137 protein-coding genes and 1 tRNA gene (1 of these 138 running past the window's edge) are annotated in these 115343 nt (G+C 39.6%); 115 read left to right on the forward strand and 23 right to left on the reverse strand.

The window, feature by feature from the left end:
- Positions 1-142: 142 nt before the first annotated feature.
- Positions 143-457 (reverse strand): hypothetical protein, encoded by a 315-nt coding sequence (locus EO116_RS03210; protein WP_127160600.1) that lies wholly within the window; start codon positions 455-457, stop codon positions 143-145.
- Between the two features lie 218 nt (positions 458-675).
- On the opposite strand from EO116_RS03210, the gene EO116_RS03215 reads away from it, so the two are divergent.
- Together EO116_RS03215 and EO116_RS03220 are read left to right on the forward strand one after the other, a co-directional pair.
- Complete coding sequence (locus tag EO116_RS03215; RefSeq protein ID WP_127160601.1) at positions 676-924, forward strand: type II toxin-antitoxin system Phd/YefM family antitoxin; 249 nt, start codon at positions 676-678, stop codon at positions 922-924.
- Positions 924-1184, forward strand: coding sequence for a Txe/YoeB family addiction module toxin (locus EO116_RS03220; RefSeq protein ID WP_127160602.1), 261 nt, complete (start codon positions 924-926; stop codon positions 1182-1184). Before EO116_RS03215 ends, EO116_RS03220 begins: the two co-directional genes overlap by 1 nt.
- A gap of 158 nt (positions 1185-1342) precedes the next feature.
- On the opposite strand, the gene EO116_RS03225 is transcribed toward EO116_RS03220, so the two are convergent.
- The 11 genes from EO116_RS03225 to dnaA all read right to left on the reverse strand — a co-directional run bounded on the left by EO116_RS03225 (position 1343) and on the right by dnaA (position 13257).
- Positions 1343-2698 (reverse strand): hemolysin family protein, encoded by a 1356-nt coding sequence (locus EO116_RS03225; protein ID WP_255416972.1) that lies wholly within the window; start codon positions 2696-2698, stop codon positions 1343-1345.
- A gap of 37 nt (positions 2699-2735) precedes the next feature.
- A complete protein-coding gene (locus tag EO116_RS03230) occupies positions 2736-3053 on the reverse strand; it encodes a YbjQ family protein (protein ID WP_127160603.1) in 318 nt (105 codons plus the stop codon).
- A 230-nt stretch (positions 3054-3283) separates the two neighbouring features.
- Positions 3284-3613: a branched-chain amino acid transporter permease gene (locus EO116_RS03235; RefSeq protein ID WP_127160604.1), complete on the reverse strand. Its 330-nt coding sequence runs from the start codon at positions 3611-3613 to the stop codon at positions 3284-3286.
- Positions 3610-4320, reverse strand: coding sequence for an AzlC family ABC transporter permease (locus tag EO116_RS03240; protein WP_127160605.1), 711 nt, complete (start codon positions 4318-4320; stop codon positions 3610-3612). The genes EO116_RS03235 and EO116_RS03240 overlap by 4 nt, the downstream gene beginning before the upstream one ends.
- 225 nt (positions 4321-4545) lie before the next feature.
- Positions 4546-5988 carry an amino acid permease gene (locus EO116_RS03245; protein WP_127160606.1) on the reverse strand — a complete coding sequence of 481 codons (1443 nt, stop codon included), beginning with the start codon at positions 5986-5988 and terminating at the stop codon, positions 4546-4548.
- Positions 5989-5999: 11 nt separating this feature from the next.
- Positions 6000-7901, reverse strand: coding sequence for a DNA topoisomerase (ATP-hydrolyzing) subunit B (gyrB, locus tag EO116_RS03250; RefSeq protein ID WP_127160607.1), 1902 nt, complete (start codon positions 7899-7901; stop codon positions 6000-6002).
- 107 nt (positions 7902-8008) lie between these two features.
- On the reverse strand, positions 8009-8902 hold the full coding sequence (locus tag EO116_RS03255) for a DUF721 domain-containing protein (protein ID WP_127160608.1): 894 nt from the start codon (positions 8900-8902) through the stop codon (positions 8009-8011).
- Positions 8892-9983 carry a DNA replication/repair protein RecF gene (gene recF / locus EO116_RS03260; protein WP_127160609.1) on the reverse strand — a complete coding sequence of 364 codons (1092 nt, stop codon included), beginning with the start codon at positions 9981-9983 and terminating at the stop codon, positions 8892-8894. Before recF ends, EO116_RS03255 begins: the two co-directional genes overlap by 11 nt.
- 2 nt (positions 9984-9985) lie before the next feature.
- The gene (locus tag EO116_RS03265) at positions 9986-10210 is read right to left on the reverse strand and encodes an RNA-binding S4 domain-containing protein (RefSeq protein WP_127160610.1); all 225 of its coding nucleotides are present in this window, start codon (positions 10208-10210) and stop codon (positions 9986-9988) included.
- Positions 10211-10226: 16 nt separating this feature from the next.
- The gene (dnaN, locus tag EO116_RS03270; RefSeq protein WP_127160611.1) at positions 10227-11339 is read right to left on the reverse strand and encodes a DNA polymerase III subunit beta; all 1113 of its coding nucleotides are present in this window, start codon (positions 11337-11339) and stop codon (positions 10227-10229) included.
- Between the two features lie 268 nt (positions 11340-11607).
- Positions 11608-13257 carry a chromosomal replication initiator protein DnaA gene (gene dnaA / locus EO116_RS03275; protein ID WP_164726051.1) on the reverse strand — a complete coding sequence of 550 codons (1650 nt, stop codon included), beginning with the start codon at positions 13255-13257 and terminating at the stop codon, positions 11608-11610.
- A 419-nt stretch (positions 13258-13676) separates the two neighbouring features.
- Here dnaA and rpmH point away from each other — a divergent pair, with 419 nt between their 5' ends.
- The 6 genes from rpmH (at position 13677) to EO116_RS08710 (ending at position 17143) form a co-directional block, all read left to right on the forward strand.
- Positions 13677-13811: a 50S ribosomal protein L34 gene (rpmH, locus tag EO116_RS03280; protein WP_004692946.1), complete on the forward strand. Its 135-nt coding sequence runs from the start codon at positions 13677-13679 to the stop codon at positions 13809-13811.
- A gap of 70 nt (positions 13812-13881) precedes the next feature.
- Positions 13882-14235 (forward strand): ribonuclease P protein component, encoded by a 354-nt coding sequence (rnpA, locus tag EO116_RS03285; protein WP_009353996.1) that lies wholly within the window; start codon positions 13882-13884, stop codon positions 14233-14235.
- Positions 14235-14462 carry a membrane protein insertion efficiency factor YidD gene (gene yidD, locus EO116_RS03290; protein ID WP_127160613.1) on the forward strand — a complete coding sequence of 76 codons (228 nt, stop codon included), beginning with the start codon at positions 14235-14237 and terminating at the stop codon, positions 14460-14462. Before rnpA ends, yidD begins: the two co-directional genes overlap by 1 nt.
- 109 nt (positions 14463-14571) lie before the next feature.
- Positions 14572-15213, forward strand: a complete 642-nt coding sequence (locus EO116_RS03295; RefSeq protein WP_127160614.1) for a membrane protein insertase YidC — start codon at positions 14572-14574, stop codon at positions 15211-15213.
- A 10-nt stretch (positions 15214-15223) separates the two neighbouring features.
- Positions 15224-15988, forward strand: a complete 765-nt coding sequence (gene jag / locus EO116_RS03300) for an RNA-binding cell elongation regulator Jag/EloR (protein WP_127160615.1) — start codon at positions 15224-15226, stop codon at positions 15986-15988.
- A gap of 261 nt (positions 15989-16249) precedes the next feature.
- A complete protein-coding gene (locus EO116_RS08710; protein WP_127160616.1) occupies positions 16250-17143 on the forward strand; it encodes a DNA-binding protein in 894 nt (297 codons plus the stop codon).
- Positions 17144-17194: 51 nt separating this feature from the next.
- On the opposite strand, the gene EO116_RS03310 is transcribed toward EO116_RS08710, so the two are convergent.
- Positions 17195-18532: an MFS transporter gene (locus EO116_RS03310; RefSeq protein WP_127160617.1), complete on the reverse strand. Its 1338-nt coding sequence runs from the start codon at positions 18530-18532 to the stop codon at positions 17195-17197.
- Between the two features lie 311 nt (positions 18533-18843).
- On the opposite strand from EO116_RS03310, the gene EO116_RS03315 reads away from it, so the two are divergent.
- The 5 genes from EO116_RS03315 to narI all read left to right on the forward strand — a co-directional run bounded on the left by EO116_RS03315 (position 18844) and on the right by narI (position 25885).
- Positions 18844-19530, forward strand: coding sequence for a Crp/Fnr family transcriptional regulator (locus tag EO116_RS03315; protein WP_370447216.1), 687 nt, complete (start codon positions 18844-18846; stop codon positions 19528-19530).
- A 71-nt stretch (positions 19531-19601) separates the two neighbouring features.
- Positions 19602-23276: a nitrate reductase subunit alpha gene (locus EO116_RS03320; protein ID WP_127160619.1), complete on the forward strand. Its 3675-nt coding sequence runs from the start codon at positions 19602-19604 to the stop codon at positions 23274-23276.
- The gene (narH, locus tag EO116_RS03325; RefSeq protein WP_127160620.1) at positions 23266-24693 is read left to right on the forward strand and encodes a nitrate reductase subunit beta; all 1428 of its coding nucleotides are present in this window, start codon (positions 23266-23268) and stop codon (positions 24691-24693) included. Before EO116_RS03320 ends, narH begins: the two co-directional genes overlap by 11 nt.
- Positions 24693-25217: a nitrate reductase molybdenum cofactor assembly chaperone gene (gene narJ, locus EO116_RS03330; protein ID WP_126939905.1), complete on the forward strand. Its 525-nt coding sequence runs from the start codon at positions 24693-24695 to the stop codon at positions 25215-25217. Before narH ends, narJ begins: the two co-directional genes overlap by 1 nt.
- Positions 25214-25885 (forward strand): respiratory nitrate reductase subunit gamma, encoded by a 672-nt coding sequence (gene narI, locus EO116_RS03335; RefSeq protein WP_127160621.1) that lies wholly within the window; start codon positions 25214-25216, stop codon positions 25883-25885. Before narJ ends, narI begins: the two co-directional genes overlap by 4 nt.
- Before the next feature lie 356 nt (positions 25886-26241).
- Here narI and EO116_RS03340 read toward each other — a convergent pair whose 3' ends face one another.
- A complete protein-coding gene (locus tag EO116_RS03340) occupies positions 26242-27342 on the reverse strand; it encodes a tyrosine-type recombinase/integrase (RefSeq protein WP_127160622.1) in 1101 nt (366 codons plus the stop codon).
- Positions 27343-27793: 451 nt separating this feature from the next.
- Entirely contained in the window at positions 27794-28141 is a 348-nt protein-coding gene (locus tag EO116_RS03345) for a helix-turn-helix domain-containing protein (protein WP_164726052.1), read from the reverse strand.
- 127 nt (positions 28142-28268) lie between these two features.
- Between EO116_RS03345 and EO116_RS03350 the strand changes: the two genes are divergently transcribed.
- A complete protein-coding gene (locus EO116_RS03350) occupies positions 28269-28469 on the forward strand; it encodes a helix-turn-helix transcriptional regulator (RefSeq protein ID WP_206168318.1) in 201 nt (66 codons plus the stop codon).
- Between the two features lie 204 nt (positions 28470-28673).
- On the opposite strand, the gene EO116_RS03355 is transcribed toward EO116_RS03350, so the two are convergent.
- Complete coding sequence (locus tag EO116_RS03355; protein ID WP_127160624.1) at positions 28674-29060, reverse strand: hypothetical protein; 387 nt, start codon at positions 29058-29060, stop codon at positions 28674-28676.
- A 55-nt stretch (positions 29061-29115) separates the two neighbouring features.
- Here EO116_RS03355 and EO116_RS03360 point away from each other — a divergent pair, with 55 nt between their 5' ends.
- The 10 genes from EO116_RS03360 (at position 29116) to EO116_RS08440 (ending at position 32137) form a co-directional block, all read left to right on the forward strand.
- Entirely contained in the window at positions 29116-29496 is a 381-nt protein-coding gene (locus EO116_RS03360) for a helix-turn-helix domain-containing protein (protein ID WP_127160625.1), read from the forward strand.
- Between the two features lie 103 nt (positions 29497-29599).
- Positions 29600-29821, forward strand: coding sequence for a hypothetical protein (locus EO116_RS03365; protein WP_127160626.1), 222 nt, complete (start codon positions 29600-29602; stop codon positions 29819-29821).
- A gap of 207 nt (positions 29822-30028) precedes the next feature.
- A complete protein-coding gene (locus EO116_RS03370) occupies positions 30029-30322 on the forward strand; it encodes a hypothetical protein (RefSeq protein WP_127160627.1) in 294 nt (97 codons plus the stop codon).
- Positions 30315-30743 (forward strand): hypothetical protein, encoded by a 429-nt coding sequence (locus EO116_RS03375; protein WP_127160628.1) that lies wholly within the window; start codon positions 30315-30317, stop codon positions 30741-30743. Before EO116_RS03370 ends, EO116_RS03375 begins: the two co-directional genes overlap by 8 nt.
- Complete coding sequence (locus tag EO116_RS03380; RefSeq protein WP_127135415.1) at positions 30743-31030, forward strand: hypothetical protein; 288 nt, start codon at positions 30743-30745, stop codon at positions 31028-31030. Before EO116_RS03375 ends, EO116_RS03380 begins: the two co-directional genes overlap by 1 nt.
- Entirely contained in the window at positions 31015-31152 is a 138-nt protein-coding gene (locus tag EO116_RS08430) for a hypothetical protein (RefSeq protein WP_164726053.1), read from the forward strand. The genes EO116_RS03380 and EO116_RS08430 overlap by 16 nt, the downstream gene beginning before the upstream one ends.
- A gap of 9 nt (positions 31153-31161) precedes the next feature.
- Complete coding sequence (locus tag EO116_RS08435) at positions 31162-31383, forward strand: hypothetical protein (RefSeq protein WP_164725662.1); 222 nt, start codon at positions 31162-31164, stop codon at positions 31381-31383.
- Positions 31334-31654 carry a LysM peptidoglycan-binding domain-containing protein gene (locus EO116_RS03385; protein WP_164726054.1) on the forward strand — a complete coding sequence of 107 codons (321 nt, stop codon included), beginning with the start codon at positions 31334-31336 and terminating at the stop codon, positions 31652-31654. The genes EO116_RS08435 and EO116_RS03385 overlap by 50 nt, the downstream gene beginning before the upstream one ends.
- A 4-nt stretch (positions 31655-31658) precedes the next feature.
- A complete protein-coding gene (locus EO116_RS03390) occupies positions 31659-31925 on the forward strand; it encodes a helix-turn-helix transcriptional regulator (protein WP_126940488.1) in 267 nt (88 codons plus the stop codon).
- Between the two features lie 38 nt (positions 31926-31963).
- Complete coding sequence (locus EO116_RS08440) at positions 31964-32137, forward strand: hypothetical protein (protein WP_164726055.1); 174 nt, start codon at positions 31964-31966, stop codon at positions 32135-32137.
- Positions 32138-32309: 172 nt separating this feature from the next.
- On the opposite strand, the gene EO116_RS03395 is transcribed toward EO116_RS08440, so the two are convergent.
- A complete protein-coding gene (locus tag EO116_RS03395; RefSeq protein ID WP_127160630.1) occupies positions 32310-33179 on the reverse strand; it encodes a hypothetical protein in 870 nt (289 codons plus the stop codon).
- Between the two features lie 85 nt (positions 33180-33264).
- On the opposite strand from EO116_RS03395, the gene EO116_RS08445 reads away from it, so the two are divergent.
- The 41 genes from EO116_RS08445 (at position 33265) to EO116_RS03585 (ending at position 60894) form a co-directional block, all read left to right on the forward strand.
- Positions 33265-33423, forward strand: a complete 159-nt coding sequence (locus tag EO116_RS08445; RefSeq protein ID WP_164726056.1) for a hypothetical protein — start codon at positions 33265-33267, stop codon at positions 33421-33423.
- Between the two features lie 3 nt (positions 33424-33426).
- The gene (locus tag EO116_RS03400; RefSeq protein ID WP_127160631.1) at positions 33427-34359 is read left to right on the forward strand and encodes a YqaJ viral recombinase family protein; all 933 of its coding nucleotides are present in this window, start codon (positions 33427-33429) and stop codon (positions 34357-34359) included.
- A 14-nt stretch (positions 34360-34373) separates the two neighbouring features.
- Positions 34374-35261, forward strand: a complete 888-nt coding sequence (locus tag EO116_RS03405) for a recombinase RecT (RefSeq protein ID WP_127160632.1) — start codon at positions 34374-34376, stop codon at positions 35259-35261.
- 19 nt (positions 35262-35280) lie between these two features.
- A complete protein-coding gene (locus tag EO116_RS03410; RefSeq protein ID WP_127160633.1) occupies positions 35281-36093 on the forward strand; it encodes a Lin1244/Lin1753 domain-containing protein in 813 nt (270 codons plus the stop codon).
- Positions 36080-36793 (forward strand): ATP-binding protein, encoded by a 714-nt coding sequence (locus tag EO116_RS03415; RefSeq protein ID WP_164726057.1) that lies wholly within the window; start codon positions 36080-36082, stop codon positions 36791-36793. Before EO116_RS03410 ends, EO116_RS03415 begins: the two co-directional genes overlap by 14 nt.
- A complete protein-coding gene (locus EO116_RS03420) occupies positions 36790-37047 on the forward strand; it encodes a hypothetical protein (RefSeq protein WP_127160635.1) in 258 nt (85 codons plus the stop codon). The genes EO116_RS03415 and EO116_RS03420 overlap by 4 nt, the downstream gene beginning before the upstream one ends.
- A gap of 14 nt (positions 37048-37061) precedes the next feature.
- A complete protein-coding gene (locus EO116_RS03425; RefSeq protein ID WP_127160636.1) occupies positions 37062-37298 on the forward strand; it encodes a DUF3310 domain-containing protein in 237 nt (78 codons plus the stop codon).
- The gene (locus tag EO116_RS03430; protein WP_127160637.1) at positions 37295-37666 is read left to right on the forward strand and encodes a hypothetical protein; all 372 of its coding nucleotides are present in this window, start codon (positions 37295-37297) and stop codon (positions 37664-37666) included. Before EO116_RS03425 ends, EO116_RS03430 begins: the two co-directional genes overlap by 4 nt.
- Positions 37667-37670: 4 nt before the next feature.
- Positions 37671-38081, forward strand: coding sequence for a hypothetical protein (locus EO116_RS03435; RefSeq protein WP_127160638.1), 411 nt, complete (start codon positions 37671-37673; stop codon positions 38079-38081).
- Between the two features lie 21 nt (positions 38082-38102).
- Positions 38103-38507 carry a helix-turn-helix domain-containing protein gene (locus tag EO116_RS03440; protein ID WP_127160639.1) on the forward strand — a complete coding sequence of 135 codons (405 nt, stop codon included), beginning with the start codon at positions 38103-38105 and terminating at the stop codon, positions 38505-38507.
- A 10-nt stretch (positions 38508-38517) separates the two neighbouring features.
- A complete protein-coding gene (locus EO116_RS03445) occupies positions 38518-38730 on the forward strand; it encodes a hypothetical protein (RefSeq protein WP_127160640.1) in 213 nt (70 codons plus the stop codon).
- Positions 38731-38732: 2 nt separating this feature from the next.
- Positions 38733-39104, forward strand: coding sequence for a hypothetical protein (locus EO116_RS03450; protein ID WP_127160641.1), 372 nt, complete (start codon positions 38733-38735; stop codon positions 39102-39104).
- On the forward strand, positions 39097-39483 hold the full coding sequence (locus EO116_RS03455) for a single-stranded DNA-binding protein (protein WP_127160642.1): 387 nt from the start codon (positions 39097-39099) through the stop codon (positions 39481-39483). Before EO116_RS03450 ends, EO116_RS03455 begins: the two co-directional genes overlap by 8 nt.
- 106 nt (positions 39484-39589) lie before the next feature.
- Positions 39590-40057: a hypothetical protein gene (locus EO116_RS03460; RefSeq protein WP_127160643.1), complete on the forward strand. Its 468-nt coding sequence runs from the start codon at positions 39590-39592 to the stop codon at positions 40055-40057.
- Between the two features lie 143 nt (positions 40058-40200).
- Positions 40201-40392 carry a hypothetical protein gene (locus EO116_RS03465; RefSeq protein ID WP_127160644.1) on the forward strand — a complete coding sequence of 64 codons (192 nt, stop codon included), beginning with the start codon at positions 40201-40203 and terminating at the stop codon, positions 40390-40392.
- Complete coding sequence (locus tag EO116_RS03470) at positions 40389-41414, forward strand: DUF4417 domain-containing protein (RefSeq protein ID WP_127160645.1); 1026 nt, start codon at positions 40389-40391, stop codon at positions 41412-41414. The genes EO116_RS03465 and EO116_RS03470 overlap by 4 nt, the downstream gene beginning before the upstream one ends.
- Entirely contained in the window at positions 41404-41796 is a 393-nt protein-coding gene (locus tag EO116_RS03475; protein ID WP_127160646.1) for a hypothetical protein, read from the forward strand. Before EO116_RS03470 ends, EO116_RS03475 begins: the two co-directional genes overlap by 11 nt.
- 2 nt (positions 41797-41798) lie before the next feature.
- A tRNA-OTHER gene (locus EO116_RS08450) sits at positions 41799-41941 on the forward strand.
- A 60-nt stretch (positions 41942-42001) separates the two neighbouring features.
- Positions 42002-42604 carry a hypothetical protein gene (locus tag EO116_RS03480; RefSeq protein WP_127160647.1) on the forward strand — a complete coding sequence of 201 codons (603 nt, stop codon included), beginning with the start codon at positions 42002-42004 and terminating at the stop codon, positions 42602-42604.
- A 15-nt stretch (positions 42605-42619) separates the two neighbouring features.
- On the forward strand, positions 42620-44203 hold the full coding sequence (locus EO116_RS03485; protein WP_240629116.1) for a PBSX family phage terminase large subunit: 1584 nt from the start codon (positions 42620-42622) through the stop codon (positions 44201-44203).
- An 11-nt stretch (positions 44204-44214) separates the two neighbouring features.
- Positions 44215-45654 carry a phage portal protein gene (locus tag EO116_RS03490; RefSeq protein WP_127160648.1) on the forward strand — a complete coding sequence of 480 codons (1440 nt, stop codon included), beginning with the start codon at positions 44215-44217 and terminating at the stop codon, positions 45652-45654.
- Entirely contained in the window at positions 45632-46684 is a 1053-nt protein-coding gene (locus EO116_RS03495) for a minor capsid protein (RefSeq protein WP_127160649.1), read from the forward strand. Before EO116_RS03490 ends, EO116_RS03495 begins: the two co-directional genes overlap by 23 nt.
- Before the next feature lie 234 nt (positions 46685-46918).
- A complete protein-coding gene (locus EO116_RS03500; protein ID WP_127160650.1) occupies positions 46919-47530 on the forward strand; it encodes a phage scaffolding protein in 612 nt (203 codons plus the stop codon).
- The gene (locus EO116_RS03505; RefSeq protein ID WP_127160651.1) at positions 47530-48381 is read left to right on the forward strand and encodes a N4-gp56 family major capsid protein; all 852 of its coding nucleotides are present in this window, start codon (positions 47530-47532) and stop codon (positions 48379-48381) included. The genes EO116_RS03500 and EO116_RS03505 overlap by 1 nt, the downstream gene beginning before the upstream one ends.
- An 11-nt stretch (positions 48382-48392) precedes the next feature.
- Complete coding sequence (locus EO116_RS03510) at positions 48393-48578, forward strand: hypothetical protein (RefSeq protein ID WP_127160652.1); 186 nt, start codon at positions 48393-48395, stop codon at positions 48576-48578.
- A complete protein-coding gene (locus EO116_RS03515; RefSeq protein WP_127160653.1) occupies positions 48532-48930 on the forward strand; it encodes a hypothetical protein in 399 nt (132 codons plus the stop codon). The genes EO116_RS03510 and EO116_RS03515 overlap by 47 nt, the downstream gene beginning before the upstream one ends.
- Positions 48906-49280, forward strand: a complete 375-nt coding sequence (locus EO116_RS03520; RefSeq protein ID WP_127160654.1) for a hypothetical protein — start codon at positions 48906-48908, stop codon at positions 49278-49280. Before EO116_RS03515 ends, EO116_RS03520 begins: the two co-directional genes overlap by 25 nt.
- Positions 49280-49843, forward strand: coding sequence for an HK97 gp10 family phage protein (locus EO116_RS03525; RefSeq protein WP_164726058.1), 564 nt, complete (start codon positions 49280-49282; stop codon positions 49841-49843). Before EO116_RS03520 ends, EO116_RS03525 begins: the two co-directional genes overlap by 1 nt.
- Positions 49836-50276, forward strand: coding sequence for a DUF6838 family protein (locus EO116_RS03530; protein ID WP_127160656.1), 441 nt, complete (start codon positions 49836-49838; stop codon positions 50274-50276). The genes EO116_RS03525 and EO116_RS03530 overlap by 8 nt, the downstream gene beginning before the upstream one ends.
- Complete coding sequence (locus EO116_RS08455; RefSeq protein ID WP_164726059.1) at positions 50269-50436, forward strand: hypothetical protein; 168 nt, start codon at positions 50269-50271, stop codon at positions 50434-50436. Before EO116_RS03530 ends, EO116_RS08455 begins: the two co-directional genes overlap by 8 nt.
- A gap of 11 nt (positions 50437-50447) precedes the next feature.
- Entirely contained in the window at positions 50448-51803 is a 1356-nt protein-coding gene (locus EO116_RS03535) for a phage tail sheath C-terminal domain-containing protein (RefSeq protein ID WP_127160657.1), read from the forward strand.
- Between the two features lie 10 nt (positions 51804-51813).
- Entirely contained in the window at positions 51814-52311 is a 498-nt protein-coding gene (locus EO116_RS03540) for a phage tail tube protein (protein WP_127160658.1), read from the forward strand.
- Between the two features lie 9 nt (positions 52312-52320).
- The gene (locus EO116_RS03545) at positions 52321-52752 is read left to right on the forward strand and encodes a phage portal protein (protein WP_127160659.1); all 432 of its coding nucleotides are present in this window, start codon (positions 52321-52323) and stop codon (positions 52750-52752) included.
- Between the two features lie 166 nt (positions 52753-52918).
- Positions 52919-54931, forward strand: coding sequence for a tape measure protein (locus EO116_RS03550; RefSeq protein ID WP_127160660.1), 2013 nt, complete (start codon positions 52919-52921; stop codon positions 54929-54931).
- Between the two features lie 284 nt (positions 54932-55215).
- A complete protein-coding gene (locus tag EO116_RS03555; protein WP_127160661.1) occupies positions 55216-55596 on the forward strand; it encodes a LysM domain-containing protein in 381 nt (126 codons plus the stop codon).
- On the forward strand, positions 55593-57098 hold the full coding sequence (locus tag EO116_RS03560; RefSeq protein ID WP_127160662.1) for a hypothetical protein: 1506 nt from the start codon (positions 55593-55595) through the stop codon (positions 57096-57098). Before EO116_RS03555 ends, EO116_RS03560 begins: the two co-directional genes overlap by 4 nt.
- A 1-nt stretch (position 57099) precedes the next feature.
- Positions 57100-57513: a DUF2577 domain-containing protein gene (locus EO116_RS03565; protein WP_127160663.1), complete on the forward strand. Its 414-nt coding sequence runs from the start codon at positions 57100-57102 to the stop codon at positions 57511-57513.
- Entirely contained in the window at positions 57510-57926 is a 417-nt protein-coding gene (locus EO116_RS03570; RefSeq protein WP_127160664.1) for a DUF2634 domain-containing protein, read from the forward strand. The genes EO116_RS03565 and EO116_RS03570 overlap by 4 nt, the downstream gene beginning before the upstream one ends.
- A gap of 4 nt (positions 57927-57930) precedes the next feature.
- A complete protein-coding gene (locus tag EO116_RS03575) occupies positions 57931-58989 on the forward strand; it encodes a baseplate J/gp47 family protein (protein ID WP_127160665.1) in 1059 nt (352 codons plus the stop codon).
- A 9-nt stretch (positions 58990-58998) separates the two neighbouring features.
- Complete coding sequence (locus EO116_RS03580; RefSeq protein ID WP_127160666.1) at positions 58999-59619, forward strand: putative phage tail protein; 621 nt, start codon at positions 58999-59001, stop codon at positions 59617-59619.
- Between the two features lie 3 nt (positions 59620-59622).
- A complete protein-coding gene (locus tag EO116_RS03585) occupies positions 59623-60894 on the forward strand; it encodes a pyocin knob domain-containing protein (RefSeq protein WP_127160667.1) in 1272 nt (423 codons plus the stop codon).
- 198 nt (positions 60895-61092) lie between these two features.
- Here the strand turns inward: EO116_RS03585 and EO116_RS08715 are convergent, their stop codons facing one another.
- A complete protein-coding gene (locus EO116_RS08715) occupies positions 61093-62019 on the reverse strand; it encodes a site-specific integrase (protein WP_127160668.1) in 927 nt (308 codons plus the stop codon).
- A 32-nt stretch (positions 62020-62051) separates the two neighbouring features.
- Between EO116_RS08715 and EO116_RS03595 the strand changes: the two genes are divergently transcribed.
- From EO116_RS03595 to EO116_RS03720, 28 genes are all read left to right on the forward strand, one after another.
- Complete coding sequence (locus EO116_RS03595) at positions 62052-62450, forward strand: hypothetical protein (RefSeq protein ID WP_127160669.1); 399 nt, start codon at positions 62052-62054, stop codon at positions 62448-62450.
- A 12-nt stretch (positions 62451-62462) separates the two neighbouring features.
- Positions 62463-62627, forward strand: coding sequence for a hypothetical protein (locus EO116_RS08460; RefSeq protein WP_164726060.1), 165 nt, complete (start codon positions 62463-62465; stop codon positions 62625-62627).
- Positions 62608-62973, forward strand: a complete 366-nt coding sequence (locus tag EO116_RS03600) for a hypothetical protein (RefSeq protein WP_206168319.1) — start codon at positions 62608-62610, stop codon at positions 62971-62973. The genes EO116_RS08460 and EO116_RS03600 overlap by 20 nt, the downstream gene beginning before the upstream one ends.
- Positions 62942-63115, forward strand: coding sequence for a hypothetical protein (locus tag EO116_RS08465; protein ID WP_164726061.1), 174 nt, complete (start codon positions 62942-62944; stop codon positions 63113-63115). Before EO116_RS03600 ends, EO116_RS08465 begins: the two co-directional genes overlap by 32 nt.
- Before the next feature lies 1 nt (position 63116).
- Positions 63117-63497, forward strand: a complete 381-nt coding sequence (locus tag EO116_RS03605) for a hypothetical protein (RefSeq protein WP_127160671.1) — start codon at positions 63117-63119, stop codon at positions 63495-63497.
- Between the two features lie 10 nt (positions 63498-63507).
- Positions 63508-64599, forward strand: coding sequence for a hypothetical protein (locus EO116_RS03610; protein ID WP_127160672.1), 1092 nt, complete (start codon positions 63508-63510; stop codon positions 64597-64599).
- A gap of 40 nt (positions 64600-64639) precedes the next feature.
- Complete coding sequence (locus EO116_RS03615; protein WP_127160673.1) at positions 64640-65059, forward strand: hypothetical protein; 420 nt, start codon at positions 64640-64642, stop codon at positions 65057-65059.
- A gap of 78 nt (positions 65060-65137) precedes the next feature.
- Positions 65138-65467 (forward strand): hypothetical protein, encoded by a 330-nt coding sequence (locus tag EO116_RS03620; RefSeq protein ID WP_127160674.1) that lies wholly within the window; start codon positions 65138-65140, stop codon positions 65465-65467.
- A complete protein-coding gene (locus EO116_RS03625; protein ID WP_127160675.1) occupies positions 65464-65985 on the forward strand; it encodes an N-acetylmuramoyl-L-alanine amidase in 522 nt (173 codons plus the stop codon). Before EO116_RS03620 ends, EO116_RS03625 begins: the two co-directional genes overlap by 4 nt.
- On the forward strand, positions 65985-66419 hold the full coding sequence (locus tag EO116_RS03630) for a hypothetical protein (RefSeq protein ID WP_127160676.1): 435 nt from the start codon (positions 65985-65987) through the stop codon (positions 66417-66419). Before EO116_RS03625 ends, EO116_RS03630 begins: the two co-directional genes overlap by 1 nt.
- A 403-nt stretch (positions 66420-66822) precedes the next feature.
- On the forward strand, positions 66823-67020 hold the full coding sequence (locus EO116_RS03635; protein ID WP_127160677.1) for a helix-turn-helix domain-containing protein: 198 nt from the start codon (positions 66823-66825) through the stop codon (positions 67018-67020).
- Between the two features lie 443 nt (positions 67021-67463).
- Complete coding sequence (locus tag EO116_RS03640; RefSeq protein ID WP_127160723.1) at positions 67464-68069, forward strand: hypothetical protein; 606 nt, start codon at positions 67464-67466, stop codon at positions 68067-68069.
- Between the two features lie 360 nt (positions 68070-68429).
- Positions 68430-69035 (forward strand): hypothetical protein, encoded by a 606-nt coding sequence (locus tag EO116_RS03645; RefSeq protein ID WP_127160724.1) that lies wholly within the window; start codon positions 68430-68432, stop codon positions 69033-69035.
- Between the two features lie 419 nt (positions 69036-69454).
- Positions 69455-70840: a tRNA uridine-5-carboxymethylaminomethyl(34) synthesis GTPase MnmE gene (gene mnmE, locus EO116_RS03650; RefSeq protein WP_127160678.1), complete on the forward strand. Its 1386-nt coding sequence runs from the start codon at positions 69455-69457 to the stop codon at positions 70838-70840.
- A gap of 8 nt (positions 70841-70848) precedes the next feature.
- On the forward strand, positions 70849-72723 hold the full coding sequence (mnmG, locus tag EO116_RS03655) for a tRNA uridine-5-carboxymethylaminomethyl(34) synthesis enzyme MnmG (RefSeq protein ID WP_127160679.1): 1875 nt from the start codon (positions 70849-70851) through the stop codon (positions 72721-72723).
- A 1-nt stretch (position 72724) separates the two neighbouring features.
- Positions 72725-73438: a 16S rRNA (guanine(527)-N(7))-methyltransferase RsmG gene (rsmG, locus tag EO116_RS03660; protein ID WP_127160680.1), complete on the forward strand. Its 714-nt coding sequence runs from the start codon at positions 72725-72727 to the stop codon at positions 73436-73438.
- Between the two features lie 142 nt (positions 73439-73580).
- Positions 73581-74276, forward strand: coding sequence for a vitamin B12 dependent-methionine synthase activation domain-containing protein (locus EO116_RS03665; protein ID WP_127160725.1), 696 nt, complete (start codon positions 73581-73583; stop codon positions 74274-74276).
- 372 nt (positions 74277-74648) lie between these two features.
- Positions 74649-77075 (forward strand): homocysteine S-methyltransferase family protein, encoded by a 2427-nt coding sequence (locus EO116_RS03670; protein WP_127160681.1) that lies wholly within the window; start codon positions 74649-74651, stop codon positions 77073-77075.
- 702 nt (positions 77076-77777) lie between these two features.
- On the forward strand, positions 77778-78542 hold the full coding sequence (locus EO116_RS03675) for a ParA family protein (protein WP_127160682.1): 765 nt from the start codon (positions 77778-77780) through the stop codon (positions 78540-78542).
- Positions 78532-79401: a ParB/RepB/Spo0J family partition protein gene (locus EO116_RS03680; RefSeq protein WP_240629119.1), complete on the forward strand. Its 870-nt coding sequence runs from the start codon at positions 78532-78534 to the stop codon at positions 79399-79401. The genes EO116_RS03675 and EO116_RS03680 overlap by 11 nt, the downstream gene beginning before the upstream one ends.
- Before the next feature lie 11 nt (positions 79402-79412).
- The gene (hydF, locus tag EO116_RS03685) at positions 79413-80630 is read left to right on the forward strand and encodes a [FeFe] hydrogenase H-cluster maturation GTPase HydF (RefSeq protein WP_127160683.1); all 1218 of its coding nucleotides are present in this window, start codon (positions 79413-79415) and stop codon (positions 80628-80630) included.
- Between the two features lie 11 nt (positions 80631-80641).
- Complete coding sequence (locus EO116_RS03690; RefSeq protein ID WP_127160684.1) at positions 80642-81163, forward strand: DUF4446 family protein; 522 nt, start codon at positions 80642-80644, stop codon at positions 81161-81163.
- 12 nt (positions 81164-81175) lie between these two features.
- A complete protein-coding gene (locus EO116_RS03695) occupies positions 81176-82126 on the forward strand; it encodes a M23 family metallopeptidase (RefSeq protein ID WP_127160685.1) in 951 nt (316 codons plus the stop codon).
- A 9-nt stretch (positions 82127-82135) separates the two neighbouring features.
- Positions 82136-82714, forward strand: coding sequence for a cob(I)yrinic acid a,c-diamide adenosyltransferase (locus EO116_RS03700; protein WP_127160686.1), 579 nt, complete (start codon positions 82136-82138; stop codon positions 82712-82714).
- A gap of 63 nt (positions 82715-82777) precedes the next feature.
- Positions 82778-83629, forward strand: coding sequence for a hypothetical protein (locus EO116_RS03705; RefSeq protein ID WP_127160687.1), 852 nt, complete (start codon positions 82778-82780; stop codon positions 83627-83629).
- Positions 83630-83666: 37 nt separating this feature from the next.
- Complete coding sequence (locus tag EO116_RS03710) at positions 83667-84017, forward strand: GerW family sporulation protein (protein WP_127069474.1); 351 nt, start codon at positions 83667-83669, stop codon at positions 84015-84017.
- A gap of 120 nt (positions 84018-84137) precedes the next feature.
- Positions 84138-84593: an OmpH family outer membrane protein gene (locus EO116_RS03715; RefSeq protein WP_127160688.1), complete on the forward strand. Its 456-nt coding sequence runs from the start codon at positions 84138-84140 to the stop codon at positions 84591-84593.
- 113 nt (positions 84594-84706) lie between these two features.
- Complete coding sequence (locus EO116_RS03720; protein ID WP_127160689.1) at positions 84707-85054, forward strand: hypothetical protein; 348 nt, start codon at positions 84707-84709, stop codon at positions 85052-85054.
- Between the two features lie 68 nt (positions 85055-85122).
- Here the strand turns inward: EO116_RS03720 and EO116_RS03725 are convergent, their stop codons facing one another.
- The 3 genes from EO116_RS03725 to EO116_RS03735 all read right to left on the reverse strand — a co-directional run bounded on the left by EO116_RS03725 (position 85123) and on the right by EO116_RS03735 (position 87342).
- Positions 85123-85404: a DUF1637 domain-containing protein gene (locus tag EO116_RS03725; protein ID WP_127160690.1), complete on the reverse strand. Its 282-nt coding sequence runs from the start codon at positions 85402-85404 to the stop codon at positions 85123-85125.
- Positions 85405-85499: 95 nt separating this feature from the next.
- Complete coding sequence (locus EO116_RS03730) at positions 85500-86153, reverse strand: hypothetical protein (protein ID WP_127160691.1); 654 nt, start codon at positions 86151-86153, stop codon at positions 85500-85502.
- A gap of 1 nt (position 86154) precedes the next feature.
- The gene (locus EO116_RS03735) at positions 86155-87342 is read right to left on the reverse strand and encodes a DUF1858 domain-containing protein (RefSeq protein ID WP_127160692.1); all 1188 of its coding nucleotides are present in this window, start codon (positions 87340-87342) and stop codon (positions 86155-86157) included.
- An 881-nt stretch (positions 87343-88223) separates the two neighbouring features.
- Here EO116_RS03735 and sfsA point away from each other — a divergent pair.
- The 5 genes from sfsA (at position 88224) to eis (ending at position 95610) form a co-directional block, all read left to right on the forward strand.
- On the forward strand, positions 88224-89384 hold the full coding sequence (gene sfsA / locus EO116_RS03740) for a DNA/RNA nuclease SfsA (RefSeq protein WP_127160693.1): 1161 nt from the start codon (positions 88224-88226) through the stop codon (positions 89382-89384).
- A gap of 148 nt (positions 89385-89532) precedes the next feature.
- The gene (gene gyrA / locus EO116_RS03745) at positions 89533-92007 is read left to right on the forward strand and encodes a DNA gyrase subunit A (protein ID WP_127160694.1); all 2475 of its coding nucleotides are present in this window, start codon (positions 89533-89535) and stop codon (positions 92005-92007) included.
- A gap of 647 nt (positions 92008-92654) precedes the next feature.
- The gene (locus EO116_RS03750) at positions 92655-93575 is read left to right on the forward strand and encodes a DUF2156 domain-containing protein (protein WP_127160695.1); all 921 of its coding nucleotides are present in this window, start codon (positions 92655-92657) and stop codon (positions 93573-93575) included.
- Positions 93572-94180: a LysE/ArgO family amino acid transporter gene (locus tag EO116_RS03755; RefSeq protein ID WP_127160696.1), complete on the forward strand. Its 609-nt coding sequence runs from the start codon at positions 93572-93574 to the stop codon at positions 94178-94180. The genes EO116_RS03750 and EO116_RS03755 overlap by 4 nt, the downstream gene beginning before the upstream one ends.
- Positions 94181-94419: 239 nt before the next feature.
- Complete coding sequence (gene eis, locus EO116_RS03760) at positions 94420-95610, forward strand: enhanced intracellular survival protein Eis (RefSeq protein WP_127160697.1); 1191 nt, start codon at positions 94420-94422, stop codon at positions 95608-95610.
- A 186-nt stretch (positions 95611-95796) separates the two neighbouring features.
- On the opposite strand, the gene EO116_RS03765 is transcribed toward eis, so the two are convergent.
- Positions 95797-96696 (reverse strand): type II restriction endonuclease, encoded by a 900-nt coding sequence (locus EO116_RS03765; protein ID WP_127160698.1) that lies wholly within the window; start codon positions 96694-96696, stop codon positions 95797-95799.
- Positions 96697-96793: 97 nt separating this feature from the next.
- On the opposite strand from EO116_RS03765, the gene dcm reads away from it, so the two are divergent.
- The 16 genes from dcm to EO116_RS03845 all read left to right on the forward strand — a co-directional run bounded on the left by dcm (position 96794) and on the right by EO116_RS03845 (position 111997).
- Positions 96794-97978 carry a DNA (cytosine-5-)-methyltransferase gene (gene dcm, locus EO116_RS03770; protein WP_240629121.1) on the forward strand — a complete coding sequence of 395 codons (1185 nt, stop codon included), beginning with the start codon at positions 96794-96796 and terminating at the stop codon, positions 97976-97978.
- 52 nt (positions 97979-98030) lie between these two features.
- Positions 98031-98654 carry a TonB-dependent receptor gene (locus EO116_RS03775; RefSeq protein ID WP_127160699.1) on the forward strand — a complete coding sequence of 208 codons (624 nt, stop codon included), beginning with the start codon at positions 98031-98033 and terminating at the stop codon, positions 98652-98654.
- 111 nt (positions 98655-98765) lie between these two features.
- Positions 98766-99407, forward strand: coding sequence for a hypothetical protein (locus tag EO116_RS03780; protein WP_127160700.1), 642 nt, complete (start codon positions 98766-98768; stop codon positions 99405-99407).
- 185 nt (positions 99408-99592) lie between these two features.
- Positions 99593-100480 (forward strand): peptidoglycan editing factor PgeF, encoded by an 888-nt coding sequence (gene pgeF, locus EO116_RS03785; RefSeq protein WP_127160701.1) that lies wholly within the window; start codon positions 99593-99595, stop codon positions 100478-100480.
- Positions 100481-100799: 319 nt separating this feature from the next.
- Positions 100800-101489, forward strand: coding sequence for a YggS family pyridoxal phosphate-dependent enzyme (locus EO116_RS03790; protein WP_127160702.1), 690 nt, complete (start codon positions 100800-100802; stop codon positions 101487-101489).
- 14 nt (positions 101490-101503) lie between these two features.
- On the forward strand, positions 101504-102007 hold the full coding sequence (locus EO116_RS03795; protein ID WP_127069282.1) for a cell division protein SepF: 504 nt from the start codon (positions 101504-101506) through the stop codon (positions 102005-102007).
- 16 nt (positions 102008-102023) lie between these two features.
- Positions 102024-102842: a pyrroline-5-carboxylate reductase gene (gene proC, locus EO116_RS03800; protein WP_127160703.1), complete on the forward strand. Its 819-nt coding sequence runs from the start codon at positions 102024-102026 to the stop codon at positions 102840-102842.
- On the forward strand, positions 102832-103617 hold the full coding sequence (locus EO116_RS03805; RefSeq protein WP_127160704.1) for an RNA-binding protein: 786 nt from the start codon (positions 102832-102834) through the stop codon (positions 103615-103617). Before proC ends, EO116_RS03805 begins: the two co-directional genes overlap by 11 nt.
- A 13-nt stretch (positions 103618-103630) precedes the next feature.
- On the forward strand, positions 103631-104110 hold the full coding sequence (locus tag EO116_RS03810) for a DivIVA domain-containing protein (protein ID WP_127160705.1): 480 nt from the start codon (positions 103631-103633) through the stop codon (positions 104108-104110).
- 67 nt (positions 104111-104177) lie between these two features.
- The gene (locus EO116_RS03815) at positions 104178-104813 is read left to right on the forward strand and encodes a bifunctional precorrin-2 dehydrogenase/sirohydrochlorin ferrochelatase (RefSeq protein WP_164726062.1); all 636 of its coding nucleotides are present in this window, start codon (positions 104178-104180) and stop codon (positions 104811-104813) included.
- On the forward strand, positions 104782-106068 hold the full coding sequence (hemA, locus tag EO116_RS03820; protein ID WP_127160707.1) for a glutamyl-tRNA reductase: 1287 nt from the start codon (positions 104782-104784) through the stop codon (positions 106066-106068). Before EO116_RS03815 ends, hemA begins: the two co-directional genes overlap by 32 nt.
- Complete coding sequence (hemC, locus tag EO116_RS03825) at positions 106065-107003, forward strand: hydroxymethylbilane synthase (protein ID WP_127160708.1); 939 nt, start codon at positions 106065-106067, stop codon at positions 107001-107003. Before hemA ends, hemC begins: the two co-directional genes overlap by 4 nt.
- Positions 107000-108535, forward strand: a complete 1536-nt coding sequence (cobA, locus tag EO116_RS03830; RefSeq protein WP_127160709.1) for a uroporphyrinogen-III C-methyltransferase — start codon at positions 107000-107002, stop codon at positions 108533-108535. Before hemC ends, cobA begins: the two co-directional genes overlap by 4 nt.
- Positions 108536-108548: 13 nt before the next feature.
- Positions 108549-109523: a porphobilinogen synthase gene (hemB, locus tag EO116_RS03835; protein ID WP_127160710.1), complete on the forward strand. Its 975-nt coding sequence runs from the start codon at positions 108549-108551 to the stop codon at positions 109521-109523.
- 21 nt (positions 109524-109544) lie between these two features.
- The gene (gene hemL / locus EO116_RS03840; RefSeq protein ID WP_127160711.1) at positions 109545-110840 is read left to right on the forward strand and encodes a glutamate-1-semialdehyde 2,1-aminomutase; all 1296 of its coding nucleotides are present in this window, start codon (positions 109545-109547) and stop codon (positions 110838-110840) included.
- A 341-nt stretch (positions 110841-111181) separates the two neighbouring features.
- Positions 111182-111997 (forward strand): sulfurtransferase, encoded by an 816-nt coding sequence (locus EO116_RS03845; protein WP_127160712.1) that lies wholly within the window; start codon positions 111182-111184, stop codon positions 111995-111997.
- 268 nt (positions 111998-112265) lie between these two features.
- Here EO116_RS03845 and EO116_RS03850 read toward each other — a convergent pair whose 3' ends face one another.
- Complete coding sequence (locus EO116_RS03850) at positions 112266-113465, reverse strand: MFS transporter (protein ID WP_127160713.1); 1200 nt, start codon at positions 113463-113465, stop codon at positions 112266-112268.
- A gap of 613 nt (positions 113466-114078) precedes the next feature.
- On the opposite strand from EO116_RS03850, the gene ileS reads away from it, so the two are divergent.
- Positions 114079-115343: the 5' portion of an isoleucine--tRNA ligase gene (gene ileS / locus EO116_RS03855; RefSeq protein WP_127160728.1), read on the forward strand. The gene runs 1570 nt beyond the window's last position; 1265 of the gene's 2835 nt are visible here — the first part of the coding sequence; the start codon lies at positions 114079-114081; its stop codon lies beyond the right edge, outside the window.

Below are 115343 nucleotides of genomic sequence, written 5' to 3' on the forward strand. Positions count from 1 at the left end.
AGAATAGCGCTAGCTATTTCCATAGCTAGCGCTAAAAGCTTTTACATGAGTAGCCCCCACATTTGACAAAGAGCCTTTTTAATTATACTATACATGCAAAATAATCCATGCTATTGCTGAAAAATCTATTCCATGATCTCACTTATTCAGCAAAATATAATTGACCATTCACTTCTACTGGAATGCCCCAGTCAACTTGTACGCCATTTTTGTTCCACATACGAGTTAATGCTAATTTTAAATACTCATAGGACTCCAACGGTTGCACTGTCAACTCATCATATGTATTCAATCCTGTAGCATGCATCACTGTTTGTTCTGTTTGCAAATAGGATTCTACTTTCTCTTTCCAAATTGCATCGTCTAATACCACTTGGCATTCTTTTGTTTCTTTGTTATACGCAATATGACCGCGCTCATTATCTCCATAATGAATTGCTAAATATACCCATTCCATGGTGTACCCTCTTTCATGACTAACATAAGTTATTATGTATATTATACTCATACCTTGATGTATTCTGTTCCTATTATATCGTATCTTTCCAAGTAGTGGCAATATAGATACTTCTAATTCTATTGCAGTTTACTCCAAATGATTACGATACTTTCAATATCTATACCATTGCTTTTTATCTTTACGTACATTATAATGTACATAAAGAGGTGATACACATGGCAATTATTAATATTACAAATTTTAGAAAAAATATTTTTGAGTATTTAACACAGACTATTAAATACAATGAACCACTCAGCATCAGCACTAAAGATGGTAATGCCGTCCTATTAAGCGAAGATGATTATTTATCCTTGTTAGAAACTTTATATTTAACATCCAAACCTAGTATGAAAGAAACTTTACTAGAAGGAAAAAACACTCCATTATCCGAATGTATTTCAGAAGAAGAGGTTTTTTGGTAATGTATACGTTAACTTATACAAAATCTGCTGTGAAAGATATACCTAAGTTAAAATCTGCAAAACTTGATACAAAAGCAAAAGCATTACTAGAGATTATTAAAGTAAATCCTTACCAAACACCGCCAAGGTATGAAAAATTGGTAGGCGATTTAGAGGGCTTATATTCACGTCGCATTAATATTCAACATCGACTTGTGTATGAGATCTTTGAGGAAGAAAAAGTTGTTAAAATAATTAGTTTATGGACACATTATGAATAGAATAAAACAGAGGAAAGTTGTATTATAGTATCAACTTTCCTCTGTTTTATTTATATTTTTTTATCCAATAATCATTCTATTCCATAGAATAAATCTCTAAAAATCATTACACATTAGGATTTGTAATCTATTTATAGATTCATCTAAAATACATAATTCTAGTCTGAACTACTCTCCAACCCTACTTTTCGTGTCACCATTACTTTATCCACCCGCGTATTATCCATATCCATGACTTCAAATTGCAATGGCCCATAGTGACAGCGATTGGCTTCTTTGGGAATACGACCGATTAAGTAGGTCACGAATCCCCCTAATGTTTTATATAGATCATCTTCTTCTCCTGGCAATAATTCGTCCACTTCGAAGTATTCTTTCAGTTCTTCAATGCTGATAAGACCATCTACAAGATACGTACCGTCTTCTCGTTGAACAATACGATTTTCTTCTTCTTTCTTTTCCTCTTCTCCAGATGGCATCAATCCCACGATTTCTTCCATAATGTCGTGGAACGTAATCATCCCACTCATGCCACCATATTCATCTAGTACAATGGCTTCATGAGTACCTTCTTCTCTGAAAGTAGATAATACTTTCATTAAGGACAAGGATTCTGGTACAAGCACTGGTTTACGCATGCAATAAGCTAGAATATCTTTCATCGGACGATGGCTTTCTTTCATCTGTTGTGCCAACACATCCACGGAAGACACTAATCCTTTCAACTCATCCAAAGAATCGTCACCTACTGGAATACGATGTTCATTACATTCCATAATGGTTTCTAGGATGTCCTCATCACTAGCGTTAATATCAATCCACGTCAACTGCGTACGAGGTGTCATAATATCGCTGGCATCGAGGTCAGCTAAGCGGAAAATATTTTCTACTAACACTGGCTCTTCTTCTTCATAAGCGCCTAGTTCCACACCTTGTACGAGCATTTTATTAATTTCCGATTCCGTCACCGGTGCTTCTTCCTTGTGTTTGACTCCTAATACTTTCAGTAGCATCGTCGTAGACATACTGAGAAGTGCCACAAATGGTTTTGTGATAGTGGCGAAGTATTTCATAGGGATGGCCATCATAATGGCGATAGATTCTGGCGAATTATAAGCCAACCGTTTCGGTACCAATTCTCCTATGACCAAGGATAAATAGGTTGTTAAGGATACGATAAAAATAGGGCTTATCGTATCCGCATAATCAGCTAGCCATAGTATATGTTCTTTAATATATGTCGCCATAGGATCGGAAAAGGTAGCTCCAGAATACAAACCAGTGACGATACTAATCAAAGTAATACCAATTTGTATGGTGGAAAACATTTCATTTGGATCTTCCGCTAGCTCAATGGCCATGCGAGCTCCACTACTACCAGCTTCTGCCTTTTCTTCTAATAACCCTTTACGAGCATTAATAATGGCTAATTCCGTCATGGAAAATAAACCATTTAAAATGATGAGTATGACTACAATTAAAATTTCTATACCTATACCTATGTCACTGCCCACTGATTCTATCTCTCCTTATCGATTCCTAATTAATATACTAAATAACAACCGCTGTTCCTGTGCATGTTACCATGAGCATACCATTCGTTTCGCCCAATGTTTCATAACTTACAGATACGCCTACAATAGCATTGGCTCCCATAGCTTTTGCACGTTTTTCCATTTCTTTTAAAGACGCTTCACGAGCGCTAGCTAAAGATGATTCATAACTATTGCTACGACCCCCTACAACATCTCGAATAGAAGAGAAAAAGTCTTTCACAAAGTTACGACCTTCTACAACTTCTCCAAATACGATTCCTTTATATTCTTTAATTGGTTGTCCTTCAATTTGCATTGTTGTTGTAATAATCATGATATCTCCTTTATATTCAAACTGAATCTAATTCAAATTTCATTACTCGTATTATATCATATTTAGAATAATTCCTTCTATACAAGTAAAACAACAGAGCTAGCTAAAAAGGCTTTCACAGACCCTTTCTATTTGCTTACTATAGTGATGATACCTTACTCATATAGTCATACTGCCAAAGTATTGTCACGATTCCACCTCATGATATCTCTAATAACACATGGATACTATTAAATAAATACCTGTTGCACTAAAACCATGTACAATATCGTTCCGCCCCCAATGGATAGAAACATATTGCCCTTCCACAAATGGAGTAATACCGTCACAGCTACGGCGATCATGTCCGGCATTCCATGATACACACCAGATAAGTCCACATGTCGTAAAGAAAATACAACCAGCAAACTCATCGTCGCCGATGGCAATACTTTACCTAAATACTGCACATAAGCAGGTGTTTTCGTTTTCGAGTTAAATATGATAAATGGTAAAAATCGTGTTGCCATGGTGCCTAGTACAACAATGGCAATGGTTATAATTTGTTCTGTAAAAGTCATTGCTCTACCTCCATTGTGTTACGTAACAGACTTAGCATCACCACGATACCAATCATAGCGGGAATCATAAAGTGTTCACTGCCAAATACTAATAAAGCAATACAAGGAATCACTAATCCTATACCAGAGCTAATCAAATTTTGTTGCATTTTATATTGCTCCAAAGCCAATACAATAAAGAGTGCAGTCAGTACAAATTCTAATCCTTTCGCATTAAAAGATAATATAGATGCAAAAAGATTACCTATGACAGAACCGATAACCCAATATAACTGATTCAATAGAGTTACAAAAAAATAACACCATTTCTTGGAAATTTCAGCAGGAATTTGTGATGTATAGTTAATAGAAAAACTTTCATCTGTCATTCCAAATATCAAATACGATTTTAACCACCCTGTATTACGATACACTGTTAGCATGGATAATCCATAAAATATATGACGCCCATTGACCATAAGTGTAATCAAGAAAGCACTTACTGGATCAAAGGGAGATAGTAACATAGCCACTGTCACAAATTCCATAGATCCTGCATAAATGAGAGCACTCAATGCCAATGTATAGCCCCAGGAAAATCCCATAGAATGCATATAAATGCCATAGGATAGTCCTAAAAATAAAAATCCCAATAATAACGGTGTTATTTTAAGAAAACCATATCGAAAGGCAGACCATATTGTATTTGTTGTTCTTTTTGTTTCCATGTATATTCCCCTTTCTCTCACCATATGTCACTAGACTCTTAATTGTCACTTTTACTATACTATCATATTATCAAATTCTAGAATACTCATATATTCATAAAATATATAAGAACTCAACAAAAAATTATCTTATAACCTACTTCCTATAGTATCCTATCTTACTTATAAATTTACTTAGCAACAGCAAAACAGCCTACGGGAATTTCTTCCCATAGGCTGTTTCTATTAGTCCTCAAAATCGCGAGATAAGTCAACTTCTTTTAGAGGAACTACTTTTGTTTTATATTTTGCTTTATACCATAAGTACACAGCGAAGAATACTGGAAGACCAATATAAGCAACGGATACTCCGTACCAGTCAATACTTTCACCCATGAAGGCTGTATAGTTTTGACCAGCAATGATAATCAAGCATAATGCCAAGGCAAATAATGGACCAAATGGGAACCAAGATGCTTTATAAGGCAATTTAGATACATCATGACCTTGTGCCACATAAGCACGTCGGAAACGATAGTGTGCCAAAGCAATACCCACCCATGTGATGAATCCACTCATACCACTGATATTAATCAACCAAGTGTAAGCTTGACCTTCCCCAATTAAGGATGTTAAGAAAGCAAACAAACCAAAGGCTGCTGTTGCTAACAATGCCGGAATTGGCACACCACGTTGGTTAATAGAGCTAAATAATTTTGGTGCATCTCCTGATTTAGATAATGCGTATAACATACGTGTGGAGGAGAATAAACCAGAGTTACCAGCGGACAATACAGCGATCAACAAGATAGCATTGATGAAATGCGCCGCCCAGTCAAATCCAAAACGGTCAAATACTAATGTAAATGGACTGATGGACACATTTTCCACAGAACTGTTCAATAAATTTGGATCATTGTAAGGGATTAAGAAACCGATGACTGTGAAAGAACCAATATAGAACAGTAAAATACGCCAGAAAATAGAGTTAATGGCTTTTGGAATATTTTTTTCTGGATCCTCAGACTCACCAGCAGCAGTACCGATTAATTCTACCCCTTGGAAAGAGAAACCAGCAATCATAAAGATAGCTAAGATAGAGGAGAATCCCCCTACAAATGGAGCCTCTTCAATAGTCCAGTTATGGAATCCTGGAGATTCAGTACCAACCCCAAGAATCAATAAAGATCCTAATAATAAGAATACAATAACAGTAATAACCTTGATGCTAGAGAATAGATATTCACTTTCACCAAAAGAACGAGCTGATAAATAATTCAACACGAATAGAATCAGCAGAAATAATGCAGACCAAACAATAGCTGGCACATCAGGGAACCAGTATTTCATGATGAACGCACTAGCTACGAGTTCCGCTGCTAATGTAATAGCCCAGTTAAACCAAAAGTTCCAACCTAAGGCAAAGCCCAAAGCTTTATCTACATAGCGAGAGGCATGAGTACCAAAAGAACCAGATACTGGTAAATACGTAGTCATTTCCCCTAAACTAGTCATCAAGAAATATACCATGATACCGATGAAGCTATACGCAATTAACGCGCCACCAGGACCTGCTGTACTCACTACTTCACCACCGGCTACGAATAAACCTGTACCAATAGCACCGCCCAAGGCAATCATATTCATGTGCCGGGATTTCAAACTTCTTTTTAATTTGTTATTTTCCATGGGATTTCTCCTTATAAGTCAAGATTTCGTACATATTCTGCATTATCTTCGATAAATTTTCGACGAGGCTCTACCTTATCCCCCATCAAAACGCTAAATATCTTGTCTGCTGCAATACTGTCTTCCATGCTGACTTGTAGGATGGTTCTATGTTCAGGATTCATCGTTGTATCCCATAATTGTTCTGCATTCATTTCACCAAGACCTTTATATCGTTGGATCGTAATGCCTTCACGGCCAATTTCATCCAATCTATCTGAAAGTTCTTGGTCACTGTAGGCATACCACTGTTTTTGACCTTTTTTAATTTGGTACAACGGTGGTTGTGCAATAAATACATGACCTTCTTCAATCAATGGTCGCATATATCGATAAAAGAATGTCAATAATAAAGTACGAATGTGTGCGCCGTCCACGTCCGCATCTGTCATGATGATAATTTTATTATAACGACTCTTCGTAATATCAAAGTCTTGTCCGATACCTGTACCAAAAGCAGTAATCATAGAACGAATTTCTGCATTGGCTAAGATTTTATCGAGACGAGCTTTTTCTACATTTAGAATTTTACCGCGCAATGGTAAAATCGCTTGATAACGGCGATCACGGCCTTGTTTCGCGGTACCACCCGCAGAATCACCTTCGACAAGGTAAATTTCTGTCATAGTTGTATCTTTTTCAGAACAATCTGCTAACTTACCAGGTAAGGAGCTCACTTCTAAGGCATTTTTACGGCGTGTCAATTCACGAGCTTTACGGGCTGCTTCACGAGCACGACTCGCATTGGTTGCTTTTTCGATGATTTTCTTCGCTTCTGCTGGATGCTCCTCTAAGAAGACACGCAATCCATCAGACACGATAGTATCTGTAATCCCTTTGACTTCGCTATTACCTAATTTACCTTTTGTTTGGCCTTCAAATTGTGGTTCTAATACTTTTACGCTAACCACAGCTGTCAAGCCTTCACGCACGTCTTCCCCAGTCAAGTTGCTTTCATTTTCTTTCAAAATGCCAGCCTTGCGACCATAATCGTTTAAGGTACGTGTTAAGGCTGTACGAAAACCGCTCAAGTGCGTACCACCATCGATAGTATTGATATTGTTAACGAAGGACAAAATCGTTTCGCTATAACTATCGTTATATTGTAATGCCACATCTACTACCACATCGTCACGAGTATTATCGATGGAAATAACACTTGGTGTGATAGCTTCCTTAGCTTCATTTAAATACTCAATGAATTGTACTAAGCCACCTTCGTAGTGGAAACTTTCACTGCGACCTTCCCCACGTTTATCGGACAAGGTAATGCGCAAACCTTTATTCAAGAACGCCAATTCTTGTAATCGAGTTTTTAATACATCAAATTCAAAAATGGTAGTTTCAAAAATTTGTGCATCTGGTTTGAATCGTACTGTCGTACCTGTGCGATCCGTCGTACCGATTTCTTTCAAATCAGACGTTTTATTACCACGTTCAAAGGAAATTTCTTGAATTTTTCCATGTTGGTATACATCGACGATAGTCCACTCACTTAAAGCATTTACTACGGAAATACCTACCCCATGAAGACCACCGGACACTTTGTATCCACCACCGCCAAATTTACCACCTGCGTGAAGTTTGGATAATACTAGTTCTACCGCAGGCATACCTGTTTCATGCATCCCTGTTGGAATCCCACGACCATCGTCGATAACTTCAATACTATTATCTTCGCAAATGGTCACTTCAATATGCGTCGCATACCCCGCTAGGGCCTCATCCACACTATTATCTACAACTTCATACACCAAGTGATGTAATCCACGGGCAGATGTGCTACCAATATACATACCAGGTCGCATACGAACAGCTTCTAAGCCTTCGAGGACCTGTATATTACCGGCATCATAATTTGTTTGTTCTGCCATCTGACATCCTCCTACTATTTATATAATGACTCCCATACTGGTCACCACATTCTATATAATACATTCTATTATACAATACTTTACTATCTCTGTGAAAGTATCAGCCTTTATTTCACTTGCATTTTATCTGCTTCGTTCCAACGATACTTATTAGTAATATTCACAACTTGTTCATAAGACAATTCATCTTGCGATTTTGATGTAATTAACATAGTAGCCCAATACATATCATTCGCATCCGTAGATCCTTGGAACAAGCGAGTTAAATAATAATAAATACTTTCTTCTTTTGCCACTTCATACCATTCATAGGTGCACCAGGGAGCAATTGCTTTCATTTGGTCATACTTATAATGAGGATAATCCTTCAATAAACCTTTTACCGTACGAATGATATGTCTATACTTTTTATATTCACACTGAGGGCATACCTTCGCAGAACCTTCCGATTGCCAACGACCACAGGTAGGACATTGATGAAAATGCTCTTGCTGCAGTACAAATTCTTTTTTCGCTTGCTCCATACGTGTTTGTAATACCTTTTGTCGGAGTTCCTCATGGCGGATTATACGAACAGACTCTTCTATACTTTGCACAATCTCAGAGGGCAACACAATTTGATGAAAGTTTATAGTTTCCTCATAAACAGGTGTCATATCTAAGGCATCCCCTGATACAAGCTGGTCTTGTAAAGCACGTCGTGGGAGTTGTACTTTGATATCTGTAATAATGGATTCTCCATAATACTCACGCAATGCTTCCAGTAACTGTGGTTTGCGCATAGTCATCTCTTGCATCCATACAGTATGACCAATTTCAACTACGATAACAGGTGGCTTTATGTACACTAATTTTGCTTGTCCACTCACCATAGGTCCTACGACAGATTCCCAATCCTGATAGAGTTTCATAAGTCGATACATTTCATAAATACCTAGTTCTTGTAACATAGCATCACGAAGATCCATTACTCCTGTAAGGGATTCTAACTTACTCTCCATGTGGTATTTCCTCCGTCAAATCTATATACTGCACCTTATCTAAGTCCATTGTATCTGTTGTATCAGTAGTCGTAATGATTGTCTGTACACGTTTATGAATGAATTTGATTAAATTAGAACGACGTTCTTGATCTAATTCACTGAGTACATCATCTAATAGTAAAATAGGATATTCTCCTACTTCTGATTTAATATATTCTAATTCACTTAACTTAACTGATAAAATTGCTGTTCGTTGTTGTCCTTGTGATCCAAATCGTTTTAAATCCATAGAACCTGAATAAAAAACTATATCATCACGATGAGGTCCCACTGATGTTTGTAATCGTCGCCGATCCTCTGATAAATTTTCTTGTAAAGCCTGTAATAAAGCATCTTTTGTTACTAATAGTTGTTTCTCACTATAAGGTTGAGTATATTGCAATCGTAAATCTTCTTTACCATTGGTTAGTTTTCGATTCATTAAATCCATTAATTGATTTAATTTTTTTAAACTTTCCAATCGTTTTTGAATAATTTGTGAGCCTAACGTAGCAATTTGTTCATCCCAATCTTGCACCGGTACCTTGCTAGTATGACTATATTCTTTGAGTATCCGATTTCTCTGTTGTACAGCTCGCTGATACATCGTAAGCTGGTGATAATATTGAGGACTCGTCTGACTAATTTCCATGTTCAAAAAACGACGCCGTAAAGAAGGTGTACCTTTGATTAAATCTAAATCTTCTGGAGAAAAAATGACTGTATTCAAAGTGCCTACCAATTCTTTTTGTGATAGAGGATTATCATGCAAACGAATAACTTTTTTTCCTTGACGCCCCCATTTAATCTGCAACGTATGAGGCGTATCAGCTTTCATAAAGTGAACGATTATACTAGCCTTATCCTCATTCCAAGAAATGACATCTTTCATATCCGATGTACGATGACTATGCCCCATCGTGGCAATATACGCAGATTCTAAGATATTTGTTTTACCTTTTCCATTAGGACCATGGATAACAATGATTTCTGGTGTGAAAGTAATAGTTCTATGACGATGATTGCGAACATGTATCAGTTCCAATTCAGTCACATACACAATTAAGCCTCCTTCACCACAGTGATGGTGACTTCATTAGCAATAGTTACCACATCATTAGGATAGATTTTTTTACGTTTTTCTGTAACTACTACATCATTTAAAGTGATTTTATTTTCTTCTAATAACACTTTAACTTGACCACCTGTTGATAATACATTGGCATATTTTAACAGTTGATCTAATTGAATATACTCTGTATGAATGGATACAGTTTCTTGATTCATAATTTCCTCTTTTCTCTTAATTATGTGTATGAACTGGTGTTACCACATAGGTATAATGGTCATTATTATCTTGACGAATCACCATAGCCCCTTGTTCTTGTAAATACATATGGATTCTTTCACCTGTGCTATGTTTCAATAATTCATCGATATATTTACCATTAAAATTAATAGTGAAAGGATTGCCTTCAAAAGTACATAAAACAATATCTTTTACCATACCAATATCAGCACTTTGAGAACTTAATGTAACTTGATTTTCTTCCCAATCATAACGAATAGCAGAATAACTCATATCTTTTGCCATAAAATAAACACGATCTAAGGAGCTAGCAAATTCACGGCGATTTAAAATCGCACTAGCATCGAATTTTGCAGGAATAACACGTTTATAATCAGGGTATGTACCTTCAATTAATCTTGAAATAATATATACACTATCAAATATAATAGCTACTTGATTTCTATTCCAAATTAATTTAACCATAACAGGTTGATCCGATGGTAATACTCTGGACACTTCTTCTACAGTACGTTTTGGAATGACAATACGCATTGGATTTTCAAGAGCTGTATCTAAGGTTACTTTTTTTACAGCCATACGATGTGTATCAGTACCGACCATAGTTAATTCATTACCTTCAATTTCTACTAAAGTACCACAAAAAATAGGACGATCTGTATCTGTTGATGTAGCATATACAGTTAAGTCTATTAATTGTTTTAGCTGTTCTCCGTCAATCATAATACTATTATCATCTTGGATTTGTTCCACCAAGGAAAAATCTTCTACTTGCATGGTGACTAATTTGAATTCAGAATGATCGGATTTAATTTGTAATTGATTAGAATTGTCTGGTTTATATAATTCTACTTGTTCACCTGGTAATTTTTTTAGAATTTCTTGAAAGTATTTAGAACCTACTACAATCGTACCTGGCTCAAGAATGGTAGCATCTACTTGGGATCTCATGCCAATTTCAAAGTCATTGGCTTGTAATTCTACGTAATTATCTTTTGTAGAAATGTAGATAGATCCTGGTAAGTTAGAGCTTGTTTTATTACTTGCTACACGTTGGAATAGTGACATGGCTTTCACTAATTCAGTTTTGTTAAATTGAAGTTTCATCATTAACTCCTTATGACTAATATAACTATGTTAAAGTGTTTTTGTTTAAAGTAGTAGCCGTAGTAGTAGGCCGCGTGTACAAGTGGATAGGTGTATAAAGTCCTTGTATTTCAATGTTTTACATATGTTTACAACAATGGGAATAGAAATTGATAACTGTCCACATAGTAACAGATGCGAAATTCCCTTGTGTGTAAGTCGATCTTTGTTAACAGCCTAAACACAAAGTGTACACAGGTTACGCACATACTTATCCACAGTTTGGTGATTATTTAGATTCTTCTAATTCTTCCCGGATACGTTCAATGGTATATCGCAAATCTTGATCCTTTTCCATTTCTCTGGAAATTTTTTCATACGCATGCAATGCGGTGGTATGGTCTTTTTTACCAAAAGCAAAGGAAATTTGAGGGTAACTTTCATTAATTAATTCACGAGCTAAATACATAGCAATTTGGCGTGGATGGGCATATTGCTTATTTCGTTTTTGGCTGATTAAATGTTCTAGCTTGATTTTGAAATAATTTGCTACAAATTCTTGAATGTATTTGATGGATAATACAATTTTTTCTGTATGGATGATAAAGTCTTTGATGGCTTTATTGGTAAATTCTACATCAATCGTTTCTAATCGATTGGTGATTGCTGCTTGTGTAATCAATGTTTCAAAAGCACCTTTTAATTCACGAATATTTCGCTTATTAAAGTATTGTGCAAATAGATGGACAACTTCTTTTGGAACATATAAGGTTGGGTATTCACTGCGACGATGATCGATTTCCTCATGGATGATGGCTTCAATCATCTCAGGATTTGGTGCTTCAATTTCTACAGTAAGACCACTGTTGAATCGTGTGATTAATCGTTCTTCCATTTCCTTGTAATCCTTTGGTGGCTTATCACTGGATAGAATAACGGCTTTATTGTGACTCAATAAATGGTTAAAGGTATTAAAAAACTCTTCCTGTGTAGTTTTCTTATTTTTTTCTTCTAAGAATTGTACATCGTCAATGATGAGTACATCGATATCTCGGAAATTACGACGGAATTGATCTGGTGTTTTTGTCCGTAGCGATTCAATGAAACTATTCATAAAATCTTCACTAGTAATGGACATAATTTTAGCAGATGGATTATTGACTAAAATTTCATTGCCAATAGCATGCATTAAATGGGTTTTACCAAGACCAGATTGACCGTGAATATACAGAGGATTGTAACGAAGTCCTGGATTTTCTGCCACTGCTTTCGCAGCGCTAAATGCAACGCGGTTAGAATTAGATTCAATGTAATTATCAAAGGTGAAAGCACGATTTAAATGAGATTTCGAAGAACTTCTCATATCCCGTTGTACAGGCGGTGCTGGTGGTATAGGAGAGGTTGTTTTGGAAGTAAATAAATCAGTAGGTACTGGTTTTTGAATACCTTGTGAAGGAGAAGTATTTCTTTGAATGATGACAGGAGAATCATAACTAGGACGGCTTACTCCTTCTGGTAATACTTCGTCATACTCTTCTGCATCCCAAGGGGGAGGAATGATAGGAGATGGAGAACTTTCCATTGTTGTATCTTCAATAGAAGGCATATCGATAGGCGGCATCGGAGGAATATCCGAAGGAGATGTGTGTATTGTCTCCAATGAAGATGTATCTGCCGTAGCAGTATCCGTTAGATAGTCAATAATTTGTAAGGTAGGAAGTAAACTTTTTGCTGCCTCTACGATTTGGTTATGGACCAATGGAGTTTGAATATATTTTAACTTGCTAGGATCCATAACAAATAAAGTTAGAATGGTAGATGTCATAGAATAGGGCATTAAGGAGTTAACGACCAAGGAGTCCCACATTTGCTGGGGCATTTTTGTTTTTGTTTTTTGCATCACTTGGTCCCATAGGGAGTAGAGATCTAAGTCACTCATAATAAACCTTCCTGTATGTGTATAAGAATTATTTGTCCACATCATAATATATGTGGATAACTAAAAATTAGACAAAGAAAAAGAGTTCATAAACAAGATAATAGCTAGAATTATTACTATCCACAATAATGTGAATAAGTCAGTGGATAACATGTGAAAAATAAAAATACTTGTTTATAACCCTTTGTTGGTGTATATCATTATTATACCAAAAACTTTTTTGCTTTACTATGCATTCTAAGGGTTTCATTTTTACTTTTTCTATACTTCTTCCCAAAATCTTTTCTTTTATATTACATATCGTTTATATATATGCTATTAAAAACAAGGTTTATATTGACAGAATTAGGGTTTATACATATAATTACTATGTTATGGTATACGAAAAAATAAACCTATCATGAGGAGGTGTTGTTGTAATGAAACGTACTTACCAACCAAATACACTTTGGAGAAAACGTACTCATGGTTTCCGTGAACGTATGAAAACCATCGGTGGCCGTCTAGTGTTAAAACGTCGACGCGCTAAAGGCAGAAAACGCTTATCTGCATAATCAAATATACAGCAAGAGAACTTGGCGACTTAGCCAAGTTTTTCTGTATGTACGGTATTAAAGGATAACTATGAATAGTTTAACAAAAGATAGAAGAATACGGAAAAACAATGAATATCAATTAGTGTATAAACACGGTCGCTATGAAGTGGGACGTCTTTGTGTGGTCTATCATATGCCGGTGGCAAAACAAAAAAGTAAAATTGGTTTCGTCACAGGTAAAAAGGTAGGTGGCGCGGTACAGCGCAACAGAGCACGACGTTTGATGAAAGAAGTGTATCGTCTGCATCAACATGAATTGCGTGAAGGTCATCATATTGTAGTCGTAGGTCGAGGTTATTTAGCCAATGCTACGTATGAGCAAGCAGAACGTGAAATGATGCGTCTATTCAAAAAATGTAAATTATTAAAGGATAGAAACTAATGGGTATTAGTAAACTTGTAAATTACTTGTTAATTGGATTAGTTCAGTTCTATCGATATGCTCTATCTCCTTTAAAGCCAAGTACTTGTCGTTTTTATCCCACCTGTTCGATGTACATGTTGCAAGCATTGCGACGGTATGGACCTTTAAAAGGTAGCTATTTAGGCATGAAACGGATTTTGAAATGCCATCCTTTTCACAAAGGTGGATATGATCCGTTGCCATAGCACAGTTTTGGAAATACCTGAGTACCTGTATGGATGAAATATAGACCATACCATAACGTATATGGGTACACAAAAGTTCATAATACAGAGAACAAGAAAAGGAGTAGGCATGGAAATCTTTCAATATTTAGTAGATTTTATGAGAAGCCTTGTGGAATATTCGTTTTTAGCAACAAAATCGATGGGCTTCCCAAGCTATGGTATTGCCATTATTTTGCTTACCATTGTTATTAAACTTATATTAGCACCGTTGACACAAAAACAAGTGCAGTCTATGAAAGGTATGGCTGAATTACAACCTAAAATGAAAGCCATCCAAGACAAATATAAGGACAATCCACAAAAAGCACAGCAAGAAATTATGAAAATGTACAAAGACTTGGGCATCAATCCATTAGCTGGTTGTTTACCACTTCTTGTGCAAATGCCATTCTTGATTGCTATTTTCTATGCATTGCAAGGATATCCATATGATCCTCAATATGCGCAATTCTTATGGTTACCAAATTTGAGTGATCCAGATCCAATCTATGTATTACCAGTGTTATCTGCCTTGTCTACTTATATCATGAGTAAACAAACATCTGCTAGCGGTGGTAATAATCAACAAGCAAAGATTATGAACATTTTCATGCCATTATTCATTGGCTATATCAGTTTAAACTTTGCTAGTGGATTGGTAATTTACTGGGTAGTTTCAAATCTATTCCAATTAGCACAACAAACATTAATTTATCGTAATAACAAATAGGAGGCTAGGCATGGATTACATTGAAGTGTCAGCAAAAACGATTGAAGAGGCAACTTCACAAGCAACAGCCCAAATTGAATCTCAAGGTCGTGTTGTTACGTCTGTGAAAGTGTTAGAAGAGCCATCAAAAGGTTTTTTAGGCTTTGGCAAAAAAGATGCTCTTGTTCGCGTATACTTTGAAGAAGGAACAGCAGAACATATTGCTGTTGCAGAAAAAGTAGTACCAGTTGTGGAAATTATTACAGAAACAACAGTAGACACTGTGGAAACAGTGGAAACTGAAATTCCTGTGGTAGTCGAAGATGGTATTACTAAAGCGGAACAAGATTTCATTGCCGATACAGGTAAAGAATTTTTATTAGGCATGTTTGGAAAGATGGGTTTATCTGTACAGATTGAAAAATTGACTACTAAAGATAAAATCACATTCCAAGTACATGGGGAAGACTTAGGTATTTTAATTGGTAAACATGGTCAAACATTAGATGCCATCCAATACTTAACAAACCTTGTGGCTAATAAAGAAGTTCGCCGTCGTTGCCAAATTGTTGTGGACGTGGAAAATTATCGTTCCCGTCGTGAAGAAACTTTGATTCAATTGGCGCATCGCTTAGGTGCTAAAGTGCGACGTACACGTCAAAAAATTGCTTTAGAACCAATGAATGCTTTTGAACGAAAAATTATTCATTTAGCATTGCAAAACGAAAAAAATATCAAAACAGATAGCGAAGGACAAGAACCATATCGTCATATTGTAATTTATTATAAACGATAGACTTCTACTATATACAATCAAATCTTATATAAGTGTATATACTATTTGTAGAGATGAAAAAGGATGATTTGTGCATATAGCAATAGATCATCAATAACTATGAAAAGGAGCAGCCTGGGCTGCTCCTTTTTGCGATTATTTTGATTTTTATAATATTATAAATTTATATGTCTATTATTCCGAATATATTAAAATATTATTCCGTAATTACTCATATTGTTCCGATAAAGTGATATAATAGAATATATAGGAGGGATATATATGTTTATAACGGTTAAAGAAGCAGCAGAAAAATGGGGATTATCTGATAGACGAGTCCGAGTTTTATGTATAGAAGGGAAGATACCAGGAGCTTATCGTGAAGGGAAAGCTTGGAAAATACCTGCTACAGCTATAAAACCATTAGATGGAAGATACTCTAGTTCACAGTCTTTAATTCCTATATTAGAGGAAAAGTTAGAACTATTGAAACATAGAAGACCTTTAACTGAAGGCGAATTAGAGAGATTACATGAGGAATTTCTAACTGAGTTTACATATAATTCAAATGCGATTGAAGGGAATACATTAACATTACGTGAGACCGATATGGTTTTGCGAGGTCTTACAATTGGAAAAAAATCATTAAAAGAACATTTAGAGGTAATTGGTCATAGAGATGCATTTGAGTATGTAAAACAATTAGTGAATGATCAAGTAGAACTTTCAGAAAGTGTTATCAAAGATATCCATTATTTGGTATTATCAGATAAAAAAGATGATAGAGGAATCTATAGAAAAGTTCCTGTTAGAATTATGGGAGCCGCTCATGAACCAGTACAACCATACTTAATTCGACCTAAAATGGAGCAATTATTAGATCAATATATACATAGTGAAGAAGATATTGTTACTAAGTTAGCGCGTTTTCACATTGAATTTGAAAGTATACATCCCTTTATTGATGGAAATGGAAGAACAGGAAGATTACTTATCAACTTAGAATTAATGAAAGCAGGATATCCACCCATTGATATTAAATTTACAGATCGTTTGGCATATTATGAAGCATTTGATGAATATCATGTGAAAGGTAATTTATCAGCTATGGCTGATATGTTTGCTAAGTATATGCAACAAAGGCTAGATTTATATCTTTCAATACTAGAAGATTAGAAGCACACAAAAAAGCACGGCGTAAACCGTGCTCTTTTTTATAAGATTCAATTATACATTCATGTTAGCTGCTTTACGAACATAGAACCAGTAACATACAAATACTGTTACGATGTTGAAAGCAAGTAATACTGCAAATGCTGGGTGGATACTTCCAAATGTTGTGTACACATAGCCAAAGATTTTTGGTGTAATGAAGGCACCGTACGCAGCAACTGCCCCTACGAAACCAGCAATTAAGGAAGATTGTAATCCATCTGTGAAAATGTGAGGAATCATACGGAATGTAGAACCTGTTACTAAACCGCATGATACGAACATCAATACAGTCATGCCAAAGAAAAAGTCGAAGTTATGCATATCTACGCCTACCGCGATTAATACAGTAGTGATACATAAACCAATCAATCCGACGAAAGTAATTTTTGTACCGCTGTTAATTTTATCAGCTAGCCAACCACCTACTGGACGAAGGCTGGCAGATACTAGTGGTCCTACGAATGCGATGTGAGCAAATGGAATTTCAGGGAATTCTTTATTTACTAGAAGACCAAGTGCGGCTGCATATCCGGAGAAGGCACCGAAGGCACATGTATATAACAATGTCATAGCCCATGTGTGTTTGTTGCTAAAAATTTGAGCCAGCGCTTTAGGATTTGGTTTTGCCATTGGCAAGTTATCCATGTAACGAGTCATGCAAGCTAAGATAATAATCAATGGAACAATCCACATGAAAGCTGCATTGGCTAAGTATACAGCGTTACCTTTAATCATAGCAGGTGTGACACCGAAGATATTACCTAATGTAGCAGAACCCATTGCGAATGGAGCTAAGAAATAGATAACGGAAATACCAAGGTTACCGATACCACCATTGATACCAAGAGCGGTCCCTTTTTCAGCTTTAGGGAAGAAGTTACCGATGTTCGCCATGGAGGAGGAGAAGTTACCGCCGGCTAAGCCGATCAAAGCTGTTAAAATCATAAATGTTTCATAGGTTGTTGATGTATCTTGTACAGCATACCCTAACCATACTACAGGTACTAATAAGATGATTGTAGAAATGAAAGTCCAGTTTCTACCACCTATTAAAGCTGGCATGTAAGTATAGATAAAACGGAATGTAGCACCTACTAAACCTGGGAAGGCAGCCAGTGTAAATAACTGTTCTGTTGTGAAATGGAATCCAGCTCCATTTAATTGTGCTGCGATGGTTGACCATAAATACCATACGCAAAATGATAACGTTAATGCAATGGTAGAAACTACCAAGTTTTGTTTAGCAATTTTTTTGCCAAACTTTTCCCAAAATTCGGGATTTTCTGGTTGCCAGTTCGCAATAATTTCTTTGCGGCTTGCACCGGCTTGAGGCATTTTCATCTCTGACATGAGAACACTCCTTTAATCCTTTAAACGTACAACTTTGTGATATACATATGATATCACAGCAACTAAAAGGCACAAGGTATATAATTTTTTTTAATTATGTGATACTATCATAATTAAATGTGCCTAAAATCACACACTTATTATATAAGATATAATATAATGTGAATGTGATAAAAAGCACAACTTATATAATTATTAATAAGTTATAATAGTAATGTACGCAAAAATTAAAATGTATGTGACGGATTGATATGATGAAAGCAGTACAACTTCATAAGTATCAATGTTACTGAAAGATGTATGGTGACAGTATGGAACAGGAGTTAATCAATCAATTGCTAGCATTGCCGGGTGAAGTAGTTCATCTGAAAAAAGGAGAATTTTTATTTCACGAAGGTGATAAAGCAGAATACTTTTATATCGTTCAGAGAGGGCGCCTTAGTATTAAGAAATTTGAATCCACTGGACATATTTTTGCACTACGATTAGTAGGGAAAAATAATGTACTTGGAGAAGTTCCTTTATATGAGACGAATACGAGATCGTATGTATTTAATGCCATAGCAAGGGAAGATTGCTCGGTGTATTGTATACGTTACGATATACTTGAGCCTGCTATTGCTAAGGATCATTCCTTAGCCATTGCGATGATGAAGATTTATACGCTTCATATGCGTCGACAACAAGCTAAGTATAGAGACTTATTATTATATGGTAAGAAAGGTGCATTTTATTCTACATTATTGCGTTTAGCTAATAGTTATGGTATTAAGAGGGATGACGGTATTTATATCGACATTGCTTTAAGCAACCAAGAATTAGCTGAATTTACTGCCACATCACGGGAAGGTTTAAACCGCATGCTAAGTGAGTTACGAAAGTTAGGCTATGTAGCCTATGATAAACACCATCTGGTAATCTGTGACTTTGATGCATTAATCGGGCTATTAGATTTAGACATCGAAACCATCGATCCTAATATTAGTAACATCGAATAATTGAGGTTATCCCCCCTTGCTGTGAGCACTACGAAGGCAAGGGTTTTTTGTATTTTTAAGGAGGACATGAGATGAGTCTTTTATCTCAAAAATTTAAGTTTCTTCGCAAGAAGGACGTATCTCCAACAGGCCATCAAATCACAGAAGAAGGTGGTCGTGAATGGGAAAATTTTTATCGTGACCGTTGGTCCTACGATAAAGTAGTCCGCACCACACATGGCGTAAACTGTACTGGTTCTTGTAGCTGGAACATTTACGTAAAAAATGGTGTTGTTGCGTGGGAAAATCAAGCAACTGATTATCCTAAAACACCAGATGATATGCCGGATTACGAACCACGTGGATGCCCTCGTGGATCTACATTCTCTTGGTATTTATATAGCCCACTACGCGTAAAATATCCATATGTACGTGGTGAATTGATCGAGCTTTGGAGAGAAGCGAAGAAAACTGCTAAAAATCCTATCGAAGCATGGAAATCTATTGTAGAAGATCCTGAAAAAGCAAAACGTTATAAATCTGCTCGTGGTATGGGTGGCTTTGTACGTTCTACTTGGGATGAATCTACAGAAATCGTAGCAGCTTCCTTATTATATACAGCAAAAACATATGGTCCAGACCGCAACGCGGGATTCTCTGTAATTCCAGCTATGTCCATGTTGTCCTATGCAGGTGGTGCGCGTTTCTTGAACCTTATGGGTGGTACTCCACTTTCCTTCTATGACTGGTATGCTGATTTGCCGCCATCAAGCCCACAAGTTTGGGGTGAACAAACTGATACACCAGAATCTGGTGACTGGTACAATGCAGGTTACATCATTACATGGGGTTCCAATGTACCATTGACTCGTACACCGGATGCTCACTTCTTGGCAGAAGTACGTTATAAAGGTACAAAAGTAGTCTCTGTATCTCCTGACTATGCAGAATCTACTACATTCTCCGACACTTGGTTGAATGTAAAAGCAGGTACAGATGCAGCGATGGCAATGGCAATGGGTCATGTCATTCTGAAAGAATACTATGTAGATAAAGAAACTCCATATTTCAAAGAATATGCGAAAGAATTCACTGACTTACCATTCTTAGTACGTGTAGAAGAAATCAATGGTGCTATCCAAGCGGGTCGTTTCTTGAATAATCAAGATTTAGGCAGCACAGAAGATGGCGCTGATTTCCACACTGTCGTTATCGATGAAATTACGAATACAGTAGTGGCACCAAATGGTACATTAGGTGATCGTCATACAAATCCTAAAAAATGGAATTTACGTCTTGAAAACCGTGCAACAGGTGAGACAATCTCCCCTCGTTTATCTGTCATCGATCAACGTGATTCCGTTGCATTAGTAAAATTACCTTATTTCGGCGATGAAGCTCATGAAGGTATTATTGAACGTGCTATCCCAGTTATGACAGTACAAACTAAAGAAGGTCCTGTACAAGTAACAACAGTTTACGACTTAATTCTTGCTAACTACGGTATCGATCGTGGTTTAGGCGGTGAAGTGGCTACTAGCTATGAAGAAGATACTCCTTACACTCCAGCATGGCAAGAAAAAATCACTGGCGTAAAAGCAGATGTAGTGATTCGTACAGCTCGTGAATTTGCAGACAACGCAGAAAAAACAAAAGGTCGTTCTATGATCATCATGGGTGCTGGTATCAACCACTGGTATCATGCAGACGTAATTTATCGTACGATCCTTAACTTAATCATGTTCTGTGGTACAGAAGGCGTTAACGGCGGTGGCTGGGCTCACTATGTAGGACAAGAAAAATTACGTCCAGTAGAAGGTTGGGCTGGTATTATGACAGCAAACGACTGGAGTAAAGCACCTCGTTTACAAAATGGTACATCTTGGTTCTACTTTGCTACAGAACAATATCGTTCTGACTGCATCGACTTGGCAGACCGTGTATCTAAATTAGCCACACCTCGTTACAGACACCCTGGTGACTATAACGTATTGGCAGCACGTTTAGGCTGGTTGCCGTCTTATCCTACTTTTAACCGTAACTATCAAGATTTGATCAATGATGCTCGTGCTACAGGCGCAGGTACTGAGGCAGAAATTAACCAATACATCGTACAAGCTTTGAAAAATAAAGAATTGAAATTCTGTGTAGAAGATCCTTCTGCAAAAGAAAACCATCCTCGCAACTTGTTCGTATGGCGTTCTAACTTGATTGGTTCCTCCTCTAAAGGTCATGAGTATTTCTTGAAATATTTATTGGGCACTAAAAATGGTGTCATTGAAGATGAAGATGCACCAGTACGTCCAGAAGAAATCAACTGGCGTGAAGCTCCAGAAACAGGTAAATTAGACCTATTAATCGACATTGATTTCCGTATGGCATCTACTGCGTTATACTCCGATATCGTATTCCCTGCAGCGACATGGTACGAAAAACAAGACTTATCTTCCACAGATATGCATCCATACGTGCACGTATTCCAAGCGGCTGTAGATTGCGCATGGGACACTAAATCTGACTGGGATACATTCCGTACGTTAGCAGAAACAGTATCTCGCGTAGCAAAAGAATCTGGTTTCACTGAATATGAAGATATCGTAGCACAACCATTGGGTCATGATAGCCCAGGTGAAGTGGCTCAACCATTGGGTAAAGTATTAGACTGGAGCAAAGGTGAATGTGAACCTATTCCAGGTAAAACTATGCCAAATCTTGTACACGTAAAACGTGACTACAGTAAAATCTTTGAAAAATTCATCGGCTTAGGTCCTAATATTGAAAATAAAGTGGGCGCTCATGGTTTATCATGGGATGTATCTGATGCTTACCAATCCTTATATGAACAAAATGGTACCATCAACCAACCAGGTTTTGTATCTCATGGTCGTCCAAGCATCTATGAAGCGCGTGAAGCTTGTAATGTTGTGTTAACATTGTCCTCTTGTACGAATGGTAAATTGGCAGTTCGTTCCTGGCAGGCAATGGAAGAAAAAACAGGCTTAACAGATCTTCAAAAGAATGCAAAAGGTCGTGAAGAAGAACGTATTACCTTTGAAGATATGGTTCGTCAACCACGCTTTATTATTCCATCTGTAACAAGTACAGGTAAAAATAATAAAGACCGTCGTTATTCTCCATTTACAACATCTACTGAGGATAAAGTTCCATTCCGTACCATCACTGGTCGTCAATCCTTCTATTGTGATCATGAAATGATGCGTGACTATGGTGAGGCTATGGCTCTTTATAAACCAGTCTTGTCCTACGCACCAGTGAAAGGTGATTATGCACAAGAGGGCGTTCCTCAAATCACATTGAAATACTTAACACCACATAATAAATGGTCTACTCATAGTATGTACTTCGATAGCCAACAATTGTTAACATTGTTCCGTGGTGGACAAACAATTTGGTTGAATGAAGATGATGCGAAAGAAATCAATGTCCAAGATAATGATTGGGTAGAAGCTTTCAATAAAAACGGTATCGTCGCAGCCCGCGCTGTAGTATCCCCACGTATCCCTCGTGGTATTTCCTACATGCACCATGCCCAAGACCGTCACATCAACGTACCAGCTGCGCAAATTAAAAAACAACGCGGTGGTACACACAATGCACCAACTCACATTCATTTGAAACCGACACATATGATTGGTGGTTATGGTCAATTAAGTTATGGATTCAATTATTATGGCCCAACTGGCAACCAACGGGATATGACTATTGTGGCTCGTAAAATGAAGGAGGTAGATTGGCTTGAAGATTAAGGCTCAAGTATCTATGGTCCTAAATTTAGACAAGTGTCTAGGATGTCACACATGTTCTGTCACTTGTAAAAATACATGGACAAACCGCGAAGGTGCGGAATATATGTACTTTAATAACGTAGAAACTCGCCCAGGTGTTGGTTATCCACGTCATTGGGAAGACCAAGAGAAATGGAAAGGCGGCTGGACTGTTGGTAGCGATGGAAAATTAGCATTAGCTACAGGTTCTAAAACAAATCGTCTGATGAAATTGTTCTATCATCCAGAACAGCCTGAGTTGAAAGATTACTTTGAACCATGGACATATGATTATGAAACATTGATCCATTCTGGTCGCAAAAATAACCAACCAGTAGCACGTCCACGCTCTTTAGTAACTAAAGAACGCATGGAAATCAAATGGGGTCCTAACTGGGATGACGATTTGGCTGGTGGTGAGCACGCTCGCTCTGATGTTAACTTAGCTAAAATGGGCGAAGATATCGTGTTTGACTATGAAAAAGTATTCATGCGCTACTTACCTCGTCTATGCAATCACTGCTTGAATCCAGCATGTGTGGCAGCGTGCCCATCTGGTGCGATTTACAAACGTGATGAAGACGGTGTAGTTCTTGTGTCTCAAGACGTATGTCGTGGCTGGCGCCATTGCGTACCATCTTGTCCATACAAAAAAATCTTCTACAACTGGGAAACAAATAAAGCTGAAAAATGCGTATTCTGTTACCCACGTTTGGAAAATGGTTTACCTCAAATTTGTGCGGAAACTTGCGTAGGTAGAATGCGTTATGTAGGCGTTGTCTTCTATGATATGGATAAAGTAAAAGCAGCAGCGGCTACAAAAGATGATGCGAATATCTATGAAAATACAGTAGACTTGATTTTAGACCCTCATGATCCAGAAGTAGTGAAAGCGGCTCGTGCTGAAGGTATTGGTGAAGCTTGGATTAAAGCAGCGCAAAAATCTCCAGTCTACAAATTAATCAAGGAATGGAAAGTGGGCTTACCATTGCATCCAGAATATCGTACATTACCAATGGTTTGGTATGTACCACCATTGAGCCCAATCGTACAACGTATTACATCTGAAGTATACTTACCAGATGCAAATGAAATGCGCGTGCCTGTGCAATATCTTGCAAATCTATTTACAGCAGGTAATGCAGATGCCTTAGCTCGTGTATTACAACGTGTATTAGATATGCGTGAATATATGCGTCGTCGTGATGTAGGCGGTGAAGCTCCTGAGCATCCAATCGATTTAACAGAAGATCAAATGTATGAAATGTACAAATTATTAGCCTTGTCTAAATACAATGATCGTTTCGTGATTCCTACAGATATCAAAGCGTCTCGTGAAGGTCGTGCAGATATGCAACATAAACGTGGTTTTGCCTGTCCTACAGGGGGATGCCAATAATGAATGATGCTCAGAAAATAGCGCTTATTGCGTCATTTCTGCTTCGTTATCCTGATGCCACTTGGTACGATGAATTACAAGAATGGAAGGGGGACGCAACATCTGTTGCGCACCCTCAACTCCGTCAAGCCTTGATAGAATTCTTCGACTATGTGGAAGAAACACCTCGTAAAGAGTTTGAAGATCAATATGTGCGTACTTTTGATTTCAGTCAAAATACAAATATGTATTTATCTACTTATGAATTACAAGGTACAGGGGAACAAGCAGAAGAACTTGTGAAATACAAAGCATTTTTCCTTGAAAATGGCTATGACTTACCAAAAGAAATGCCAGACTTTGTCCCAGCTATTCTTGAATTATGTGCGCTTATCGAAGAAGAAAAAGCAAAAGAAATTTATGAATACTGTAAACCAAAATTAGAATATATTCGGGAGCGCTTCATTGAAGCAAAACTGCCGTATGCATTCTTATTTGATATTATTTTATCTGTTGCAAATGGATTGGAGGACGGTGTACTATGAGTTTATTTCTATGGGGCGCCCTGCCTTATATCGCTTTCACCTTCTTTGTCGTAGGGACTCTTGTTCGCTTCTTTTACTTTGAAAGAAACTGGACTACTAAATCAAGTCAATTTTTAGAAAAGAAACAATTGCGTATTGCTAACCCATTGTTCCACTTTGGTTTGCTTTGCGTTATCGGTGGTCACGTGGTAGGTGTATTAATTCCTAAAACTTGGACTGCTATGATGGGTGTAGATGACCATATGTATCATGCTGGTGCCTTGTATATGGGTGCTGTAGCTGGCTTCCTATTTATCGTAGGATTCTTGATGCTTATGAAACGTCGTTTCACAACACCTGAATTACGTGCTAATACATCTAAAATGGATGTATGGTTATATGTATTCTTTACACTAGCTATCTTCAGTGGTATGGCTGGTACCTTATTGAATGCATCTGGATTCTTCGACTATCGTGTGTCTATTGGACCTTGGTTCCGTAGTGTATTGATGGCTATGCCAGACCCATCCTTAATGGAAAACGTTCCTGGTATCTTTAAGTTCCATATGCTATCCTGGATGATTGTGGCTATCGTATTCCCATTCAGCCGTTTAGTACATTGTTTAAGCGTACCATTTAATTACTTAGCACGACCATTTATCGTGTATAGAAAAAGAGACCGTCGCTAGTTTTCTCTATGAAAGTCTGTGGCGTTCCTGTCTAACATAATAAAAATAAAGACCGCAATACACCCCCTCAGAAACGGCATTTCATGATGTTTCTTCGGAGGTATATTGCGGTCTTTTGGTGTTTGTGTGATTTAGGTAGAAAGGGAACGCCACAAGGCTTTCTACGATAAAGGGGCGCTCCTTAGAGTTGTCTCTTGTTATGTTATGTAGCCTGTGGATTTCGTAACTGAATAGGGTAAAAGAACGCCCGTAACACACCCCTTCTCAAACTATACAGTGGTAATAATTACATAAATTTATAAACCCCGTAACTATGCGTGTTTACGGGGTTTTCTCACTTTTGATTTGCTCTAATTTTATGCATTTTCTAGGCGGTTGCTCAACCGTTGCTCAACCTTTTGGAGACTATCACCAAACGGAAGTTTATTCACGGCATCGATATACTGATCAATTGTTTTATGAGTATAAACTCCCTGAGTGATATTATTCTGTGTAGAATGCCCTACGATGTTTTTGATGATAATTTCGGGGATACTGTAATCGCTGCATAACGTTATAAACGTATGGCGAGTGTCATGTGGCTTGCGCCTATCCATCCCCAATCGTTCACATATTTCGGTCAATTTTCTTCTATATCCATCTTGCCCAATAATGCCATCCATTAAGCATATTGAGCGTTTAAATTTAGCTGTGGCGTATAACTCCTGGATGAATGGAGCGATGCATTCAGCAATAGGGATGATGCGGTCACGCCCTGCATCGGTCTTTGAACCGCCTACCATGTACCGTTCCTTCAAGTGAATGTCATCCACCTTCATATGTAAGAGTTCGTTTAATCGAACTCCAGTGTAAATATAGATAAGAATGATACGGACAATTTGCTCATCCTGGTGTAACCATAATTGGTGAATATCTTCCTCACGAAATGGAGTTGCCTTCTTAATAGATGTAGCATTCTTGCTGATAATAATATCTTTCATATAATTTTTAACGAGCACTTCATTTTTAATGGCTATATTGCAAGTTTTAATCAATGTCGATTTTATAACCTCTTGATATGATTTACTATATATAAAATTATCAAAATATGGTTGTACATGAGCTGTTCTTAGCGCCGTGATATCCATTGGTAGAATGGGTTTCATCATCTTTTTAACAGCATTAATTACCTCTATCCGACCTACTGAAAGCCCCATGCGCTCGGCTTCTTCAAAATACCATTGAAAGCACTGCTCAACGGTAATCACTTGTTTTTTCTCTAGTGCACTAGGGTCATTGGAGAATAGAGCCAATGCCTCGTAGGCTTCCTTTTGGCTGGCATATGTGCCTAGAGTTTTACGAATTGGCTTACCTTCATCCGTCCATCCAGTCGTGATGACGGCACGGAATGGCTTGCGTAATTTCTTATGTTTCATCTTGTAAACGGATCCCGATCCGTTAGAGCGTTTCAACGCCATAAAAATAACCACCTTTTATGTGTAGCAAATACACCTAAAAAGTGGTACAATATATGTATTGAATATATGTGGATGTACCACCCTTTAGGTATGTTCAGAATTTACCTCTCCAGTTGGCGCTGGGGAGGTATTTTTTTATGCAATTTTAAAACTTGAGCTATTTCCATCTTGGAAAGAAATCAATCGATGAATTGATAGTAAAAGTTCACTTCTTCATGGTTGAAGTCAGCTTCATTTCCATGCAATAGGGATTCTATTAGCCCTGCATGCATGTCTTGCGTAAAATGTCCTTCCATGATGTGGCACACCTCGTGGGCGATGCTCTCTCTTAATACATCAATAGGCTTGTTCTTATTAACTAATATGGTGTAACAATCTGTATCCTCGCTCGTACATAGTGTAGCGGATATCTTCCTTGGTAATTTCGTATACAGTATAGTGATATTAATCTCTATTTACCCCCTCGTAAACGATTTACTAAATCTATCACATAATCCAAATCTTCATCGCTTAAATCCTTCGCAGCATCTAACAGAATACCCTCTTGTGTTCTAGCATATTCTGCTTTGGCATTGACTGCTGGGTCGATGTAATAAGCATTACTTGGCGCTCCATATAATCTATTCATATCAACATTGAAAAAATCTGCTATAGCCTCTAACATTTCATAGCTAGGTTTTCTTTGATTGGATTCATACATACTAATCATGCTTTTAGATATATTTAAATAGTCTGAAAGTTCTTGTTGTGTAACCTTACGTTCGGTACGCAATTCTTTTAATATTTTACCGAATGACATATTCATCACTCCTTTCATAAATAATATATCACATTTTGTGAACAAAGTTCAAGAAAAAAGTTCACAAAAAGTGATTGACAAAGAATTGTTTTGGGTGTAAACTTTAAGTGAACTCAAAGGAGGTGTAATGATGAACAATAAAATCGGTAAAAAAATTATGAAGTTAAGATTAAAAATGAATTTATCTCAAAGACAATTAGCTGAAAGAGTTGGAGTATCAGTATCTGCAATCGCTATGTATGAAGCAAATGAACGAGTGCCAAGAGATGAAGTAAAAGTTCGCTTAGCGCATTTTTTTGATACGTCAGTTCAAAGCTTATTTTTTTAGCCACATAGTTCACTAAAAGTAAACTGTATGGTTAAAGTATAGCAACCACGGAAGTGAGGTGATGAGGTGTATTTGAATGACAAGGACTTTAGGCGGTCATTGATACAAGATATTACAGATAAAATCGACAATATTTTGCTAGGTATATCGTTTGGAGCAAGCATCATTTGCTTATTTATCAGTTTGATAATGTTAGCAATGCTATTACCGAAATAAAGCATAGGCAGAAAAGCACAAAGCTACTAGAGAAATAACAATAGGAGCAGTCCTAAAAAATCTATCTTCAATACGAATTTTACGGCGTTCAGAGTAATCAAAGTCATAATCTTCAATGGCTTTTAACCCTGAATCAGTAATAAATAAAAATTTGCTGACAGAAGTGGACGTGATACCAGTTAATTCATCTAATATGGGTTCGCTTTTGTAATTTACGAATGAAGCAGCGCGAAGCAACTGCATTCGATATGGAATGGTTTTAAAGGTTTTAAACTCTTGTAAAATTTCGTCAACAGTTACATCGCGATCCCGATAAAAGGCTAAGTATTTAAGAAGATTAATATCAATAGGTGTAAGTTCTTTATAAGATTGCATATAATCACTCCCTTTCAAGGTGATTATAGCACAAATAGTGAGGAGGTGAAGAAGGATGACAAAAAAAGAGTTTGGGCGCCATTTAGCAACTTTGATAGATGCGTATGGATTCTCTCAAAAAGATCTCTCAAGGTTAACAGGAATTAGAGAGTCAACTATATCTGATTGGATTAATGGGAAGTATTACCCAAAGCAAGATAAACGATTGCTTATTGCAAAGGCTTTAAAAATTTCGCCTACTCGTTTGTTTGCCATTGATGGAGATGAACCGCCAACAGAAGGGGACTCTTTGAAAGACCAATATAGAGAACTACAAGAACTAGCTACATCTATCGTGGATAGAATGGATGAGGATGGAGTAGGGCTTTCAAAAGGTGATGTGAATACGTTGCTAGAGTTATTAAGGCTAGAAATTATGTATCGGTACAGAATGTAAGGAGGTGATGACGTTGAGGATTTCTTAGCAGGATTTTTTGCAGGCGTTGGCATTACATTATTAACGGTAGTGATTACTATCAAATTTGGATGAGGAGCAAAACATGTTACCAGGATTAACCCCGCAACAAAGACAGTATTTATATGAATTACATAATAAGTCAGCGATGGAGGCGGAGAAGAATTTAGACTTATGGCTAGAAGGCTACGATGATGAGAGCGAGGCTTATTATGTATACGAGCAAGAGCTTGAAAGAGCGTGGGTATACGCTGAACTAGGCGGGTTCCCAATAAATGATTTTGTAAAGGATAAATTAGGATGCTGATAAAACTAACTAATGAGCAAAACCAAGAATTGCAGGCCAGATATAAGAAAGCCGTGGACAATGCGCTTAAATATAGGCAGTTGGCAAAGATGGACTCTGATCCACATTCACATTATTACGATTGGTTTTGGGATGCATGGGGCCAAGCAACTGCGTATTATTTATTGGGACAGTTTGAGTTAGACCCAAGGCTTAAGGAGTAAATTTATGGATTGCAATGAATTTTATAAATCGCTCACAGAAGAGCAAAGAGAATACTTAAAAAAAAGGCTGGATGCGTTGGTTGAGGTAGCCCATAATTTTTTTGATGAGTGGGAAGTATATGATGAAGTACGCGACTTAATCGATTTTATTAGGTTAGTAAATGAGGCCAAGCGGATTAGTATCATCACAGGTGTTATAAGTGATTCTTTTATTGACTTATTAAAATCAGATAGAGGTCGGTTTATTAAGAACAGAGACAGAGTTATTTCTTTAATGGAGGAACGCATTAATGGATAGAGGAGAATTTACTGCAAGCATTAGTAAAGAGCAAGAAGAATTTATCTTTCATAGGCGAGATGGATTCTTAAAATTAGCAAAAACTTGTATTAATGAGTACAAGGATAATCCGAGTGAAGAAATTTTTCGACGAATAGAAGATAACTTATTATCTGCCAATACACTTCACTTCTTGTTAAATCAACGCCCAATATGGGAGTATAACAAAACGTATGAAGAGTATCACAATATTGCTGATAGCCATCAAAAAAACATGGCACTAGTGCACCGTAACAAGAAATTAGAGAAAACTCTAATGATTAAAGTGTTAGCTAAAGCAGGGGAATTATTGGAGCTAACTTATGCGGCATTAACACTTGGATTTGGTGCAGGGGTAGGATTATTCGTGTTAAATCAATTATGTAAAATACTGGGGGTCTAATGCCAAGAAGAAATAAGAATGCAAGAGTGCGGAAACAAAAGCCGTACCACATCATGGCCAAGCACAAACAGAAATTAGAAGTTGAAAAGAAAGTCGAGCAACAGCTCGCATTCATCCAACGCAAAACAGATGAATATGATCGTAAGAGTAAGGAACGATTGAGACAGGCTGAGGAAATGATTCGAGCGACACATGAGAAAAGCAAGCTAACTACACAAATCTTGCTTGCAAGCTGTGTGGTAGGGTTGATAGTAATGAGTTTATTTATTTTATGGTTAGGGAGGTAACTATGGCTAAGGAATTGGCAAAATTAATCGGAGGTTTACTAACAACATTTTTAGTGTGGTTGGCAGTGGTGGCATTCATTGTTTATGTATTGGCGCAAGTTGTTAAGTCGGTTTTCTTTTAAGGAGGCAACATGAAGGTAACACCTACACATATTGCTGACATCATGGGCGTATCACCCCAATTTGTTCGGTGCGGACTGCGTGCCAACAAATGGGAATGGGGCGATGCAGTTCAGATGCATGGCAAAGCGTACACATACTACGTGTACTGGCACAAATTCAAAGAATGGTGGGGACAAAGTGATGCAAAAACAAAAAAAATCGAGCAAATGCTCGAAACGGAAGAATTTTAAAATCTATTGGGATAGGGTGGCAATGGTTGCGATGGTTCCTATTCTGGCGGTTGGATTATACAGCGCTACATTCCCTAGTAATGTGGTTGAATTTGAAGAACGTGAGATAATCGTTCAAAACGGCGATACTTTATGGACAATCGCAAAAGATGCGGTGGGCGAAACCGAAGATGTGCGCCAAACGATTAGGGAGATTATGACTACCAACAAATTGCAAGATGGAACAATTCATCCTGGAATGACGCTCAGAGTTAGAGCAATCAAGGAGTAAGCATATGGATTTAAAAGCATACTGTAAAGGCCTAGGAATCAAGCAAAGTAGAATTGTTAGATTGGTTGGCATCCCAAAAGATAGGCTATGTCGATTGGTTAATGGTAAACCAGTTAACCTAACGATTCTAGAGTTGATGAAGTTTTGTAAATTCTTAGGATTAAAACCATCAGAGGTAACAAGCGGTTACGCCGTATTTATGGATAGCCAAAAGTTCTACTTAAAAGAAAAAGCCCCTCAAGGATGCGCTAACATCGAGGGACTTAATTAAAATAATGTAACTATAGTATATCACAGGTGGGAGGAACCATGGAAGATAATAGCAAAAAATTGTATCTAATAATTGATATGTTACAGGGCATTCCGAAACATCGATGGGATGCATTAGTAATAGAGGTGAATAGAGAGTATGAAAGAAACGCCAGTAAGGTGATGCTTACTGACGTTTCAGGGTTAAAAAAACTACTCGCTAGCAATTTGTAACATAGATAATGTCACTCATGAAGCATGGTTAGAGGCGAGGTGAATATAGATATGCCAGAAAAAGATGCAAATATTATTGGTGGTATTCAAACTGAAACATTACATATTCATGTAACATACAATACCTTCGCAGGATTATTGTATATGGATCTAAAAAAAGGAATCAAAAAAATTATATCGATTCTACGTTGGAAATCGTAACACGTTTAATCTTAGGTGTAAAAGAAGCATAGGTAATAGTTCTTTGCATAGTGGCCATTATTGGGTATCCCTTTATAGAATCTATCACTAAATCGATATTTGCTGTAGGTTGTAAATCGAAGGGGATCTCTATATTGTTAGTATCCTCTTGATACCAAAGTTTACCACTCATGCTTTCCCTATTGAAACTGAATATAGTGACACTTTTTACAATAGGAGCAGGGTCAATAATTGTTTTTTCCTTGAATACACTGTAGTCACTGTTGGTAGGAAACGCAATTATAGGAGATGAGATATCATTATTTTGGGCTTCAAACATAGTAAATTGACCATTTTTTTGAGCTTGTTCTAATTTTCTATACGTTGGTATGGATGAACTTGCAATGGTATATGCTTCTAGTGGATAAGTTGTTGTGATGTCTCCACAATTGTAGATGACGGTATTATTGTTACCGTTTACATTTATTGATGGTTGTTTATCATTTCCGATATCAGTGAAAAAACGTTGAGCTAGATCGAAAGCATAGGCTGTATAATCCCATAATGTTTTAGGATTACTAAATCCTAATAGTGGTAATGCTAGTGCTACGCCTTCCGTTAGCAATAATAAATCAGCACCTAAAGAGCCTACGTGAAATTCTTTTACTAGTAGCTTATAACTTTTTTTATCATTTTTAGAAATATTCTGTTTGGCGTTTATTACGCAATATGTTTTATCAATAAGTTGTTGAAAATACAGTAGAAATGAAGCGGTACTTCTTAAATCAATAGGATATTCTCCGTTGTATCCGCCAGAAAGGTGGAAAGATATCTTTTGTGGTGTTAATAGATTGTTACTCATACATTGTCCTCCTGTATTTAGTATACCAAATTAGAAAGAGAAAGCTATGAAATTTAATAAAACCTATAGAATGAGGGGGTACGCCATGGTACCCATTGACATTACAATTCCCCTGGATGAGGGGCAAGACCCAGATGATGTGGCAGATAATTTTGATGATAGCGATTATGCGGAGTTCATTTTAGGGAGTGCCATTCCCTATATTATAAAAGCTGAAATTGATGAAATTGAGGAGGTTCACTAAAACATGTACAAAAAAATCTTTAACGGCAAGAATGCCACTCATGATGAGTGGTTAGAGGCTCGTAAACAAGGCATTGGCGGTAGCGATATGGCAGCAATCCTAGGATTTAATAAATACCGTGATGCGGTGAGTGTATGGCTCGATAAGCGAGGAGAGTTGACACCAGTCGAGGAAAACGAGCCCATGTATTGGGGGAATGTACTGGAGGAAGTAGTCGCCCAGGAGTTCGCCAAACGTACAGGGTGGAAAGTTAGAAACAATAACTATACATTACAGTCAATCGAGCATCCATACTTATTGGCCAACATTGATCGTGAGATCGTAGGCGTGGATGCGGGATTAGAATGTAAGACCGCCAATGCATTCAAGCGAGATGAATGGGAGGGGGATGAAGTCCCTACATCCTATTACATCCAGTGCCAACATTACATGGCAGTCACTGGTAAATCATCTTGGTGGATTGCTTGCTTATTAGGTGGTAATACCTTCATTTATAAGGAAATACCAAGAAATGAAGACGTAATAGAGGCTATCATCCGAGAGGGCAAAGTTTTTTGGGATATGGTGCAAAATGGAACAGTGCCAGCTGTAACTGGTAGTGAATCGAGTTCCGAAGCACTCAAGATGATGTATAACAAGTCAAATGAACAGACAATAGAACTTGATGATGTTGCGGTTAATTACATTAACCAATATAACAATGCCAAGGCAAAGATTAAAGAAGCCACAGACGCTAAGGATGAAGCTGAAAATATCCTGAAATCCTTGCTTGGAGAAAATGAGGTAGGAACTGTTGGCGGGTTCAAGGTTACTTGGAAAATGCGAAAAGGTGCAAGCCGTTTCAATACAAAACAATTCCAAGCGGATCATCCAGAATTACATAAGCAATACATGGTAAAAGGCGAAGATACTCGTTCAACATTTAGCATTAAATAAGGAGGAATTACAATATGGCAAGCGTATCACAGGGGTTAAGCATCAAGAAAGGAGCCGTACAGACGGCAGAATCACAAAAGGCGGTAACTATCCAAAGTTTAGTATCTCAAGAAAGTGTGAAAGCACGATTTGAGGAATTACTGGGAAAGAAAGCGCCAGGGTTTATCTCAAGTCTATTATCGGTAGTTAATAACAATAAATTGCTCGCAAAAGCGAACCCGAAGACAGTCATTGCAGCTGGTGCGATGGCGGCGTCGCTAGACCTACCAATTAATCAGAATTTAGGCTTTGCTTATATCATTCCTTACGGAAATGAAGCGCAGTTTCAAATGGGCTATAAAGGATACATTCAGTTGGCTATGCGGACTGGTCAATACCAGACCATCAACGCAGCTGAGGTATATGAAGGAGAAATCATCAAACAAAACCGCTTTACAGGCGAGTATGAGTTTGGTGAGAAAACCTCCGATAAAATCGTAGGTTACATTGCCTACTTCAAGCTAGTAAACGGATTCGAGAAATACCTTTACATGAGCATTGAGGAAATGCAAGCTCATGCCAAGAAGTTCAGTAAGAACTATAAAGGTGGTACTGACAAATGGGGCATCACAGACTTCCATAGCATGGCCATCAAAACTGTGCTCAAACGATTGATTAGCAAATACGGCATTTTATCTATCGAAATGCAAGGACAACCGATAGTAGATGCGATCACCAATGATGGCGGCAAGATGACCATTAAAGATGATGGAACACTTGAAGCAGAATTTGATGGGGATACCATCGATGCAGATGGTATGGTAATCCACCAGGATGAGCCACATACTGTAATCACAATGGATGATGGTGTTACTGTAAATACTGAAACAGGGGAATATATGGATCCCTTATTTAATAAATAAGTAACAAGAAAGATTTTACATGAAAAAAGGCATCCAGTACTTTTCCATGGATGTGGACTTTTTCACAGATTCAAAAATCCAGTTTGTAGATGCGAGGTTTGGAGCTAAAGGTATCGTAATAACGATTAGGCTCCTAACTCTCATCTATCGACAGGGATATTACATCACCTGGAATGATGATGAAGCATTTTTACTTGCGAAAAGCGTCGGTGATAATGTAACCGCTTCTTTAGTGAGTGACGTAGTGCAGGAATTGGTTAAGCGAGGATTCTTCAATGAGGAATTGTTTAACTCGTTCAAAATTCTGACATCTAGGGGCATACAGGAACGATATTTAGAAGCATGTAAGCGAAGAAAAACGGTTGAAATGGATGAACGATATTTACTCTATGAAAGACCTGAAAAAATTCCGAATTTGCATGTGTTACCTTTGTGTACTCAAAATGACGGTAAATGCATACGTGATGTTAACATTTCAGACAAAAATGTATACATTTCTGATGAAAATGTGCACGTAAATGGACAAAGTAAAGAAAGTAAAGTAAAGAAAGTAAATAAAGAAAGGAAAGAAAGTAAGACCGTGCTCTTTTATCTAAATCATTTTGGTGATGTAAATCCATTCATTGGAGCACAGTTAGAAGAGTTGATTGACTTTCATGGAGATGATGAAGTAGAAGGCGCATTGAAGATAGCGGTTGAACGTGGTGTGCGTAAGCTTAATTATGTGAAAGGAATATTAAATAGTAAGGAGCGTGATGCAAATAATGGAGGATACAATAATGGAGCCCGTCGGGAAGTCGATTGGGATATGGAGCCAGATGAGTTGCGATGAACGACGGGAATATATTGCAAGCTTACTTGGAGAACCAAAACATACAGGTAAAACATATTCATTTGATAAACCAGTATATGATGAACCAATTTACTTGGATCCAAGACCTATATTAGGGCGATATGGAGTACAAAAACGGCAACAACATATTAGCTTTGAATGGATTATTGATAAAGGTAATTTTAATGACTGCGATAGAGAAAGTTATCGAAAGGCATATCAATATGGGCAAAATATAACTGGAGCTATCAGCAATGGCAGAGGGCTTATTTTAAAAGGTACAGTAGGAACTGGGAAGACTACACTTGCTATTGCGATTATGCGTAAGGCGGTAGAACAAGGCATACGTTGTCTATTTGTGAACAATATTAGCCTTAATGATAAGCTGCTGAATTTACTGAATAGTGACCGTAAAGAGCTTACCAATTATGACAAGCTGCTTAGAACAGTGCCACTACTAGTCATTGATGACTTTGGAGCGGAATCAGATAGAAATAATCGCTCCTGGGTAGTTGAAAAAATGGAAAGTATCATAGGAGATAGATACGATCGCATGCTACCAATCATCATTACGACCAATTTAGGAAATGATGAGTTAAAGGAAAGATATAACTTGCGAATATTTGACAGACTTAGAGATACTTGCGATGTTCTTAATTTTAAAGGTCAAAGTTTGCGAGGAAATAAGGAGGAAATATGACTTACGAAGAGTTTGCCAAATCTTTAAACGAAGAGCAAAGAGAATTCCTAAAATTTCAATTAAAATTCATGCTAGGTGCTATTGGATTTCAAATTTTATTAGTTGAATCATTAAAGGGGGAGGATGATTATGAATTTCTAAAAAAAGATGTGTTAGAAAACATCAAAGTTGCAAAAGTTTATTACGAATTGTTAGGCGAGAATGAGTTCAGACAAAAGTACTTGGATTGTGTTACAAAGTATACTGAACTTTAAAAATAGGGGGATTAATGAAAGAACAAACGCATGATGCAGTCAATAGTCCTAAGCATTACAAACTCCGAGGGCTTGATGTGGAATCAGTGGACGTGATTAAAGCTACACTCACACCAGAAGAGTTTAAAGGTTGGTTAAAGGGCAACGCCATGAAGTACTTATTCCGATTAGGGAAGAAGGACGATGAAGCGCAGGATGCCAAGAAAGCTATGAAGTATCTGGAGTGGCTTGTTAAGGAGTTGATGCAATGAACATTCTGCTAATGCCAATTTGGGATGAACGATTTGGAAATGGTGAGGCTTATAAAGTTATCCTTGGATCCAATGAAAAGAAAATTAAAAACACTAGCACATCATTACATTTTGATGCAGATACTGCATATGACGTAACGGTGTGGGATGAAGTTTTAACCCTGACAAAAATTGATTTTGAATACGATTCAGAAATGAAGTTAATCGATGAGGGAATTGTATCGAAAGAAGATTTAAAAGAGTCAATTTCCGTATTGCAACAATTCGGTGGTAAATTTCGTGAATTACAGAAGGCGATTAAAGAAAGGGAACGCATAGATAATTGGTTGCATTCAAAACCGATTGAAATTGAAGTGGATTGGTGGTGACGGTATGAGACGAGATAAAGAAATGCCGATTAATTATGATGGGATTAGGAAGTTACATGAACATGCTGAATTTTTGAAACATGAAATGAACAATATCATGACCCACAGCTATCGGGAAAAGATTAAAGCGCAAGCGATGGTGTTATATTATGTATGCAACACAATTGCTGCGTTCACAAAGAGTCGGTCAAAGGCTGCGTATCAATGGGATAGATTCATTGTTGACATGATGGGGTGCTACTACTTATTCTATAGTGTTTACACCAGCAGGATATTGGAGTTGCGAGACGTGTTAGAAGTTTGTGAAAACAGTGATGCAGCATGGGATAGTTTCGAGTGGATGATTGATGTTTTAAGAGACTTTGGTGAATCAGTTACACTTAGGGACCGAGATGCCTGGATTTATGGAAGATAAAGAATTAAGGAGTTGTAAAGCATGAAGAAAAAGGTAAAGAATTTGAGGATTTTTGCTGGAAGGTTAAAAGGAGCTAGAGATGAAAAAGGAATGACAGAGTTGGAATTAGCTCAAGAAGTTGCTGTATCTGTATCAAGTGTTAAAGGCTGGGAAAAGGGCATTACAAATATCAATAGCATAAATCTAGGTAAATTATCTCAGGTCTTAGGCGTTAGCGAAGAATATTTAACGGGTGAAGTTGATGAAAATCAAATTACAGAAGCTGAAAATAGTGGCTTGTTTACTCAAAATTGTAATCATGCAATTGATATAAGCACGGTAAAAGAGCTTGTAAATAAATTAGTGTGTGATCGTAATTTAAGCGAGGAAAAACATACGATAGTAAATCATGCATTAGCTATTATTGAAACAACCTTAAATGAATGAGGAATTAGTTATGACAGAGTATGAAATAGAGGAACTAAAAGCGGAGGCCTTAGATTTAATTATGACCATGGCATATTGGCCAGGTGACAATGATGAACAGTTTTGGGAGGTAAAGTATAGAGCGTTGCCATTACTTAAACAGTTGAAGCCTGTATTGAATAATGATGAGTTTGAAGAATTGTACGAAATGTACGAGCAAGCGATTATTTGGGTGGAAGCATGAATATGATTGCAATCAGATGCGATTTTGTGTACCTAAACGAGTACATCAATAAAGAACGTCGCAATAAGTATGCAGCTGCTAAAGTCAAAGATGATTTAACTAATGAGGTGGCTTGGCAGTGTAAAATGGCTCGATGCACTAAGCCAAAAGGCAAAGTGGACATGATGTTTCGTTGGCATGTGAAAGGTCGCCATGATAGTGATAATATCGCCTTTGCCAAGAAATACGTACTTGATGGCATGGTACAAGCTGGACTATTAGAAAATGACAATCCGAAATGCGTACGGCATTTGAAAGATTACATCTATCGTGATGTGAAGAAACCTAACTTAGATTATGTGGAAGTGTTTTGGGAGGAAGCCAAAAATGAATAATGTTCAATTACTAGGCAATTTGGTTAGAGATGTGGAGTTGCGATATATGCAAAGTGGTTCATCGGTAGCTACATTTACGGTGGCAGCAACAAGCACGTATAAGGGACAAAATGGAGAGGCAAAAGAACTCACAGCATTTGTAAATTGCGTGGCATGGGGCAAGAACGGCGAGCATATGAGCCAATTCATGAAAGGGCAAAAGGTATTCGTACAAGGGCGGTTGCAAACACGCTCCTATGAGGCACAGGATGGCTCAAAACGCTATGTAACAGAAGTAGTGGCAGACTTCTGCACAGGGCAAGACCAAACACCAGGAGCGCAAACATCAACGAGCAATTTCGACAGTATGACAACATCACACGAGGAAATTCCGTTCTAATGTGGTGCATAAGCTCGATTTTATGGGTAATAGGTATAATGTATCTAAAACTCATAAAGTCGAGCAATATGACCCCTAAATTTAAGTTTTACAGCGTGGTTGAAGCATGAAAGATGGTGATAGGTTGGAGATGACAAACATATTACAAGAGATGAAAAGGATTAGTCGTGAAATCGACTGTTTACAAGACGAAATAAAGAAATTGCGGGAAGAATGCGACGGACTCAGAGCGACTGATTATAGCGCCCCAAAGGTAGAAGGAGGAACTCCATCTGGGATAGTGGATAGAGTAATTAAACTCGAAGATAGAATTGAGAAATTAAAGAAACTCATCAATAAACGATATGAGTATGTGGACATGATCAATACAGTTCTTGATAAAATGCCTACCGTTGAATATGCCTTGTTGATACGTAATCGTTACCTTTACGGAGAAACATGGGGGCAGATAGGCAAGCTTATTCATACAAATAGAGAAACTGCTAGAAACCGAATGCATAAGGAGGCATTGAAAGAATTTCAAAAATATTGCACAAATTGCAATGATTGCACAAATTGCAAGGATTGCAAGTGAAAAATGTGTTATTATATAGTTGCGAAGATTGGTTTTACCAATAGTTTTCACTCCTTATAATCTTATAAAACCCAAACACAAGAAATGACGTCAAAGCTGCGACGTCATTTTTTGTTGTCCAAAATCAGAAAGGCGGTGATACAGTGACGGAAATAAAATGCATCAAACGGAAGTGCTTGCATAATGAGCAAGGCATTTGCACGGCTAAGACAATCGAATATGACGGGTTATGCCAAACCTATGCGACACCAGACTTTATGATGCGGACTAAAACGGCTCATGTATCAAAGCGCCATGGACGATATAAGCAACAAAAGGGGGAGGTATTGCGATGAATATTGTGCAATTACCAATAGAAGAGTTAACACCATACGAGAATAATCCGAGGAACAACAAAAAGGCGATTAAATACGTTGCCAACAGTATTCATGACTTTGGATTCAAATCTCCAATTATCTTGGATGCCAATAAAGTCATCATATGTGGTCACACCAGGTATGAGGCGGCAAAAGTACTGGGTTACACTTATGTACCATGTATTATTGCTAGTGACCTAACAGAATCACAGGTAAAAGCCTATAGGCTAGCAGATAACAAGGTGGCTGAAATGGCGAAGTGGGATTATGATTTGCTTTCATTCGAAATACAAGACCTATCATTTGATATGGAGGACTTTGGGTTCGATGTGGAGCGGTTGCTAACTCCAGCAGAAGAAAAAGAAAATGAACGTGAAAGAACGATGGATGCTTACAACTTACACGACTATGATAGCGGTAATGTTGAGGGATTCTATCAGATGCCAATCATCACTAGGACGTATGCTAAGCCTAGCGAGTTGATTGGCTTTAATTATGTCAAAACAAACAAAAAGAAAGAAGGGCAAGGCGTGCACTTCTTCATTGATGATTACCAATTTGAACGGATTTGGAATGATCCTGATAAATACGTGGATATGCTAATTCCTTATGAGTGCGTGCTTACACCTGACTTTAGTTTATATACTGAAATGCCAATGGCAATGAAAATATGGAATGTGTATCGCTCCAGGTTGATTGGTCAAATTCTCCAACAGAATGGGGCAAACGTGGTACCTACCCTTTCATGGTGCGAGCGTGATACGTTCGCATTCTGTTTTGATGGCATTGAACCAGGTGGCACAGTGGCAGTATCAACAATAGGGGTCAAACGAGCAGATGGTGCCTATCATATGTGGTCAGAGGGAATGGATGAAGCAATACGTAAGTTAAAACCAGATCACATTATCGTATATGGTGGTGATATTGGCTACCAGTTTCCTTGCGAGGTTACATACATCAATAATGCGGTAACGGAAAGGATGAAGAACAATGGGAGGTAGAGGCGCTAGTGCTGGTATCAGTAAAAAGGGGAAACCATACGGTACAGAGCATTATACGGTATATCAATATGAGAATATCAAGTTTATTAAGAATGCAGAAAATAACTCAAAAGTCCCTATGGAGACGATGACCCAAGGGCGTATCTATGCAATCATTAACAAACGCAATGAAGTTCACTCTATTAGCTTTTATGATGAAAACAACAAGAGATATAAGCAAATAGATGTAAGAGGCTCAAAACATTCAATTGATGGAAAGAAAACAATACCGCATACACATCATGGATATGAGCACGACGAACGCGGAACGAAAGCGTTGACGAAAATAGAAAAACAAATAGTTGAAGATGTATTAAAAGTGTGGGATAATAGGCACAAATAGATTGACTAGTAGTTTAATGGCAGCAGAACGCGGGCCTTTACAAGAAAACTGAACTAGAGGGGTTCTCTAGGCTTGTTTAAGTTTCTAGGGCGCTGTATAGCAGGTAAAACGTCCGAAGCGTGTGGTTCGACTCCCACCTAGTCAATCTATTTTTTTGCATCCTATAAATAGGGTGCTTTTTTTATGCCCGAAATGAGGTGAAAACTTGGGCGGACGTGGTGCTAGTTATGGGGCGAAAAGTAGTGTTTTTTACAAAAAGAAAAACGGAAGAATTCTTGAACTTGCAGATGCTAATGAATCAAATTTTAAAAAGTTTGGGGTAAATGCTAAAGAGTTTCAAGGACTAAAAACGATGGTTAGAGATTTGGGAGGAGCATGGAGAGGCGATAATAACGATAAAAGTGTGTTCATGTTTGGCGGTAATTCAATAAGCCGGTCAACAGCTAATCGTATTTTAAAATCTGGTAAATATGTAAATGAAGAACAACGCAGAAAAAATAACGAATTAAAGTTTAGACTTCAAGAAAAATTAAGCGGCAGAAGTTCCTCATATATCACTGCAAAAGATACTTCTACGGCTGGTAAAGCTGGCAGAAGTAAAATTTCTAAAGCTAAACGAGAATTTAGTTTATCTACTGCACATGGTGTGGCGGTATCAGATATAAAGCGAGTTAAAAGTGATATTGCATTTAATAAGAGGTTTATAGGTAAAGGAGCTACAAAAGAACAGTTAAAAGAAGTTTCTAAACTTGAAAGAAAAATTAAAAGTATAGAACGTGAAGCGAAAAAGTATAGCATTAGCTTATAAAGGAGGGGGTAACAGGTGGCCAATCCTAGAGGGCATCCTGAAACCCTCAAGAGTACAAACACTTTAGACAAGAAAACACACGCTGCAATGTCTTCAAAAGGTGGCAAGAATTCTGGTGCCAAAAGACGTGAAATGAAGAAGTGGAAAGACCTTGCTAAGGAGATAATGGCAATGCCACTACAAAAGGGCAAGGTTAAGGATAAAATCACGTCATTAGCCGAGGCAAAAGGGCAGAATATAGACACTCAAACGGCGGTGTTGTTAGCCCAGGTTGTTAAGGCGACTAAAGGTGACACTAAAGCTGCAGAGTTCTTATACTCATTGTCACATGAAGAGGTGGAGCAAATCACGGAAGCGCCTATTGTGGTGCCAGATGATACGGATAAGATTATTCCATTCTTTGATTCGGTTAGTGGTGACATCAAGCGCCACGGCCATACACATTACTGGTTTAAAGGCGGTCGTGGTAGTACTAAATCATCGTTTATTAGCATGAAGATTCCACAGCTAATCATTAGTAACCCAGATGTGAATGTGGTTATCTTAAGGAAAGTGGCGAACACCCTCAAAAACTCTGTATATGCTCAAATCGAGTGGTCGCTCGAACAATTGGAATTATTGCAAGAGTTCGAGTTCAAGAAGTCACCGCTTGAGATTATTTACAAGCGAACAGGGCAGAAGATTTTGTTCTTAGGTGCTGATGACCGTTCAAAAATCAAATCCTTGAAAATGCCATTCGGTTATGTCGGATGCGTATGGTACGAGGAATTAGACCAATTCAGTGGAATGGATGAGATTCGCTCAATCAATCAGTCGCTACTGCGTGGCGGTGATAAATATTGGTGCTTTTACTCATTCAACCCACCAAAGAGCCGTGATAATTGGGTAAATGTGGAGCAATTGACGGATTACCCTGACAGGCTCATTAGTCATAGTAATTACACGATGGTTCCAAGCGATTGGCTAGGCGATCAATTCATAATTGAAGCGGAAAAGCTGAAAGAACAAAGACCCGACCTATACGAGCATGAGTACATGGGGATTGCCACAGGGACAGGCGGTGACGTATTCGCCAACGTAGAGGAAATGACCATAACCGATGAAATGATAGAGAACTTTGACAATAACTATCACGGAATCGACTTTGGTTTTGCGCAAGACCCGTTTGTATATGTCAAATTACACTATGACATCAAGCATGATTGTATTTACATTTATGATGAAGTGTATAGTACAAGGCTCAAAAACTCGATGGCATACGAGAAAATCAAAGATAAAGTAGGCACGAGTGTAGTATGGGCTGATAGTGCTGAACCAAAATCTATAGCAGAGCTTGCTGATATGGGCTTGCGTATCTATGGAGTTAAGAAAGGCCCAGATAGCCGTGAATTCAGTATAAAATGGCTATCCGACCGTTACAAGATTTACATTGACAAACAAAGATGTCCGAACGCATACCGTGAATTCACGATGTACGAATACGACCAGGATAAGCACGGCAATTTCATTAGTGCCTATCCTAAGCGCAATGACCATACGATTGATGCAGTGCGGTATTCGTTGCGTAGCGAAATGGATGCGAATAAATTTAGTTGGTAGGAGGTGATAGAGTGGACTTAGGACAATTATGGAGTGCCATTATTCGTGGTGGCGCAGGTATTAGCGACAAAGAATTTGTAAGGCGTGAAATGCAGAAGTTCTTAAGTTCTAAGGAACGAAAGAATATCCTTACTGGTCGCAAATATTACGAAGGTGATCACGATATTAAACAGAAGAAGCGAACGATGAGCATCGAAAACTCAACCGTTGTACAGGATGCAAGCAATGAAATACCGCTCAACCTACCGAATAATCAGTTGGTAGACAACAAGTTTGACGACTTAGTAGATCAAAAAGTCAATTACTTATTTGGGAATCCATTAGAGGTCAAGACAGATGATGCGGTGCTGACTGAATTATTAGGCAAGGAGTTTCACAGGCAATTATTAAACGTAGCAAAGGATGCCTATATAGGTGGTAAAGGGTATTTACACCCTTACATTGCAGAAAACGGTGACCTAATATTTAGGCGCATGAAACCTGAGAATGTCATACCGTATTGGCATGATGAAGAGCATAGTAAACTTGATGCATTTATTTACTTTTACGATATGGACCAATACCACCTATTAGAAAAGACAAATACAGTACAGTATGTGGAGTTTTACAAGCCAGACGGTGTAAGCTATTACATCTATGATAACGGTAGCCTAAGAGTCAATGCAGATAAGGAAAAGTCAAGTTACATTCAGTACGAAGGCAAAGTATACAATTGGCCTTCCGTTCCGTTATTGGTATTCAAGGCAAATTCCATCGAACAACCATTGATTAATCGAGTAAAGAGTTTACAAGATGCATTAAATGAAATGTACTCGATGTTCCTTGATAGGTTGCAAGAAGACCCTAGGGAAACTTTGATAGTGTTACGGAACTATGACGGCACAGACCTAGCAGAATTTAGGCGAATGCTTGCTAAGTATGGAGCGGTAAAAGTCAGAGATGATGGCGGTATTGATACGTTAACTATTGAAGTTAACGCAGGCAATTATGATTTCATCACCCAAGCACTAAAACGTTCTATCATTGAGAATGGTCGAGGTTTTGACGCCAAGGATGACCGCATGGCCAACAATCCTAATCAGATGAATATTTCATCTATGTACAGTGACATCGACCTTGACGCCAATCAAATCGAGGTAGAATTCCAAGCCACATTGGAGCAATTAGTGGAATTCTATCACGCCTACCGTGGATTAAGTAATGCAACAGCCCCTAAGGATGTAGAGTTTATCTTCAACCGAATGACCCCAGTTAATGAGGGGGAGGTAATCAACAACTGTAAGGCAAGCATTGGCATTCTATCCAATGAAACCATCGTGGCTAACCATCCATGGACGGCTAACACGGCGGAGGAACTAGAGCGGTTGCAGCAAGAACGATTACAGATGATGCAAGAGATGGCGTTACAGGATTACATAACAGGCGGTGATGACGATCAACCAGAAGAATAAGGAATATTGGGCTAAGCGGTACGAGTTACTAAAAGATGAAGCTATGCAAGGCGCTGAAATGACGGTTGATGAACTATCATCTAACTTTGATAGAGCGCTTAGGCGCTTAACGGTGGAAATAGAGGATTGGTACAAACGGTACGCCACAGAAAACGGTATCACCCTAGAAGAAGCAAGAAAACAGCTCAACAAAAGAGAGCTAGCTGACTTCAAGATAACACTTGAGGAATACATCGAGCAAGCCAAGCGAGAAGACTTATCCAAGGAGCACCAACGTATGCTTGAAAATGCATCGATACGTGCTAGATTGGATAGAACGCAAGCACTCTATATAAGCGTTGTGCATGAGATTGAGCGCCTATCCAAGGCAGAAGATGATAGCCTAAGCCAATTGCTTAGGGAGACTTACGAAACGACCACATATAAGACGGCTCACCTTACGCAAACGGTACTAGGTGAATATAACATCGTGCCTAAGGTATCTGACAACGTTGTAGATGTGGTCATAAAGAAACCATGGGCACCAGACGGTAAAGATTTTAGTGGTCGCATATGGGATGATCGTACAAAACTCGTTCAAAGCATTCAAAACGATTTCGTTCAATCAGTGCTAGCGGGTGACGGCATGGCAAAGATGACGGAAAGCCTTGCTACACGGATGAAAGTTTCACAATCGAACGCAAGGCGACTAGTGGAAACTGAAACGGCTAGAATTTATGAAGAGGCATTCACTAATAACATGAATGATATTGGAGTTGAAAAGCTAGAGATTCTAGCGACGTTAGACCGCAAGACCTCGAAGATATGTCAGCGCATGGATGGCAAGATAGTACCACTCAAGGATGTTAAGCCAGGTGTAACGATTCCGCCTTTCCATTGTCATTGCAGAACCACCACGATTCCCTATTTCGATGACCTGGAAATCAAAGGGGAAACGAGGGCAAGCCGTGGCGAAGGCGGTAAAGGTAAGAGCGAGCAAGTAGACGGCGAATTGAAGTACGATGAATGGTATTCAAAGTATGTGAAATGAGGTGAACTATATGTGTGACTTCATCACAATTTTACAAATAATCCAAGCACTATGCGTGATATATCTTGGATTTGCACTGTATCACATTAACAAAAATAAAAAGTAATAGCACTCTAGGCATTGCCTAAGGGTGCTTTTATTATGCCATTTTGGTATTGTTGGGCGAAAACTAACAAGCTCACGTAGAGTGGTGTTGCACTCGAAAATAAAGCGAAGTGGAAAGGAGTCATAGCAATGACAAAAGAAGAATTAAAGGCTTTAGGGCTCGAAGAAGAGCAAATTGAAAAAGTAGTAGAGGATTACGGAAAGAACTACGTTACTAAAATTCAATTTAATCAAAAAAATGAGGAACTAAAGCAAGCCAAGGAATCATTAACTACGATGCAATCTGACATCGACGCATTGAAAAAGACCAATGCAGATAATGCAGAATTAGCTAAACAAATCGATGAAATGAAAGCCAACCAAACCAAACGAGAGGAAGAGTACACGGCTCAAATTCACAAGATGGAGGTAGACGGCATCGTAGAACGTACACTAATGACTTTCAAGGCGAAAAATGGAAAAGCCGTTCGAGCTTTACTCGATTTAGAAGACGTAAAACTCAAAGACGGCACTATTAAGGGATTGGATGACCAACTGACTAAGTTGAAGGAATCTGATCCTTATTTATTTGAGTCCGAAAGTAAACCGACTGGAGTCACACCAGGTGAACCACATGGTGGCCAAGGCTCCACAGGAATTACTCAAGAACAGTTCAACAAAATGGGTTATTTAGAACGAGCAAAACTCAAAGAAGATGACCCAAATACGTATTCAGAATTAACAAATGGAGGTAACGAATAATGCCACAAGGAACAACAAAATTAGAACAATTAATTAATCCAGAAGTTATGGCGGACATGATTTCCGCTAACTTACCTAAGGCGATTAAATTCGCAAATATTTTAGCGGTCGATACGAAACTTGAAGGACAACCTGGTAACACTGTAACAGTACCATCCTTTAAATACATCGGTTCCGCAAAAGACGTAGAAGAGGGCGCAGCAATTGACCTTGCTCAATTAACAACATCCGTCGAAAAATTCACTATTAAAAAAGCTGGTATCGGAGTAAAAATCACGGATGAAGCAGTGTTATCTGGATACGGCGACCCAATTGGTGAAGCAGTTAAGCAATTAGGTATGTCAATTGCTGACAAAATTGAAGAGGATGTAATCGAAACCTTGAAATCAACAACATTAGCGGTAACATCCGCAAATCAAATCTCTTATGAGGGCATTGTGAATGGTGTTGACAAATTCGCAGAGGAATCTGACGTGCCTAAGGTGTTATTCATTCACCCTGAGCAATTGACACAAATTCGCAAGTCCACAGACTTTATCGACAAAAATAAATACGGCGGTGACTTGATGATGACAGGCGCTATCGGTTCTATTTGTGGCGTTGAAGTTGTTGTATCTCGCCGAGTGCCAAAAGAGGGTGCTAACTTCACTAACTTCATGGTGCAAATGGCACCTAACAGCGGTGAGGGCACACCAACATTACCAGCAGCATCCTTGTACTTGAAACGAAACGTACAAGTAGAATCTGATCGTGACATTGTTGGCAAAATGACAGTCATCACAGCTGACGAACACTACGGTGTAGCATTGACTAACCCAGCACGTGTGTTAAAGATGACGTTTAAGGCCTAGGAGGTTCACATATGGGAATGTTGTTACAACAATATTTACATCCTGAAAAAGAAGTGAATACAGTAGCAGAAGAAGGCGCAAGCGCTGATGTGGAAACTGTAGAGGTAGAAGAAACCGAGGATAAGCCAGAAGGCAAGAAGGCGGTGAAAGATGATGGAGACACAGCAGCAGAAGAAGGCGCAAGCGCTGATTCCTAAGGTGGTTGAGCTTATTGAAGGCTCAACAAAGTTTGTTGCCATCGAAACACAAACACTTGAGTACATCATTCAAAGCGAACTGGATAAGGTACTCGCTGACATCAACCACACGGAACTACCTAAAGAGCTTGAAACGTACGTTGTACGTCGAGCGAGTGGCATGTTCATTCACTTGAATGCCAAGGAGATTTTAGGCGGTGATGGTGCCCAGATTGCTAAATCCATTCGTATGGGTGACACATCAATTGACCTAGGCGGTACCACCGATGAAGACCGATTGCGAGCACTCATTGGCGAACTCACTCAAGAAGATAGGAGGTTGCTAGCATGTTACCGACGAATCAGATGGTAAATATTTACCGTAAGAATTTGGAGCAAATGTATGATTGCTTGGTGACCGTGTTAACCGAAGAGGAAACGGTCGACGAAGCGACTGGTATTACTAGTATTAATCGAACCGTAGAAGAGGGACCCTATCCGTGTAGGGTCTCTTTTAAATCCTCGACCACATCGCAAGCTGACGGATTACCAAAATTCGCTCAAAACACAACGTTATTCATGTCGCCTGACGTGATTGTAGCTAAAGGGGCACGCATGCACATTGTAGGCCGTCAGAGAGAGTTTTATGCAAAGTCTAGTTCAATGCCAAACGTGTATGACAGCCACCAAGAAATTCAGTTAGAGAATTTGGAGGTGCGATGATGGCAGAGTTAGATTTTGATTTTAGTGGAATTAAAAACCTCCAAAAAAATTTACAAACATTAGCTCAATCTGGAAACCTTGAAGGTGCCATGAATGCTATTGTTAATAAAATGGGCGCCGTGTATTTACGTGAGGCAAAGAAGAAAACGCCAGTAGGACCTCGGAGCATTCAAATGCTAGTGGGGCATGACAGCAAAGGCAATCCGAAATATGAAACTCACTACTTTGATACGCAGAATATGCGCCGTAGTTGGTTTATGGATAAGCCATTTTTTCATAATGGCAATAGCCGTAATAGGTTAACTTTATCTGTAAAAGTATTCAACACATCTCGATATGCATCTTATGTAGATGATGGACACCGCCAAAAAGTAGGGCAGTTCCTACCATTTATTGGTACTGGATGGCAAGGTGGTAAAGTTCACGGAGGTCGATTGAAGAAGTCGTGGGTTGATGGGTTAGACATCACGTTGCATGCCAAGAATGTGGTTGAAAATAACGCAAACAACATCATGAATAGTGGGTTCAATGCGTGGCTAAGGAGCGTGTTAAACAATGGTTGATATTCAGTTAACTGAAGGCATAACTAAAGCCTTATATGATGCGTTCAAAGTGCCAGTGTACTTGGAGTGGAAAGAAAATAAAATGAAGTTTCCTTGTTTCGTTGTTAAGGTGGCAGATTCTAACCACGATTTACACGTTTCCAAGTTGTATGATCGCAAGCTTGATTATTCCGTGAAATACTTCCTAAATGCTGAAAGTATTCCAGTGAATTACCGCAAGGACCTACTGCAAATAGGCGAACAACTTTACGACGTATTGGAATATGTGAAAGTGGGAGACCGCATCACACGTGGTGAGGGTATGAAGTATAACGAAAATGATGGGGTTTTGCACTTTAGCGTGACATACGAAATGCTACTTCATAAGGAAAGCAAGAAGGTTCCAGCAATGGAGCGATTACAAGTGAACGAAAGGAGTTCAAAGAATGGATGAACGATTTGATGGCTACACAATCATTGCATCGGAGAAATACAAACGATACAAGGATATTTTAGCCGTACTTTTAGATGATGACATGACATATACGCATGAAGAGATTGACGAGATTTTACAAAACGAGTTCAATCGTCAGATTGTGGAATTTAAGAATTAGGAGGTGCACAGATGGCATTAGGTGGAGGAACGTTCTTGTTCCACAATAAGGTGTTGCCAGGGGCATACATCAACTTTATTAGTAAAAATAGAGCATATGCAGAAGTGGCTGACCGTGGATACGGCGCTATGATGTTATCTCTTGATTGGGGGCCAAGTGGCGAAGTATTCCGAGTAGATGTGGATGAGTTCCAAAAGAATTGCCAAGATTACTTTGGTTACGACTTTGGCCACCCTAAAATGAAAGGCTTACGTGACTTGTTTAAGCATTTAAAAACAGGCCAGTTCTACCGCTTAAATAGTGATGGCGAAAAAGCAAGCAATGACTACGGTAAGGCGAAATACTCAGGTATTCGAGGAAATGATCTTGGGGTATCTGTACAGTCTGACCCAGACGCAACAAGTGCGTTCATCGTAACGACCTACATCACAACAAATGATGTGCGCAAAGTTGTTGACAAACAAACAGGCGTTGCGAAGGCAGCCGATTTGGTGGACAACGCCTACGTTGAATTTAAGAAGAATGCTAACTTAGTAGCAACTGCTTACACTGCTTTCACAGGTGGTACAAATGGTTCCGTTGTGACTAGCAAGAACTACCAAGATGGACTTGAGTTCTTAGAGCCTTACTACTTCAATATATTAGGTTATGTAGGTTCAGATGAAACCATTAAGAACTTATTAATTGCCTTTACATCTCGAGTGCGTAATTTCACGGGAGCAAAATGTCAACTTGTATGCCACGGAAAAAAAGGCGTTAACAACGAGGGTATTATTAGTATTTTAAATACAGTAACAGACCAGGGCGAAGATCCAACCTCCGCAGTCTATTGGACGGTTGGCAGTGAGGCTTCTTGTAATATCAATGAGTCTTTATCTAACCGTAGATACGACGGTGAGTTTACAATCAATACCAAATATAAGCAATTTGAACTTGAGCAAGCTATCAAAGATGGAATGTTTATGTTTCATAACGTATCCGACCCAGTAGGCGGCAATGTGCAAGGTGAAGTGCGTGTATTAAAGGATATCAACACATTTACAGAGTTCACAAAAGAAAAGAACCAAGATTTCGCATTAAATCAATGTATTCGAGTGTTAGACAATTGGGCGATTGATGCAGGTCGTACGTTCAATAAAGGATACTTAGGCAAAGTTCAAAACGATGCAGATGGACGTCGTGCGTTGTGGGGTGACCTTGTTTATCTTGGGGAACAATATCAAAGAGTTAGAGCAATTCAAAACTTTGACGATAAAGATATTGAAATTCCAACGCAAGGCGACAATAAAGAAGATGTCATTGTAAATGTAAACATTCAACCTACGGTTGCGATGGAAAAACTTTACATGACGGTAATCGTAGAATAGGAGGTAACAGATGGCAGAAGAAACTACTTTTAATTCAGTTGGCACAATGAATGCTAGTGATGTTATCAGCGCTAAATTGGCGACATGTTACGTCATTGCTAATAATAAACGCAAGTTATTATTTCAAGCCAAGAATTTAAAGGCGGAAGTTAAAAAGAAAAAGGATCAAGTTGCTATTTTAGGGCGCATGTTGAAAGGCAATAAAACAACATCCTTAGAAGGTACTGGTAAACTTACGATTTATAAAAATACATCCTTGTTTGATGAAATGATTGAAAAGTTGATTAAAACAGGTGTAGATACGTACTTTGATATGCAAGTTACAAATCTTGATCCAACGTCAAATGCAGGACCTCGTTCTGTTATTTTAGTTGGCTGTAACTTAGACGTTACGCCAGTAGCCGATTTTGATGCGGATGGGAAATGGCTTGAAGATGAGTTAGCATTTACATTTGAAAGTGTTCGATACGTTACACACTTTAAAGAATTAGATGGAATGAATGCATAGGAGGAAGAAATGGTTGAAACATTAAAAGGCTTTTTTAAGCAAAATGCCAAGATTGTAACGGAAGTAGAATATGTGGCATCCAAACGATTTACAGATGAGAATGGTGACCCAATCGTATGGCGCATCCGTGTATTAACTAATAAGGAATTAGACAAGTTACGTGCTCGTTTTACTAAAAAAGTATACGAGCCTGGTACACGTACCGCCGAAGAACGTATGGATTTGACTGCATTTACAGATGAATTGTTAGTCCGTACGATTGTATTCCCAACATTGGATGATATGGAATTGCAAAACTCTTGGGGAGTATCCAATGAGTTAGACCTCGTAAAAGCAATGTTAAACGGTGGCGAGTTGACAGATTTAACACGTGCCATCCAAGAGGCGCAAGGCTTTGAAACTGGCTTTGAGGATAAGGTTAAAGAAGTAAAAAACTCCTAAGCGCCAATGACGGTGAGACATACCTTGCCTATGTAGCATTCGTAAAATACAATATCCGTCCCTCCGAGTTCATTAACATGGACTTAGAGGAACGGGCTTGTATTTACGCATTTATGCAACAACACGCCAAGGATGAGAAGAAAGCACAGAAAGGAGGCGGGATCTAGTGGCAACGATTACAAACTATATAAACTTATCAACGAATATTCCAGCGGTTGCTCAAAGTGCAGCAAATGGGATGATAAACCTTGCCAACGGCGCTAATAATGCGACTGGCAAAATGCAACAATTTATTAATGTCACAAACTCAGCTAAAAGCGGTTGGGGAGGATTCCTTGCATCGTTTACAGGCAATTTCTTTGCAGACTTGGCAATGCGAGGTATTAGCATGGTCACTGGCGCAATTAGCAGCCTTAATCAAACAGCCAACGAGTTTAATTCGATTCAAGCAAGGCTTAACTTGGTCACAGGCGATCAAGCAAATGCAGTAGCATTGAATAAACAAATTTATGATTCAGCAATACGAGCCCGTGGGGGTTACATGGAAATGGCAGAATCTGTAACGCAATTATCGATGTCAGCACACGATGCATTCCCTGACCCACGTGAGGCGGTTGGATTCATGGAGGGCATTCAAAAATTATTCGTTATTGGCGGTGCAAGCAAGGCTAGCCAAAAGAATGCTATGCTCCAATTAACCCAAGGTATGGCAAGCGGTCAATTACAAGGTGATGAGTTCCGTTCCATTGCAGAGAATGCACCAATCATTGAAAATATGATTGCCAAAACGATGGGTGTAAGCCGTGGCGAACTCAAGCAGTTAGCAGCGGATGGTAAAGTTACATCCGAGGTAATTAAGAAGTCGATTATGGACAATATGCCAGAAATTGAAGCACAATTTGCTAAAATGCCTAAGACATTTGATGACCATATGACGGAGTTAAAAAACCGGGCTATCAACGCATTTACACCAGTATTTGAGAGATTAAAAGATTTTGGTAACAGTGAAGTCATGGGTAGGATGTTTGACGGCATAGCCAATGCCATAGAATATGTAGCGCCGTTCTTCTATTGGCTCGTAGGAGTTGCAGAATGGGCAATGTCAGGAATTACCACGGCATTCGGAGCGGTCAGCGATTTCCTCAGTGAAAACTTTGGAATCGTTGAGGTGGCATTAGGTATATTAGCAGGCGTGATAGCTTATTATGCTACGATGTCCTTAATTTCCGCAGCTAATACGGCGATTGCAATGGGAGCTGTTGCTGCTAAAACGGTGGTCGATTGGGCAGAAACCGCAGCTATTATTGCCATGGAAGCGGCACAATATGGATTGAATGCAGCAATTGCTTTATGCCCAATTACGTGGATTGTTGGTGGGATTATTCTTCTTATAGGATTATTCTACTTAGCCGTTGCTGGAATCAATTACTTCGCAGGTACTTCAATTAGTGCCACAGGTATTATATTTGGGGCTTTTGCATGGTTGTGGGCAGGCATTAGGAATACATTTACATTTGTATGGAATTTAGTTGCAAGTGTAGCCAACTTCTTGGCGAATGTATTCCAAGACCCATTGGCGGCAATTTATAATCTATTCTCCGACATTTGGAGCAACGTGGTTGATTTGATTGCGACGGCTGTAAACTCATCAATAGATTTGATTAAGAAGATACCAGGAATGTCGCTTCTAATCGGTAATGCTCACGTAACAGCGGATGATTTTAAATTTAGCCATGCGCCAGTAGCGGGCGGAGAAAAAACGATTATGCCTAAAATGGAGATGGTTAACGCAGCAGATTATGCGAGCGCAGGATATGCTATGGGTGAGAATCTATTCAATTTTGAAATGCCAACTCCTACGATTCCTGAGTATAAAGCCAAAGAAATGGAAGGTACTAAGAAAGATGGCACTCCAAAAGATTCAAAGGCGGGTAAAGAAACCGCCAATAATACGAAACGAATGGCGGATGCGGTTGAGATGACGGCGGATGAAATTAAAGAATTACGTGAAAGTGCGGTTCAATCGGCGCTTAACCAATTCAACCAATCTCACGTCATCGTGAATGTGGACATGGATAACAACATCTCCAATGAAATGGAATTAGACGGAGTAACATCCAAGTTGCTTGATGGCATTCGTAATGCAGTTGGAATGAAACGGGAAGGGGTGGCAATGTAATGTATTATTTCTTCTTAAATTCAATGCAGATACCAATTCCACCACCTTCGATGACTACATCCATTAATGGGAAGAACGAAACCATTGACCTAATTGGCGCTGGAGAGGTTAACATTGTTAAGCCGCCAGGGCTAACAGATTGGTCATTCAAAATATTACTTCCTAACAACGATTACCCTTTCAATCAATCTCTTATTATGAAGTCGAAAAAGGCGGAGTATTACCTCGACAAACTCAAGCGATTTAAGCAAGAGAAAAAGCCTTTTCAGTTTATCGTAGTACGGATGAGTGAAAAGGGTGACATGCTTAGTATGACCAATACTAAGGTGACGTTAGAGGATTACTCAATTGAGGAATCTCATGAGCTAGGCATTGATTGTGAGGTGCCTATTAAGCTCAAGCAATGGAAGGATTGGGGAGCTAAGAAACTATCTGTAGAAACCGATGAAAAGGGCAATGCAAAAGGCACGGTCACAACCAATCGACCATCAGATAAAGCGCCTAATCCAACGGTTAAGGTAAAACAAGGCAACACCTTGCAACAAATTGTAAAGCGTGAATTTGGAAACACTGACAATCTATTTGCCATTGCATCGCTCAATAAGGTTGCAGTTCCTGCTGTACTTGCGGTTGGTCAAGTTATTCAGTTGAAAGAAGGTAAATGATGGTTAATCAAATGGCAATGCCAGTACCGTATCGATACCAACTCATCATAAGAAATGGTAATGATCAATACCTAGTAGACCCTTTAGAGGGAGTGCAAGTCACAAGAGGAATTGACGGCATTCCCTCTAAAATGTCGTTTAAAGTGATGACAGACGGAATCTTGCAATTTGAAGAGGGGAACGCCATTCAGTTCAAGTTAAATGATGACATCGTATTTGTTGGTAATGTGTTTGAGAAATCACGCGACAAAAGTGGTGTAATCAGTGTTACCGCCTACGACCAATTACGATATTTGAAGAATAAGGATTGCTATGTATATGGCGGTATTACAGCAACTGACCTAATTAAAATGATAGCCACTGATTTCGGATTACAAATAGGCGAACTTGACAATACGCAGTATGTCATTCCATCTACCCCAATGCGTGTAGAGAAGAATAAAACTCTCGTTGACATCATTATGTACGCATTAGAACAAACGGTAATCAACATACCAAAGCATGACCTTTACCATCTATATGATGATAAAGGAAAACTTATGCTAAAGTCGCTTGAAGCCATGAAAACAGACATCTATATTGATGATGACGTGATGGAAAATATCAATTATAAAACATCGATTGATAAAGATACATTTAATCAGGTGAAAGTTGTCCGTAACGTGCCAGATGGAGACAAGAAAAAGTTAGTAACTACCGCCATTTTAAAAGATGATGAAAACATCAAAAAATGGGGGCGATTGCAATACTTAATGATACCAGACGATAAGGTAGCGAATGCAGTCGATAGGGCTAAGCGAATCATAAGCCTAAAGAATCGTAAAACTCGTGAGATTAGGCTCAAAAATGTCATTGGTGACATTAGGGTGCGTGGCGGTACCTTGTTATACCTGAAGAAGAATCTAGGCGATATTGTGGTGGATAATTACGTTATGGTGGAATCGGTAACTCATACATTCAAACATGGCTACCACTCCATGGACTTAGATTTATACTACCAAGGCGACCCTGCTAAGTATGAAGTTGCCAAAGATGAAGATGCGAAAGCGGTTGAGCAGATTAAGGCGGCGGAGCAGAAAAAGTCGCAACATAATGGAGGTAATGCAGTGGCAGGAGTTAATCCAAATCAAGTAGATTACGGATTCCAAGCAAATGAAGGCATGGTATCCCAATATGGCGAAGTCGGTTGTGTAGACGTAGCTGTAAAAACTGGTTCTTATTACAACAAAGACCTCAAGGAGTTAGCCGATAGAGGGGTGACAGATGTTGATACTCTTGAAAGTTCGTTAAAAGCCAAAGGGTACAAAGTAGAACTCTTTAATGGCTATGCTAACAAAGGCGACTTGCTCGTATACGGCAATAATGATCACGTTATTATCGCAGATGGCGCAGGCGGTGGATTTGGCAACAGTTCAAGTCGTGGCCATGCCATGAGATATGGCGATGTGAATTACGCATGGGGTAATGGTGAAGCACCTACTAAGATAATAAGGATGACGTAGCATGGAAAATGATTTTAACAAATTAGTTGATACTTTCAAAACACTAGTCACTGACACCATGAATGCCTACGTCATGAGTGATATCGTGATAGGTGAAGTTATTAGTGCTAGCCCCTATCAAATTCAAGTTGACCCTAAGATTATTATCCCTGAAAGTAATCTAGTGTTCACTAAGAATACCACGGATTGGACGGCAGAGATTAGTGTTGACCACGTCACAGAGAATAGAGGCGGTGGCGGTGGATATGCTGAATTTGCTAGTCACAATCATGATTATGTTGGTAGGAAAAAATTCCTTATCCATAATGCATTGCAAGTTGGAGACAAGGCAATTCTAATTCAAGAAAGTGGCGGACAGCGCTATATTGTGCTTGACCGCTGGTACAATCCGAATAGGGGGTGCACTACTAAATGAGTGATAGGTTAATACCAAATGAAACCATCGCAGATGTTACGATTACTCATCAACCTAGTTACACGTACGCCATTGACTATGCTAGAGATAGCCAAATTAGAGGGTTTACAGATGAATTAGAAGCGATGAAACAAGCTATCTATAAGATTATTAACACAGAGCGGTACGAATACATCATATACAGTTGGAATTATGGAATTGAACTGCAAGACCTGTTTGGACAGCCTATACCATACGTATACGCAGAGTTACAACGACGCATCTCGGAAGCCTTATTGGCGGATGATCGCATAAAGGATGTGTACGGATTTGAGTTCGGACATAACCAAGGCGATGTATTCACAACCTTTAGTGTAGATACTATCTACGGTACTATTACAGACTTGAGGAAGGAGCTGATTAACGTTGTATGAGCATATGACGGCTGACAAAATTGAACAGCGCATGCTTGGTAGGGTCAATCATGCATTCGATAGGCGTGAGGGGTCAATCATTTATGATGCAACAGCTCCCGCATCTATCGAATTATCTGAACTCTATATTATGGCCGATGTGATTTTAAAAGAAACATTCGCCAAAACGGCGAGCCGTGAGTTCTTGAAATTACGAGCCTCGGAGTTCAATATATACCCAGAAGAAGCGACTTTCGCAGAGGTAGAGGGTAAATTCAATGCCCCAGTCCCTTTAGGAAGTCGTTTTAATTTTGAAGAATACAATTTTATCGTTGATGAAGTGATTGATGATGCCAACCATAGGTATAAAATGCGCTGTGAGACACGTGGACGTGGGGCCAATGGATGCATTGGATATATCACACCTGTAGTTCCTGTAAACGGCCTTACAAGCGCTGAAATCGTAAAAATCATAACTCCAGGTGAAGATGAAGAAGACACAGAAGTGTTCCGCAAGAGATACTTTGAGATGTTGAAATCTAAAGCCTATGGCGGTAATGGTGCTGATTACAAGGAAAAGGTGCTTGCCATTCCAGGTGTTGGCGGTGTGAAAGTGTATCGTTGTTGGAATGGCGGTGGTACCGTCAAACTTGTCGTTACCAACAGCGAGCACGGTGTAGCAGATTCTGAACTTATTAAAATGGTTCAAAATAAAATCGACCCAGTGCCACAAGGTAAGGGTTACGGGATTGCTCCAATTGGTCATACTGTAACCGTAGTCAGTGCAGAGCCATCACCGCTTACAATTACAGCAAGAGTGACGTTGAGCGGTGGAAGAACACCCCAAGACTTACAACCAATCGCAACCAAGGCGATAGAATCCTATTTACTAGGTATTCGCAAAGGATGGGGAGAGAATGACGATAGAGGTCGTGACACTGTAAGGACCGCTTACATTGTTGCTGAAATCTTAAAACTTCCGAATGTTATTGATGTTGATTCCGTCACAATCAACGGTAGAAGTGATAAGGTGCTACTTGAGGCACATCAAATTCCTACCGTTGGTCGATTAACATTAACATAGGTGGTAAATATGGAATATAGACGTAACGACATTGATATATCACAATTCCTACCACCTGTTAGCCGTGATAGTCGGGATATCCAAGAAATCATGCGTGTAGAGAATCCCGAGTTCATACTTTTATGGGGAATTATGGCTGATTTACTTGATAATCAGTTCATTCCTACCATGGGTGAACTTGGATTGTCACATTGGGAATGGATATTTGACGTATTACCCCAAGACACTGACACCATTGAAGATAGACGTAATCGGATATTACGACTATTAGCTGGTACTAGACCTTACACCGTGGAGAAACTTCAAGAAATGCTTGATGCCACGTTTGGTCGTGGTGCTGTTGGTGTGGATTTGAACGAAAATCTATATGAAATTTGGTTTGTTTTGAGTAAAGAAATGCGTGAACGATCAAGTGAAGTTATTAACTACGCTGAGCCAATTGTTCCTAAGAACTTACTGCTCAAAACCCTTGTTGAAGAGAAGGTTCAAACAAAATCTAACTTTGGTGGGGGGTTATTCTTAGTTGATAAGGAGATCACGATTCTTAAACCTAGAAATTATGATATTTCAACTACCATTTATAACGGTGGAGCCCTTGCAAGCACCACTATTGAAATTACAAGGAGGTAACAGATGGCGTGGAGTCAAGCCTATCTAACAGATGTTGGCAAGCAATTACAAGCATCCGTTATGGCGAACGAATTAAAATTACATATTGAAGAAATTTGGCTAGGGGATGGCAATGTAACTAACGTGGAAACAGCCAACAACCTAGGCTCAAAGAAATTGAAATTACAGATTGCTGGAATCACGCAAGATAATACCGAATGCTTAGTTCGGTTCAGAATCTCAAACGAATCTATTCAAACGCCTATTGTCATGCGTGAGATTGGCTTTTACGCTAGAGATAAACGAGGTCAATTAATACTTTACTCAATAATGAAAGATGAAGACCCATCCACATTGCCAGTGATGAATGGTCAGGCTATTTATCGCCAAAATATGAATGTGGCGTTTGGGTTCAGCAATGCTCAACAAGTGACATGTAATGTGACGTTACATGAAGGTTTGAACGAGCAACAAGTAGATGCGAAGATTACAGCTCACAATGCAAATGACACTGCCCACAATTTAGATAGATATGCTGGTGGTTCCACCATTCCAAGTAATATCCGTAACTGGAATGATTTAACGAAACCAGGAATCTATGAATGCAACGCAGGAGTGCTAGGATGGGCGAATGCCCCAAGCTCCAGTAAAATCTATCCATACGGGCAAATTCATGTGACTAAAACCGATGGAAACGTCATCACGCAAACGTTTTATTCTCACGGACAAGGAAAAGCAATAAAACAAGCCAGCCGTACGTTCTATGTTGCTTGGGGTGCATGGCAATACTTTGGAGATTGGGACAATACGATTACAGGTATTGCCAAACATAACGAGGGCATTAATGTGACTAAAGGCGATGCAACGGAACTTGTTAAGTTAATCACTAACAACAAGTCCGACTCTAACACCTTGTTAGCGCCTACATTGGCTGTAGTTAAGGCGCTTATTGGTGATGTGAATATTGATGTAACGAGTATCTTAAAATCCCAAGGAGTTCGTTACGATTTTAGTAACGAAAATGCTTGGTACATATGCTTAGGGTCCTCGTTCGGCGGCCTAATTATCCAAGGGGGAAAATTCATTCCTGAAACTGCAAATATTACGTATTCCATTAGATTCACTAAAGTATTGGCAGTACTCCCCATGATGTTAGATGAGCCAACGGCATGGCACGAAATGATGGTGCGGCCAAAGTCTATCACAACAAGCAATTTTAAGATCGTAAGCGGAAGCAACAACACTAATTACCCTAAATCTCGCAATAATGGTTGCTGGATTGCGATAGGAATTTAACTTCCGTAAGCTAGCCATGTAGTTAGATAATTTCTATTGTCGTGGGAATAAAGTTTAAAATTACGCAATGTTACATCTTTGTAACTTGGAGCATTTACACCCCAACCTTTAGTTGCTTGGATACCTAAAACTTTCCGCTGGAATGCAATAGGGAAAGCTACTAAGTCGTCATTTGTTTCAGTTCGTTTTCCCCCTTGGTCATTTAAGCAATTTGATTGCCTTACGCAATTGACCTAATGATTTATGGGTGTACACTCCATCGGTAACATTGCCACTAGCATGCCCAAGCAGTAATCGCTTCGCATTGTAATTAGCGCCCTCGTTATCAAGGCGTGTAGCGAAGGTGTGGCGACAGTCATGGGTGGTGTGTTTGGAATTAATGGCACGCATTACCTTATTAAACTCACGGCTAAGTGATGAATAGGTGCGACATTCCTGAATGATGTATACCGCATCAAGCCGTCTTTCAATAATGGGCCATATGCGATCATGAATAGGAATTGTTCGGATTCCTGATTTAGTTTTGGCCGATGTGATCCTAATCGTGCGCTGTTTACGGTTAACATCACGAGATTTGAGGTTGATTAATTCCGAGGCCCTCATTCCCGTGTAAAGCAGAATCAGGGGAATATCATGCAATGGGGATTCTAACCGCCATAATCGGTTGATGGATTGGGTGGTGAATGGTTTGTGTGGTCGCACTGGCTTATTGTGGCCAAGGTTTAGGAATTTGGCATAATTAGTGGAGCACCAACCGTTAATTATGGAGTAGTCAAAAATCTGACTAATGAGTGTGCGGACCTTCTTGCAAGAACTGTAAGATAGCCCAACACTTAGCATGTAATCAATTATGGCTTGCAGTTGTAAGTATGTGATGTCGCTCATTGCTACATTGTGAATGCTAACAAGGTGTGAGAATGCTGAACCGTAGTTATTTAGAGTGTTAACGCTAACACTCTTAGAATGCGACGGTAGCCACATTTCGTAGACTTGCTGGAGTGTTAAGGATGTACGAGATTGGTTAAGTGCATTAACCGCTTCATCGTAGGTTGCGAAATAGCCAACCACAGAATAAACAACATAAGGGCGCTTGGTTGCGCCCTTTATCTTTTGAATTAATTTCATTTTGATTACCTCGCTGAAAGGAGAATAAAGAAATGGAAAATAAGTACGTATTTATTTTAAATGAAAAGGGAGCTCGTGTAACATCCCTGTTAGTAGGCGTGCATGCTGAATCAGAAGAGTCATGCCTTGAACTTGCCAAGAAAGAGTACCCTGATCATAAGTATGTGGCAGGTGGAGATGAAATGCAAGCGCAATTCATTGCTTACAAATGCTACGTCAATGGGGAGTTCATTGACTACGTTCCTGAGGTTGTCGAGCCATCTAAAAAGGACAAAATTGAAGCCTTGAAGAAAGAGGCGGAGACAGAGCGCGATAAGTTAAAAGAAGTCTTCTTGACTAAACAAATGAAAGGCTTGCCTACTGACGATATTAAGGCACAGTTTAAACAAATTGATGTTGACCTTATTAAGAAGATTCGTGAGTTGAAATAGGAGGGATTTCCGATGAAAGAACAATATTGCGAATGGTGCGGTTCGGTGCTGTTAGAGAACGGTCGTTGCCCGATTGAAGATTGTGTACAAAATGTCTTGATCGATGAACTAGCAAAGGCTGAACAAGAGGCAACGGATAAAACAGAGGAAAAGAAAGATGAAAATCCAACAGCATGATTTCGTGAAGGAGCAGGGCGTGCCTTGCTCCTTCGTTGTGGAGTACAACAGGGATGTACAAGCAGATGACCTATTCGCCGTGGTACGTGTGAATGCAAGTGACGAGGAATACGTGGCAAGATTTGACGTCGTTAAAATAGAGAATGTCGATGAAGATGCAGTATCTACATTCAAACTAACTCTTGATAGCGACATTCCTCAAGGTCGATATGTCTATGATGTCTTTGTTTACGATGCAAATAACAAGCCAAAGGCAAAAATTTTAAAAGGTCACATCCTAGTCAAGGCGAGCATCTCAGATAGGGGGCGAAAACATGGGCGAGACAGTGGTAATACGAACGTATGAAGATGATGAAGGCATTGTAGACGTTGTAAAAGTAAAAGAATTAACCATGTGTGCGCATGAGGATCAAAACCAATCGACAACAAAAGCCATTATCGAGGATAGAGATTTCTTAGCATTATATATTTTAGAACGAGGTAATTAAGATGAAATTAGTTGAAAGAATCACCTTAGTGGTGAAAGAAATTGGGAAAGACATTAAGGCGTTGAAAAGCCGTGTATTGACGTTGGAGAGCAATGCAGGAAATGGTGCAGTTGATGAATCCGTGATTACAAATAAGGTGAGTGAAGAAATCGCCAAAGTAGTGGGTGGTGCTCCTGAGACGTTCAATACTCTAAAAGAGATTGCTGACTATATAGAGCAGGATAAAACAGGTGCGTCTGCAATGGCAGAAAGTATTAACAAGCGATTGCGAGTTGATGAACAGCAAACATTATCTGAGCAAGAGCAAGCAAACGTATTAGGAGCATTAGGGTTTACTGATACGGATTTTGTAACAGCATACAACACAGCGGTGAATGGCTAGGAGGGAAAAGATGGGAATTATCGAAGATATTAAACAACTAGCAACAACAATCGGCGAAGATGTTAAAGCATTAAGGGATGAAAAGGCTAGCAAGGCGGATATTGACAAAGCATTAGTTTTGCTAGACGGGCTCACTGGTGTAATCCGTAAATCACAAGTTAATGAGGAATTTAAAAATTCTTTATTGTCAAGAGCAATTGTGAAAGCCCTCGGAGACAAACAAACGATTCCATTTAAAGAAGTCAATGAATCGAACTTCCAATTATTTGTTGACTTTATCAAGAATAATGTGAGTATAGTCAATCCGACTACAGAATTTAAGGGAAGAGTATTTGCAGTACTAAAAGACGGGAATACCACAGTAACGATTAAACTAGATGATTCTTCAATCAAAAGTGGGTACAAAATGAAAGTTGTCTACACCAAAGGCAACGAAATAACAGAAGTAATTACAAACAGTGAATTTACTGTAGTTGACCCAGTTGAGTGTAAGTATCTAGTATTCAAAGATACTGATGTAATAGATGTTGAATATTTTACTGTGTATTTAAAAGAACTTGAAAAGCACGATAATGTGACGGTGGAGATGACAGAGGAAGCCGACGGTTCAGTGATTATTACCAAAATCATAGACAACAACAACTATGACATCTATGATTTGACAAATCATGGACTCTATGTTGAGGCTATTAAAAAACAATTCCAAGAGCAGTTCCGAAATAAGGATTATGACAACACTGATATTAACTTTTTAAAAGAAAGGGTTGAAATCAATGGGCAAATCAAGGTGTTAAAATTCCACTTTGCTAACACAGTTTTAGAGCCTAAACTAGGATTTAAAGTGAAAAGCGGATATGGAAGCCTATATTTCTTCAAAAACAATCCAAAATACATTTACGTATATTCGAAAAGAGAAACAGGTCGTTTCTTAGACATAAATGGTCGAGTTGGGATTGTATCAAACAACAAACTAGGCGGAAAGGTAAATGCAAATTCGGTTATTTCGAAATTTGATTCCGAAAGTAGCTCTTTTAAAAGATATACAGGCATCACACGTGAAAGTCTTGAAGATTGGTTAAAGACAAATCCAGAAACACTATAGAAATATATAAAGCACCTTATGAATATTATAGGGTGCTTTTATGAAAGAAAAACGAATGAATTATGGATTATTAGAAATTGTAACACTGGTGAGCGGAGTGTTCGCCATTGCCAAGATGGTCGTATGGCTCTATGATTCTAAAGTATCGACGGAACGAGAAATGGAATTGCAAAAAGTGAAAAACGACTTCTTGCTCAAACAGGACGAACTCCAAAAGCGCCTTGAAATACAAGGCGCCACAGCAGAGAATACGGTCAAAATGAACACGCAGGCAATGCAACACCTAACTGAGAGCACAAGAGACCTCAAGGAAACAATCAAGGAAACGCAAGAGCAGATGGTGTATTTGACCAAAGAACAAGCTACATTAAAAGCGTCGGTAAAATCTGCGCATTACCGTATTGACGAATTAAGAGAGCGAGGATGCGACAATAGAGTTAAACGAAATTGTAATGATTAATAAGGCTAAAGATGTATTCCAAAACATCCGAAGAATGGCCTTATATGAACGTGGCCAACATATGAGATTGGAGATTTTATGATTAAAAAAGAATTAATTAATAAGGCCAAGGATGTATTTAACAACATTCGTATTGCCAATATTCACCCGACAGGAGTATTGGCAACACGATTACTAGTGTTAGTAATGCTAGTGCCTATCTTGCTAGTAGTTGTTGAATACGTTCTAGCCTTTGTTAAAGGAAACGTTTCCGATAATTTAAGCAAGTTGATTACGGTAGGAATCAACATTATCGACCATATTTTTATTCCGTCAGTATTGACCGCATTAGTAGGGTTTCTTGCCCTATGGGTAGATAGAGACGGTGACGGTATTCCAGATCAATTAGAAAAGGAGGAAAAGAAATGAAGATTTTTATTAATCCAGGACACGACCCTAGGGTAGATAGTGGGGCAGTCAACCCTAATACTGGTACAAGAGAGTGTGACGTAGTTCGCCAAGCTGGTGAAATGCTTGCTGACTACTTAACTAATGCAGGGTGTGAAGTTAAAATCATGCAAGATGATGACCTTGATATGGTGTGCGCTACATCCAATGAATGGGGTGCTGACTTATTTGTATCGTTGCATTGTAACGCTTGCAATGCTCATAATGCACGTGGAACGGAAACCTGGTATAAGTCATTTAATGGGCAGAGACTCGCAAACTACATCCAATCACAAATTATTCGGAGCACTACCACTATTGACCGTGGCGTTAAACAGTCCGACGGCTTATGGGTGTTGAAACATACAGATGCAGTGGCAGTTCTTGTTGAGATGGCTTTCATCGATAATGACGATGATTTGGAATTTATGAATGCTAACCTTGATAAGATTGTAAGGGCTATTGCAAGAGGTGTGACGGATTACCAAGGAGGAATTTAATGCATGACAGACTTAAAACGTATTTCACTCGGTATTCTGGCACTGTATATATTATGTTGGCCATCCTTATCATTGCATGCGGATGGTTTATCTTTGGCGGAGGTAACGACTCCGACCATAAACGTGCCGTTGAGCACATGGAACGAGTTAAAGAAGAACAACGCAACAGCCTTGAGCTTAATCAGGCAGTCAAAACTTCCATTGAGCGAAGCGCACAGCTTAATCAACAAGCAAGCGAACGAATTGTCAGAGCTCAAGAATATCAACAACAGACAGTCGCAAGAATTGATGAAGGCACAAAACGACTTGATCAAGCAGCAGCAATCCTTGAACGAAATGAACGCCTCATTGAACGAGTTGAGCAAGGACATCAAGCGCAATCACCAAACGGAACGGCGACTACATCGCCAAAGAAATACATGGGCACTGATTAGTGGGTTATTGCTTGTTGGATTAGCTGTTAAATAAAATTTTATATACTAGAAAAGCCTATCAACCACTGATATATCGGGATTGATAGGCTTTTTTTATTAATAAAATACTTGCAAATAACACGAAAACGTGTTATAATATATACATAAGGAAGGAGGTGAAACCGTTGAAACGGTATAGGAAGAAAATAAAAAAGTGGCTACCAATTATAACAGCACTTATCCAACTAGCGATTGCGGTAATAGAACTGTTAAATAGGTAACCACAGGGGCTCGAAAGAGCCCCATATCTTCCATACTATTATATCAATGGAATGCATATGATTTCAAGGTTAACTTTAATAATTAGTGTGATTTCCTTTGTGTTATCTGTTTACACTTTATTAATCGTATTAGGAGTGCTGTAATGAAACTTGAGGATGTAATGACTACACAAGAAGCAGGCGAACGTTGGGGGATTCCTGCGGATTCAATTAAACAATGTTGCCTAAAGAGATATCCTAAAAAGCAGTTTACCGATGAGGAATGTCGCAAGTCTGGTAAGTCATGGTTAGTCACAGTAGCTGGCATGTCTCGATTATATGGAAAAGAAAAGAGTAAATAGACTAAAAGCCTACCACCTGCAATAGGTCGGTAGGCTTGTTTTTATTTAATTTTAAATAATATAAATGCACTCTAATTCGTTCTAGTTTATTTGAGGTTGCTCAACTATTGCTCAACCTGTATCATTGAGAATGTGATAACATTAATGGTTAGGAGGAACCATCAACTATACAGTGGTTATGTTTGTTCAGGGGTATGTTACGGGCTTCTGTATTTGTGTGATTTAGGTAGTAGGGAATGCCACAAAGGCTACTACTCGTAAAGGCGTTCCTCAGGGGTATTAATATGTAAATGATATGTCTTATCTAATATGAATGCGTAAAAGGTCTGTATATTATGAGAAATTCATACTTTTATATTCTTTACAATGATAATTGATATTGTTATACTTTAACAGTATAAATTTTTGTTTTGGTATTATTGGATAAGGAGTGTCATGTGACGATGAAAAGTTCAGGACAAAAACAGTTTAAGAGCAAGTACCATATTTTAGTATGGATTGCTCTATTATCATTAGCACTGATTGGTATGGTTGAGTATGGATATTATTTACAAAATAGACCTCCGTTTAAATGGCAGATTTATTTAGGTTTGATTCCATTTTCATCTTGGGTGATATTAACGTATTTGACAACAAAACCAAAATGGTTTACTACACGTTATAATGTAGGTGAAATGTACAAGGTGCACCGTATTGTGGGTATTGTAGTAACGGCAATGCTAGGTATTCACTGGTATGAATATTTTGGTCATGCTAAAACAGCTTTAGGCTGGTGGGGTGGCTATGTATCTCTTGTAGGGATGTTTATTGCCTTCCTAGTAGGGATTTTATTCCTAACACCATGGTTTAAAGGAATTGCTACATCTATGCCTCGTAAAGCAGCGGTTTGGATTCATAGATTGAATTTGGTAGCTTTAATTGGTGCTAATATTCACGTACATGGATTTAAACGTTTATCTGCGATGGTTCCATTCTTACAAGTATATGATGTACTTACGTATGGATTGGTGATTTACTATATTTATTGGATGATTAAGAAAAGAAACTAAGTCGTCACTTGTTCCGCTATGTAGCCTGTGGCGTTCGTAACTGAATATGATAAAGGGAAGAGCACAGCATACCCCCTCTCAAACGGTATTTCATAATGTTTGTTCGGGGGCACGCCGTGCTCTTCTTGTGTTTGTGCAATTTTGTCACTAAGACTCGCCACAAGGCTACTACGCCTAACGGCACTCCTCAGGGATAGTAATATGTAAATGATATGTCTTATCTAATATGAATGCGTAAAAGGTCTGTATATTATGAGAAATTCATACGTTTCTATTCTTTACAATGATAATTGATATTGTTATACTTTAACAGTATAAATTTTTATTTTGGTATTATTGGATAAGGAGTGTCATGTGACGATGGAAAGTTCAGGACAAAAACAGTTTAAGAGCAAGTACCATATTTTAGTATGGATTGCTCTATTATCATTAGCACTGATTGGTATGGTTGAGTATGGATATTATTTACAAAATAGACCTCCATTCAAATGGCAGATTTATTTAGGTTTAATTCCATTTTCATCTTGGGTAGTGTTGACGTACCTTGCGACAAAACCAAAATGGTTTACTACACGTTATAATGTAGGTGAAATGTACAAGGTACATCGTATTGTGGGTATTGTAGTAACTGCTATGTTAGGTGTTCACTGGTACGTATATTTTGGTCATGCTAAAACAGCATTAGGCTGGTGGGGCGGCTACGTAGCTCTTGTAGGGATGTTTATTGCTTTCCTAGTAGGAATTCTGTTCTTAACTCCATGGTTTAAAGGTATTGCTACATCCATGCCTCGTAAAGCAGCGGTTTGGATTCATAGATTGAATTTAGTAGCGTTAATTGGTGCTAATATTCACGTACATGGATTTAAACGATTATCTGCTATGGTTCCATTCTTACAAGTATATGATGTACTTACATATGGACTAGTGATCTATTATATCTATTGGATACTTAAGAAAAGAAACTAAGTCGTCACTTATTCCGCTATGTAGCCTGTGGCATTTGTAACTGAATAGGGCAAAGGGAAGAGCACGGTATACCCCTCACAAACGGTATTTCATAATGTTTGTTCGGGGCACACCGTGCTCTTCTTGTCTTTGTGTGATTTAAGTAGTTAAGGAACGCCACAAAGGCTACTACTCGTAATGGCGTTCCTCAGGGAGTTTTCTCCTATCTATCATTGATGTTACTTTGGTTGCGTGATATAATTTATATAAGGCCACAAGGCCTTTTCTTTTTATATGAAATGGTATTACTCGATGTCAGGAATGTTTTTTACTAGTATCATAATGATATGTTACTGATACTATGTCTATATGGTATCCCTATAAAGGATATGTACTAGATATACCTTAAAACGACGGCATTGATGTAGACAGGAGATACTATGTTTTTAGATGACACGATTGCAGCGATTGCGACGGCTCCAGGGATTGGCGGCATTGGTATTATCCGCGTCAGTGGTCCTGAGGCTTGTGATGTTGTGAATCGTATCTTTCACAGTAAGCAATCTGTGCCACTTGGTGAGCGTCAGACGCGGACGATCCATTATGGTCATATTGTCCATCCTAAGACGGGCAAAACTTTGGATGAGGTCATCGTGGTGTTGATGAAAGGTCCTCATTCCTATACGGCAGAGGATGTGGTAGAGATTCAATGTCATGGCGGGTTTGTGTCGGTCCGTGAAATACTGAAAGTCCTTCTTTCAGAGGGGGTACGTCAGGCGGAAGAAGGGGAGTTTACGAAGCGAGCGTTCTTGAATGGTCGCATTGATTTAACCCAAGCGGAAGCCATCATTGACATTATTGATGCGAAGACGGAGCAATCTTTGGAAGTGGCAGTGAATCAACTAGACGGCACCTTGTCCAAGTATATTCGCTCTTTACGGGATGAGTTAATTGCTATGATTGCCCACTTAGAGGTAACCATCGATTACCCAGAGGAAGATATTGAAGAGGTGTCGGCTCAAGAGGTACGGACGGGTTTAGAGCCCATCCTTGAGAAGATGGATACCTTATTGGCGACAGCACAGCGTGGAAAATTATTGCGTGACGGAGTGATGGTGTCCATCATCGGTCGTCCTAATGCGGGCAAATCTAGCTTGATGAATGCCTTACTTCGTGAAGACCGTGCCATTGTGACGAACATTCCAGGCACGACCCGTGATAGTATTGAAGAATTTTTAACCATCCAAGGGATTCCCGTGCGCTTAATTGATACCGCAGGGATTCGTGAGACTGAAGATATTGTAGAAAGTATGGGCGTTGAAAAAGCACGTCAGTACTTAGATAAAGCAGATGTGGTGGTCCTTGTCATTGATGGGTCTAAACCATTAGAACCGGAAGAACAAGAGTTGCTACAGCTCATTACGAATCGTCCAAGTATTATCTTCTTGAATAAAGCAGACCAAGCGCAATGTGTTAGCAAAGAAGAGATTGCAGCACTGGGGACTTTCACAGAGATTGTCACCATCAGCGCGGCCCAAGGGGAAGGGATGGATGAGATGGCGAAGGTCATTACATCCTTGGTGCAAGGAGGTTCTGTGCAAGCCAGTCATGAGGCGATGCTCAGCAATGTGCGCCACATTACCTTGATGGAACAGGCGAAAGTTAGCTTGGACCAATCTATTCTTGCCATAGATAGCGGTATGCCTATCGATTTAATCGTCACGGACATTCGCGTTGCTTGGGAGCTACTGGGTGATATTACTGGTGAAAGTTTACGTGAATCCATGGTGGATGAATTATTTAAACGATTCTGTTTAGGAAAATAGGAGAATACATGTATTTAGTAGATACGTATGATGTGATCGTCATTGGCGGTGGTCATGCTGGTTGTGAGGCTGCTTTAGCCACAGCTCGCATGGGGCACCGTACCTTGATGGCCACATTGAATTTAGATAACATTGCCCTTATGCCATGTAACCCAGCGATTGGGGGACCTGGTAAAAGTCATCTAGTGTGCGAGCTAGATGCATTGGGCGGTGAAATGGGCATTAATGCAGATGCGACAGCCATTCAAATGCGCATGCTCAATACGGGAAAAGGACCTGCGGTACATTCCCTGCGGGCCCAATCCGATAAAGTTGCTTACCAACGCCGTATGAAAGAAGTCTTAGAAAACACTGAGAATCTCAATGTGAAGCAAATCATGGTCAATGAATTGCTTATCGAAGACGGTGTTGTGAAAGGTATTGTGTCTGAACTTGGGGAAGTATACCAAGCCAAGACCATCATCTTATGTACAGGTACGTACTTAAAAGGCAAGATTATTACTGGTGAGTTGGCGTATACAGGGGGTCCTAATGGACAGCGAACAGCGGAGTTGTTGTCTCAATCGTTATTGAATCACGGCATTAAGCTGATGCGATTCAAAACAGGCACACCAGCTCGTGTCGATAAACGAACCTTGCACACAGAGAATATGGAAATGCAACCTGGTGACTCTCACCATAGAGCATTCTCCTTTATGTCTGATTGGATTGACCGTAATGAGCAAGTATGTTGGTTGACTTTCACCAATCAGGAAACACACGATATCATTCGTGGCAATTTACATCGTGCCCCTATGTATACGGGCGTCATTGAAGGGACGGGTCCAAGATATTGTCCATCCATCGAAGATAAAGTGGTTCGTTTTGAAGATAAACAACGCCATCAATTATTCGTGGAACCAGAGGGCAATCATACTAACGAAATGTACGTCCAAGGTATGAGTACAAGCTTACCAATCGATGTGCAATACGCATTCCTACGCACTATCCCTGGTTTGGAAGATGTAGAAATCATGCGTCCTGCTTACGCCATTGAATACGATTGCTTAGATCCATTGCAATTGACACCTGCTTTACAAGTGAAGCATATCCAAGGTTTGTATTCTGCAGGTCAAGCGAACGGTACATCTGGCTATGAAGAAGCGGCCGCACAAGGCTTGATGGCAGGTATCAATGCAGCCTTATGGTTAGAAGGAAAAGAGCCATTTATCTTATCTCGTTCCGAAGGCTACATCGGTGTGCTTATCGATGATTTGGTAACGAAAGGAACGAAGGAACCGTACCGCATGATGACGAGCCGCAGTGAATATCGCTTGTTACTTCGTCAAGACAATGCAGATATGCGCTTAACAGAAAAAGGCTATGAAATTGGACTTGTTAAGGAAGAACGATATAGAGCTTTCAAAGAGAAACAAGGTAAGATCGAAGAGGCGATTCAATTACTAGCGGATACACCTGTAAATCCTAGCGAAGAAACGCAACAAATCTTAGATCGTATTGGTACACCTCGCATCAAAACGGGCATCAAGGCTTACGATTTGGTGAAACGTAACGAACTATCCTATGGAGTAGTGGCAGAGGCATTCGGATTGCCTCGCTACGAAGCGCCGGTGGAAGAAGAAATCGATATTACCATCACCTATGATGGCTATATTAAAAAACAGCTAGAGCAAGTAGAAAAGGTGCGCAAGTTAGAGGCCAAAATTATTCCTCAAGACTGGGATTATACCTCTATGAAAGGTGTATCCTTAGAGGCCATCCAAAAATTAAATGCCATTCGCCCCCATTCCATTGGTCAGGCTAGCCGTATTTCTGGGGTGTCTCCTGCGGACATTTCGGTGCTCTTAGTGCAAATTGAGCAGTACTACCGTGAAAGAGGTTAATATGACATTTTCAAACTATGTGAGGGCCCACACCACAACCTATGGGTTAGACCTCACAGATGCACAAATTGACCTACTACAACGGTTTTACGAACACGTAGTGACCACTAATGAGCACATGAACTTAACGGGTATTACGGAGCCAGAAGAGTTTGCTTTAAAACATGTGGTAGATTCTCTATCTTGTTATGACCCTAAATATTTTACAAAGGGTGCGACGGTCATTGATTTAGGTACAGGAGCCGGCTTTCCAGGCATTCCACTCGGGATATACGATCCGTCCTTGCAGATTACTTTATTTGATTCCTTGCAAAAGCGATTGCGTTTTTTAGATGGTGTCATTGAGGACTTAGACTTACAAGGATTACAAACTTTACATGGCCGTGCAGAAGATTTGGCACATCAAGAGTACCGGGAATCTTTCGATCTTCTCACTAGCCGTGCGGTGGCTCGTTTATCCATCTTATTGGAATGGGGATTGCCTTACGTGAAAGTAGGAGGCTACATGGTGGCTTTAAAAGGCTCCATCGTGAAAGAAGAACTAGAGGAAAGTAAACGTGCTTTATCCATCCTGGGCGGTGAAATCGTAAAGGTGAAAGAAGTGACATTACCTACCTTGGATGACAAGCGGGCTATCGTGTATATCAAAAAGGTAAAGCCTACGGCTAAGAAATACCCTCGAAAACCAAAAGAGATTAAAACAAAGCCTTTATAGCTTTGTACTATAACTTATAATAAAATATAGAAAATGCTTATAAGTATGAACTATGGTATACTTAATAAGTACTCTTTTACATGTGCGGTCACGTTGTGTTCGCACATGTTTTATATTTGCAATACAAGATTGAGGTGAGATGATGGCAATCTATAACGGACGATTACCAAAACTCAATGAAGATGAAATAAAACGATACTCCGGGTTAAAACATGCGGAGGGCTTTCCAGAGCAGTATGTGAAAGAAGCTGCCTTAGAAGTGCAATTGGTGGCAGAACCTCGTGGTGTGTACCAATGCTATGATTACGACCCAGAGACACATACCATACTCAGTGATCCACCGATGGTGCTAGATGCGACGGGTATCATCCGTCATTTAGGAAATGCTAAAAAAGTATATGTGTTGGCTGTCACAATAGGAGAAGCAGTAGAAGAACGCAGTTCTGCTTTATTTAAAGAAGGCAAATCTACACTAGGTCTCCTCGTGGATGCAGCGGCTACAACGGCAGTAGAACAAGTGGCAGATCAGGTAAACGAACTCATCGACCGAGAGGCGAAAAAACAAGGTTTTAAAACGACATGGCGTTTTAGCCCAGGCTATGGCAATTGGCCTGTCACAGTACAGCAAGAATTTGCTAAGATTATTAAAACAGAAGAAATCGGATTGACGGTGACAGACACAAGTATGCTATTTCCACGTAAATCGGTAACAGCTATCGTGGGCTGTCAAACCGCCGATGAAGAAGGACCAAAAACGCAACGAGGTTGCACATCTTGTAGCCAAGTGGGGTGTGCGTCCCGTAAAGTACCGGAAAAGGGAACTACATCATGTATTTAAGTAAACATACCATTTGTGATAGATACTACTGAAAAGATATCCTATGTAGGATATTTTTATGATAGTTGTACTTTTTACAATATAATTGATATTTTTGTAAGGTATAATAACTATTAGTAATACTATCATTGGTATACAGTGTTAATCAGTATAAGTTTCTATAGTAGTTGTGTATGGCTTAGCTGCTGTAGAGGTACTTTATATCATACTGATAACTGTAAGATGCTAACAAAAAAACTTTGATTAAGAATAATAATTAGATGTATAGATAAGTAATATGGTGTATGAACCTACAGGGAAGAGTAGATGCATACCCATGTGAAGTATATTGCCTTGGGCGAGCAATGTGCCTGATACATAAGTGAGGGACATATGGTATATATTATAGATGGCGGCATGGGTACCATGCTGCAGGCGGCAGGTCTTGGTGACGGGGCTTGTCCAGAATTATTTAACGTAGAACATCCGGACGTGGTGGAGCATATCCATGCAGAATATTTACGTCACGGTAGCGATATTATTACGACTAACACCTTTGGTGGGACAGTTTTAAAACTGGATGAATACCAATTGGGTCATCGTATGGATGAAATCAATCGTGCCGCTGTGAAAGTCGCACAAGCGGCTCGTGATAAGATTAATCCGAATGCGAAAATTGCAGGGGATATGGGTCCTAGTGGTCGCTTTATGGCACCATTAGGGGTAGCCCAATTTGATGAAATTTATGAGACTTTCAAAGATCAAGCAAGAGCCCTTATCGATGCCGGTGTAGATTACCTGATTATTGAAACGATCATCGATATCCAAGAAATGCGTGCTGCTTTATTGGGTGCCAAAGATGCTCGTGAAGAGTTAGGAAAAACAAAAGACGATGTGAAAATCATCTGTCAGTTTTCTTTCAGTGAAGATGGTCGTACCATCACAGGTACACCACCAGAAGCAGCAGCGATCTTGATGGATGCTATGGAAGCAGATATTGTAGGTATTAACTGTTCCTTGGGACCTGAACAATTATTGCCGCTCGTAGAACGTATGGCAGCGGTAACGAACTTGCCAATCAGCATTCAGCCAAATGCTGGGATGCCACAACTCGTAGGGAAAGAAACGATCTTCCCATTGGGACCAGAAGAAATGGGCGAATATGCGCCTCGTTTCCTCGATGCAGGGGCGACCTACCTAGGCGCTTGTTGCGGTAGTACACCAAAACATATCGAGGCCATCGCTAAAGCAGCACGAGCACACACACCAGCAGAACGACCATATGTAGAACCGTTTACTGCTTTCACAAGCCGAACTAGCGTAGTGAAAGTAGGTTTACAAGAAAAACCAATCATCATTGGGGAACGCATAAACCCAACAGGACGTAAGGTGTTAGCGGAAGAAATCCGCAAGGGTAGCTTCTTAATGGTGAAAAAAGATGCCTTAGCCCAAGTAGAAGCAGGGGCAGACGTGTTGGATGTGAACATGGGTGTCACAGGCGTTGATCCAGGGGAAACGATGAAACGAGCTATCGAAGAATTAACGATGCTTGTGGAGGTTCCTTTATCCATCGATACATTGGATCCAGTGGCGATGGAAGCAGGTTTGAAAGCTTATCCAGGTCGTCCATTGTTGAACTCTGTGAACGCAGAGCCAGAGCAATTGGAAGCGGTATTACCATTAGCAAAACGCTATGGCGCAGCGTTATTATGCTTGCCATTAGGTAAAAAAGAATTACCAGAAACGGCAGAAGAGCGTGTGTCTTTAGCAAAAGAAATCGTCTTAGAAGCATATAACTATGGATTACGACCAAATGATTTATTGCTAGATCCATTGGTGTTGACCTTAGCAAGTAGCCAACATGCAGCACGAGAAACCTTAAAAACATTAAAACTCTACGCTGAAACATTTGGTTTCCCAACGGTGATGGGCTTGTCCAATATATCCTTTGGATTGCCACAACGGGCGTACTTGAATGCACAATTCTTGACGATGGCATTGAGCAACGGTTTGACATGCCCTATCATGAACCCAATGAATGAAATCGTACGAAAAGCGTTCATTACAGGTCGTACCTTCATGGGATTTGACCCAGCAGCGGCGGACTTCATTGCTGAGTACGGTGATGACGATGAAAACGCAGTGGTGACGAAAAAAGTGAAAGCTGCAGCGGAAGCCTTCCATAGTGATGACCCGATTGAATGTATTAAACATGCCGTAGAGCAAGGTGAAAAAGAAGCGGTTGTACCGTTGGTAAAGGAAGCCTTAGCACAAGGCCTAGATCCACTAGAGGTGACTCGTAGAGGTTTATCCGATGCTATGGCAGTAGTTGGTGAAAAGTTCGGCTCTGGTAAAGCGTTCTTGCCACAAGTTATGCTAGCTGCAGAAACGATGCAAGCGGCTTTCACAACGATTAAGGAAGTGTTACCAGAAGGTACTGCAGAGAAGAAAGCGACGATTATCTTAGCTACAGTAAAGGGTGACATTCACGATTTAGGTAAAAACATCGTGTCTGCTTTATTAGAAAACAATGGATACCAAATCGTGGACTTAGGAAAAGATGTATCTCCAGAAGAAATCGTTGCAGCAGCGAAAGAACACAATGCACCAATTATCGGTATAGCATCCTTGATGACTACAACGATGCCGATGATTAATGAAACCATTGCGGCAGTACGTGAAGCTGGCGTCAATGCGAAGGTTCTTGTAGGCGGTGCGGTATTGTCCCAAGCCTATGCAGATGAAGCTGGAGCTGATTCCTATGCGAAAGATGGTATCTCTGCGGTGAATATCGTAAAAGGGCTATTGGGTGATGAGTAATACCAATTTCTATCTATGGCATCGCATAGCATAGCATAAAGTAATTAGGTGTCAGATGCCATAAAAACTATTACATATTAATTACTATAAAAATCTATTGAGCATTAGATAGCATAAAGAGATACTATCTGATAAATAATAGTATGACAATATTATAAAAATATAAGTGACATGTGACATCATGTGTTACAGACTAGAGAGGAACGTTGAACAGATTAGGTCAACGTTCCTTTTTTGTTCTATAATAGATATTATTTTTGGGAAGTATATACAAGTTTCTTTGGGGTATTATCCAATAGATTGCTAGATTGTTTCACGTGAAACAATTAAGCGGACAATAGGTACAGTGTTTCACGTGAAACATTACTATAAGGTCATAGGTGTATAGAACAATTAAAGGGTATGTTGATGTATATCGTAGTTAAAAAGATAACTAGCCCGTAGGAGGGTGATCTAGTGCTTATGTATGTTATAGCTTGTGAGGTACTATGAGAAGGTATAGTAGGGAATTCTTATAGATTGCATATATAATGTTTCACGTGAAACAATGAATGAAATATATATGGGATGACATAAACGTTGCTCTGTTTCACGTGAAACAGTAAAAATATATAAAAAAGATGAGGAAATACGGGTGTCTTTCATAAAAAACACAACAATCTATGTTATAATGTGATAAGACGATAAGAAAGAGGTGAAATCATGGCTAGAATTATTGCCGTAGCCAACCAAAAGGGCGGTGTTGGTAAAACGACAACTGCTGTTAATTTGAGCGCTTGTTTGGCTGTAGAAGGGAAACGAGTGCTCTTATTAGACTTAGATCCTCAAGGGAACGCCACAAGTGGTCTAGGGATTGATAAAGAAGAGATCACACAAGGTGTATATGAAATGCTTGTGGATGAAGTACCAATCACAGATATTATAGAAAACACCGTGATAGATACATTACAGATTGCACCCACAACCATCGATTTAGCAGGAGCTGAGGTAGACCTAGTAGCGATGGAAGACAAAGGCTACACGTTGAAACAATGTATGGCACCTATCGTAGATGACTATGACTATATTATTATTGACTGTCCTCCTTCCTTAGGTATGTTGACAATCAATGCCTTAACCGCCTCTAATAGCGTATTAATCCCTATACAAACAGAGTTCTATGCCTTAGAGGGTGTGAGCCAATTGGTGAAGACTATCGAATTAGTACAAGAAGAACTAAACACAGAGTTAGAATTAGAAGGTGTTGTGCTGACCATGTATAATGGTAGAACTAAATTAGCGGTACAAGTGGCAGAGGAAGTAACGAATTACTTTGGCGATGCTGTGTACAGCACAACGATACCACGAAATGTGAAATTGGGAGAAGCTCCTAGCCATGGATTGCCAGTAGTTATCTATGATAAGCGGTCTAAAGGGGCTGAAGTATATTGTGCCTTAGCACGGGAGGTAATTGAGCGTGGAGCTTAAAAAAACAAAAGGTGGCCTTGGTAAAGGATTAGGATCTTTTGGATTGTCTGGTTCTTTTAAGGACGGTCATAGAAGTGGCTATGAACTGGATATTACTAAAATACAACCTAACCCGAATCAGCCTCGTAAGCGCTTTACAGAAGAGGATATGGAAACTCTAGTGGCATCGATTCAGGCCCATGGATTGATTGCCCCTATTGCGGTTCGCAAAGTAGATGACCATTATGAAATCGTAGCTGGTGAACGTCGTTGGCGTGCGTGCCAACAAGCGGGATTGACTAAAATTCCTGTGGTGGTCCGTGACTATACGACAGAAGAAGTGAGTGAAATTGCTTTAGTAGAAAACTTGCAACGGCAAAATCTAAACCCTATCGAAGAAGCTTTTGGATATCAGTACTTAATGGATACTTTCAAAAAAACACAGGAAGAAATTGCTATGACCGTAGGCCGTAGTCGTTCTTATGTAGCAAATATTGTGCGATTATTGCAATTGCCGGAGTTTTTACAACAAGAGTTAGAAACAAGTATGCTAACGGTAGGGCAAGCAAGACCCTTATTGGCGCTAGACGGAGAACATTTACAATTACAAGCCTTAGAACGGATTAAGGAAAAAGATTTAAATGCCCGTCAAGTCGAACAACTAGTAAAAGAGCTACAGGCTGGCAAGAAACGCTTAACATCGACTCAGCCTCAACCAACGGCGGAGTTGCGCAAGTTAATGCAACGATTGAAAGATAGTTTAGGAACTCCAGTAGATATTCGTTTAAAGAATACGAAAAAAATTCAAGGTACTATCGAGGTTTCTTTCAAAAGTGAAGAAGAATTGATGCGTTTAATTAGCTATATTGAAAGCGAATAGAAAGGACGTCTATGGTATTAGAAACAACTAGAGGGAATCGCTTGCACATAGGCTTTTTTGGGCGCTGTAATGCAGGTAAATCTACCTTGATTAACACGCTAACAGAGCAACAGATTTCCTTAGTGTCTCCCATTGCGGGGACTACGACGGATCCAGTGTCTAAAGGGATGGAACTATTGCCATTAGGGCCTGTGATGATTGTAGATACGGCAGGTATTGATGATACATCGGAATTAGGCTTATTGCGGGTAGAAAAAACGAAACAAGTATTGCCAACGATGAATTTAGCCGTGTATATGTTGCGTACAGATATTGAGCCCATACCAGAAGATATAGATTGGTTACAACAACTACAAAGTAGCCATATACCTACGTTGGTGGTCATCAATGAAGTAGGAGGGAACAAAGGTTCTGAATTTGTCAAATTCCATGGAGAATTACAACCTTATACGTCGCAGGTAGTAATAGCAGATGTCAACGATAGAGCAAATCGCATGACGTTGCTAGAGGCATTAAGCAAATTAAAACCTGTCGATGAGGATGTACAATCTTTATTAGGCGGTTATATTGAAGAAAAAGATGTATTTGTGTTAGTATGTCCTATTGACGAATCAGCTCCAAAAGGTCGTATTATTTTGCCACAAGTGCAAATGATTCGAGAAATTTTGGACTATCACGGTATGGCTATGGTGTGCCAAGTAGAAGAACTAGCCACGACGTTGGAGCAACTACATAAGCCACCAAAATTAGTCATTACTGACTCCCAAGCCTTTGAGGCGGCGAGTCAAATTGTGCCGGAGGAGATAGGTTTAACAAGTTTTTCTATCTTAATGGCGCGCTTTAAAGGGAAATTAAAAGATTTAGTGGCAGGTGTACATGCTATAGACCAATTGCGAGCGGGCTCCAAAGTGTTGATTAGTGAAGGTTGTACACATCGTCAACAATGTGAAGATATTGGAACCGTAAAAATTCCGAGATGGCTAACAGCAAAAGGATATACAGACTTAGAACTAGAGTGGACCAGCGGTGGACATTTCCCTCATGACGTATCTAAGTATGATGTTATCATTCATTGTGGTGGCTGTATGTTGACACGTCGAGAGGTATTACGTCGTATTGATGTAGCCTCTGTGCAAGGGGTTCCTATCGTCAACTACGGTGTATTGATAGCCTCTTTGCATGGCATTTTACAACGTGCTATCAAGCCATTTGAACATGAATTAGAATAGAAAGGATTATTGTGTTAGAACAACTATTACCTTGGTTACCATGGGTATTAGCAGGGATTATTGTACTGCTAGTATTACATGCATTCAGTTTACATATCCGAGTGAGTCGCCTAACCAAGCGCTATCGATACTTTATGGATGGCGAAAATGGTCAGAGTATTGAGCGACGCCTTGCCATTGAAGTGAAAGAATTACGAGATATGGCAAGCACTTGGCAAACGATTTTATCAGAACAAAAAGTGATTCAATCTACACAGGCACAAACATTTCAGCATATTGGATTTGTGAAATATAATGCCTTTGAAAACATTGGTAATGAATTATCCTTTTCCTTAACATTATTAGATGGCAATTTCAATGGTATTGTTATTTCTAGTGTGTATGGAAGAAATGAATCACGTATTTTTACGAAACCAATTGTGAATGGTAAAAGTTTAGCCAGTCTTTCACAAGAAGAATTAGCTAGCTTGCAATCTGCTATGGGACAACGAAGTAATGGAGATGTGTTAGCTAGTTCTTCTGTGTCAGCATAGAAAGGATGTTATATGCAAATACCTAAGTGGTTGCAGTCACATCTAGAGCAACATGGTGATGACTGGAATTTGCGGTTTACAAAACAGAACATTAAGACCATAGCCATTATAGTCATTGCTATTTTAGTGATTTTGCTAGGATTTGGTATCTGGGGGATTGCACGACAAGTAGAAGTCTTGCAATTACGCCAAGAAAATCAATTACAAAAAGAGCAATTAAAACTATTGGATCAAAAGGTAGAAGTCTTAGATAAAAAAATGAAGACTTTGGATGAGTTAGATCAAAATATTAGAAATATGATTAAAGGTACAGAGTCGGGTACAGTACCAAAAACAGATGGTAGCACTCAAAGCAAAGAAGAGAAAGAGGACCCTTCTCCCAAAAGCGTAAATAAGACTTTCACAACAACCCAATTATCTGCTCGTATATCTAGCTTAGACCGTCAAGCACAACGTCGTCTGGTATCTATGTATACTCTCTACAATGTTCTTAAAGATGGAGTGGGTAAAGATATTCGAGAATTGCAATCTATGTTAGCTACGGAGGGCGATGCGGCGGATGCCAATAGTCATATGCCATCCATTTGGCCCGCCAAAGGCGTTATTAGCTCTACTTTTGGGGCACGACAAGACCCTGTGTACGGTGGAGGAGCTTTCCATGAAGGCTTAGATATCGCTAACGATGTAGGTACTACGATTGTAGCCACTGCGGCAGGTACTGTGACCTATGCAGGGTATAATGGCGGCTATGGTAATGAAATAGAAATCGATCATGGCAATGGATTTGTGACAAAATATGGGCATAATTCAGCGCTCCTAGTACAAGTAGGAATGACTGTGAAAAAAGGACAATCCATTGCACTCATGGGAAGTACTGGTAAAAGTACGGGTAGTCATGTTCACTATGAAGTGCGTGTGAATGGTGTGGCTACAGATCCATTATTGTTTTTGCCCATTCAATAGGAGGCAATTATGAAATCCTATGTACAAGTTTATACAGGTGATGGCAAGGGAAAAACAACCGCAGCCATCGGTCTAGCCGTACGTGCGGCTGGAGTAGGCAAGAAAGTGCTGCTTCTTCAATTTATGAAATCTAAGGTATATTCAGAACATGCCGTATTAGATCAATTAGAGCCTATCACAGTAGAAACAGTAGGAAAACCATTCTTTATCATTCCAGAAGGTATGAAAAGCGAAGAAGAGTTGCGCCGATGGGGGGATGATGTGGTGGTCTTTCCTAAAGGGCAACCCCCACAAGAATACAAAGATTTGATTCACATCGGTCAAGAGAGAGCTCTACAAGCTGTGGCTACGGGAGATTTTGATATTGTCATTTTAGATGAATACAATATGGCCCTATTTTTCGGTTTAATCGATGAAGCAGAAGGGCGCGCGTTACTAGCGGCTCGCAATCCTGATGTTGAACTCGTATTTACTGGCCGTGGTGCTCCTCAATGGTTATTGGATGAAGCGGACTTAGTCACCGTCATGGAGGCGTACCGTCATTATTATGATCAAGGTGTAGAAGCTCGTCTTGGTATTGAGCATTAAGGGCAAAGAATGTTATAATTTAAGTATGTATATCGTATAACATACTGAAAGGTAGGTGGTATCGTGTCACTATGGATGATTCTATTGCTGTTAGTAATAGCTTTCATCATAGCCATTCTATGTATTCCTATCACATATAGTCTGAAAGTAAGTTCGCGCAAACCTTATGAATTTGACTTCCGATTAGAGTGGATGTATCGTGTATTGAAGGTACATCTTGCGTATAAGCAAGGGCATCCCTTGTTTAAGGAGGTCTATGTATTAGGGTCTATGAAAGTTGGTTCTGCCCGTGATTATGAAGATTGGTTAAATCGTAGGGTAAAAGAAGAACTAGATCCGTTAGCGACAGACAGTAAAGAAGATGTAGACACAAAAGAAGTACTAGACGAGCCAGATTCGTATCCGTTATCTGGATACTCAGGGCCAGAACCCGTGCAATCTGTTCGATTTGATGCCAATGGACAGGTACTTGAACCAGTAGAATCTACATCGTTGCAAGAAGAAACAACAGAAGAGAAAGAAGATACAAAAGACTTACCAACCTATTGGTGGTGGAAACATGTATCAAACCCTAAACTCTATGAAGCATTGTTTACCGTTAGTAAGCAATGTGCTAGTCATGCGAGTCCTAGAGTGTTCCAATTAGAAGGTGATTTTGGAATCCCTAGACCTTATGAAATGGGGCTGATCACCGCGGCTGCCTATACATTATGCCCAAAACAAGTGGAACAAGTAAATTTTTCTTATACAGAGTTTGCCTATACAGGTAGCTTAACGGTAAAAGGGCGTATGCAATTAGGAGTGTTTGCATTCTATGGAACTCTATTTATTGTAAAAAAAGCAGTCAGAGAGTGTCTGATGGACAGTGTAAAAGCATTTGTACAGTATCGTCGTCGTAAGCAAAGTGCAAAATAAAGAACTTTCAGAAGTTGAAGAATCATAGGAGGTCATGATGGATACTAAACTTACTAATTTAAAAGACAATTTAGAGCCTTTATTTGAACAATTTAAAGAAATGATTCGTGTGGAAACCGTAGTAGGTGAAGCTGTACAATTAGGCGATACTACGATTGTACCATTCGTTGACGTATCTCTTGGTTTAGGTGGATGCCAAAAAGCTGGTGGTGGCGGAGCGAAAGTTGAGCCAACAGCAGTGCTTGTCATCAAAGGAGAACGTATTGAATTATTCAATATCAAAGGGTCTGCTAAATATACTGGTTTCGATCGTTTGATCGGCATGGTGCCAGAAATTATCAGCAAATTGAAAAAAGAAGAATATGTATATGTAAGTGAAGAACAATAATTTTCATGTTACTTTCACATACATAGGGTATAGTAAAGATGTAAGGTAATTTGCTAAATAGAAATAACTTTGCTATACTAGATAAATAGATGAAAATATTTCTCATAGGGAGGCTTATACATGAACTTAACTAAAAAAATTGTAACTTTAGGTGCACTAGCTGTTGTTGGTGCTTTTACAGTATCTAACGCTGCTAACGTAGGCGTAATTAACGAAGAAGCTATCTACACTGGCTACAATGGTTTTGGTGCTATTCAAATGCAAATCGATAAATTGCGTGCAGAATACGGCCCTAAATTAGAAGGTGAATTCAAAAAGTTAAACAACTTCAAAACAGATGCTGAAAAACAAGCATATTTCGATAAAAATGTTCGTAGCATTCAAGAAAAGTATAACCAAGAAGAAGCCAATGCATTAGCTCCATTGGATAAAAAAGTAGCAGAAGCAATTCAAGCTATTGCGAAAGAAAAAGATATCGATGTATTAGTAGCTAATCCAACATCTGCTGGTGCTGTTAAAGAAGGTAACCAAGTTATCGACTTAACTCCAGTAGTAGTAGAACGCATCAACAAATAAGATATAAAAAAGCCCCTAGGTCATGTGACCTAGGGGTTATTTTTTTGTACATAGTATGGTATTCTTAAGGTATAGATTCAAGAGACTAGCGTGGTAGTAAGGGAGGAACAGATATGTTAAAAAGAGTGTTACTATTGGCTGTGTTGCTGATCTCATTAGGAAGTGCTACGTCTTTGTCAGCAAGTCACTTGTCTTATATGGGAACTATAGATGGGACATCATATTATATTGATAAAGACACAGTTCAGAAGTATGGTAAGAATGCCTATGTATGGGTAAAGATAGTTACTAAGGAAGGTAGTGAAGTATGGGGGCATATTTTAGTTAGTCGCTATGGAAAGGCTTATACTATCACAGAGCTACGAGGAGATGGTGGAGAGCAAAAATTAGATCCACATGAAGAGTTTCGACCTATTTTACCTAATTCACCAATAGAAAAAATTGTTGAGTTAATTTGGTAGGTAGATAATAAAAAAGGTGTGAACCCAATGCTAATGACTAGCATGGATTCACACCTTTTATTATGAGCTTATTTATGAATTAGGTTTACAACGAACTCGCTATCTTCCACCAATGTAGCTTGGATGTAGTTGTTGCCGTCGAAGTGCAATACTTCGCCTGGTGTTAAGATATGGGATTCTGTTTCGTTAAGGAATACGTTCACTTTACCTTTAACTACAGTGAAGATCACGTTAGCCTCTGGGTGATTGTGCTTTTCCACTTGATCACCAGCGACGCCGCCTTTTTTCACGATTTTGTAATTAGGACCATCAAAAATTAAACCTAGTTCTTGTTTTACAGTTCCTGCCATAGTAGAACCTCCTATTCTGGGGACTTTCACAGCGGTGAAAGTCAATTACTGCAGCGAGTGTGCTGCTATATATAATATAAAAAAGGATAAGCTACTTAGCTTTTTGCAATTGTATATACAGGAATATCACCATCAAGATTTACAGAGAATGCAAAGTCCGGTGCTACGTGACTCACGAAAGCGCTGAACCATGCTTGGAAGGCAGCGGCCATAATAATTGGATTTACGCCGGCTGTTTTCCAATAGGAAATTTGATTTTGGTGATTTCCGTACCAACTAAAGGTAGTATCGGTTTGCTCGATCACAGTATCACTTGGGTCACAAGGCATACCGTTCACATAGTAGTCTTGCATCACTGTGTAAATGGCAGGTGCTGTTTGAGCAGTCAATTTTTCTTTTGCTTCTGTACCGCACATTGCGCCTTGTTTGATGAACGCTTCTAATACTGCATCGATACCGTCGTCTCCGCCACAATCCGTTAAATCTTTGATGAAAGTGGCTTCACGAACGGAAGAGGTTTGCAATTGGTTTTGTAACCAACCGTGGATGTTGTTGTGATCGATGATGCGGTCCAACTGACGATCTGGAGGAATTGGTTTTCCATATAAATCGATAGCTGTTGCATATAACTCATCGGCTAAATCATCAAGACGAGTTTGAGCCTCTTTCTTAATAATTTGTTCACGTTCAGCGATAAGCTGAATTTTTTTGTATAACCAGAAATGAATGTGTCCCAGTACTGCTGACATGTTAAGCTCCTTTTCGTGCGACTTCTAATTTGGAAACAAGTTCATCCACATCCATGCCGTGAATGTTAGCGGCTTGCCATAATGGTTCCCCTGTGGAGGAAGGACAGCCTAAACAACCCATACCGATGGATTGCAACACAGGCACCGTTTGTGGATACATATCTATAATATCACGAATGATGGAATCTTTTGTAATAGCAATTTCAGATACATTGCGACCCGCATTGAGTTTTGCTACTAATTCATCGATATCCATGCCGTGGATATTTGCCGCTTGCCATAGAGGTTCCCCTGTGGAAGAAGGACAGCCTAGGCAGCCCATTCCCATGGATTGTAAAATAGGAATCAATTCTGGATATACGTCGACGATATGACGAACGATAGTATCTTTTGTAATGAGTTGTCCCGGTGAAAGTGGAGTAGCTCCTTTGTCGTTAGCAGGTGCAGCAGCTTCTGCAAGTCCTGCATTACCTTGACCTGGTAATTTGACCACTGGTTCAGCCGATGCTTTAGCAGCAACTGTTGGGGAATCCACTGTATCTAACACAGCAGCTCGGAATGCATCGAGACCGATGCGGTCAATGAATTGGCCGATACGCTCGATTTGGGCATTTTCTTTGTAGTAAGCAATCATGCGATCGATGATAGTGAGTACTTCTTCTTCAGTAGCTACTTCTGTGATTAAGTCACCCAAGCGTGGATGAGCACCAGCGCTACCACCTGCATAGATTTGCCAGCCTTGGTCATTACCGATAATACCGATATCTTTTGTAATTGCTTCGGAGCAAGAGTTAGGGCAGCCAGACACGCCAATCTTCATTTTAGATGGCATTTCTTTGGAAATGTATTTCCGTTCTAATTGCATGCCTAAATGTACGCTGTCTTGTTTTGCCCGTTTACAGAATGTCGTGCCAGGGCAGACTTTCACAGAACGAACACGATTGGATACGGTGTGCGCTGGTTCCATGCCGAGCATGGCCCACGCTTTGTCCACATCTTCTGCGTTTAGGTTGGTAATCATGATGCGTTGAGCACCTGTAATTTTTAAAGTTGCGTGGAATGTGTTTGCCACGTCGATAAATTTTTGTAACATTTGTGGTTGTACGAAACCACCAGGTATGCGAGGGGTAATCGCGTACGTGCGTTTCCCATTGCGGATACGTTGTAAATTGCCTGCCACTTGTGCCATGTGTATCTCCTTAAAATTGAGTAAATGTTGTTCATGTTTATGTACGAAAGTAGGCATTGTTCCTAATGTAGATGATATTGGATAGCCATAAGATATCTGTTCAATCTATGAAAGGAATGTATACCTATTTGTAAATTATGTAGTAGTATGTATAAAATTATGACAAGTATTTTGCATCAAATTGTGTTAGCGTACAATTCCATGAAAATAAATTATATAATTGTTATACATGACTAGGCGAAAGCCTATGCTCTTAGTATACTATAAGAAGTGGTTCTTGTATGTAGCTGAGGCAACGAATTTTATTCACAAATAATGCACGGCTTATACACGGGAAATTTAAAGTTACACACAGAATTATCCACAAAAAGTGATTAAGTTAAGACAAAAATAAAAAGCCATCTAAGTTAGTCTTCGATTACACACAGAGTATACACAAGATAACCACATAGTTATACACATCCTGTGTGATAACAAGTGAATAACTTGGAGTTTACACACAGATTAGACACAGGATACCCACATGGTTATCCACAGAATAGTGTATATGTTGTGAAGGTTACATAGGAGTGGACTGTAGTATGTGTGTAGCATGCATGACATGTATGGAGTATACTATGTATCTAGAACTTGCTTGTTAGTGCTAAGTATGAATCTTAGCATATAACAATCTTGATATATATGATATATAATTCTAGTTTATAGATAAATTAATACAGGAAATCTGATTTGTATGTGTCTATTTGCCACGAAAGATACCTTTAGATAGAGTTATTAGAAGTATTGCTTATTTGCGACAATGGCTTTTAGAGAAATATGGTTAGGTAGTATAGAAGCAAGAATGCTACCCTATATAAAGTAATAGTAAGAAAAGGATATATATGAAAGTTTTATATGAAAATGTACAGGTTGCCACCTTTGTAGAGCGACCCAACCGATTTGTTGTCCATTTAGAATTACAGGGACAGATGATTGCAGCTCACTTGCCAAATCCAGGTCGCATGTGGGAGCTCCTCTTTGTAGGGGTGAAGATGTATGTGGTGCATCATCCAAAAGAAGGTGCGAAAACGCAATATCGTGTCATCGGTATTGAACGTGATGGTGTACCCATCATGTTGGACACTAATTATTGTAATGACATGGCAGAGTATATGATCGAGGAACAACTGATTCCTGGATGGGAAGAATGGCGAGTGCTACGACGAGAGTACACGGTGGGTCATAGTCGTTTTGATTTGCTTCTTAAAAATGACAAGGAAGAACACTTTTTATTGGAAGTAAAATCCTGCACCTTATTTGGTGATCAAGGAGCGATGTTTCCTGATGCGGTGACGGAGCGTGGTCGAAAACACCTACTTCACTTGCAAGAATTACAACAAGAAGGATATCGTACTGGGATTCTGTTCTTAGTGCAGTGGGAACGAGCTTTGTGGTTTTCTCCAGACTTTCACACGGATTTAGAATTTACGAAGACATTTATTGAGGTAGCACCACAATTAGACTGGAAGGCTATGGCATTGCAGTGGACACCAGAGTTTACTAAACCTATAGTGGTACGTGAGTGCTTGTACAATGATGGAGCGGTGCAACGAGAAGCGGAGGACCGAGGGGATTACCTCATGGTGTTGCAGGTGGAAGAACCGATAACGTTAACGATCGGTAGCAAGGGAGAGATGCACTTTGAAGCTGGGTATTATATCTATGTAGGGTCAGCGAAAGCGAATTTAGAAAAACGCATAGAACGTCATAAACGGAAACGGAAACAGAAACATTGGCACCTGGACTATTTGCGAAGTATCAGCATTGTTGTAGCAGCCTTACCGATTCGCAGCTCCAGCGATTTAGAATGTGAATTGGCGAAGGCAATGAAGGCGATTAGTGTAGACGAGGTGAAAGGCTTTGGTTGCAGTGATTGTCATTGTACGTCACACCTATTCAAAATGGATGTGAATCCTATCCATGATGAACGCTTTATGATTGATGTGGTGGAAACGTTCCGTATGAATCGATTAAATGAGGCCATGTTAGACTTTCAAAAATAAAAATATGGGAATATTTATGCAACATATACGTTCGAAAGTGTTTATATTTGAGTGTATTGAAACTTTCATGTAAAAAGATAGAAAAAAAGTGCATAAAATGGTATAATGAATTAGTTATATAATCAGTATTGTAAAATGAGGTGATACAATGGAGGAAAAGGCTTGGAGTCATGGCAAAATTTTGCCGGTCCAAATCGATAAAGAAATGCGCAGTTCCTACATCGATTACGCCATGAGCGTTATCGTTATGCGCGCCCTTCCAGATGTACGCGATGGGTTGAAACCTGTACACCGTCGTATTTTATATGCGATGCATGAAACAGGCATGACACCGTCGAAACCGTACAAAAAATCGGCTCGTATCGTCGGCGACGTACTTGGTAAATATCATCCACATGGTGATAGCTCTGTGTACGACGCAACGGTGCGTTTGGCCCAAGATTTTAATACAAGATATCCACTGGTGGATGGTCATGGTAACTTTGGTTCCATTGACGGCGACTCTGCAGCGGCCATGCGGTATACGGAAGTTCGTATGTCTCGTATTGCCACAGAAATGCTAGCAGATATTGAGAAGAAAACAGTGGACTTCATGCCGAACTATGACGAATCTTTGGAAGAACCAACTGTACTTCCCGCAAAGATTCCGAACTTGTTGATCAATGGTTCCGCCGGCATTGCCGTAGGGATGGCGACGAATATTCCGCCTCACAACTTAGGGGAAGTGGTAGATGGTCTTGTGATGCTCATCGACGATCCAGAAGTGGATGTGAACCAATTGATGACGGCTATCAAAGGTCCAGACTTCCCAACAGGAGCGTCTATCCTTGGTCGTGAGGGTATTAAAAAAGCCTATGCCACAGGTCGTGGTAGTATCAAAATGCGTGCAAAAGCTCACATTGAGGCTATGACCAAAGGTAAACATCGTATCGTGGTGACAGAAATTCCGTACCAAGTGAATAAAGCACGCTTGATTGCAACCATTGCAGACTTAAGTCGTGATAAAGTGGTGGACGGTATTACAGCCCTTCGAGATGAAAGTGACCGCCGTGGTCTTCGCATCGTTATCGAATTGCGTTCTGACGTGCAACCAGATATCGTGTTGAATAAATTATATAAACACACACAATTACAAGATACATTCGGCGTGATTATGTTGGCATTGGTGAAAGGCCATCCAAAAGTATTGACTTTAAAAGAGGTATTAGGTCACTACTTAACGCACCGTCAAGAAGTCATTGTACGCCGTACAGAGTTCGACTTAGCGAAGGCAGAAGCTCGTGCGCACGTATTGGAAGGCTTGTTGATCGCTTTAGATCATATTGATGAAGTGATCCATACGATTCGCAGTTCTCAAACTACAGATATTGCTCGTACAGCTTTGATTGAAAAGTTCAGCCTTACAGAAATTCAAGCAAATGCGATCTTAGATATGCGTTTAGCTCGTTTAACAGGTTTGGAACGTGAAAAAATCGAAGAAGAACATGCGGCATTATTGGTGTTGATTGCGGACTTGAAAGCGATTTTAGCCTCCGATGCACGTCAACGTGACATCATCAAAGAAGAGTTAATCGCTATGAAAGAAAAATATGGTGATAAACGTCGCAGTGAAATCACTATCGATACATCTGACTTTGATGTGGAAGATTTAATTGCTGACGAAGAAATGGTCATTACCTTAACTCGTCAAGGTTATATCAAACGCATGAATGCTAATGTGTACCGCAACCAACATAAGGGCGGCGTAGGTGTTGTGGGTATGAAAACGAAAGAAGACGATTATGTGGCGCAAATTATGCATGTGCGCACTCATAATACATTGTTATTCTTCACATCCACAGGCCGTGCGTACCGCTTGAAAGCCTACGAAGTGCCAGAAGCATCGAGCCGTAACTCTCGTGGTACAGCTATCATCAACGTACTTCCTCTTAATGTAGGGGAAACGGTGACGAACATGATCGACTTAGAACGCATCTCCAGCGATGTGAACTTGTTCATGGTCACAAAACAGGGTGTGGTGAAACGGACTTCCATTGATGAATACCGCAACATTCGCCGTGGTGGCTTGAATGCAGTGGCATTGGACGAAGGAGATCAGTTGATTTCTGTAGGCTTGACCTATGGCAACCAAGATGTATTGTTAGGTACGAAAAAAGGTATGGCTATTCGTTTCCATGAAGGTGACGTACGTTTGTTAAAACGTGCTGCTCGTGGGGTGAAAGGTATCAACCTCAACGCTGGTGACGAAGTGGTAGGTGCTAGCATTATCCACGGTACTGGCGAAGAATGCCAAGTATTCACCATCAGTGAAGAAGGGTATGGCAAACGCAATGTAGAAAGCTCCTACACAGTGCAAAAACGTGGTGGTAAAGGAACGAAAAACTTTAAAATCACCGACAAAACTGGCGAAGTCGTAGCTGTAGAAATCGTGAATGACAACGATGAAATGATGCTCATTTCTGAACAAGGTAAGATCATTCGCTTTGACGTGAACGATATTGCCGTGAAGAAAAGTAAAGCCATTTCTGGCGTGAAAACACAAAACTTAGATGAAGGAGATAAAATTGCCTCTGTAGCAGTTATCTCTGGAGAAGATCTAAAAGAAGACGAAAGCTTATTCTAGTATCGGCTTTCTTGCCTTTCTTACTTGAGCTTAAGGGAAGAGCACGACACATTCCTCCGCAAACTGATACAGTGGTTAGGTTTGCTCCGGAACATGTCGTGCTCTTCTGTCGTTTGTGGAATTTTGTCAAATAAGGGGGCAAGAAAGACCACTTCTACAATGGCGCTTTACGGAGGCGTGGAGATACTGAGGTATTCTATGTTTACCTTTACGTTAAGTTATGTTACAATATGAGTAGCTAAAACAACAAGTAAGTCTAACAAAGATTACACCAAAAAAGCACAGGGCGGCAACCCTGTGCTTTTTCGTTGCCGTTTATATTACGGCATTGGCTAGTCACTATTTGTTGTTACTATCTAGCCATTTGCAAATGAAAATTGTTACTTGTTTAGCTATGCAGCCTGTGGCGTTCGCAACTAAATAAGATAAAGGGAAGAGCACGGTATACCCCTCACAAACGGTATTTCATAATGTTTGTTCGGGGCACACCGTGCTCTTCTTGTGTTTGCCTAACCTAGGTAGTAAGGGATGACACAAGGCTACTACTCGAAATGGCATTATACTTTTTTCTGCATTGAATTTTATCGATGAATAGCATATAATAGTAATGTTATATCATAAAATCAGTGTATTAGGAGGCGAGTCCTATTTTAGACTTCAAGCGTTTTACCTTAGAAGATAAGCCCCGTATTGATGCGTATTTTTCAGAGCATCATTATGAAGCGTCAGATAATAGTTTTACTACATTATTTATGTGGCAAGATATTTATGGCATTACTTGGGCCGAAGAAGAAGGCGTATTATTTATTAAAGGTGGTGGAGTGACAGAATCTCCATTTATGTTGCCACCATTTGCTGGAAAAGATGCCAAGTTTGTAGATGGATTACAAATGGCGAAAGAGTGGTTCAAGGAGAATCAAATTCCATTTTTATTAAAAGGTGTTAATCCAATCATGATGGAACGGATGCAAAAGTTGTGTCCAGATTGCTATGAATTTACACCTGACCGTGATAACTTTGAATATATCTATCGTACAGAAGATATGATTACCTTATCCGGTAAAAAGTTACGTCAAAAGAAAAACCATTTAAATCAATTCCGCATGCAATATTCTAATTATGAATATATGCCTATTGATGATACTACCATTCCTCTCTGTCGTGAAGCGGCAGCGCAATGGGTGGAGACACACCATGAAGAAGGTATTGAAGATGAGCTAACTGCCATCAATTTGCTCTTCGATCATTGGGATGCATTGGGCCTTGTGGGCGGATGCATTAAACTGTTCGGACGAGTAGAGGCTTTCACCATTGGGGAAATGTTGAATGAACATATGGCGCTCATTCATATTGAAAAAGCAAACCCCACCATCCGTGGTTTGTACCAAGCTATCAATAATGAATTTATTCGTCATGAATTTGCGGATACACAGTTTATCAACCGTGAAGAAGATATGGGATTACTGGGCCTTCGTATGGCGAAAGAATCTTACAACCCAGATCATTTTGCTGAAAAATATGATGCTCGTTGTATCAAAGAAGGCGCTTGCGAGGGTAGTCATCCATGACCTATTTTTGGGAAGGATTACTGATCGGCTTTGCCGTGTTGGCGCCCATAGGAATGCAGAATCTATTTATCATTAATACAGCATTGGTGCAAAAGGTGTCACGTATTATTACAACGATTTTAATCGTGGCATTTTTCGACCTCACCTTGAGCGTGTCAGCCTTTTATGGCATTGGTGCCATCTTTGACATATGGCCATTTTTGAAAGGCATCGTTTTATTGCTAGGTGGGGCGGTTATCTTTTACATGGGTTATACCGTGTTCAATTCGGAGCCGAATGTATCTCATGTAGATACGAATGTGACCATTTGGAATATCGTGACCACTGCCTTTGCGGTGGCATGGCTGAATCCACAGGCACTCATCGATGTGACCATGATGTTCGGCGCTGTGAAAGCCAGCATTCCAGAAGAAGCATCTCTCTATTTCTTGTTGGGATACATCGTGTCTGCCTTTGCTTGGTTTGGGGCGTTGTCCACGATTATTCACAAATTATCAAAGCGCATCAAGATTTCGCAATTGGTTTGGATCAATCGTATCTGTGGGTTGATTCTATTCGGGTATGGCGCTAAACTATTTTTAGATGGTGTCTTATTGTATATATAATTTATGAATTACCATTGCATCCTTTGGTGAGGCATTGTAATATAATAGCTAATTGGGGTATGCGTTTGCGGATGCATACTTGAAAGAGTCAGTGAAGCTGGCTCTTTTTCTATGTCTGTAAACTTTTATAAAAGAAGTGTATAAAGGGTCTAGCAGTAGGCCCTTATTTTTTTATATAATAATAGAATAAAGTATACGAACTGTTTTCTATGTACCATAGCGATGGAAGAGGGATTATTTTGAAATTTAGAATTGCCAAAGAGTCAGACACAAAAGAAGTCAAACGTTTGTGGGCTTATTGTTTTGAGCCAGAAGATCATCCATTTTTTAAATACTATTTTGATACGGCCTATGAACCAAACAATACGATGGTGGGCATCGACCGTAGTTATTTGGTGAGCACTGTTCATTTACGACAAAATACCATTCGTGTTCGCGGTGTGGACCTACCTATGTCTTACATGGTGGGGGTTGCCACAGACCCGATTGTACGACGCAGTGGGGTCGGTAAAAAATTACTGAAAGCAGCATTAGGGGAATTGAAAGAACGTGGACAGGGCTTAACCATTTTAATGCCATCTTCTGCAGGATTTTATCAAAACTATGGCTGGGATTTGTATGCCCATCAATGGGTACAAACCATGAAATTGGATGAGTTAGCCCCTCTGTTAAAGAAACTAGACAAAACCTTATCTTTTGGCATGTTGCGTTCCCCACGTGAATGGAAACGCTTAGCAGGTGTTTATGAAACGTACACAAAACCATTGTCTGGCTATGCAGTACGAAAAGAAAAAGAATGGGTTCGCCTGTTGGAATCCATTTTTGCAGAAGGTGTACAAGTAGGATATGTAAAAAATGATTCTGGACAATTAGAAGGCTATTGTTTCTATCGCCTAGGAGAGCCTGAAATTGCAGTGAGTGAGTTTGTGTACACCACTCGCCGTGCGCAAAAAGCTTTGTTGAACTTTTTGTATAACCATCGATCCCAAGGTGAAAGCGTACGTTGGAACGAAGGCATGATTGACCAAGGCTATATTTTTCACACGAATGGAAAAACGGGGCACAGTACGATGCCATTTATGATGAGTCGTATCGTAGATGTGAAACTCGCCATGGAAAGCATTCCCGTACCAGTAGCCTTAGAAGGAGCGATCCAATTTGGAGTGAAAGACCCATTATGTGAGTGGAACCACGGCACCTATGTAGTGTCCTATAAAGAGGGGAAAGCGCAAGTGGTGAAACACAAAGAACATGTGGATATCAATGCAAAATTAGTGTTCTCTGTAGGGGCCTTGAGCTTACTCCTTATGGGGCGCATGAGTGCAACAGAACTCGCCTTTGAAGACACACTAGAAGGACCAGATGATATATTAGAAGTGTTAAACCGGGCGTATCCAAGACAAAATACATATATCAATGAATGGTGGTAAGAGAATGACAACACAAGTAGATAAAAAAGATGAGCACAATCTTTTGGACTACTTATTACCTAAGAAATCATATTGAAAGTCACAGAAAAAGGCCGAGAAATAGCGGAAAAGAACTGGACAACATAAACGATGAGAAAAGCGAACCATGAGAATATGGTTCGCTTTTTACTGTGTAGAATAGTTGTTTTAAAGTAGTTTCTTATAATACTCAACTATAAACGGATGATTAAGATGTTTTTGAATTTGTTTTTCTATATTTAATTTTCGTTCAAGTTCTTTGTCTTGTGGAAATGGAAAGTTATCCCATTTATCAGCAGTTTCTTTTAAAATTAATAGCAATTTTTCTAAGGTAATTACACTATGATTATTTGGATAATAAATTTCTTTGATAGACTTAGTAGTTACTAATTGGATATTGTTGTCGTTTAATGTCTCTATCACATCTTGACTGATAGACTCATCAAGTGTTACTAAGAACATTTCTCTTGCACCAGTGCGAGCCATTTCTTCTGGGACTTCTTGCCAACGTTCACGTAGCGTTGTTTTTGCACTAATTAAAACAGTATCACGTTTATTAACAGTATACTCAGTAGATCCAGGAGACACAATATCAACAAGTTTTCCAAGACCTTTTTCTGTAAAATATCTTGTTCCGATACTACCTTGGCTATCTAATGGAATATTTGCGCCCATCAGAATAAGTTCAATGATAGCTTCAAACTCTTTACCAGCACGACTACGTCTACTTTGAGTATTAGAAAGGTTTAAGCTATAGATATGAGATGGGAACTCACTGGTAAACCAGTTGATAGCCTCCTTGCTTCCCATAGTATCTATATCTTTATTTTCATATAGGGAAGCAAGCATTTCTGAGGTGAAGTGCTTTTCTTTTTCCTGAAATTCGTTCCATGATATATCACGAAGTAATTTCATTATAATACTGGCATGTTCATAAAAATATTCTGGACTTTTTTCGTTTAAATCTAGCGTAGTAAATTGTTTGTAGATAAGATCATATGGTTTTATATCTGAAAAGTATTCAGCACGACTTGTTTTTATAAAATTCACATATAATTTTAGATCCATAGTTTCTCCTTTCCAAATGCAAATAGACTTGCTATAATTGTGTCAAGTAAAGGACATAAAGTCCTGTTATTAACACATAAGAAAGAGGTGAAGCCCTTTGATTACAAGTATACAAAATAATGAAGAGAAATGCCAATGTATTGGTACTTTAATAAAAGAAAAAAGAATACGGTTAAATATGACGCAAAAAGAATTAGCTGATGCTGTTGGTTTGGCTAAACATGGAGATAGAACTATTAGACGGTGGGAGAGTGGGATTGGTAGTCCCTCTAAATTAGAACTGAATCAGATATTATTATTTCCAGAAGATGTACCATTTGGAAATAAGGATAATGCAGACTATACAATGATAGACTTATTTGCGGGTATTGGTGGTACTAGATTAGGTTTTCAACTAACAGGTAGAACAAAAGTAGTTTTTAGCAGTGAAATTGATAAATTCGCTGCAAAAACATATAAATCTAACTATGGTGAAGAGCCATCAGGAGATATTACGTTAATCCATGAGGAGGAAATCCCGAAACATGATATTTTAGTGGGTGGCTTTCCATGTCAAGCATTTAGCCAAGCAGGTAAAAAGTTAGGTTTTGAAGATACTAGAGGGACATTATTTTTTGAAATAGAACGAATTATTAAGGCAAAAAGACCGAAGGCGTTTTTACTAGAAAATGTAAAAAACCTAAAAAGTCATGATAAAGGTAAAACTTACAGTGTTATAAAAACAACTCTAGAAGATCTTGGGTATGCTGTATATGATAATGTTTTTAAAGCGAAAGACTTTGGGGTTCCTCAAAACCGAGAAAGGATTTATATAGTAGGATTTGATATAAATAGTGTTCCTAATTATGCTACATTTGAATTTCCAAATCCGACAAAAACAAAAGTAAGTGTAGGTGATGTTTTAGAGAAAAATGTATCTGAAAAGTATACGATTTCTGATGCACTCTGGGATGGACATCAACGGAGAAAAATTGAAAATAAAAAAAATGGAAAAGGCTTTGGATATTCTTTATTTGATGCAGAAAGTCCTTATACTAATACTATCTCTGCTAGATACTATAAAGATGGCAGTGAAATATTAATACGTCAAGAAGGAAAGAATCCAAGAAAGATAACTCCAAGAGAAGCGAGTAGATTACAAGGATTTCCGGAAGAGTTTATTATACCTGTTAGTGATACACAAGCCTATAAACAGTTTGGGAATTCTGTTGCAGTACCAGTCATTAATGCAATAGCCTTAAAAATGCTAGAGGTATTAGATGCAAATAAATTTAGTGTATAAAAATAGTATTAAAAATAAGAAATGAAATTAGATTATATTTATAGGTACTTTTATGAAAAAATTAACCACATCTATTTTACTAGCGCTATTTAGTGCTACCATCTTCACACCAAACCATATAGAAGCAAGCTGGTTATCTAAAACATGGAAAAAGGTTGAAAAATCTTGGAATGAGTCTGGAACAAATAGTGATTCCACCAAACAAGGTAGTACAGCTTCTAATGAAATTCATTTACCACAACGATCAGATTATCCAAGTGGTTATAGCTATGGGTATAAAAAGGATATGGGTTTAGAAGACGTAGAGTTTACTGTACTAGGTGTTCCATTTGGGGCAACTATGGGAGATATTAAGAGGAGCTTAGGTACTCCTACATATGAAGGAACAAATTTAAGATATGGTGGAGTTACATTTTATAATGGAGCGATAAAAGGCAATATAAGAGATAGAGATTATGTCCGATATATAAGCATTACGAATCGTGATGCTATAACATACAGAGGAATCGCGGTAGGTGACTCATTAGAACAGGTTTATAAAGCTTATGGCAAACCTACATATATTTTTGGCGATAATTCATGGTTTTATGGCAGATTTGTATGGGGCGGAGATGATCTTTTTGGTATAAAGTTTATAAATGATGGTACAAAGGTAACAGAGATATTTATTGGATAGTCAATTAGATGTAATGAGTGTATTCTAGAGAATATGCACTATATTTCATGTAGTGTACATTTATTGATGTTAATTTCTTGTTATATATTGAAAGAGGATTACAGAGAAACCATGAAAAAATTAACGACATCCATTTTACTAGCACTATTCAGTGCAACCATCTTTATGCCAGCCCATGTAGAAGCTAGTTGGTTATCTAAAACATGGAAAAAGATTGAAAAGTCTTGGAATGAAGCAGGACAACAAAGCAGTACTAATGGAACAACTAGCACATCTTCTAGTACAATTCGTTTGCCGCAACGATCGGAGTATCCGAGCCGCTATCCATCAGGTCAAGAGGTTGGACATCATTTAGGTGGAGCAGAACGTACTATAGCTGGAGTATACCCTAATGCTACCTATGAGGAGATTCGTCGAATTTTAGGTAATCCTACAGAGGAAGTTCACCATGAGTATAGAAGAGATGGAGAGCAACGAGCCTTCATGCGATACGGTGGTATAATGTATAGCAGTATTTATGGGCAAATCGAAAGAGCTGGAATCATTGAAGTTACTAATCGTGATGCTACGACATATCGGGGGATTGCAGTAGGAGATTCGTTAGAAAAAGTGTATGAGGCATATGGTAGACCAGTACGCATTTATGATGATAATACTTGGTTTTACGGTGTGTTTATTTGGCAATCAGATTATGTATATGGCATTAAATTTATTAATGATGGAGAAAAAGTGACTAAAATTATAGTATTGTAGTTATTGCTTTGCGGTTTACTTTTACGCTTTATTTGTAATAATAATGTAGCAAGAAAGTACAATATTCTTTTATTGCATATGAATTATAACATCTAAATTCATGAAATATAACTAGTAAATCTATAAAAAATAATATTTACACGAATCAAATGTAAACGATTCTACTAACCCAAAGGAGGCACAACATGAACAAAACGCAACTATTCCAAACTTCCTCCTCTCTTAAACAGGCACCAGTTTCCCAAAATAATCCCACCAGTATTACCTATGAATACAGTCCGCTACTAGAGCGTTTCCCCCTCACTCACGGTGTGACGTACCGCTATGGTGGTGTCAGTGAAGGCTCCTTTAATAGTTTTAATATGGGACTGCATGTTGGTGATACTCCAGAAGCGGTGACAGAGAATCGCAAACGTTTAGCACAGGTGCTAGGTGTGGAACCCCATCGTTTGACCTGTGGTGAGCAAGTGCATGGGGTAGGCGTGACGAGGGTCACACCAGAGCTTGTGGGTCGAGGTGCTTTCAGTTGGGACGATAGCATCCCGGACAGCGATGCGATCCACACGAACTTGGTGGAGGTTCCTCTCTTGTTGCTTGTGGCGGACTGTGTGCCTGTTCTCATCTATGATACGGCACATCATGCAGTGGCGGTTGTTCATGCAGGTTGGCGTGGTGCCATCGCTCACATTGTAGAACGAACGATAGATAGTATGCACGAGGCATATGAAACGTCGCCATCCGATTGTTATCTCTTCATCGGCCCATCCATTGGAGCGGACTCCTTTGAGGTAAGCGAAGAGATCGCTGAACAATTTCGACGAGACATGCGTGCCTTGGGGCTTTCACAGGTGGATCAGGTGGTGCGTTATATCCAACGAGCAGAGCAACCGACACCCCATGTGGATTTGAAAGGATACATCGCTGCTTGTGTGGTGCACAAGGGTGTACCACTGAAGCAAGTGGCGATATCATCCACAGACACGATGACCACTGATGGATGTTACTCGTATCGGCGAGATCAAGGGTGCACCGGGCGCATGGCGATGTTCGCTGTCTTGCGAGACCAAGCCTAGGACACAGATGTCTTAGACTTGTTTCTCTTAAGGAGAGGCACTTTCACAGGATGCCCTAAGACCTTGTAGGGCACTGGAGGATATCACATGCGATGACGGTGCACAATCGGGAGTATATACTTTCATCCAGACATGAAATACTTGACAAATATATAATTTAGATAACTAAGAATAAGAAAATACAGAGAACTAGGCTTGAAATCATGCTTTTTCTATGTACTTTTCTTATTCTTTCGTTTATAATAAAAAAGATAAAGTATTATTTTTTTTATGAAGACCTTTCAGAGTGGAATGTAACGACGAAAGAGGACTGACATATATGATAGCAACAGCATTACATGAAGTGCAGGAACGCATTGAAGCGGCGAAGGCACGAGTGGGAAGAACAGATTCTGTTACGCTAGTAGCGGTGACGAAGAATCATCCTGTAGAGGCGGTGCAAGAGGTGGCTCATCTAGGTGTAAGAACCGTGGGCGAGAATCGTGTACAAGAAGCGAAAGAAAAAATGGAACTCTACCAGGGACCAGAACTACAATGGCATTTGATTGGACAATTACAAAACAACAAAGTGCGCAATGTGGTGGGGAAGTTCAGGCTAATTCATTCAGTTCACAGTGTTAAGTTGTTGGATGAAATTCAGCGCATTGCCGCTAGAAAAGGTTTGATACAAGAAGTATTACTACAAGTTAATGTGGCACGAGAAGAAAGCAAGTCTGGTATGGATGTGGAAGAGTTTCCTACCATACGGGAATATGCTAAAACATTACCCAATGTACGGGTAAAAGGGCTTATGTGTATGGCACCATTTTTTGATGATCCAGAAGAGGCTCGCCCAATTTTTCGAGTGGCCCATGCTTTATTTGAAGACATGAAACTTCATTTTGATGAAGGGCAGATTGAATATATATCCATGGGGATGACCCATGATTTTGAAGTAGCAATTGAAGAGGGTGCAAATATTGTTCGTGTGGGAACCGCAATATTTGGAGAACGCCACTATGATAAGTAATGGAGGAAATGACGATGGCACTGAAAGACAGCTGGAATTCTGTAAAAAACTTTTTTGGCGGTAATCAAGATGATGGATATGAATATGAAGAGTATTCAGATGATACATATGAAGAAGAGTTTCAACAGCCAGTGGTAACAGCACCAGTGGCAGGTGGTAATGGACCTGTAGCATCTGCAGTAAAACCAAAAACAGGAGGATATAATACAGTGGCACAACGTTCTAGTGGTATGAAAGTAGTCATCGTAGAGCCAAAAGCATTCGAAGACTCTGAAAACATTGCAAATCAATTACGCGATATGCGTCCAGTCGTGATTAATTTTGAAAACACAGACCCTCATGAAGCGGCACGTATTGTGGACTTTGTTAGTGGTGCTACATTTGCTTTAGATGGAAAATTAGAAAAAATTGGTAAAGATATTTTCATCTGCGTACCAGTGAATGTAACAGTAGATTATACAGATAAAGAATATACAGAAATATCTGATAAATTAGCTTGGAAAGAGCCACAAGCCTAAGTATTAGGAGGTAGCCATGCAAAAAATACTACTAATTGGCGTAGGATCGATGGGTGGTGCTATTTTACAAGGGGCTTTGGAACAAGGTGTTTGGGGTCCTGAGGAAGTAGATGTATTGGTGCGTCGCAGTGAACAAGCGGCGGAATTAGAGCGCACATTCGGTGTGACAGCCTTTACGGATTGTGATGCCATACCTGCCTTTGATGAGTATAGAACCATCGTATTTGGCGTAAAACCTCAAGTATTGCCATCTCTTATGCAAGAGGTGGGCCCACTTATTGAGCCGAGAACGCTATGTATTTCTATTGCAGCAGGCATTACATTGGACACATTGCAGTCCTTTGCGCCTCATGCGCATTGGTTGCGAGCTATGCCGAATACACCGATCTTAGTGAAAGCAGGTTTTACAGCCATTGCAAGTAGTGAGGAGGTAACTCCAGGTGAACGGGAGCAAGCCTTGCGTATTTTTGAAGCATTAGGCGAAGCTGTTGTATGCTCAGAAGCTGATTTAGACCGTATTGGTGCGTTAGCGGGAGCGGGCCCAGGCTACATGTATACCATTTTAGATGCCATGGCCAATGCAGGAGTTCGGATTGGACTCACTAGGACATTGGCGTTGCAAGCGGCGGTACAGACCATGTATGGTTCGGGATTAATTGTCTTAGAAACAGGTTCTCACCCTAGTGTACTGCGGGACCAAGTGACCTCTCCAGGGGGAACTACTATAGCAGGGATTGCTGCCATGGAAAAAGAAGGATTGCGGTCCTCTATTATGGAAGGTGTCCTCGCTTGTTATGAGCGGTCAAATGAAATAGGAAAACAACGTGAAAGATAAAGAAAAGTTAATTCGATATTTTGAAGCATCTGGTAATGGCGAAGAAGCTAGACGTATGATTGACCTAGCTGAGCAAGTACAAGCAGGCAGACCGTACCGTGTAACAGACTTTATGTCTCCGGCGGGTCTTGTCATTGCGGATGCAGTGAAAGCGAATTTCGGTGGTATTGATATCATCTCCAGCGGTGGCTACGAAGGGGCAGAACGCCTTCGAGTGGCTTTTGTGGACCCTCACTTTCAAGGTTCTGTAGATTTACAGATTGCGGTGTTGAAAGTATCTTGGGATCCACGATTCCGACTGTTGACGCATCGTGATGTACTGGGCTCTTTAATGGGGCTTGGTATTGATCGCACTCATTTTGGCGACATTATCGTCACAAGTGGCGGTGCACAGGTGATCGTCGATGCAACGATAGCAGATTTTGTAATTCAAAATTTCACAAAAATTGCTATGGTTACTGTAACAGTATCACGGATGGAATTGAGTGAATTACAACCGAAAGAAGAAAAAATAAAAGAAGTGCGAACGACTGTGGCATCTATGCGGTTGGATTCTATCGCCTCTTCTGGTTTTAGTACATCTCGTACAAAAGTAGTAGAAGCGATTAAAGCAGGATTGGTACAAGTGAATTGGCAACCTGCGAAGGGACCAGCGCAAGAAGTGAAAGAAGGGGATGTTATCTCTCTTCGTGGCAGAGGTCGTATGCAAATAGAAAGTATTACTGGAACGTCTAAGAAAGGACGTATTGGAGTACATCTAAAACGATTTATGTAAGGAGGCTGATCCTATGTTAACACCAATGGATATTCATAATAAAGAGTTTGGAAAAAGTATTCGTGGCTTTGACTGCGATGAAGTAAACGAGTTCTTGAATGAAGTGGTACAAGCCTATGAAATCTTGTATCGTGAAAACCGTGAAATGACTGATAAAGTAGAGCAAATGGAAAAACGGTTGAATCAATATGAATCAACAGAAGAAACTATGCGTAATACATTGGTACTGGCTCAAGAAACTGGTGAAAACGTAAAAGAGGCAGCTCGTAAAGAGGCTGATATAATTCTACAAAATGCAGAGCAGCAACGTAAATTAATCTTAGAAGATGCGAATCGTGCGCTGCGAGAAGCAGAAGCTAAATATGCTACCATTGCGAATGAAATGGCCGTGTTCCGTGCAAAAGTAGAATCAATTTTAACAGCGCAACTACAATTATTAGATGGTATTGCTTTACAGGATATCACACCTGTACAGACTGAAACAGAAGCATAAGGTGAATTTCGGCTTGATTATTCAAGCCGTTTTTGCCATTGTAGAGACATATAAGGATAGTAGTAGAATGATAACAGTTGGACTTTCACTAAAAAACAGACCTTGTCTTGTGGTCGGCGGAGGGCAAGTAGCCTTGCGTAGAATTGAAAAATTAATAGAAGAAGAGGCCCAGATTTTGGTGGTCAGTCCTGATGTATTGCCTGATATTGTAACATACCATGAAGCAGGTGTATTACAATGGATAGAGAAGCCTTATAGCTCAGAATATATGGTAGGTCAACAGTTTGTCATTATTGCTACGGACATTCCTGTTGTGAATGCGCAAGTCATGGAAGATGCTCAAGAAGCACAGGCTTTCATTAATCGGGCTGATGTTAAAGATGATTCTACTTGGGTATTCGGCAGTGCTACGGAGATTGGTGATTTAGAGATTTCTATATTTACCAATCAAGTGAGCCCACGAGTGAGTCGCTTGCTTAGACAGGATATAGAAACCAGGTATGGCATATTAGCCGAGTGGCTACCTCAGATTCGTCTATGGAGACAAGAATTACAGCATATATTAGATACACCAAAAGAACGAGAGCAGTTCTGGCGTATAAATTTAGGAGAATCGGAGTTTATACAAATATTAGAGGGTCAAGGAGACTCAGTGAAGGAGAATATTGTACATGCAATTAGTCGTATTAGGTCTGAATCATAGAAGTGCACCTGTAGATGTACGAGAGAAATTTTCTTTTTCCAAAGAAGCTCTCGATCATGCTATGGATCACATTTATGCTCATGAAGAAGTAGAGGAGTGCGTCCTTTTATCGACGTGTAACCGCACAGAACTCTATGTCGTCCTAAATGACATGGAGAATGTAAAAGAATATATGATACGTTTACTACTGCATCTGAAAGGTGAAGAAACGGTAGACGTAGATGAGAAATGGTTTTTCCTATATGAGGGGAAGGCATGTATTTCTCATTTATTTAGAGTGGCATCTAGTTTAGATTCTCTTGTGTTAGGAGAAGGTCAAATTTTGAGCCAATTAAAAATGGCTTATATTTCTTCCTATAGTAAGGGATTAACAGCGTCTGTATTTAATATTATTTTCCAAAAAGCCATTGCTGTAGGGAAACGTGTGCGCACCATGACGGGGATTGCAAATACGCCAGTATCTGTTAGTTATACAGCGGTCAATTTAGCGGAAGATAGTTTAGAGATTCCTATCAGTGAGGCAAAGGTTCTCATTTTGGGAGCTGGTCAAATGAGTGAGCTCACAGCTCGTCATTTACAAGCTAAAGGGGTAAAGAGTATTTTCGTGTCCAATCGGACGTTCAAAACAGCAGAAGAGTTGGCAAAGCAATTCAATGGTAAAGCCGTTGATTTTGACAATTTTGTAGAAGAAGCCAAAGTAGCAGATATTATTATTACATCTACTGGTGCACCGCATTATGTGATTGAGCGGGAAGAAGCGGAAGAAATTATGGATGGTCGAGATGGTAAGTCGATTGTCATGATCGATATTGCCGTACCTCGTGACATCAATCCAGATGTAACAGAAATTCCAGGGGTGTATTTGTTTAACATTGATGCCTTGGAAAGTGTAGTAGAAGCGAACAAGCACCAACGAGAAGAAGAAGCTAAAAAAGCAGAACCAATTTTAGAAGAGGCGTTGCAGGAAATTGAAGAGAAATTGCAATATTTATCGGTCCGTCCTATTATGGTTTTACTCAGCGAAAAAGCAGAAGCTATTCGTAAACGGGAAGTACATCGTGCGATGGCAAAATTGCCAAATGCCACAGAGCTAGAACGTAAGATTATTAGCAATATGTCCCGTATGTTGGTACGTAAATTATTGCGAGATCCAATGATTCATTTTGGTGAAATCGCGGGTAAAGAGGAAGAACGAGATTATTGGAAGTTATTCCAAGATATGTTTGCTTTGGAAGTGGAGGACGACACACTATGAGAGACACAATTCGTATAGGCACCCGTAGTAGTGCCCTTGCTTTATGGCAAGCCAATTATGTGGCAGATACATTGCGCAAACATTATCCACAGTGCAAGGTGGAGTTAGTCCATCACAGTACGAAAGGTGATCGTATTTTAGAAAAACCATTGGCTGAAATCGGTGGCAAAGGCTTATTTACAGAAGAGCTAGAAGCATCTATGCGTGATGGTAGCATCGATTTGGCTGTACACAGCTTGAAAGATATGCCTACAGAACTACCAGAAGATTTGGTACTAGGTGCTATTACAGAGCGTGAAACACCATGTGATGCTTTGGTATCACCAAAATATAAAACATTAGATCAATTACCACAAGGTGCTAAAGTAGGAACCAGTAGTTTACGCCGTCAAGCACAATTATTGAATCAACGACCTGATTTGCAGATTTCTGTACTTCGTGGGAATGTGCAAACACGTTTGAATAAATTAGAAACAGAAAACTTTGATGCCATTGTATTAGCAGAGGCTGGTTTAAAACGATTGGGTTTGGAGTCTGTTATTACTCAGACTTTCACCAGTGATGAAATCATCCCTGCTGTAGGGCAAGGGGCATTGGGCATTGAATGTCGCAAGGATGATGCAGAGATGCTAGATATGTTATCTGTATTGCACGATGAAAATACTATGTGGGCTACTCGTGGAGAGCGCAGTTTCCTTCGTCAACTCGAAGGCGGTTGCCAAGTACCGATGGGTGTCCATGGGACAATTTATAAAGGACAATTAACGTTGAAAGCTATCATTGCTTCTTTAGATGGAAAAAATTGTTTTGAAGGTGAATTGTCGGGACCAAAAGAAAAAGCAGATATGTTAGGTCGTAACTTGGCGAAAGCTCTCTATGAAGAAGGGGGCAAAGCCATCATTGACGATTTAGTAGAAAGAGGAGTATTGAAATGACAGGCATTGTATATTTAATTGGTGCCGGACCGGGCGATCATAAATTAATCACTCTGAAAGGTAAGGAGTGCATTGAAAAAGCAGATGTTATTGTCTATGACTATTTAGCAGATGCTCATTTCTTGTCTTATGCCAAAGAAGGGGCGGAGATTATTTATGCTGGCAAAAAAAGCAATAATCATACGATGCACCAATGGGAAATCAACGAACTTCTCGTAAAATGTGGATTAGAAGGCAAAGTAGTAGCTCGTCTAAAAGGTGGCGATCCATTAGTATTTGGCCGTGGTGGTGAAGAGGCGTTGGCCTTGGTAGAAGCGGGAGTACCATTTGAATTTGTATCAGGCATTACCTCTGGTATTTCTGCGCCAGCCTATGCTGGGATTCCTGTGACACAACGTGCCATGGCGACGTCCTTTGCCATTGTGACAGGTCATGAAGATCCAACAAAACCAGAGTCTGGTATGAATTGGGAAGGCTTAGCTAAATCTGTGGACACGATTTCCTTTGTGATGGGTATTTCTAATTTGCCGAACATTGCCACTAACTTAATCAAATACGGTCGTCCAAAGGAAACTCCAGTGGCGGTCATCCGTTGGGGCACAAAACCAATCCAAGAAACGTTGGTCTCTACCTTGGAGCATGTCGTAGAAGATGTAGAAAAAGCACAATTGAAAGCACCAGCTATTGTTATCGTTGGGGAAGTTGTATCTTTGCGGGAGCAATTACGTTGGTTCGATAATAAACCATTATTTGGTAAAACTATCGTGGTCACACGAGCTCGTAGTAAAGCTAGCGCCCTATCTGAACGATTACTAGAATTGGGGGCCCATGTCATCGAAGCATCTGCTATCAAAACACAGGCCTTACCTCGTACAGAAGAGATGGATGTGACCTATGATAGCTTATCTTCCTACGATGGATTAATTTTCACCTCTGCCGAAGGGGTGCGGTTCTTTTTTGATGGTTTATTAGACCGTGGCTTAGATAGTCGTGCGTTAGGTTCTATGAAAGTATGTGCTATCGGCAGTGCTACCGCAAAATCTTTATTAGATCGGGGCATTCGTGCGGACATCGTGCCACCGAATTACCAAGCGGAATCTGTGGTGGAAACCATTACAGTAGAACAGAGTCGTGTATGGCCAGAACGAGCGCTAGGCGATTTGCGCTTTGTGCTAGTACAACCCAAAGTGGCGCGCGACGTGATTTATAAAGGACTTTCACAGGCAGGATGTGATGTGACGGTATTGCGCTTGTATGAAACGGTACAAGATACGTCCCACAAAGAATATTTAGAAGAAGCATTACGTGCAGGAGAGGTGGATTACATTACGTTTACAAGTTCTTCCACAGTGACGAATACGAAAGATATGCTCGGCTCTGATGCGGTGGCTTTGTTAGGCAATACGAAGGTCGTTTGCATTGGACCGATTACAGGAGCAACTTGCGTGGAAGAAGGGATTCAACCAGATTTAATTGGGGAAACTTTTACAATCCCTGCTATGGTGGACTTAATCTTGAACGATTGCAAATAGAAAGAGGCACAATATGGAATTACGAAATCGACCAAGACGATTGCGCATCAACCCAGCCATGCGTGCGTTGGTTCGTGAAACAACATTACAAGTAGAAGACTTAATTTATCCTATATTTATTGTTCCCGGAACAGCGGTGAAAGAAGAAATTTCTTCCTTACCAGGACAATATCATGTATCCGTGGACGAAGCTGTAAAATTGGCGAAAGAAGCCTATGACTTAGGTATTAAGGGCGTCGAAATTTTCGGCATTCCTACTTACAAAGATGAAGATGGTTCTTCTGCGTGGGATATGGAACAACCGGTGCAACAGGCGATTATGGCTATCCGTAAAGAAGTGCCAGAGTTGATCGTGATCTCCGATGTATGCTTATGCCAATACACATCGACCGGCCATTGTGGTCATGTGGAACATCATGAAGTGATCAATGATGCTACGTTGCCATTATTGTGTAATGTAGCAGTGAGCCATGCGAAAGCGGGGGCTCACATGGTGGCACCATCTGACATGATGGATGGACGTATTGCTGCGATTCGTGAAGCTTTAGATGCAGCGGGATTTAGCAATGTATCCATCATGAGTTATGCGGCGAAGTATGCATCCGCCTATTATGGACCATTCCGTGATGCGGTCCATTCCGCACCAGGTTTTGGGGACCGTAAAGGATACCAAATGGATGAGGCCAATCGTTTAGAAGCCTTGCGTGAAGTGGAACAAGATATCATCGAAGGGGCGGACATCATTATGATTAAACCAGCTCTATCCTATTTGGATATTGTACGCGAAGTACGGGATAACTTCGATTGTCCTTTAGCCGTGTATAACGTCAGCGGCGAGTATGCCATGATTAAAACAGCTGCGGCAGCGGGACTGCTGGATGAAAAACGCATTACCTTGGAAACCTTGCTATCCATGAAACGAGCAGGGGCGAAGATGATTATTACCTATCATGCCTTGGATGTGGCACGTTGGCTACAAGAAAAATAGTGTGGAAATATAGGAGCCATTATGTTTAGTTTAGAAAAATCAAAACAAGCCTTTACAGAGGCTCGTACATATATGCCGGGTGGTGTGAACAGTCCCGTTCGCTCTTACCGCAGTGTAGGGGGCAATCCTCCTTTTATCAGCTCTGCTAGCGGATCTCGCATTTACGATATCGATGGCAATGAGTACATCGATTACGTATTGTCTTGGGGTCCTATGATTCTAGGTCATGCGAACCCTGAAATTGTAGCATCCATTTTGGAAGCCATCCCTCGTGGTACTAGTTATGGAGCACCAACACTGCTTGAAACAGAAGTGGCGAAAAAAATTCAAGCTTTCTATCCATCTATGGAAATGGTACGTATGGTGAACTCCGGTACAGAATCTACTATGAGTGCCTTGCGTTTGGCTCGTGGCTATACAGGTCGCGATAAAATTGTGAAATTTATCGGCTGTTACCATGGTCATAGTGATAGCTTGTTGGTAAAAGCTGGTTCCGGTTTAGCAACTTTTGGTGTGCCTGACAGTCCCGGTGTGCCAGCGGGTGTAGCGGAAGATACCATCACTTTACCGTACAATGACTCTGAGGCGGTTCGCCAATTATTCGAGGCCCATGGTGAAAGTATTGCAGCCATAATCGTAGAGCCAGTGGCAGGCAATATGGGTTGTGTGCCTCCTGTGGAAGGATTCTTGGAAACCTTACGTGAAGTGACCACAGAGCACGGCGCCGTTCTCATCTTTGATGAAGTGATGTGCGGCTTCCGTTCCAGTTCTGGTGGGGCACAAAAATATTACAATGTTATCCCAGATTTGACATGCTTAGGTAAAATCGTCGGTGGTGGTTTGCCGATGGCTGTGTTCGGTGGTAAGAAAGAAATTATGTCTGCCATCGCACCATCCGGTCCTGTGTACCAAGCAGGTACCTTGAGTGGCAATCCAGTAGCCATGGCAGCAGGTCTAGCTACTTTATCAATGTTGCAAAAACATCCGAATGCATTCCGTCAAGTAGAGGAATCTACAGAAGCCTTATGCCAAGGATTAGAAGTGGCAGCGAAAGAAGTAGGCGTACCTGTGATGCTGCAACGTGTGGGCTCTATGTTTACCTTGTTCTTCACAGACAAAGAGGTGCGTAACTTCGATGATGCTAGTGCTTGTGACATGGAAGCATTCAAAACGTTCTTCCACTACAATTTGGAACGTGGCATCTATTATGCAGCCAGCCAATATGAAAGTAACTTCTTGTCTACGTGTCACAGCGAGCAAGACTTGGCGTACACATTGCAAATTGCCAAAGAAGCGTTTCAAGCGATTAAGGGATAGTAGGTGAAGTGACGGTTTTCAATATATTGGAAACTGACGGGAATCAATATCACCCAACAGAATACATGTATGAATAGAAATGCCATACACATCGAAACTAATCTATGTTACACTAGATTATAGAGAGTGTATGGCATTCTTTATTGTTTGTATAGGTATGTTAACAGTTTTTATTGTATCTAACAGAACCGTAAGAGATAGTTTCTATATGATAGTTAAGGTCCTATAGTATATCTTGGAGAGACAGCAATAGTTATCCTCTGAAGGCATATTTTTTATGCATACTAGATAGGATAGAGATGTAACATAGACATACTAATTTATATATTGGAGGTGTAACAATGAGCGTGTTACTTTCGCCGAAAGAATTACAAGAACAATTAGATAGAGTGGTGGTCCTAGATGCTCGTGGTTTTGCAGCCTATGAAGTGGCTCATATTCCGGGATCCTTTGCCATCGATATGGATGCACACATGAGTGGCCCTTTAGGGGTACACGGTGGTCGCCATCCTTTGCCAGACATGGCAGTACTAGCACAACGGTTGAGTGAATGCAGCGTGACTATGGATTCTCACATCGTGGTGTACGATGCATGGATTTCCTTTGCTGGTCGTTTGCGGTTCTTGCTATTATACATGGGTTTCACCAATGTGAAAGTTCTAGCTGGTGGCATCGAGCGCTGGTACCGTGAGGGATATCCATTGACCCAAGAGGAGACACCAACAGTGGCAGATCCAAAGCCATTGAAGTATACTTTGCAAGACCATTTACTCATGCATCGTGATGAAGTGTTACAAGCTAGCCAAACGGGTAGTCATGTGATCATCGATGCACGAGCACCACAGCGCTATGATGGATCGGTAGTGGATACTATGGATGGTATGACAGGACATATCCCAGAGGCAATCAATCATTTCTACGAATGGGGATTTACTCCTGATGGTGTACGGCCCATTGCAGAATTAGAACAAGCCTACGGTGACTTAGCTAAGGTGGAAAAACCTATCGTCACCTATTGTGGCTCTGGAGTGACAGCGGCGAACTTGATGATTGCGTTAGCAGAAGTAGGTGTAGAACCAGCCATGTACCTAGGTAGCTCTAGCGATTGGGTGACCTATGAAGGGTTCCCATTAGAGACGGGTGTGAATACATTATAGTTTTGCATTCGTATTGTCAGTATAGTAGGTACTGATTCGTAAGTATGCAAAGTACTACTATAGCGTAATGTATGCTACACATATGGCTGTAGTAGAATTAGATTTATATATAAAATATTTTCAATAAAATAAGATAAAAAACAGAGGCCTTGATGAGAAGACCTCTGTTTTTACATTCTATGTATTTGGTCATATATGCATCATCACAAAGCATATGTAATGCATAGTATATAGGATGGGAAACTATCTTGTAGTTCATAAGAATGGGCTAATGACTGGCTGTTGAAGTGCGCCCTAATGTTACTTTCAAGAAGACCCCTGTTAAAGCAATAATCATACCTGTTACGATAAACATGGTACTAAAGCCCCATTGCGATACGATGGCAGAACCACCTACAGCGCCCATAAAGTAGCCAAAGAATAGAGTGGACTGGTTGTAAGCGAAAATTTGTCCAGCTAAATGTTTTGGTGTAATACTAGCAATATAGGTGTTGATTCCTGGCAATAGTCCGCCTAATCCAAAGCCTAGTAAAAATCGAATGATACATAAGATGATAATAGAGTCAGTAAAGGCTTGTGGAATTGTCATGCATCCTACATACATAAAACTTGTCCAGAGAATGAATTGAGGTCCTAGTTTGTCGATATAACGACCGAGTACAGAGCTAGCTAACATTTGAGCAATCCCTGTAGAAGTGAAAGCTAAACCAGCTAATAATGCGATATGTTCGTGGCCACGGCCTACAATATGTTGCACGAATACAGAAAGGATAGGAGCTGATGCCATGGTGGTGAAGGCAAAAATGAAAGAAGCGATAGATACGAAGATAAGACCTTTCCAATTGGAGATAGATTTCTGTAAGTCTTTGAGAGAGGGAGCTGGGCCTTTTACTTTAGGAGTAAAGTCTTCTTTTATGAATAACAAGGAAGATAAAAAGGCTATGCCTAGTAAAGCGGATACCACAAAAAAAGCATACCGAATACCAAAGGTGCTTCCCATATAACCACCAATCATAGGTCCTAATAAGGAGCCTCCTAAGTTGGCAGCGGATAATAGACCTAAGGCCCAACCAGTTTTGGACTCTGGAGTTTGGGTGGCTACTAACGTAATGGATCCAGAAAAAAATCCAGATACCATACCATTTAGAATGCGGATCATCACAACATGTTCAGGGCTTTGTGCGAATCCAAGAAGTGCATTGGTGACCATCATTCCAAAACTAGCCCGTAATAAAATTAATTTTCTACCTTTTCTATCAGCTAGTTTGCCCCAAAAAGGTGAGACGAGGGCTACCATAAGATAGGTGACACCCATGGCGATACCAGACCAATTGGCAAGAGCTCCTTGATCATGGACGCCTAGGTCCTGTAGATATAAGGGGATAAGTGGGGCTGCTTGACTGAGCCCCACCGATGCCATGAAGGCCCCAAATAAACAAACATATAACGTGCGTTTCCAAAGTTCCATATTGACTCCTATATGACCATGAGAACAAGACTTATATTGTCTTGTGAAACATTTCAAATCTCTATGTTCTTATGGTAGCATAGAAGTGAAATTTGTTATACCCCCAATCTATGTATACATATACTAGTTTCTTCTAGGGGTTCTGAGTATGTTGTTATACATATAGTTCTAGCATTTGTGGTGTATGGGTATGGAGAAGTGTGACTGTTTGACTGTATAATAGCATCACAGTCGGAGGATATGCGACTCTTACATGTTTAGAATGCGATTAAAACTATTGCAACGGCCCCGCAGATAGTATATAATTGTACCTGTAATTGACAACGATATATGTTAATACGTTGATAAAGACGGTCATGTAAGGTAGCTCCGAGCGAGTGAGGGATGGTGAGAGCCTCATGGGTGAATGCATGACGGATCACTTTTGAGTATATGTTGGGGAGCCCGTACTGGGGGTACCCACATCGGTGGACACCGTTATATGTTTGAGCGATGATTCGTTGGGGGTATCTTTCACAAGAATCATCAGTAGGGTGGTACCACGGATTTGCATTCGTCCCTTCGGGGAGCGGGTGCTTTTTTTATTGAGAGGAGAAATACAATGTCTAATGAAGTGGATTATGGTAAGACCTTGCACTTGCCTGAAACAGAATTTCCTATGCGTGGCAATTTGCCAAAGCGCGAACCAGAATTTATCAAGTTTTGGGAAGATAATAAAATTTATGAAAAACGCTTAGCGAAAAATAAAGGTAAAAAATCTTTCATTTTACATGATGGCCCTCCGTATGCAAATGGTAAATTGCACATCGGTCATGCCTTGAACAAAACATTAAAAGATATTGTGATGAAATATAAAACGATGCAAGGCCATTACACACCATATATTCCTGGTTGGGATACACATGGTCTTCCTATCGAGCATGCGGTTATCAAAAATACAGGTTTGAATCGTCATGAAATGAGTCCATTGGATCTTCGCAACAAATGTCGTGAATACGCATTGAATTGTGTAGAAGAACAAAAGAAAGATTTCATCCGCTTTGGTGTGCTTGGCGAATGGGACCGTCCGTATTTGACATTGCGCCCTGAATTCGAAGTGAAACAAATCGGCGTGTTCGGTGAAATGGCGAAACGTGGTTACATCTACAAAGGTTTGAAAACTGTATACTGGTGTACGCACTGTGAAACGGCTTTGGCAGAAGCGGAAATTGAATATGCTGAGAAAAAATCTTTCTCCATCTATGTTAAATTTGCTTATGTAAACGGTGCTGACAGCACATTGCCAGCAGGTTTTGATACAAGCAAATTGTTCTCCGTTATCTGGACAACAACTCCTTGGACAATGCCTGCCAACCAAGCTATCTCTGTGAACCCAGAATTAGATTACTCTTGGGTGAAAATCGGCGATGAAGCATGGTTGCTTGCGAATGGCTTAATCGAAACAGCTACCAAAGAAATGGGCGTAGAATCCTATGAAGTGTTGAACACGTTCAAAGGTAGCGAATTAGAATTGGCGAATTTTAAACATCCATTTGCTGATCGTAATGCTCCTATCTTGTTGGGTTCTCATGTTACCTTAGATGCTGGTACAGGTTGCGTACATACAGCGCCTGCTCATGGTGAAGATGACTTTAATGTAGTAAAAGCTTACAAAGATGCAGGTAAAATCGATTTTGATATCTTATCATTAGTAGATGCTACTGGTCGTTACATTGCCAAAGTAGATGAACCTCGTTATGGTGATACAGAACAACCACTAGCAGGTGTTGAAATCCACGATGCAGAAGTGCCAGTGATCAAAATTTTGGCTCATAATGGTGCATTGGTGCAAAAAGGCAATATCCGTCACCAATATGCTCATTGCTGGCGTTGTAAAAA

This window comes from Veillonella sp. VA137 (assembly GCF_003992015.1).
In the GTDB taxonomy this organism is placed as follows: domain Bacteria; phylum Bacillota; class Negativicutes; order Veillonellales; family Veillonellaceae; genus F0422.

Coding starts and splice junctions, on each gene's coding strand:
- EO116_RS03210 (WP_127160600.1), bottom strand. CDS start 457: ATGGAATGGGTATATTTAGCAATTCATTATGGAGATAATGAGCGCGGT.
- EO116_RS03215 (WP_127160601.1), top strand. CDS start 676: ATGGCAATTATTAATATTACAAATTTTAGAAAAAATATTTTTGAGTAT.
- EO116_RS03220 (WP_127160602.1), top strand. CDS start 924: ATGTATACGTTAACTTATACAAAATCTGCTGTGAAAGATATACCTAAG.
- EO116_RS03230 (WP_127160603.1), bottom strand. CDS start 3,053: ATGATTATTACAACAACAATGCAAATTGAAGGACAACCAATTAAAGAA.
- EO116_RS03235 (WP_127160604.1), bottom strand. CDS start 3,613: ATGACTTTTACAGAACAAATTATAACCATTGCCATTGTTGTACTAGGC.
- EO116_RS03240 (WP_127160605.1), bottom strand. CDS start 4,320: ATGGAAACAAAAAGAACAACAAATACAATATGGTCTGCCTTTCGATAT.
- EO116_RS03245 (WP_127160606.1), bottom strand. CDS start 5,988: ATGGAAAATAACAAATTAAAAAGAAGTTTGAAATCCCGGCACATGAAT.
- gyrB (WP_127160607.1), bottom strand. CDS start 7,901: ATGGCAGAACAAACAAATTATGATGCCGGTAATATACAGGTCCTCGAA.
- EO116_RS03255 (WP_127160608.1), bottom strand. CDS start 8,902: ATGGAGAGTAAGTTAGAATCCCTTACAGGAGTAATGGATCTTCGTGAT.
- EO116_RS03265 (WP_127160610.1), bottom strand. CDS start 10,210: ATGAATCAAGAAACTGTATCCATTCATACAGAGTATATTCAATTAGAT.
- dnaN (WP_127160611.1), bottom strand. CDS start 11,339: ATGAAACTTCAATTTAACAAAACTGAATTAGTGAAAGCCATGTCACTA.
- dnaA (WP_164726051.1), bottom strand. CDS start 13,257: ATGAGTGACTTAGATCTCTACTCCCTATGGGACCAAGTGATGCAAAAA.
- rpmH (WP_004692946.1), top strand. CDS start 13,677: ATGAAACGTACTTACCAACCAAATACACTTTGGAGAAAACGTACTCAT.
- rnpA (WP_009353996.1), top strand. CDS start 13,882: ATGAATAGTTTAACAAAAGATAGAAGAATACGGAAAAACAATGAATAT.
- yidD (WP_127160613.1), top strand. CDS start 14,235: ATGGGTATTAGTAAACTTGTAAATTACTTGTTAATTGGATTAGTTCAG.
- EO116_RS03295 (WP_127160614.1), top strand. CDS start 14,572: ATGGAAATCTTTCAATATTTAGTAGATTTTATGAGAAGCCTTGTGGAA.
- jag (WP_127160615.1), top strand. CDS start 15,224: ATGGATTACATTGAAGTGTCAGCAAAAACGATTGAAGAGGCAACTTCA.
- EO116_RS08710 (WP_127160616.1), top strand. CDS start 16,250: ATGTTTATAACGGTTAAAGAAGCAGCAGAAAAATGGGGATTATCTGAT.
- EO116_RS03310 (WP_127160617.1), bottom strand. CDS start 18,532: ATGTCAGAGATGAAAATGCCTCAAGCCGGTGCAAGCCGCAAAGAAATT.
- EO116_RS03315 (WP_370447216.1), top strand. CDS start 18,844: ATGGAACAGGAGTTAATCAATCAATTGCTAGCATTGCCGGGTGAAGTA.
- EO116_RS03320 (WP_127160619.1), top strand. CDS start 19,602: ATGAGTCTTTTATCTCAAAAATTTAAGTTTCTTCGCAAGAAGGACGTA.
- narJ (WP_126939905.1), top strand. CDS start 24,693: ATGAATGATGCTCAGAAAATAGCGCTTATTGCGTCATTTCTGCTTCGT.
- narI (WP_127160621.1), top strand. CDS start 25,214: ATGAGTTTATTTCTATGGGGCGCCCTGCCTTATATCGCTTTCACCTTC.
- EO116_RS03340 (WP_127160622.1), bottom strand. CDS start 27,342: ATGGCGTTGAAACGCTCTAACGGATCGGGATCCGTTTACAAGATGAAA.
- EO116_RS03345 (WP_164726052.1), bottom strand. CDS start 28,141: ATGTCATTCGGTAAAATATTAAAAGAATTGCGTACCGAACGTAAGGTT.
- EO116_RS03350 (WP_206168318.1), top strand. CDS start 28,269: ATGATGAACAATAAAATCGGTAAAAAAATTATGAAGTTAAGATTAAAA.
- EO116_RS03355 (WP_127160624.1), bottom strand. CDS start 29,060: ATGCAATCTTATAAAGAACTTACACCTATTGATATTAATCTTCTTAAA.
- EO116_RS03360 (WP_127160625.1), top strand. CDS start 29,116: ATGACAAAAAAAGAGTTTGGGCGCCATTTAGCAACTTTGATAGATGCG.
- EO116_RS03365 (WP_127160626.1), top strand. CDS start 29,600: ATGTTACCAGGATTAACCCCGCAACAAAGACAGTATTTATATGAATTA.
- EO116_RS03370 (WP_127160627.1), top strand. CDS start 30,029: ATGGATTGCAATGAATTTTATAAATCGCTCACAGAAGAGCAAAGAGAA.
- EO116_RS03375 (WP_127160628.1), top strand. CDS start 30,315: ATGGATAGAGGAGAATTTACTGCAAGCATTAGTAAAGAGCAAGAAGAA.
- EO116_RS03380 (WP_127135415.1), top strand. CDS start 30,743: ATGCCAAGAAGAAATAAGAATGCAAGAGTGCGGAAACAAAAGCCGTAC.
- EO116_RS08430 (WP_164726053.1), top strand. CDS start 31,015: ATGGTTAGGGAGGTAACTATGGCTAAGGAATTGGCAAAATTAATCGGA.
- EO116_RS08435 (WP_164725662.1), top strand. CDS start 31,162: ATGAAGGTAACACCTACACATATTGCTGACATCATGGGCGTATCACCC.
- EO116_RS03385 (WP_164726054.1), top strand. CDS start 31,334: ATGCAAAAACAAAAAAAATCGAGCAAATGCTCGAAACGGAAGAATTTT.
- EO116_RS03390 (WP_126940488.1), top strand. CDS start 31,659: ATGGATTTAAAAGCATACTGTAAAGGCCTAGGAATCAAGCAAAGTAGA.
- EO116_RS08440 (WP_164726055.1), top strand. CDS start 31,964: ATGGAAGATAATAGCAAAAAATTGTATCTAATAATTGATATGTTACAG.
- EO116_RS03395 (WP_127160630.1), bottom strand. CDS start 33,179: ATGAGTAACAATCTATTAACACCACAAAAGATATCTTTCCACCTTTCT.
- EO116_RS08445 (WP_164726056.1), top strand. CDS start 33,265: ATGGTACCCATTGACATTACAATTCCCCTGGATGAGGGGCAAGACCCA.
- EO116_RS03400 (WP_127160631.1), top strand. CDS start 33,427: ATGTACAAAAAAATCTTTAACGGCAAGAATGCCACTCATGATGAGTGG.
- EO116_RS03405 (WP_127160632.1), top strand. CDS start 34,374: ATGGCAAGCGTATCACAGGGGTTAAGCATCAAGAAAGGAGCCGTACAG.
- EO116_RS03410 (WP_127160633.1), top strand. CDS start 35,281: ATGAAAAAAGGCATCCAGTACTTTTCCATGGATGTGGACTTTTTCACA.
- EO116_RS03415 (WP_164726057.1), top strand. CDS start 36,080: ATGAGTTGCGATGAACGACGGGAATATATTGCAAGCTTACTTGGAGAA.
- EO116_RS03420 (WP_127160635.1), top strand. CDS start 36,790: ATGACTTACGAAGAGTTTGCCAAATCTTTAAACGAAGAGCAAAGAGAA.
- EO116_RS03425 (WP_127160636.1), top strand. CDS start 37,062: ATGAAAGAACAAACGCATGATGCAGTCAATAGTCCTAAGCATTACAAA.
- EO116_RS03430 (WP_127160637.1), top strand. CDS start 37,295: ATGAACATTCTGCTAATGCCAATTTGGGATGAACGATTTGGAAATGGT.
- EO116_RS03435 (WP_127160638.1), top strand. CDS start 37,671: ATGAGACGAGATAAAGAAATGCCGATTAATTATGATGGGATTAGGAAG.
- EO116_RS03440 (WP_127160639.1), top strand. CDS start 38,103: ATGAAGAAAAAGGTAAAGAATTTGAGGATTTTTGCTGGAAGGTTAAAA.
- EO116_RS03445 (WP_127160640.1), top strand. CDS start 38,518: ATGACAGAGTATGAAATAGAGGAACTAAAAGCGGAGGCCTTAGATTTA.
- EO116_RS03450 (WP_127160641.1), top strand. CDS start 38,733: ATGATTGCAATCAGATGCGATTTTGTGTACCTAAACGAGTACATCAAT.
- EO116_RS03455 (WP_127160642.1), top strand. CDS start 39,097: ATGAATAATGTTCAATTACTAGGCAATTTGGTTAGAGATGTGGAGTTG.
- EO116_RS03460 (WP_127160643.1), top strand. CDS start 39,590: ATGAAAGATGGTGATAGGTTGGAGATGACAAACATATTACAAGAGATG.
- EO116_RS03470 (WP_127160645.1), top strand. CDS start 40,389: ATGAATATTGTGCAATTACCAATAGAAGAGTTAACACCATACGAGAAT.
- EO116_RS03475 (WP_127160646.1), top strand. CDS start 41,404: ATGGGAGGTAGAGGCGCTAGTGCTGGTATCAGTAAAAAGGGGAAACCA.
- EO116_RS03495 (WP_127160649.1), top strand. CDS start 45,632: ATGACGATCAACCAGAAGAATAAGGAATATTGGGCTAAGCGGTACGAG.
- EO116_RS03500 (WP_127160650.1), top strand. CDS start 46,919: ATGACAAAAGAAGAATTAAAGGCTTTAGGGCTCGAAGAAGAGCAAATT.
- EO116_RS03505 (WP_127160651.1), top strand. CDS start 47,530: ATGCCACAAGGAACAACAAAATTAGAACAATTAATTAATCCAGAAGTT.
- EO116_RS03510 (WP_127160652.1), top strand. CDS start 48,393: ATGGGAATGTTGTTACAACAATATTTACATCCTGAAAAAGAAGTGAAT.
- EO116_RS03515 (WP_127160653.1), top strand. CDS start 48,532: ATGATGGAGACACAGCAGCAGAAGAAGGCGCAAGCGCTGATTCCTAAG.
- EO116_RS03520 (WP_127160654.1), top strand. CDS start 48,906: ATGTTACCGACGAATCAGATGGTAAATATTTACCGTAAGAATTTGGAG.
- EO116_RS03525 (WP_164726058.1), top strand. CDS start 49,280: ATGGCAGAGTTAGATTTTGATTTTAGTGGAATTAAAAACCTCCAAAAA.
- EO116_RS03530 (WP_127160656.1), top strand. CDS start 49,836: ATGGTTGATATTCAGTTAACTGAAGGCATAACTAAAGCCTTATATGAT.
- EO116_RS08455 (WP_164726059.1), top strand. CDS start 50,269: ATGGATGAACGATTTGATGGCTACACAATCATTGCATCGGAGAAATAC.
- EO116_RS03535 (WP_127160657.1), top strand. CDS start 50,448: ATGGCATTAGGTGGAGGAACGTTCTTGTTCCACAATAAGGTGTTGCCA.
- EO116_RS03540 (WP_127160658.1), top strand. CDS start 51,814: ATGGCAGAAGAAACTACTTTTAATTCAGTTGGCACAATGAATGCTAGT.
- EO116_RS03545 (WP_127160659.1), top strand. CDS start 52,321: ATGGTTGAAACATTAAAAGGCTTTTTTAAGCAAAATGCCAAGATTGTA.
- EO116_RS03555 (WP_127160661.1), top strand. CDS start 55,216: ATGAGTGAAAAGGGTGACATGCTTAGTATGACCAATACTAAGGTGACG.
- EO116_RS03560 (WP_127160662.1), top strand. CDS start 55,593: ATGATGGTTAATCAAATGGCAATGCCAGTACCGTATCGATACCAACTC.
- EO116_RS03565 (WP_127160663.1), top strand. CDS start 57,100: ATGGAAAATGATTTTAACAAATTAGTTGATACTTTCAAAACACTAGTC.
- EO116_RS03570 (WP_127160664.1), top strand. CDS start 57,510: ATGAGTGATAGGTTAATACCAAATGAAACCATCGCAGATGTTACGATT.
- EO116_RS03575 (WP_127160665.1), top strand. CDS start 57,931: ATGACGGCTGACAAAATTGAACAGCGCATGCTTGGTAGGGTCAATCAT.
- EO116_RS03580 (WP_127160666.1), top strand. CDS start 58,999: ATGGAATATAGACGTAACGACATTGATATATCACAATTCCTACCACCT.
- EO116_RS03585 (WP_127160667.1), top strand. CDS start 59,623: ATGGCGTGGAGTCAAGCCTATCTAACAGATGTTGGCAAGCAATTACAA.
- EO116_RS08715 (WP_127160668.1), bottom strand. CDS start 62,019: ATGAAATTAATTCAAAAGATAAAGGGCGCAACCAAGCGCCCTTATGTT.
- EO116_RS03595 (WP_127160669.1), top strand. CDS start 62,052: ATGGAAAATAAGTACGTATTTATTTTAAATGAAAAGGGAGCTCGTGTA.
- EO116_RS08460 (WP_164726060.1), top strand. CDS start 62,463: ATGAAAGAACAATATTGCGAATGGTGCGGTTCGGTGCTGTTAGAGAAC.
- EO116_RS03600 (WP_206168319.1), top strand. CDS start 62,608: ATGAAAATCCAACAGCATGATTTCGTGAAGGAGCAGGGCGTGCCTTGC.
- EO116_RS08465 (WP_164726061.1), top strand. CDS start 62,942: ATGGGCGAGACAGTGGTAATACGAACGTATGAAGATGATGAAGGCATT.
- EO116_RS03605 (WP_127160671.1), top strand. CDS start 63,117: ATGAAATTAGTTGAAAGAATCACCTTAGTGGTGAAAGAAATTGGGAAA.
- EO116_RS03610 (WP_127160672.1), top strand. CDS start 63,508: ATGGGAATTATCGAAGATATTAAACAACTAGCAACAACAATCGGCGAA.
- EO116_RS03615 (WP_127160673.1), top strand. CDS start 64,640: ATGAAAGAAAAACGAATGAATTATGGATTATTAGAAATTGTAACACTG.
- EO116_RS03620 (WP_127160674.1), top strand. CDS start 65,138: ATGATTAAAAAAGAATTAATTAATAAGGCCAAGGATGTATTTAACAAC.
- EO116_RS03625 (WP_127160675.1), top strand. CDS start 65,464: ATGAAGATTTTTATTAATCCAGGACACGACCCTAGGGTAGATAGTGGG.
- EO116_RS03630 (WP_127160676.1), top strand. CDS start 65,985: ATGCATGACAGACTTAAAACGTATTTCACTCGGTATTCTGGCACTGTA.
- EO116_RS03635 (WP_127160677.1), top strand. CDS start 66,823: ATGAAACTTGAGGATGTAATGACTACACAAGAAGCAGGCGAACGTTGG.
- EO116_RS03640 (WP_127160723.1), top strand. CDS start 67,464: ATGAAAAGTTCAGGACAAAAACAGTTTAAGAGCAAGTACCATATTTTA.
- EO116_RS03645 (WP_127160724.1), top strand. CDS start 68,430: ATGGAAAGTTCAGGACAAAAACAGTTTAAGAGCAAGTACCATATTTTA.
- mnmE (WP_127160678.1), top strand. CDS start 69,455: ATGTTTTTAGATGACACGATTGCAGCGATTGCGACGGCTCCAGGGATT.
- mnmG (WP_127160679.1), top strand. CDS start 70,849: ATGTATTTAGTAGATACGTATGATGTGATCGTCATTGGCGGTGGTCAT.
- rsmG (WP_127160680.1), top strand. CDS start 72,725: ATGACATTTTCAAACTATGTGAGGGCCCACACCACAACCTATGGGTTA.
- EO116_RS03665 (WP_127160725.1), top strand. CDS start 73,581: ATGGCAATCTATAACGGACGATTACCAAAACTCAATGAAGATGAAATA.
- EO116_RS03670 (WP_127160681.1), top strand. CDS start 74,649: ATGGTATATATTATAGATGGCGGCATGGGTACCATGCTGCAGGCGGCA.
- EO116_RS03675 (WP_127160682.1), top strand. CDS start 77,778: ATGGCTAGAATTATTGCCGTAGCCAACCAAAAGGGCGGTGTTGGTAAA.
- hydF (WP_127160683.1), top strand. CDS start 79,413: ATGGTATTAGAAACAACTAGAGGGAATCGCTTGCACATAGGCTTTTTT.
- EO116_RS03695 (WP_127160685.1), top strand. CDS start 81,176: ATGCAAATACCTAAGTGGTTGCAGTCACATCTAGAGCAACATGGTGAT.
- EO116_RS03700 (WP_127160686.1), top strand. CDS start 82,136: ATGAAATCCTATGTACAAGTTTATACAGGTGATGGCAAGGGAAAAACA.
- EO116_RS03710 (WP_127069474.1), top strand. CDS start 83,667: ATGGATACTAAACTTACTAATTTAAAAGACAATTTAGAGCCTTTATTT.
- EO116_RS03715 (WP_127160688.1), top strand. CDS start 84,138: ATGAACTTAACTAAAAAAATTGTAACTTTAGGTGCACTAGCTGTTGTT.
- EO116_RS03720 (WP_127160689.1), top strand. CDS start 84,707: ATGTTAAAAAGAGTGTTACTATTGGCTGTGTTGCTGATCTCATTAGGA.
- EO116_RS03725 (WP_127160690.1), bottom strand. CDS start 85,404: ATGGCAGGAACTGTAAAACAAGAACTAGGTTTAATTTTTGATGGTCCT.
- EO116_RS03730 (WP_127160691.1), bottom strand. CDS start 86,153: ATGTCAGCAGTACTGGGACACATTCATTTCTGGTTATACAAAAAAATT.
- EO116_RS03735 (WP_127160692.1), bottom strand. CDS start 87,342: ATGGCACAAGTGGCAGGCAATTTACAACGTATCCGCAATGGGAAACGC.
- sfsA (WP_127160693.1), top strand. CDS start 88,224: ATGAAAGTTTTATATGAAAATGTACAGGTTGCCACCTTTGTAGAGCGA.
- gyrA (WP_127160694.1), top strand. CDS start 89,533: ATGGAGGAAAAGGCTTGGAGTCATGGCAAAATTTTGCCGGTCCAAATC.
- EO116_RS03755 (WP_127160696.1), top strand. CDS start 93,572: ATGACCTATTTTTGGGAAGGATTACTGATCGGCTTTGCCGTGTTGGCG.
- EO116_RS03765 (WP_127160698.1), bottom strand. CDS start 96,696: ATGGATCTAAAATTATATGTGAATTTTATAAAAACAAGTCGTGCTGAA.
- EO116_RS03775 (WP_127160699.1), top strand. CDS start 98,031: ATGAAAAAATTAACCACATCTATTTTACTAGCGCTATTTAGTGCTACC.
- EO116_RS03780 (WP_127160700.1), top strand. CDS start 98,766: ATGAAAAAATTAACGACATCCATTTTACTAGCACTATTCAGTGCAACC.
- pgeF (WP_127160701.1), top strand. CDS start 99,593: ATGAACAAAACGCAACTATTCCAAACTTCCTCCTCTCTTAAACAGGCA.
- EO116_RS03790 (WP_127160702.1), top strand. CDS start 100,800: ATGATAGCAACAGCATTACATGAAGTGCAGGAACGCATTGAAGCGGCG.
- EO116_RS03795 (WP_127069282.1), top strand. CDS start 101,504: ATGGCACTGAAAGACAGCTGGAATTCTGTAAAAAACTTTTTTGGCGGT.
- proC (WP_127160703.1), top strand. CDS start 102,024: ATGCAAAAAATACTACTAATTGGCGTAGGATCGATGGGTGGTGCTATT.
- EO116_RS03810 (WP_127160705.1), top strand. CDS start 103,631: ATGTTAACACCAATGGATATTCATAATAAAGAGTTTGGAAAAAGTATT.
- EO116_RS03815 (WP_164726062.1), top strand. CDS start 104,178: ATGATAACAGTTGGACTTTCACTAAAAAACAGACCTTGTCTTGTGGTC.
- hemA (WP_127160707.1), top strand. CDS start 104,782: ATGCAATTAGTCGTATTAGGTCTGAATCATAGAAGTGCACCTGTAGAT.
- hemC (WP_127160708.1), top strand. CDS start 106,065: ATGAGAGACACAATTCGTATAGGCACCCGTAGTAGTGCCCTTGCTTTA.
- cobA (WP_127160709.1), top strand. CDS start 107,000: ATGACAGGCATTGTATATTTAATTGGTGCCGGACCGGGCGATCATAAA.
- hemB (WP_127160710.1), top strand. CDS start 108,549: ATGGAATTACGAAATCGACCAAGACGATTGCGCATCAACCCAGCCATG.
- hemL (WP_127160711.1), top strand. CDS start 109,545: ATGTTTAGTTTAGAAAAATCAAAACAAGCCTTTACAGAGGCTCGTACA.
- EO116_RS03845 (WP_127160712.1), top strand. CDS start 111,182: ATGAGCGTGTTACTTTCGCCGAAAGAATTACAAGAACAATTAGATAGA.
- EO116_RS03850 (WP_127160713.1), bottom strand. CDS start 113,465: ATGGAACTTTGGAAACGCACGTTATATGTTTGTTTATTTGGGGCCTTC.